At 40.5% G+C, this 115,343-nt stretch carries 87 protein-coding genes, 2 tRNA genes and 2 pseudogenes (1 of these 91 cut by a window edge); 41 read left to right on the top strand and 50 right to left on the bottom strand.

Translation table 11 applies throughout. The features are described 5' to 3' along the window. From NSP_RS20620 to NSP_RS20605, 4 genes and pseudogenes are all read right to left on the bottom strand, one after another. Positions 1–141 carry the beginning of a hypothetical protein gene (locus NSP_RS20620; RefSeq protein WP_006195182.1) on the bottom strand. The gene continues 189 nt to the left of window position 1, outside the view, so only the first 141 of its 330 coding nucleotides appear in the window; the start codon lies at positions 139–141; its stop codon lies beyond the left edge, outside the window. Between the two features lie 227 nt (positions 142–368). Beyond that, positions 369–535, bottom strand: a pseudogene (locus NSP_RS25685) (ATP-binding protein); the annotation flags it as partial. Between the two features lie 307 nt (positions 536–842). Beyond that, on the bottom strand, positions 843–1,553 hold the full coding sequence (locus NSP_RS20615; protein ID WP_006195183.1) for a LabA-like NYN domain-containing protein: 711 nt from the start codon (positions 1,551–1,553) through the stop codon (positions 843–845). A gap of 631 nt (positions 1,554–2,184) precedes the next feature. Beyond that, complete coding sequence (locus NSP_RS20605; protein WP_006195184.1) at positions 2,185–3,339, bottom strand: iron-containing alcohol dehydrogenase; 1,155 nt, start codon at positions 3,337–3,339, stop codon at positions 2,185–2,187. 381 nt (positions 3,340–3,720) lie between these two features. Here NSP_RS20605 and bchH point away from each other — a divergent pair, with 381 nt between their 5' ends. From bchH to NSP_RS20590, 3 genes are all read left to right on the top strand, one after another. After that, the gene (gene bchH / locus NSP_RS20600; RefSeq protein WP_006195186.1) at positions 3,721–7,470 is read left to right on the top strand and encodes a magnesium chelatase subunit H; all 3,750 of its coding nucleotides are present in this window, start codon (positions 3,721–3,723) and stop codon (positions 7,468–7,470) included. 295 nt (positions 7,471–7,765) lie between these two features. Further along, on the top strand, positions 7,766–8,050 hold the full coding sequence (locus NSP_RS20595) for a hypothetical protein (RefSeq protein ID WP_231859499.1): 285 nt from the start codon (positions 7,766–7,768) through the stop codon (positions 8,048–8,050). 218 nt (positions 8,051–8,268) lie between these two features. Further along, positions 8,269–9,006, top strand: a complete 738-nt coding sequence (locus tag NSP_RS20590) for a GUN4 domain-containing protein (RefSeq protein WP_006195189.1) — start codon at positions 8,269–8,271, stop codon at positions 9,004–9,006. A gap of 4 nt (positions 9,007–9,010) precedes the next feature. Here NSP_RS20590 and NSP_RS20585 read toward each other — a convergent pair whose 3' ends face one another. Continuing rightward, positions 9,011–10,141 carry a serine integrase family protein gene (locus NSP_RS20585; RefSeq protein ID WP_006195190.1) on the bottom strand — a complete coding sequence of 377 codons (1,131 nt, stop codon included), beginning with the start codon at positions 10,139–10,141 and terminating at the stop codon, positions 9,011–9,013. A gap of 277 nt (positions 10,142–10,418) precedes the next feature. Here NSP_RS20585 and NSP_RS20580 point away from each other — a divergent pair, with 277 nt between their 5' ends. From NSP_RS20580 to NSP_RS26400, 3 genes are read left to right on the top strand one after another with little or no spacing between them, the layout of a single operon-like run. Next, positions 10,419–12,314, top strand: a complete 1,896-nt coding sequence (locus tag NSP_RS20580; protein ID WP_006195191.1) for a protein kinase domain-containing protein — start codon at positions 10,419–10,421, stop codon at positions 12,312–12,314. 53 nt (positions 12,315–12,367) lie between these two features. Then, entirely contained in the window at positions 12,368–14,266 is a 1,899-nt protein-coding gene (locus NSP_RS20575) for a serine/threonine-protein kinase (RefSeq protein ID WP_006195192.1), read from the top strand. A gap of 8 nt (positions 14,267–14,274) precedes the next feature. Further along, positions 14,275–14,442, top strand: a complete 168-nt coding sequence (locus tag NSP_RS26400; protein ID WP_006195194.1) for a hypothetical protein — start codon at positions 14,275–14,277, stop codon at positions 14,440–14,442. Between the two features lie 148 nt (positions 14,443–14,590). On the opposite strand, the gene NSP_RS20570 is transcribed toward NSP_RS26400, so the two are convergent. Continuing rightward, on the bottom strand, positions 14,591–15,868 hold the full coding sequence (locus tag NSP_RS20570) for a tRNA nucleotidyltransferase/poly(A) polymerase-related protein (protein ID WP_006195196.1): 1,278 nt from the start codon (positions 15,866–15,868) through the stop codon (positions 14,591–14,593). An 84-nt stretch (positions 15,869–15,952) separates the two neighbouring features. Between NSP_RS20570 and NSP_RS20565 the strand changes: the two genes are divergently transcribed. Together NSP_RS20565 and tsaB are read left to right on the top strand one after the other, a co-directional pair. Beyond that, complete coding sequence (locus NSP_RS20565; RefSeq protein ID WP_006195197.1) at positions 15,953–16,201, top strand: Ycf34 family protein; 249 nt, start codon at positions 15,953–15,955, stop codon at positions 16,199–16,201. 189 nt (positions 16,202–16,390) lie between these two features. Next, positions 16,391–17,050: a tRNA (adenosine(37)-N6)-threonylcarbamoyltransferase complex dimerization subunit type 1 TsaB gene (gene tsaB / locus NSP_RS20560; protein WP_006195198.1), complete on the top strand. Its 660-nt coding sequence runs from the start codon at positions 16,391–16,393 to the stop codon at positions 17,048–17,050. On the opposite strand, the gene NSP_RS20555 is transcribed toward tsaB, so the two are convergent. The 3 genes from NSP_RS20555 to NSP_RS20545 form a co-directional block, all read right to left on the bottom strand. After that, entirely contained in the window at positions 16,947–17,627 is a 681-nt protein-coding gene (locus NSP_RS20555; protein WP_006195199.1) for a pentapeptide repeat-containing protein, read from the bottom strand. The two genes, tsaB and NSP_RS20555, sit on opposite strands and share 104 nt — an antisense overlap. A gap of 218 nt (positions 17,628–17,845) precedes the next feature. Next, positions 17,846–18,085 (bottom strand): hypothetical protein, encoded by a 240-nt coding sequence (locus NSP_RS20550; RefSeq protein WP_006195201.1) that lies wholly within the window; start codon positions 18,083–18,085, stop codon positions 17,846–17,848. Between the two features lie 248 nt (positions 18,086–18,333). Further along, complete coding sequence (locus tag NSP_RS20545; RefSeq protein WP_006195202.1) at positions 18,334–18,711, bottom strand: hypothetical protein; 378 nt, start codon at positions 18,709–18,711, stop codon at positions 18,334–18,336. 310 nt (positions 18,712–19,021) lie between these two features. On the opposite strand from NSP_RS20545, the gene NSP_RS20540 reads away from it, so the two are divergent. The 3 genes from NSP_RS20540 to NSP_RS20535 all read left to right on the top strand — a co-directional run bounded on the left by NSP_RS20540 (position 19,022) and on the right by NSP_RS20535 (position 22,339). After that, entirely contained in the window at positions 19,022–20,671 is a 1,650-nt protein-coding gene (locus NSP_RS20540; protein WP_020480850.1) for an NACHT domain-containing protein, read from the top strand. Continuing rightward, a complete protein-coding gene (locus NSP_RS23760) occupies positions 20,652–21,350 on the top strand; it encodes an NACHT C-terminal helical domain 2-containing protein (protein ID WP_020480849.1) in 699 nt (232 codons plus the stop codon). The genes NSP_RS20540 and NSP_RS23760 overlap by 20 nt, the downstream gene beginning before the upstream one ends. Before the next feature lie 266 nt (positions 21,351–21,616). Beyond that, positions 21,617–22,339 (top strand): cupin domain-containing protein, encoded by a 723-nt coding sequence (locus tag NSP_RS20535; RefSeq protein ID WP_006195205.1) that lies wholly within the window; start codon positions 21,617–21,619, stop codon positions 22,337–22,339. A 29-nt stretch (positions 22,340–22,368) separates the two neighbouring features. Here NSP_RS20535 and NSP_RS20530 read toward each other — a convergent pair whose 3' ends face one another. Further along, positions 22,369–23,652, bottom strand: a complete 1,284-nt coding sequence (locus NSP_RS20530) for an aspartate aminotransferase family protein (protein WP_042201841.1) — start codon at positions 23,650–23,652, stop codon at positions 22,369–22,371. 151 nt (positions 23,653–23,803) lie between these two features. Between NSP_RS20530 and NSP_RS20525 the strand changes: the two genes are divergently transcribed. After that, on the top strand, positions 23,804–24,868 hold the full coding sequence (locus NSP_RS20525; protein ID WP_071839345.1) for a potassium channel family protein: 1,065 nt from the start codon (positions 23,804–23,806) through the stop codon (positions 24,866–24,868). Here NSP_RS20525 and NSP_RS20520 read toward each other — a convergent pair. The 9 genes from NSP_RS20520 to NSP_RS20480 all read right to left on the bottom strand — a co-directional run bounded on the left by NSP_RS20520 (position 24,865) and on the right by NSP_RS20480 (position 33,600). Then, complete coding sequence (locus tag NSP_RS20520) at positions 24,865–25,851, bottom strand: heme-dependent oxidative N-demethylase family protein (RefSeq protein WP_006195208.1); 987 nt, start codon at positions 25,849–25,851, stop codon at positions 24,865–24,867. The genes NSP_RS20525 and NSP_RS20520 overlap by 4 nt on opposite strands. Positions 25,852–25,881: 30 nt before the next feature. Next, positions 25,882–26,430 carry a methylmalonic aciduria and homocystinuria type D protein gene (locus NSP_RS20515; protein WP_006195210.1) on the bottom strand — a complete coding sequence of 183 codons (549 nt, stop codon included), beginning with the start codon at positions 26,428–26,430 and terminating at the stop codon, positions 25,882–25,884. 300 nt (positions 26,431–26,730) lie between these two features. After that, entirely contained in the window at positions 26,731–26,937 is a 207-nt protein-coding gene (locus NSP_RS20510) for a hypothetical protein (protein WP_006195211.1), read from the bottom strand. 213 nt (positions 26,938–27,150) lie between these two features. Beyond that, the gene (locus NSP_RS20505; protein WP_006195212.1) at positions 27,151–27,900 is read right to left on the bottom strand and encodes a DevA family ABC transporter ATP-binding protein; all 750 of its coding nucleotides are present in this window, start codon (positions 27,898–27,900) and stop codon (positions 27,151–27,153) included. 34 nt (positions 27,901–27,934) lie between these two features. Next, positions 27,935–29,101 (bottom strand): ABC transporter permease DevC, encoded by a 1,167-nt coding sequence (gene devC, locus NSP_RS20500; RefSeq protein ID WP_042201837.1) that lies wholly within the window; start codon positions 29,099–29,101, stop codon positions 27,935–27,937. Positions 29,102–29,229: 128 nt separating this feature from the next. Next, entirely contained in the window at positions 29,230–30,069 is an 840-nt protein-coding gene (locus NSP_RS20495; RefSeq protein WP_006195215.1) for an alpha/beta fold hydrolase, read from the bottom strand. Positions 30,070–30,082: 13 nt separating this feature from the next. Beyond that, positions 30,083–31,372: an ABC exporter membrane fusion protein gene (locus NSP_RS20490; RefSeq protein WP_006195217.1), complete on the bottom strand. Its 1,290-nt coding sequence runs from the start codon at positions 31,370–31,372 to the stop codon at positions 30,083–30,085. 89 nt (positions 31,373–31,461) lie between these two features. Then, the gene (locus NSP_RS20485; protein WP_006195218.1) at positions 31,462–32,034 is read right to left on the bottom strand and encodes a TetR/AcrR family transcriptional regulator; all 573 of its coding nucleotides are present in this window, start codon (positions 32,032–32,034) and stop codon (positions 31,462–31,464) included. Positions 32,035–32,391: 357 nt separating this feature from the next. Next, positions 32,392–33,600, bottom strand: coding sequence for a bifunctional sterol desaturase/short chain dehydrogenase (locus NSP_RS20480; RefSeq protein ID WP_006195219.1), 1,209 nt, complete (start codon positions 33,598–33,600; stop codon positions 32,392–32,394). Between the two features lie 256 nt (positions 33,601–33,856). Here NSP_RS20480 and NSP_RS20475 point away from each other — a divergent pair, with 256 nt between their 5' ends. Together NSP_RS20475 and NSP_RS20470 are read left to right on the top strand one after the other, a co-directional pair. Further along, positions 33,857–34,063 (top strand): hypothetical protein, encoded by a 207-nt coding sequence (locus NSP_RS20475; protein ID WP_231859498.1) that lies wholly within the window; start codon positions 33,857–33,859, stop codon positions 34,061–34,063. Between the two features lie 103 nt (positions 34,064–34,166). Then, positions 34,167–35,105 carry a DNA adenine methylase gene (locus tag NSP_RS20470; RefSeq protein WP_006195221.1) on the top strand — a complete coding sequence of 313 codons (939 nt, stop codon included), beginning with the start codon at positions 34,167–34,169 and terminating at the stop codon, positions 35,103–35,105. Positions 35,106–35,114: 9 nt separating this feature from the next. Here the strand turns inward: NSP_RS20470 and NSP_RS20465 are convergent, their stop codons facing one another. Both NSP_RS20465 and NSP_RS24555 read right to left on the bottom strand, forming a co-directional pair. Next, a complete protein-coding gene (locus tag NSP_RS20465; protein WP_006195222.1) occupies positions 35,115–35,987 on the bottom strand; it encodes a hypothetical protein in 873 nt (290 codons plus the stop codon). Positions 35,988–35,998: 11 nt separating this feature from the next. Further along, a complete protein-coding gene (locus NSP_RS24555; protein ID WP_044482855.1) occupies positions 35,999–36,211 on the bottom strand; it encodes a helix-turn-helix domain-containing protein in 213 nt (70 codons plus the stop codon). A gap of 610 nt (positions 36,212–36,821) precedes the next feature. Between NSP_RS24555 and NSP_RS20455 the strand changes: the two genes are divergently transcribed. Further along, positions 36,822–37,997, top strand: a complete 1,176-nt coding sequence (locus tag NSP_RS20455) for a site-specific integrase (RefSeq protein ID WP_231859497.1) — start codon at positions 36,822–36,824, stop codon at positions 37,995–37,997. A 1,243-nt stretch (positions 37,998–39,240) separates the two neighbouring features. Here NSP_RS20455 and NSP_RS20450 read toward each other — a convergent pair. Beyond that, a tRNA-Cys gene (locus NSP_RS20450) sits at positions 39,241–39,312 on the bottom strand. Between the two features lie 407 nt (positions 39,313–39,719). On the opposite strand from NSP_RS20450, the gene cpdA reads away from it, so the two are divergent. Further along, positions 39,720–40,517 carry a 3',5'-cyclic-AMP phosphodiesterase gene (gene cpdA / locus NSP_RS20445; protein WP_006198967.1) on the top strand — a complete coding sequence of 266 codons (798 nt, stop codon included), beginning with the start codon at positions 39,720–39,722 and terminating at the stop codon, positions 40,515–40,517. A gap of 5 nt (positions 40,518–40,522) precedes the next feature. Here the strand turns inward: cpdA and NSP_RS20440 are convergent, their stop codons facing one another. After that, positions 40,523–41,113, bottom strand: a complete 591-nt coding sequence (locus NSP_RS20440; RefSeq protein ID WP_006198968.1) for a chromophore lyase CpcT/CpeT — start codon at positions 41,111–41,113, stop codon at positions 40,523–40,525. A 260-nt stretch (positions 41,114–41,373) separates the two neighbouring features. Between NSP_RS20440 and NSP_RS20435 the strand changes: the two genes are divergently transcribed. Further along, positions 41,374–42,609, top strand: coding sequence for a tetratricopeptide repeat protein (locus tag NSP_RS20435; protein WP_173403358.1), 1,236 nt, complete (start codon positions 41,374–41,376; stop codon positions 42,607–42,609). Between the two features lie 310 nt (positions 42,610–42,919). Here the strand turns inward: NSP_RS20435 and NSP_RS20430 are convergent, their stop codons facing one another. The 7 genes from NSP_RS20430 to NSP_RS20400 form a co-directional block, all read right to left on the bottom strand. Next, positions 42,920–44,182 (bottom strand): glycosyltransferase, encoded by a 1,263-nt coding sequence (locus tag NSP_RS20430; RefSeq protein ID WP_006198970.1) that lies wholly within the window; start codon positions 44,180–44,182, stop codon positions 42,920–42,922. Between the two features lie 355 nt (positions 44,183–44,537). Continuing rightward, positions 44,538–45,797, bottom strand: coding sequence for a glycosyltransferase family 2 protein (locus NSP_RS20425; RefSeq protein WP_006198971.1), 1,260 nt, complete (start codon positions 45,795–45,797; stop codon positions 44,538–44,540). 194 nt (positions 45,798–45,991) lie between these two features. Further along, positions 45,992–46,465, bottom strand: a complete 474-nt coding sequence (locus NSP_RS20420; protein WP_006198972.1) for a DUF2141 domain-containing protein — start codon at positions 46,463–46,465, stop codon at positions 45,992–45,994. A 42-nt stretch (positions 46,466–46,507) separates the two neighbouring features. Then, the gene (locus NSP_RS20415; RefSeq protein WP_017804381.1) at positions 46,508–47,509 is read right to left on the bottom strand and encodes a glycosyltransferase family 2 protein; all 1,002 of its coding nucleotides are present in this window, start codon (positions 47,507–47,509) and stop codon (positions 46,508–46,510) included. A gap of 287 nt (positions 47,510–47,796) precedes the next feature. Next, positions 47,797–48,786, bottom strand: coding sequence for an NAD-dependent epimerase/dehydratase family protein (locus tag NSP_RS20410; RefSeq protein ID WP_042202277.1), 990 nt, complete (start codon positions 48,784–48,786; stop codon positions 47,797–47,799). A gap of 200 nt (positions 48,787–48,986) precedes the next feature. Beyond that, positions 48,987–50,165, bottom strand: coding sequence for an ABC transporter permease DevC (devC, locus tag NSP_RS20405; protein ID WP_006196629.1), 1,179 nt, complete (start codon positions 50,163–50,165; stop codon positions 48,987–48,989). Positions 50,166–50,382: 217 nt separating this feature from the next. Continuing rightward, positions 50,383–51,591, bottom strand: coding sequence for an ABC exporter membrane fusion protein (locus NSP_RS20400; protein ID WP_006196630.1), 1,209 nt, complete (start codon positions 51,589–51,591; stop codon positions 50,383–50,385). Between the two features lie 686 nt (positions 51,592–52,277). On the opposite strand from NSP_RS20400, the gene NSP_RS20395 reads away from it, so the two are divergent. The 8 genes from NSP_RS20395 (at position 52,278) to NSP_RS20360 (ending at position 71,983) form a co-directional block, all read left to right on the top strand. Beyond that, positions 52,278–53,606, top strand: coding sequence for a ParB N-terminal domain-containing protein (locus NSP_RS20395; RefSeq protein ID WP_006196631.1), 1,329 nt, complete (start codon positions 52,278–52,280; stop codon positions 53,604–53,606). Positions 53,607–54,562: 956 nt separating this feature from the next. Further along, entirely contained in the window at positions 54,563–54,841 is a 279-nt protein-coding gene (locus NSP_RS20390) for a hypothetical protein (RefSeq protein WP_006196632.1), read from the top strand. A gap of 316 nt (positions 54,842–55,157) precedes the next feature. Beyond that, on the top strand, positions 55,158–60,365 hold the full coding sequence (locus tag NSP_RS20385) for a type I polyketide synthase (protein WP_006196633.1): 5,208 nt from the start codon (positions 55,158–55,160) through the stop codon (positions 60,363–60,365). A gap of 177 nt (positions 60,366–60,542) precedes the next feature. Beyond that, positions 60,543–62,261, top strand: coding sequence for an SDR family NAD(P)-dependent oxidoreductase (locus tag NSP_RS20380; RefSeq protein WP_006196634.1), 1,719 nt, complete (start codon positions 60,543–60,545; stop codon positions 62,259–62,261). Positions 62,262–62,464: 203 nt separating this feature from the next. Then, a complete protein-coding gene (locus NSP_RS20375) occupies positions 62,465–67,135 on the top strand; it encodes a PfaB family protein (protein ID WP_006196636.1) in 4,671 nt (1,556 codons plus the stop codon). 289 nt (positions 67,136–67,424) lie between these two features. Then, complete coding sequence (locus tag NSP_RS20370) at positions 67,425–69,098, top strand: PfaD family polyunsaturated fatty acid/polyketide biosynthesis protein (RefSeq protein ID WP_006196637.1); 1,674 nt, start codon at positions 67,425–67,427, stop codon at positions 69,096–69,098. Positions 69,099–69,100: 2 nt separating this feature from the next. Next, complete coding sequence (locus NSP_RS20365) at positions 69,101–70,594, top strand: thioester reductase domain-containing protein (RefSeq protein ID WP_006196638.1); 1,494 nt, start codon at positions 69,101–69,103, stop codon at positions 70,592–70,594. A 585-nt stretch (positions 70,595–71,179) separates the two neighbouring features. Further along, positions 71,180–71,983 (top strand): SDR family NAD(P)-dependent oxidoreductase, encoded by an 804-nt coding sequence (locus NSP_RS20360; protein WP_006196639.1) that lies wholly within the window; start codon positions 71,180–71,182, stop codon positions 71,981–71,983. Here the strand turns inward: NSP_RS20360 and hetI are convergent, their stop codons facing one another. Further along, entirely contained in the window at positions 71,984–72,703 is a 720-nt protein-coding gene (gene hetI, locus NSP_RS20355; RefSeq protein WP_017804380.1) for a 4'-phosphopantetheinyl transferase HetI, read from the bottom strand. Positions 72,704–72,824: 121 nt separating this feature from the next. Next, entirely contained in the window at positions 72,825–72,950 is a 126-nt protein-coding gene (locus tag NSP_RS27275) for a hypothetical protein (RefSeq protein ID WP_269454104.1), read from the bottom strand. A gap of 30 nt (positions 72,951–72,980) precedes the next feature. On the opposite strand from NSP_RS27275, the gene NSP_RS27085 reads away from it, so the two are divergent. Next, entirely contained in the window at positions 72,981–73,169 is a 189-nt protein-coding gene (locus NSP_RS27085) for a hypothetical protein (RefSeq protein ID WP_042202273.1), read from the top strand. Between the two features lie 283 nt (positions 73,170–73,452). Here the strand turns inward: NSP_RS27085 and NSP_RS20350 are convergent, their stop codons facing one another. The 3 genes from NSP_RS20350 to NSP_RS20340 all read right to left on the bottom strand — a co-directional run bounded on the left by NSP_RS20350 (position 73,453) and on the right by NSP_RS20340 (position 77,466). Beyond that, complete coding sequence (locus NSP_RS20350) at positions 73,453–74,607, bottom strand: hypothetical protein (protein WP_006196642.1); 1,155 nt, start codon at positions 74,605–74,607, stop codon at positions 73,453–73,455. 61 nt (positions 74,608–74,668) lie between these two features. After that, positions 74,669–75,349, bottom strand: a complete 681-nt coding sequence (locus tag NSP_RS20345) for a hypothetical protein (RefSeq protein ID WP_006196643.1) — start codon at positions 75,347–75,349, stop codon at positions 74,669–74,671. 1,100 nt (positions 75,350–76,449) lie between these two features. After that, on the bottom strand, positions 76,450–77,466 hold the full coding sequence (locus NSP_RS20340) for a sulfate/molybdate ABC transporter ATP-binding protein (protein WP_006196644.1): 1,017 nt from the start codon (positions 77,464–77,466) through the stop codon (positions 76,450–76,452). A 499-nt stretch (positions 77,467–77,965) separates the two neighbouring features. On the opposite strand from NSP_RS20340, the gene chlP reads away from it, so the two are divergent. Beyond that, positions 77,966–79,186, top strand: coding sequence for a geranylgeranyl reductase (gene chlP, locus NSP_RS20335; protein WP_006196645.1), 1,221 nt, complete (start codon positions 77,966–77,968; stop codon positions 79,184–79,186). Between the two features lie 17 nt (positions 79,187–79,203). On the opposite strand, the gene NSP_RS24545 is transcribed toward chlP, so the two are convergent. The 3 genes from NSP_RS24545 to NSP_RS20325 form a co-directional block, all read right to left on the bottom strand. After that, the gene (locus tag NSP_RS24545; RefSeq protein WP_197538894.1) at positions 79,204–79,500 is read right to left on the bottom strand and encodes a hypothetical protein; all 297 of its coding nucleotides are present in this window, start codon (positions 79,498–79,500) and stop codon (positions 79,204–79,206) included. Further along, entirely contained in the window at positions 79,469–80,590 is a 1,122-nt protein-coding gene (locus tag NSP_RS20330) for an ABC transporter permease (protein WP_006196646.1), read from the bottom strand. Before NSP_RS20330 ends, NSP_RS24545 begins: the two co-directional genes overlap by 32 nt. Positions 80,591–80,667: 77 nt before the next feature. Further along, on the bottom strand, positions 80,668–81,540 hold the full coding sequence (locus NSP_RS20325) for an Npun_R2479 family HD domain-containing metalloprotein (protein ID WP_006196647.1): 873 nt from the start codon (positions 81,538–81,540) through the stop codon (positions 80,668–80,670). Positions 81,541–82,049: 509 nt separating this feature from the next. On the opposite strand from NSP_RS20325, the gene NSP_RS20320 reads away from it, so the two are divergent. From NSP_RS20320 to NSP_RS20310, 3 genes are all read left to right on the top strand, one after another. Next, a tRNA-Gly gene (locus tag NSP_RS20320) sits at positions 82,050–82,121 on the top strand. Between the two features lie 129 nt (positions 82,122–82,250). After that, entirely contained in the window at positions 82,251–82,478 is a 228-nt protein-coding gene (locus NSP_RS20315) for a hypothetical protein (protein WP_006196648.1), read from the top strand. Beyond that, positions 82,468–82,845 (top strand): type II toxin-antitoxin system RelE family toxin, encoded by a 378-nt coding sequence (locus tag NSP_RS20310; protein ID WP_006196649.1) that lies wholly within the window; start codon positions 82,468–82,470, stop codon positions 82,843–82,845. The genes NSP_RS20315 and NSP_RS20310 overlap by 11 nt, the downstream gene beginning before the upstream one ends. Before the next feature lie 65 nt (positions 82,846–82,910). Here the strand turns inward: NSP_RS20310 and NSP_RS20305 are convergent, their stop codons facing one another. After that, complete coding sequence (locus NSP_RS20305; protein WP_006196651.1) at positions 82,911–85,925, bottom strand: type ISP restriction/modification enzyme; 3,015 nt, start codon at positions 85,923–85,925, stop codon at positions 82,911–82,913. Between the two features lie 355 nt (positions 85,926–86,280). Between NSP_RS20305 and NSP_RS20300 the strand changes: the two genes are divergently transcribed. From NSP_RS20300 to NSP_RS20290, 3 genes are all read left to right on the top strand, one after another. Further along, on the top strand, positions 86,281–86,661 hold the full coding sequence (locus NSP_RS20300; protein ID WP_006196654.1) for an endonuclease domain-containing protein: 381 nt from the start codon (positions 86,281–86,283) through the stop codon (positions 86,659–86,661). A gap of 715 nt (positions 86,662–87,376) precedes the next feature. Next, positions 87,377–88,567, top strand: coding sequence for an NAD(P)/FAD-dependent oxidoreductase (locus tag NSP_RS20295; RefSeq protein ID WP_006196655.1), 1,191 nt, complete (start codon positions 87,377–87,379; stop codon positions 88,565–88,567). Between the two features lie 62 nt (positions 88,568–88,629). Further along, a complete protein-coding gene (locus tag NSP_RS20290) occupies positions 88,630–89,283 on the top strand; it encodes an HAD-IA family hydrolase (protein ID WP_006196657.1) in 654 nt (217 codons plus the stop codon). Positions 89,284–89,415: 132 nt separating this feature from the next. Here the strand turns inward: NSP_RS20290 and NSP_RS20285 are convergent, their stop codons facing one another. Together NSP_RS20285 and folK are read right to left on the bottom strand one after the other, a co-directional pair. Beyond that, the gene (locus tag NSP_RS20285) at positions 89,416–89,964 is read right to left on the bottom strand and encodes an NUDIX hydrolase (RefSeq protein WP_006196658.1); all 549 of its coding nucleotides are present in this window, start codon (positions 89,962–89,964) and stop codon (positions 89,416–89,418) included. Positions 89,965–90,045: 81 nt separating this feature from the next. After that, a complete protein-coding gene (folK, locus tag NSP_RS20280) occupies positions 90,046–90,576 on the bottom strand; it encodes a 2-amino-4-hydroxy-6-hydroxymethyldihydropteridine diphosphokinase (protein WP_006196659.1) in 531 nt (176 codons plus the stop codon). Positions 90,577–90,894: 318 nt separating this feature from the next. Here folK and NSP_RS20275 point away from each other — a divergent pair, with 318 nt between their 5' ends. Continuing rightward, positions 90,895–93,105 (top strand): transglycosylase domain-containing protein, encoded by a 2,211-nt coding sequence (locus NSP_RS20275; RefSeq protein WP_006196660.1) that lies wholly within the window; start codon positions 90,895–90,897, stop codon positions 93,103–93,105. A 146-nt stretch (positions 93,106–93,251) separates the two neighbouring features. Here the strand turns inward: NSP_RS20275 and NSP_RS20270 are convergent, their stop codons facing one another. Further along, on the bottom strand, positions 93,252–95,858 hold the full coding sequence (locus NSP_RS20270; protein ID WP_006196662.1) for an EAL domain-containing protein: 2,607 nt from the start codon (positions 95,856–95,858) through the stop codon (positions 93,252–93,254). 460 nt (positions 95,859–96,318) lie between these two features. Between NSP_RS20270 and NSP_RS20265 the strand changes: the two are divergent. Next, a pseudogene (locus tag NSP_RS20265) lies at positions 96,319–96,930 on the top strand (cyclic nucleotide-binding protein); the annotation flags it as partial. A gap of 137 nt (positions 96,931–97,067) precedes the next feature. Here the strand turns inward: NSP_RS20265 and NSP_RS20260 are convergent. The 3 genes from NSP_RS20260 to rsmH all read right to left on the bottom strand — a co-directional run bounded on the left by NSP_RS20260 (position 97,068) and on the right by rsmH (position 98,967). Beyond that, positions 97,068–97,583: an orange carotenoid protein N-terminal domain-containing protein gene (locus NSP_RS20260; RefSeq protein WP_006198472.1), complete on the bottom strand. Its 516-nt coding sequence runs from the start codon at positions 97,581–97,583 to the stop codon at positions 97,068–97,070. A gap of 83 nt (positions 97,584–97,666) precedes the next feature. Then, positions 97,667–97,840 carry a hypothetical protein gene (locus NSP_RS20255; RefSeq protein WP_006198473.1) on the bottom strand — a complete coding sequence of 58 codons (174 nt, stop codon included), beginning with the start codon at positions 97,838–97,840 and terminating at the stop codon, positions 97,667–97,669. Positions 97,841–98,058: 218 nt separating this feature from the next. Then, positions 98,059–98,967 carry a 16S rRNA (cytosine(1402)-N(4))-methyltransferase RsmH gene (rsmH, locus tag NSP_RS20250; protein ID WP_006198475.1) on the bottom strand — a complete coding sequence of 303 codons (909 nt, stop codon included), beginning with the start codon at positions 98,965–98,967 and terminating at the stop codon, positions 98,059–98,061. A gap of 220 nt (positions 98,968–99,187) precedes the next feature. Here rsmH and NSP_RS20245 point away from each other — a divergent pair, with 220 nt between their 5' ends. The 3 genes from NSP_RS20245 to NSP_RS20235 all read left to right on the top strand — a co-directional run bounded on the left by NSP_RS20245 (position 99,188) and on the right by NSP_RS20235 (position 104,404). Then, entirely contained in the window at positions 99,188–100,372 is a 1,185-nt protein-coding gene (locus tag NSP_RS20245) for an NAD(P)H-quinone oxidoreductase subunit H (RefSeq protein ID WP_006198476.1), read from the top strand. Positions 100,373–100,904: 532 nt separating this feature from the next. After that, complete coding sequence (locus NSP_RS20240) at positions 100,905–102,458, top strand: YcjF family protein (RefSeq protein WP_006198478.1); 1,554 nt, start codon at positions 100,905–100,907, stop codon at positions 102,456–102,458. Between the two features lie 200 nt (positions 102,459–102,658). Then, positions 102,659–104,404, top strand: a complete 1,746-nt coding sequence (locus NSP_RS20235) for a serine/threonine-protein kinase (protein ID WP_006198479.1) — start codon at positions 102,659–102,661, stop codon at positions 104,402–104,404. Between the two features lie 173 nt (positions 104,405–104,577). On the opposite strand, the gene NSP_RS20230 is transcribed toward NSP_RS20235, so the two are convergent. Further along, the gene (locus NSP_RS20230) at positions 104,578–106,719 is read right to left on the bottom strand and encodes a serine/threonine-protein kinase (protein WP_006198480.1); all 2,142 of its coding nucleotides are present in this window, start codon (positions 106,717–106,719) and stop codon (positions 104,578–104,580) included. Positions 106,720–107,111: 392 nt separating this feature from the next. On the opposite strand from NSP_RS20230, the gene NSP_RS20225 reads away from it, so the two are divergent. After that, positions 107,112–107,831: a rhomboid family intramembrane serine protease gene (locus tag NSP_RS20225; RefSeq protein ID WP_006198481.1), complete on the top strand. Its 720-nt coding sequence runs from the start codon at positions 107,112–107,114 to the stop codon at positions 107,829–107,831. 79 nt (positions 107,832–107,910) lie between these two features. Here the strand turns inward: NSP_RS20225 and NSP_RS20220 are convergent, their stop codons facing one another. From NSP_RS20220 to NSP_RS20210, 3 genes are all read right to left on the bottom strand, one after another. After that, entirely contained in the window at positions 107,911–108,516 is a 606-nt protein-coding gene (locus NSP_RS20220; RefSeq protein WP_173403311.1) for a TetR/AcrR family transcriptional regulator, read from the bottom strand. A gap of 105 nt (positions 108,517–108,621) precedes the next feature. Next, positions 108,622–109,113 carry a GNAT family N-acetyltransferase gene (locus NSP_RS20215; protein WP_006198483.1) on the bottom strand — a complete coding sequence of 164 codons (492 nt, stop codon included), beginning with the start codon at positions 109,111–109,113 and terminating at the stop codon, positions 108,622–108,624. Positions 109,114–109,244: 131 nt separating this feature from the next. Continuing rightward, positions 109,245–110,183: a hypothetical protein gene (locus NSP_RS20210; RefSeq protein WP_042202898.1), complete on the bottom strand. Its 939-nt coding sequence runs from the start codon at positions 110,181–110,183 to the stop codon at positions 109,245–109,247. A 299-nt stretch (positions 110,184–110,482) separates the two neighbouring features. Here NSP_RS20210 and hisC point away from each other — a divergent pair, with 299 nt between their 5' ends. Further along, positions 110,483–111,535 (top strand): histidinol-phosphate transaminase, encoded by a 1,053-nt coding sequence (hisC, locus tag NSP_RS20205; protein WP_006198486.1) that lies wholly within the window; start codon positions 110,483–110,485, stop codon positions 111,533–111,535. 10 nt (positions 111,536–111,545) lie between these two features. On the opposite strand, the gene NSP_RS20200 is transcribed toward hisC, so the two are convergent. Further along, the gene (locus tag NSP_RS20200; protein ID WP_173403357.1) at positions 111,546–112,628 is read right to left on the bottom strand and encodes a glycosyl transferase; all 1,083 of its coding nucleotides are present in this window, start codon (positions 112,626–112,628) and stop codon (positions 111,546–111,548) included. Positions 112,629–113,064: 436 nt separating this feature from the next. Between NSP_RS20200 and NSP_RS20195 the strand changes: the two genes are divergently transcribed. After that, positions 113,065–115,343: Calx-beta domain-containing protein (locus NSP_RS20195; RefSeq protein WP_144360579.1), on the top strand; the 2,279-nt coding region annotated here is incomplete at its 3' end.

The following is a 115,343-nucleotide window of genomic DNA, read 5'->3' as shown; positions in this document are numbered from 1 at the left end:
GATCACAAACATCACAAAAGATAAAAATTTCTCTTCTGGCGTAGCAGTAGGATGACGCAAGGAAAATTTTAGCCAATTGGTGAAAAAATAGCAGGTCATCAGTAAATAGCTAATCAGTAAAGTTAATTGCATCTGATTCATCTTTAACTCTCCTTACGATTAATCCCACGAAACTGAATACAGTTATTATATGATTTGATTTCCAAAAATACAGATATATGTAACGTGGATTTTATGCTTTCTCATGTCACCCTAATATTGTTCACTTATATAAATGTGGTACGAAGCAGTGCTTACGTTTAATTTAAGGTTATGACAAATTTTTAGTTAAATTAATTTACATTAATTCATGTTGTGTTATTCACAACTCAAGCCAAAGGTAAGTAAAAACGAAAACTGCTACCAATTCCCAGTTGGCTTTCTACGTAAATTTGACCACCTTGCCATTTACTAATCGACGGGTTATAGTTAAACCAATACTAGTACCACCAGAATAGCGATCGCGTGATTGGTCAGCCCGCCAAAAGCGTTCAAACGCGGCTAACACGACAGTCAAATCCCTCTTTGTTTAAAGAGTGTTTGATTAACTACGAAATTTCTAGTTCATCCTCAACAATTAAAATATCCATCTCAATAAAAAAATACGCAGAGTAATTCCCTAGTTTGCCATTCTACTCTATGAACCTGATACAAGTAGATAGGCTGTTGAGCATTCAATTTGCACAATCTGGACGGGCAAGATGCCCATCCCACAAGGGTTCTATTTAGATATATTGTGCAAAATAAAATTTTTCAGCTTAGGCGGTAATCAATGTCAAATTTGCTGAATTGGCGATGGAGATTTACAGCTTGGAATTGGAAAGCACCCGATAACTATAGCCTATATGGGAATCTTTCTGAATGTATTGTTTAATCCTATCGAGGTCTATAAATTCATCAGCCACATCAATCAAACTGTCGCTAGTTAATGCCCGCAGACTCACAACTTCAACGCGAGAACCGGTCGCACTGACAGCATTAACAGCATAAGCTAAATCTCTATCTCCACTCACTAAAATTGCTGTATCATAGTAAGGAGCTAAGGTAATCATATCCACAGCAATTTCTACATTCAAATTGTGTTTTTTGGTATGGTCTGCCAGTTGAACTTCTTTGGTAACTACACGATAACCATTGCGACGCATCCAAAATAGGAAACCTTGTTGTTTTTCATTCGGGCGTGGACGTGCAGCATTTGGTCGGGAGGTATCGATAGCAGTATAAAAGAAAGCACGCAACAACCGCGAACCCCCAGTTAAATGGCAAAGCAATTTCAGATAGTCGATTTCAATACCGAGTTGTAAAGCTGTATGAAATAGACTTACGCCATCAATGAAAATAGCTACTCGTCCACGATTTTCTAGTTTTAAGGAGGAACTATCAGATAAAGGTTCACGTTTTTGGGTATTTTCATGTTTTGTACCATTTTTTATCAAGTTTTTTCTTGGTAAATCAGGTTGTTCTTCTGGGCGTTTATGGGAATTTTCTGCTTTGGTAAAATTAGTGGTACTCATGGACTCCTCTAGATTTTAAATCTGGAAACGCTTTTGGGTAAATTGTCAATAGGTCGTTTTTCGCGGCGTAAATAGAGATCCCAAAATGAAAGCCTTTTGACTGACGCTTAGGGGTACTAGCCGCAAATAAACTTAAATTGTGGTAATTGTAGAGATTCCCAAATATAACGCCCCAAGGAGCTATTTAACTCTTGTCTAGGCAGGTTTTACGCAATCTTTCCTTTGCCTCAAGGTATGCTGTTCACGACTTACTTCTCATGCATATCGGTTGACCACAGAACGCAATAATTTAGGTGAAAGTAGCTGCGCTGTGATCATAGAAGTCAGGGTGAACCTTTGGCAGTTAGTTTTATTGTACATCGCTATTCAAAAATCCTTCATTAAGGCAATCTTTGTATATTTATTTAGTAATATTTACCACTACTTTTGGGCTGAAAGTTATCAAATGTAAATATTATTTATTGTTTAATTTTTGAGGGGGTAGAATACTATAAGGGTTTGCCTGTCTAGTGACGTACAGAATTATTTGGATTTATCTGTATTTATGCTTTGAAAAAAGTTTTGCGCTCCTGTTAGCCAGAAACGCAAACTTTTCACCCTTGTTTATCTGTAATTTTTACTCAGTCATATTTTAGGCACAGAGAGTTAAAATCTTGTCAACAATCTCAGGGTTAACATCTTGATGTTCGCCCAAAGCAACAAACCCGCGCTTTTGAAAACGCTCAATAATGACAGGAATAGTATCTAAGCTTACACTGTAGTCAGATAGGTGAGTGCAGACACCAACTGACTCGAAGAAGTTACGAGTTTGTGCGATCGCCTCCGTAATCCGGTCTGCTTCAGTACCATCAACAATGCCCCAAACTCGCTCTGCATATTGTACAAGTTTTTGGCATTTGCGATCGCGCCTAATTTCCAAATTACTCGGTAATACAATCGCTAAAGTTTGAGCATGATCTAAACCGTGTAGTGCTGTCAACTCATGACCAATCATGTGAGTTGCCCAATCTTGGGGTACTCCTACACCAATTAACCCATTTAATGCCATCGTTGCACACCACATGACATTAGCCCGTGCATCGTAATCTTCAGGTTTAGCTAAAGTTTTTGGCCCTTCTTCAATCAAAGTTTTCAAAATTGACTCCGCCATCCGATCTTGCAAGGGTGCATTCACTGGATAAGTCAAGTATTGTTCCATCACATGGGCATAAGCATCAACAATACCATTGCTAATTTGCCGAGGAGGTAGGGAAAAAGTTGTTTCGGGGTCAAGAACAGAAAAACGCGGAAACACTAAGGGACTAGCAAAGAATAGTTTTTCTTGGGTTTCCCATTTAGTCACAACCGAATTTGTATTCATTTCGGAACCAGTGGCTGGTAAAGTTAAAACTGTACCGAAGGGTAGAGCCGCAGTTACAGGTGCTTGCTTGGCGAGGATATCCCAAGGATCACCCACAAAGGGAACCGCAGCTGCAATAAATTTTGTGCCGTCAAGAACTGAACCTCCACCCACAGCTAGTAAAAAATCAATTTCTTCTTTGCGTACCAGTTCCACTGCTTTGAGGAGAGTTTCCAGGTGGGGATTAGGTTCAATTCCGCCAAACTCAGTGATATTACGTCCAGCTAACGCAGACTTCACTTGGTCATAAACACCATTACTTTTGATGCTACCTCCGCCATAAATCAGCAAAATTTTGGCATCAGCAGGAATTTCGGCAGCAATATTGGCGATTTGACCTTTACCAAAGAGGATTTTAACTGGGTTGTAAAAAACAAAGTTTTCCATGACTAATTTAGATAGATTTATCTTCAAATTAGCATGAGTAAAAAAAAAAGACCCCCAGTCGCTAGCCAGCTAACTGAGGGATTCTGCAAGTCGGTATTGTCGCACAAAGATATTTGTAAAACTCAGAATACCAAACCAGCAATCAGAAGATGTGCCAAATTGCCAAATTTTTGTTTGTCACCAGTAATCTTCAGTCTTTGGGTAGATTACCGAATTCATTTTGGGGAATGGGTCAAACAATTTTAGATTTTAGATTTTAGATTTTAGATTTTAGATTGACTCCACTGATAAATATAAGGGCTTGTACCATTAAAGAACTATTGGTCATTAAAGCGAAACCACGTTTAAGATCATAGAGGGATCTTTCGTCGTAGCTTAGGCATGAAACGCATTGTCTTGATTGCTGGATTTGAATCGTTTAACGCTGACTTGTACAGGAAAGCGGCTGAGGTGGCGAAATCGCGCTGTGCTGATTTGGATATTCGGGTGTTTAGCGATCGCCATATTACCACTCAGCGCAGCGAAGTAGAAGCAGCACTAGATGGCGCTGATGTATTTTTCGGTAGTCTGCTATTTGATTATGATCAGGTTTTGTGGTTACGCGATCGCATTTCCCAAATTCCCATCCGTTTGGTGTTCGAGTCAGCCTTAGAATTGATGAGTTTAACCAAACTCGGTATTTTTGCCATTGGCGACAAACCCAAAGGAATACCGAAACCCGTTAAATTCATCCTGGATAAATTCAGCAACGGACGCGAAGAAGACAAACTCGCTGGTTATATTAGTTTCTTAAAAATCGGCCCCAAACTTCTCAAATTCGTCCCAGTGCAGAAAGTCCAAGACTTACGCAACTGGTTAATTATCTATGGATACTGGAACGCCGGCGGTTCCGAAAACGTAGCCGCATTATTCTGGATACTAGCAGAAAAATACTTAAATTTAAAAGTCGGAGATATTCCCCCACCCATTGAAACCCCCAACATGGGTTTACTTCATCCCGACTATCAGGGATTTTTCACGTCCCCCCGTGAATATTTGAAGTGGTATAAAAATCAGAGAATCAGCAAAATTTCCCACTCCCCACTCCCCCGGTTACTGAGCGGAGTCGAAGTAACTCCCCACTCCCCAGTCATCGGGATTTTACTCTACCGCAAGCACGTAATTACCAAACAACCATATATTCCCCAATTAATCCGCCGTTTTGAATCAGCCGGGTTAATTCCCCTACCCATTTTTATTAATGGTGTAGAAGGACACGTAGCAGTCAGAGATTGGATGACCACCGACTACGAAACCCAGCAAAGACAAAAAGGTAATACTGAAACTCTCTCACTTTCTGAGCAAGCCGTCCAGGTAAATGCAATTGTTTCTACCATTGGCTTTCCTCTCGTCGGTGGTCCCGCAGGTTCAATGGAAGCAGGGCGACAAGTGGAAGTAGCTAAACGCATCCTCGCTGCTAAGAATGTACCCTATATAGTAGCCGCACCCCTGCTAATTCAAGATATTCACTCATGGACGCGTCAAGGTGTGGGCGGACTGCAAAGTGTCCTATTGTATGCTTTACCTGAACTCGATGGCGCAATTGATACCATTGCCCTCGGCGGTTTAGTAGGGGAACAGATTTATCTAATTCCAGAACGAGTCCAACGCTTAATTGGTAGAGTCAAAAATTGGATTGCTTTACGCCAAAAGTCGGCATCAGAACGCAAAATAGCAATTATATTATATGGATTTCCCCCAGGATATGGGGCTGTGGGGACTGCGGCTTTATTGAACGTTCCCCGGAGTCTAATTAAGTTTCTTCACGCCCTCAAAGACCAAGGTTATCACGTTGGTGATATTCCTGAAGATGGGGAAGAATTAATTCGTCAGGTGAAAGCAGCAGATGAAGAAATGGAAACATGGGAAAAAAATAAGCCTTTCCCCTCATCTGCAAATACTGTGCATTTCCGGAGGTTAGAAAAATGGTTGGGATATCTGCTAACTTCCCGCATTGAAAAACAATGGAAGTCTTTAACGGGAACTGGAATTAAAACTTATGGGGAGGAATTACATATTGGCGGTGTGCAGTTAGGTAATATCTGGATTGGTGTCCAACCACCTTTGGGTATACAAGGCGACCCGATGCGCTTAATGTTTGAACGAGATTTAACTCCTCATCCTCAGTATGCGGCTTTCTATAAATGGTTGCAAAATGATTTTGCGGCTGATGCTGTGGTTCATTTTGGGATGCACGGGACTGTAGAATGGTTGCCTGGTTCACCGTTGGGTAATACTGGTTATTCTTGGTCGGATATTCTGCTGGGGGATTTGCCTAATCTCTATATATATGCGGCAAATAATCCTTCTGAGTCGATGTTGGCGAAGCGTCGCGGTTATGGGGTGTTAATTTCTCACAATGTCCCGCCTTATGGTCGGGCTGGTTTATATAAGCAGTTGCTGTCTTTGCGGGATTTAATTTCGGAGTATCGTGAGGACCCGCAGAAAAATTATCTGTTGAAGGAGGTTATTTGTAAGCAGATTGTTGATTCTGGTTTGGATGCTGATTGTCCTTTTGATGATGCTAAACGTTTGGGGATTGCTTTTAGTCCTGAAAATGTGCGAATGTTTAGCGATCGCGCTTTTGATGATTATTTGGTGAAGTTATACGAATATTTGCAGGTGTTGGAGAATCGTCTGTTTTCTTCGGGTTTGCATATTTTGGGGGAACCGCCGAATGAGGAGGGGTTGGCTGGGTATTTGGATGCTTATTTTGGGGAAGATAACGTTCGCGAAGCGTGCGCGCAGCGCATACCGCCAAGTCGCCAAGAACGCCAAGAGGAGGAGGAGTTAATTAGTGGTTTGTTGATGCAGTGTACTGATGAGTTGGGGAGTTTGTTGAGGGGTTTGAATGGTGAGTATATTTTGCCTGCGCCTGGTGGTGATTTGTTGCGGGATGGGGCTGGGGTGTTACCTACGGGGAGGAATATTCACGCTTTAGATCCTTATAGAATGCCTTCTCCGGCGGCTTTTGCACGGGGTCGGGAGGTTGGTCGGAAAGTTATCGCCCAGCATTTGGCTGAACATGGGAGTTATCCGGAAACGGTGGCGGTGATGTTATGGGGTTTGGATGCTATTAAGACTAAGGGTGAGTCTCTGGGAATTCTTTTGGAGTTGGTGGGGGCTGAACCTGTGAAGGAGGGGACTGGGCGTATTGTGCGTTATGAGTTGCAGCCGTTGGCGCAGGTGGGACATCCCAGAATTGATATTTTGGGGAATTTGTCGGGGATTTTCCGCGATAGTTTTGTGAATATTATTGAATTATTGGATGATTTGTTTCAACGGGCGGCTGATGCTGATGAACCCGAAGACCAGAATTTTATCAGGAAGCACGCTTTGGCTTTGCAGGCGCAAGGTGTAGAAAATAGTTCGGCGAGATTGTTTTCTAATCCGGCTGGTGATTTCGGTTCTCTGGTAAATGATCAGGTAGTTGATGGTAATTGGGAATCTGGGGAAGAATTAGGCAATACTTGGCAAGGTCGTAATGTGTTTAGCTATGGTAGACAAGATAAGGGTCAGGCTAGACCGGAGATTTTAAATGCTTTATTAAAAACAAGCGATCGCATTGTTCAAGAAATCGATTCTGTAGAATATGGTTTAACCGACATTCAAGAATATTACGCTAATACTGGCGGTTTGAAAAAGGCGGCAGAAATGCAACGCGGTAAGAAAGTAACTACCAGCTTTGTGGAAAGTTTCTCGAAGGATACCACACCCCGAAACTTAGACGATTTACTCAGAATGGAGTACCGCAGTAAATTAGTCAATCCCAAATGGGCGCAAGCTATGGCAAATCAAGGTTCTGGTGGTGCGTTTGAAATTTCCCAACGGATGACGGCGTTAATTGGTTGGGGTGGGACTGCTGATTTTCAAGATGATTGGGTTTATGATCAAGCGGCTGATACTTATGCTTTAGATGCAGAGATGGCGGATAAGTTACGCAAGGCGAATCCTGAAGCTTTTCGGAATATTTTGAGCCGAATGATTGAGGCGCATGGGCGCGGTATTTGGCAAGCTGATGCAGATAAGCTGGATAAGTTGCGTCGGTTATATGATTTGACTGATGAACAATTGGAAGGTGTGACGGTTTAAATATGGATTGGTGTCACGCAAAGGCGCAAAGGCGCAGAGAGGAAGAGTTGAGGAGGAATGATGTAGTGTTAGTAATCCTTGTATCTTGTCTACTTACGTGGAAACCCATGTATGGTAAAAAGATGTGCGATAAAGCCACCTCATTTTTAGGGAGTGTTATTGGTAAATCAAGGGTTTCAATTTTTTACTGAGTAATAAAATCACATCAATTTTTCTTGCTGCAAGATGCTATTGAGCTTTTTTTACCGAAATCTGTGCTATTGTGGGAAAAATTCCATTTGTTACCTCGGCAAAGATGATGAATCAAGATACTTCACCCTCCTCATTTAAGCTAGTTGTTTATTACATCAACGGCACATCTCAAACTTTTGAAGTTCCTATTCAAGGTTGGGACAAAGTAGGGAATGCAGCCAGCCAGCTTATGAACATGGGTAAAGCTGATAAATTGTTTATCTGTCTAAAAGATAATCGTTTAATTGGTATTCCCTACAGCAGTGTGCTTTACTTTGAAATTGATCCTGTACCTGAAAAAGTTCCCAATAATATTTTGAAAGATGTGGTTTTGTTACAAGAAGATTAATATAGCGATTTTTTTTTAGGATTTATTTTCCCAGAAATTAGGACGGATTCTACTTCCAGTGCGACTGATAATAATTGCAAAAGTAATCTTCTTGATTTTACATCTTGTTGATTTTTTTGTAATAACTCAATTCCATAAATTTTCGGTATTCCCACATTAGACAATGTGAGGGAAAAAAGATGGTTGCATACTGCATTAAATTACTTCAAATTGGATAAATGCTTAAAACTATACCGTTAAGGATTGTATATGTTTTTGCTCTCCTTTTAAGTGCTTGCACCGTCAAACAACCTAGCGAAAAATCAACATCTAACCCAGATATATCGAAACCTCGAAACCAACAAACGCAAACCAATATTTCATCTACTCCTAAACCTGCTCAAACTTCCCCAAAACCGGAATCTAATCTTGTTGTTTACACAACAGATTTACCAATTATTAAATCAGAACGGGGGGGAAATCGAGAAATAATGTATGCCCACTTAACTGCATTTATCAAAGCAGAAGAATGGGAAAAAGCTGATAGACAAAATTGGGAATTACTACTACAAAACTGGGTTAATGGAGGACGTAGGCTTATACCTCCAGGATACGGTATCAGACTTAATTGTGCGGATCTCAAAAGAATGGATCAAATTTGGCAGGAAAATTCAGGTGGAAAATTTGGTTATAGCGTGCAACTGCAAATGATTAAATCTGTGGGAGAAACTCCAAAATCAATTTATGAATCTATTCGTGTGAATAAAAAATATCAAGCTTGGACAAACTTCACAACTGCTGTTGGTTGGCAAACTAAACCTGGTTTTGATGGAGATTTTAAATACGAGAACTTAAATTTTTCTCTCAATGCTCCCCGTGGTCACTTTCCTGCTACTGCTGGCTATCACTATGAACAATTAGCTAGGTTTGGTAGTATGGGTACATTTTTTATACGTGCAGAAGAATGCGAAATTTAACCGTTTAAATTAATTTAAAATTAATAAACCAGCCTCCCGTTAAGCCTCCCACAATGACCATACTCTGTAATACAGTCGCGAGCGCCAAACTCTGTTGTTTACTTTCTTGTCTTTGTTGTTGAACCTGGGGGTTAAAAACTTCCAAATACTTGCCGTTTTCCTCTATGGTTCGCTTCGCTTCTACAATTCCAAACCGAGATACATGTTCTTCTTTTTCCACTAAAAAAATATTGTAGCTGGGGTTTTTAAATAGGGCTTCTAGTCCCTGACGATATTGGCTCAATTCCTCCGTTTCCTCAATTGAACCATCATCTACAGTGTATTGAATTCGATCAAGTTCATATCCCTGTTTGTCTGCGTAGCTATGCAAAGGCTTACGTTGTTTGTCTAAAGCATGACTGTTTGTTTTACCGTCTTGGTTTTCAGAATTTACCACCCTGACAAAAATACAAACCCTGGGATTTTCAAACTTAGGTTTACCAGAGCTTTCTTGAGATTTTAAAGTTTCCCGAATACTAACCGCCCCAAGGGATGCTAAGACAACCATAGCCACAACTATTAGTAAGTTTTGACCTAGCTCTATTTTCACCGATGTCTCTAACAGAAAAAACTTAATCAGACCTGGAATCAAAGCAATTAGTTGTAATATGGGCAACAGGAAACCAGGAAAATATATTGCATAACTCAGTTTATCAGTACCGAGATTCAGCATCGAAATTAGAAGACTTGCCAGCAATAACCAAGGAATAGTTAATACTAATGGAAAAGAACCTAACCCAAGACCATACAGACAGCAGAGATCTGCTAAAAATGGAGTTACCCAACTCATGGCAAGTATGTATTCTAGATAACCTTCTTTATTTCTAAAAGGGTATTGAGGAAAAACTTCATACAAAATACCCAGAGAAAGGAAAGTCGCAACAGTTCCAAAACCATGATTAGTACCAACAGTGCTACTTCTACGGATAGGAAAAATTAACGGCAGAAGAAGCCATGATAGGAAAATTACTAGGCTGATCAGGATAACACGAGTTAAACCTAATGGTTGTAAAAAAAATCCAGTTGTTAAAGCTACACAAAGATTAACGATGAGATATATCCCAGTAATCAGTAATGGTGAGAGTGACTTATTCATAGTTCCAGCGAGTATTTAAAGTTGATAGTGGGTGATGATACCTGCCGTCGGTTATGGGATTGCGCGGTGCAGAGTACCGAAGACGAACTGCTTGCAGCAGCACCTCATAATTGCAATCTTCACTCAAATTATGACTTATAGGAAAATGGGTTATGCCAGTAAAAAAAATGGATGAGGTAAATATTAAGACAGGGTTACTTGTTCCATATAATAGGAACATACATAATCCTGAACCTAACCAAAGTCTCAATTTATTCTTCTCTTTGTCAGGTTTACCATGAGTCAATCTTCCTCTAAAAAATCCTCAAATATCTTAAACGATCGCTATCAAATCCAGAGTAAATTAGGTCAAGGTGCGATCGCTACTACCTACAGAGCTTTAGATCAGAAAACTCAACAACAGGTAGCCATCAAAGCGGTTTCCTTAAAACAACTACAAAACTGGAAGCAATTAGAATTATTCCAACGGGAAGCAAAAGTATTAAAGCAACTGGATCATCCTCAAATTCCCCATTATCTCGATGATTTTATAGTAGACACTAACAGCAACCGCACCTATTGTTTAGTACAGCAGTTAGCGCCCGGTAAATCTCTCCAGAGTTTAGTAGATTCGGGTTGGCGTACCAATGAAGAACAGGTAAAGCAAATTGCAGTCCAACTTTTAGAGATTTTAAACTACTTGCAGCAACAAGACCCCCCCATCATCCACCGAGATATTAAGCCAGATAACATTATTTTTGATCAAAATCAGAACAAGCTCTACCTAGTAGATTTTGGAGCAGTCCGCAATGCCTACTATTCCACCGTCATGGCGGGTAGTACAGTGGCGGGAACCTATGGCTATATGCCACCAGAGCAATTCCAAAATCGGGTTGTACCCGCCAGCGATTTGTATGGTTTAGGTGCAACACTGCTATTCCTGCTCACTCGTCGAGATCCAGCGCAATTACCCCATGAGATGCTGCGGATTCAGTTTCAAGACCATATCCAGGTCACTACAACATTTTCCAAATGGTTAGAAACAATCTTATCCCCCGATGTTGAAGAACGTTTTAGTACCGCCGAGAAAGCATTAACAGCCCTCAAGCAAAAGCCGCAATGGTGGAAGTTACCACAAAAGTTAATCAACCGTAATTTGTTGCTGGTGGGAGGCCCAATAGTAGCTGTGTTGCTGCTGGGAATTGTGGGACGGGTAAATTATTGGAGAATTTCGGAAAATTTAGGAATTGAAGCTGACAAATCTCGCTTGTGTCAAGACTATTCATATACTCAAGATTATCTAAATTCAGGAGGGTTTAAACAGCAAGAGCATTTAACGGCTTGTATTGCGAAAAGTGCAGAATTGGCTCAATACTTAATCCAACGCAAATATGACTTAAGTTTTATTCCCTTAGTGGATGCTGTCACACAACAAAATATAAAATTAGTTGGATTTTTACTAGATCATAGAAGTAAGTTAAACCCAACCAATAAGGACAGTTTGCCATTAATAAAAGCAGTAGAGACAGGCAATATAGAAATAGTGGAATTATTGTTGGATCGTGGTGCGAATGTGAATGAAGCTCAAGCCAATCACCACGTTAAAGATAAAATAACACCTCTGATGATGGCTATTTCTAAAAAAGATGAAGAATTAGCTGAACTACTTATCACTCAAGGGGCTGATATTAATCAAAATATGAATTCTTTAGATTTGAATAATTCCAGTCCTTTAATGGCAGCTATTTATCAGGGAGATCCAAATATGATTCGATTGCTAATTCAAAATGATGCAGATGTTAACTACATTGATGCAGAGAAAAGAACACCGCTCACCTCTCTGGTTTTTAATAAGCATTATGGTAGAAATAAATATAGTCGAGGAAAACCATTTACAACTGAGGAATTAGTACCATTAATCAACCTGCTTATTGATAAAGGGGCTAATGTTAATCAAGTAGGTGGAGTTGGAAAAGATAGATTCAGCCGTCCTAACCGAGAAAATTATGGTTTCGGATATCCTTTAGAATTTGCGTTGTATAGCAATGATGAGTCTGTAGTTAAATTATTACTTGATCGTGGTGCAGATGTTAATAAATATTATCGTCGTTCAAAAACACCTTTGAGTATTGCTCGATTGAAGAAGAATAAAAACTTAGAGAAATTATTAGTTGGTCGAGGAGCAAAAGAATAGGGAGAAGGAAGATTAATAATCTAATTACAAATTAACAATTAATAATCACCACCATGAGCCAATCATCTCCCAAATCTGCCAAAATCCTGCAAAACCGCTATCAACTCCAGAGTCAGCTAGGTAAAGGAAGTAGCGGTACTACCTATGCTGCTTTTGACCTCAGCACTGAGCAAACTGTAGCGGTTAAAGTTCTGTCCTTACAACAAATGCAGGACTGGACAAAAATCAACCTTTTTGATCGGGAAGTTCAAACTCTCCAAGAACTTAATCATCCTCACATTCCTAAATATATTGATAACTTCCAACTGGAAACCGCCAATAACAAATATTATTGCCTCGTTCAAGAACTTGCTCCTGGTAAACCTCTGTCTGTATTAATCGAAGAAGGTTGGCAAGCTACCGAAGAGACAGCAAAAGCGATCGCGCAACAAGGATTGCAAATTTTAACCTATCTCCAAACCTTTACCCCGCCAATTATTCATCGGGATATCAAACCTGCAAATATTATTTGTGAATTAGATGCAGAGGATGAGCAAATTATTAAAAATATTTATCTGGTAGACTTTGGGGCGGTACAGGATGTTTATAACAAAACTGTGATTGGGGGAACGGTGGTAGGGACTTATGGCTATATGGCTCCAGAGCAGTTCCGAGGTACAGCAACCCGCGCCAGTGATCTCTACAGTTTAGGAATGACTCTCCTTTGTGCATTGAGTCGTCTTCAGCCGGATAAATTTCCCCAAAAGAGGTTTAAAGTTCAGTTTCGTGAGTTGATACAGGTTTCACCTCCTTTTGCTCACTGGTTAGATAGATTACTAGAACCTGATAGTAGCGATCGCTTTTCCAGTGCTGTTAGTGCCTTAGAACTATTAGGTAATCTCTCCCAATTTAGTCCTGACAAGTATCAGCCAAAGCCCGAATCTACAACAGTCAAACTCGTTAAAACAGACCAAAGCCTCTGCATTACCATTCCTCCCACTTTCTCCCGTTCCCAGTTTGAGTTAAAGCCATATCTTCTCGACTTGTTCTGGAATGTGAGTTTCATTCCATTTTGGATCATGCTCACTGTCCTGTTTCCCAGTCTTTGGGTTCCCAGTGCGCTCATATCTTTAGTTTTCCTGACAGATATCTTCGTTAACCAACCCCTGGTAAAAAAACTGTGTCACACCACTATTGCTATTTGGATTGTGGTCTGGCTTTGCCGTTATGTATTCCTGTTGCAATGGGGTACTTATGTAGCAGTAGACCGATTCTCTGGACTATTCTGGGGATCGGGGTTTATCTGTCTGCTACTGGCAATATTTCTGACTGTAGTGGAATGGCGGCGAGGCTCTGCAATTAGTAACCTAATTCCCCAATGGCGGATTCTGACTGTAGGACTCATACTCGTCCTTTTAACGAGTTTTTGGGGAAGATTATTGTTGCTGGCTCTGGTAATTGGGCGCATTGTTAAGCCGAAACTCTGGCAAAAATATTCCCGTATTGTCTCAGAATGGCAGCGATCGCCTCAAATCAGTTACCTAATTTTCCAATGGCGGATTGTTAATCTCGGAATCATTGCCTTGATTGTCTCGTGGAATTCTGCTGTCGGAGCCATGTTTTTGCTGTTTCTGGCAATTGGGGGCATTGATATTTATTACTTTGCCGAGAAACGCTATCACCTATTTCAAGAGTTTATCAGTCCATTAGAAATCCACTGTACTAACCAATCCCTGACTCTGAAAACTTGGTACAGCCGTCTGAGTATAGGTTACGCTGATGCTCTCACTTTCTCAATTCCTGAACAAATGCGTCCCTCCCAACCCTGTACCCTCAACTTTCATTTTCAGAGCGATCGCTTTACTACTGACAAGTCAGTTCGCTCAGTACAGTTTGGTCGTTTACTCACCCTACCAGAAAAACGTTGGTTAACAGCAGAACTATATCGCCATATTGCCCAGTTTCAAAATTAAGTTAAACCATGTCTGCCAATCTTGATAATTTAATCCCCATCTTAAAAAGTAACTTCACCACTCCACGACAAGTAGCAATTATTGGTAGTACCTCATTCTGGAATAAATCCACCCCAGCCATTTGTGAAACCACAGGTAAAAAACTAGCCAAATTAGATGAGCTTACCCTGGGATGAGTTTAGGGACTGACAAATAAAAAACATGACAAATTTTCTTGTGGGATGGGTGTCCCCAGCCGTCCCCTAATCAGGGCGGGAAAGATGCCCACCCCACAATATGGATAATTTATTTCTGGGAAATCCCTTAGTGGGCATCACGGCGGTACTAGTCTACCAGTAAATTTCGCGCCAAGGCGATCGCCTGTTCTGGAGTCGAAATTTTACCCTCAGCTTGGGCTACAGCAATTTCTGTTAATAATTCGCCTAACTTTGGCGAAGGTGAAATATTTAATGCTATGATTAGCTCGTTTCCACTAACGAGTTTAGTGGGATGAGCAACCAGGTCATCAGGGTTCAGGTAGCGGCTGATTAATGGTGCGTAGACGCGTAGCGACTTGTCGCCAGACATCGCCGATACCAAATTATTATCTACTAAGGCTAAAACTATTGTAGCCGCAAATACATTTCCCGCTTCTTGGAAGAAAAAATACTGTTCTCGCACAGACATATTAGCTGATTTTAGCTGCTGAACCAGTTTAAGCGCAGTGGTGACAGCTTTAATTTCCGCACGGCTATAAGTTAGTGCTTGTAGTTCTATTTCTGCAACTTCTGAACTAGGATGAACAAGACAAGCCAGTTTCGCAATACCTAACCAAGTAGTTTTTACTGTGTCGCGGACATACTGTTGCAATTCTGTACTCAGTTGTGGGTAGTTTTGAGTAATTAAAGCGGCTACGGTGTCCACTTTTGCGAGTTTTTCCCAGCTTTGAGGAGTTGCATTGGGGAAGAAGGACGCAAGTAAATTATTTTCTGCGGCTTTTTTGAGCCAGAATGTACCTGGAGGATTTGCTAATAAATAATTAATTTCTACCCGCACTCGTTCAGCAGCGACTTCTATGATTTGTAATGCTAAAGACTGAATAGTTTTATCTGTATCTGGCTCAATGGTAAAATCAAGCTGGGCAGCTTGACGATATGCCCGCATTAATCGCAGAGGGTCGTCTTTGAGGTTAGCTGGTGATACCATTCGCAAAATACCCTGTTCTAAATCAGCCCGGCCTTGTAATGGGTCGATGATTTCTGCGGTATGGGGATTGTAAGCGATCGCATTAATTGTAAAATCTCTTCTATGCAAATCAGTCTCTAAACTATCGCCTTCCTGTTGGGCGAAATCAACTGTAGCTTCGGGAAAAACCACACGGGCGATTTGCCTTTGAGGATCGAGTAGCACAAAACCGGCTTGATAATGACGAGCGATCGCCTGAGCCACTCCCACCGCCCCAGATGGTATAATAAAATCCAGATCCAAGTATTCACGAGTTCTACCCAAAAGAGCATCCCGTACCGCACCACCGACAATATAAGCAGGTTGCGGCAACCATTCCCAGCCAAAAGGCCAATTTTCCGGAACTAGAGTCGGATATATCAAATCGGGCATTGTCATAAAAATCAACCCAACAAATAGTGAATAAAACTTGGGCTTAAGTTACATTAGCAATAAACAAAGGTTTTTGGAGACAGTTCTATTATGTGTATTTGTGTGAACTGCCACTACGTAGACAGTTGTGAAACCTACCACGCCGTAGAAGCACAGCACCAACAGCCCCATTTAACCGAAAATCCCACATTTGACCCGAATGAACCCTCCATTAACGTCAACATCCGCACAAGCGGGGAAATGATTGAAATGGAATGGGACGTTGTTGGTTGTCTGAGCTTCAAGCGAGAAACGGGTAAATGGTCGAAATTGCGTCCCGGTGAACTCGTACCGACGTGATTAAAAACGATTGTTGCATATTCAAAGCGGCTACTGCTATTCCTGTAGTAGTCGTACATACCACTGTGAAAATCTGCCCTTGGCGTACTTGGCGACTTGGCGGTTCGATAATCCATCCGACCTAAATAAAGCACCAATTATATGATTGAATAAATAAATCACCTCAAAACATCAAAATTTAAATTAACCTTGACCCCAGAACCACAAAACCTTGCAGCCCAAAAATACGCCATCTCACTACACACAACAACTCCCGAACTGGGGTTGGCTATCAGTAATTTTGCTGGTGAAACTCGCGCTGATACTTGGAATTTGGGGCGTGATTTATCTAGCTACGTACATCAGTATTTAAAAGAATTTATCCAACCCCAAACCTGGGCAGATGTAGCATTTATAGCCGTAGCTAGAGGTCCAGGAGGTTTTACAGGCACTCGCATTGGTGTAGTCATTGCCCGCACCTTGGGACAACAGTTAAATATCCCCGTATTTACCATTTCCACCTTAGCAGCAGTAGCTTGGGCGAACAAAGGTCAAAATCAATCAAAACCAGCAGTTATAGCCGTAGAAATGGCAGCACAACGAGGAAAAATCTTCGGTGCTATTTACCAAATATTGCCTGATAACTTGAGTATCACAGCCTTATTACCAGATACAGTATTTACACCAGAAGCATGGCAAGAAACCTTAGCCAATTGGCAGAGTGAATATCAACTAATTAAAGCCACATCTGGGTTAGCTGCAACAGTTAGTTGTATTTTGGAACTGGCTTATTTAGATTGGCAACAAGGTAAACATCCTCATTGGTATGAAGCTTTACCATATTATGGCCAGCATCCGGTAGATATTTGAGGATCGACTTTTGACCCCATGAAACCGAACAAGTTTCATTCTGTGGCTTGAGAAATATGCCAGCACCAATCAAAGCAACTAAAATTGGTACAGCTACATACTGAATATACCATCTGATATTTCCAGATTGAGAGATAGAATCCTTGAAGATTGCACCTCGCTTTTTTAATGTCCGCTTGATATCTTCAGTTAAGCCATCACAACTGTCAAATACTGCATTTTCTACCTTGACATCATTAAAGATGGTGTCATTAAGCTTAACTTTTTTGAGAGTAGCATATCGTAAATCTGAACCAGTTAAATTTGCCCCAGCTAGATTAGCTTGACACAAGTTAGCCCCATTCAGCTTGGCATGATGCAATTTAGCCCCACACAAACTAGCACCCGTTAAATCTGCACCACATAGTTGTGTATTCTTTAAATTGGCTCCATTTAAATTAGAATAACTTAAATTACAGCCATTGAGTTTAGTTTCTATAAATAAGTTGTGACTCAAGTTGTAGTTGCTGAGATCGTGGTAGCTTAAGTCTTGCTGGGAAAAGTCATTATTTGAAGAGTTGTTGGTAATTAGATTCATAGGTTTTCCCTCGTCTAAATAGTAGACCTAATTAAATAGCAGATGCTAACCACGTCTTTGTATAGCAACAAATAAATTTTGGTTATTAAGTTGTCAGAAAGTTGCCTTTTTTTGTCCAGCCAACTTTTTGCAATTGTTTTTTAGTAAACTTTGTCTGAGATTGTGCCTACAATAATCTCTTAACAACCAAAATTATTTCACTGCTACACTAAAGCAAATTAACAAGAAGATTCATAGATGATGGCGACTGCAAACAAACAGAATATAGAAACTGCAATGCGGAAAACCCATGCCCATATACTTGGGTATAAGAGCATTTGCACAATTTGAGACACTCCAAAAACTCTAGATATGACAAATGCGATCGCAAAACCAAGCAGAGTCAGGAGAAAATATTTCAACCCTTTACAAGCCAAATTAAATAAATAACCACTGCCATTATTTAGGTTGTTTTTCATGATTTTTACCTTGGGAAAATGAGAAAATATAATCGAACCACTCTCAACCACACTAACTTGAAACTTTTAGTTTATAGAGATGAGATTCTTATCTTAACTAACTCCAACAAAAAAGCTGGTCAGTGACATTCCACTAAAACCAGCTTTTGTGATTAAGTTCTAATCCTCCCAGCTTATTCATAAACTAAATTTTTAATGATTTCATTTAGTTGCTGCAACTGTTTTTTATCTACAGCAGATGAAACCAACTAAATAGTTTTATTTGTTCCCATACAAACTCGGTAAGAAAGGCTAACCGTAGCAATAAATGCTCTGGTGTCGGGATATTCTAGGTTAATTACACCATAGCCACGCCCCAAAGATAGGGCTGTTAAGGCGGCTTGAAAAAATCGTGATGGACAACTAAACTCTTTGCTTTCGATGACACTCATCAATTCCACAAGTGACGTTGGTAAGCAATTATCAAGTGCAAAATCTCTTAGCTGTTGTTTAGAAAAATGAAAGCTTTTGACATTCGGAACCACTAAATTGAGATTATTTCCCTCCACAGTTCTTAAGGTGCAATTGAATGGACAACCTGGACTAGGCATAATTTTAAGTAACTCCACGATTTCCCTTGTGTCCATAAAGCTTTAGCCTCCTCTGGTACGAGTGCGCTTGCGCCTGCGTTTGTCTCCGTGTTTACTCAGATGATAAACGTATGTTGGTTGATATGTCAAGCTAATGTCGGTTTAAAGTTATTTTTAAGTTGGTTTATTGTCGTAGTATAATAGCTAATGTCGTGATCAAACCAATGAAAAGCTTACCCGATATACTTTTGATTGGTTGCAAGTGGTGAACCAGCACTGCTTTAGGGTTTCCCTTAGTCAGCGACTGGTATGTAGCTATGCTTACCGCCCCTGACAGTTTACTAAACCAATTTCGGATGGAGTCACTATGGCAAAACCCACATTACAAGCTTCGTTGGCAGGAATCCAAATCATTAAAGAATCCTTAACCAAGCAGGGATTAACGCAAAAGATGCTCGCCGATAGGTTAGGACTTCATCGTTCAGTCATTAGTGCTTTACTGAACGGCAAACCAATTCTATTAGATAACTTTCTCCAAATCGGTGCAGATTTGGGTTTTGACAAAGACTGGTATAAACTTACTACACCAGGAGTCGAGGTTAATGAAAATTCAATTGATTCGAGCCATCAAAATGAAGACGATATTGCATCTTTGGTAAAACAAGTCCGCCGTAACATTAGAGAGATCATTCAAGAATGGTGCGGCACGATGCGCGTATTAGATATGTCGCAACCAATACGAATAAATCAAATATATACGGATGTAAATATTTTAGAAAAGCTAACTGCTCACAGACGCAAGACAATTAAAGAGCTACTTGCAGAGTCTAATTTAGAAGACTTGGAAAGATTTGGATTAGGTAGAGTCACTGAAGAACGAGTTCCGGGGGAAAGTGCAGTTACGAAATATAAAAAGCTGATTGTTTTAGGTAAGCCTGGAGCCGGAAAAACTACTTTTCTCAAGTATCTAGCTCTTCAGTGTAACGAAGGGTTATTTATGCCCAATTTTGTGCCAATTTTTATTAATCTCAAGTATTTTGCTGAATCTCCTAATTCTCCTGCTTTGCTAGAGTATATGGGACAAATATTTGCTGAATGTGGAGTCAATTTTGAGCAGATTCAAGAACTGTTTGTACACAAATCAGTTTTAGTTCTATTGGATGGACTAGATGAGGTAAAAAATGAACATTACGAAAGAACCTTAAATGAGATTAGGAATTTATCTCGGATATATTATGATAACTATTTTATTATTACGTGTAGAATAGCGGCTAAAGAATACTCTTATGATGTATTAGATAAATTTGCGGAGGTTGAATTAGCAGATTTTAATGAAGAACAGATTAAAACATTTATTTGCCAATGGTTGGAATCTCAAAATAAAAGCCTGATTTCAACAAAAGATTTCATTAAATCTTTAAAAAATAATGACCGCTTATCCCAATTGGTAGTAACACCTTTGTTGTTAACATTAATTTGTTTAGTTTTTGATGAAAAATGTAATTTTCCTAATAACCGTTGCGAATTATATACAGAAGGAATTGAGATTCTTCTCAATAAATGGGATGCTAAACGAGGAATCCAACGCGAGCAAGTTTATCAAGAACTTTCTTTGCAAAGGAAAAAAGATTTGTTAAGTTATATAGCTTTCAAGACTTTCAAAGAAAAAGAATTTTTCTTCTCTAAAAAAGAAGCCAAACTTTATATTAAAGAATATATCCAAAATCTCAGTAGTAATGCTGACAGAGAACCAAAAGAGTTACAACTAGATAGTGAGGCAATTTTACACGCAATTGAAGCACAACACGGAATTTTAGTAGAAAGAGCTAAAGGAATTTATTCTTTTTCTCACCTAACTTTTCATGAGTATTTTGTCGCCCGTGAAATCAATATCAGAAAGCGTCCACAGCGAGAAGCTTTTCAAGAGTTAGCAAACCATTTAAGTGACCGTTACTGGAAAGAAATATTTTTGCTATCAGCCGAAATGGCTCAACCAGATGCCACGCTTTTTTTTTGAAATTCTTAAAGAAAGAATTGATAAAATTATAGAAGAAAATCAGAAAATTCAAGATTTTTTGGTTTATGTACAGCGACAATCTTTAATTCATCAAACTTCAGTTAAATTGTCCGCAATCCGAGCTTTTTATTTTGATATTGATTTTGATATAGATCAAGAGCGACGACTGAGTTTATTACTAGATCCTGCGGCTAATTATTTAGTCTGTGGAAGTTTTTTTGCGCGTGTTTTTCAAGAAACTAGTTTTGAGGAGGGTATCCATATTGCTGAAAATTATGATAAAAATACTAGACCAGATGAGCCAAAAATTAGTGAGGTTTCCTCAGCTAATAAAGCCATGTATATTGCTGTCCAATATGCCCTAGCATCTCACCAATTACAGCCAGAATTAAGAACTGTTTTAGAAAAAATATATCAAAATGATGCTCAGATTAATCATGGTGAAATTGACGAGGAAAAGCTTAAAATCTTAGCTGATAAATCTAGAAGCCTCGCTAAAAAGAACCGTCACATAGGAAGTAATGATTGGCAATTTAATGAGCAGGATAAAAACTTGCTTAAGCAATATTATCAAGCTCTTTTGTTATTGGTCGAGTGTTTGAATGCTGATTGTATTATTCAACACGAATTTCGCAAGCAACTTTTAGATTCAGTACTATTGCATCTTGACAGTAATTAAAACTTGTAATATAAAAGAGGCTATTATTTTATGAATTTTTATTCATACTCAGTTCTTATATAGGAATCCTCTTTGAGTTTTGAACGGGACTTTTTTAAACTAACCACAGAGACACAGAGATCACAGAGGAAGAGAAAAAAGAGAAATGTTCACATCTTATTTAGTATCACTATAGATATAGTTATAGATGATAGCTGGGGTGGTGAAGTCATAAACTGGGCTGATTTTCACAAATATTAATTATCAATACATCTATTAAAACGATCATGACACTCCAAATTTATCAAAATTTAATTCACGGTAAACTTGCCAAATTTAATGAGCAAGTACCAGATTGCTTTATGGGTTGGAATGGAGATTCTATTCAACTTCCCGATACAGGAACCCATTTCGGTTTTGTCTATAGTGGTCATCCTATTTTGCAGCGCTGGACGGGTTTACAAGATTACAAACTTCACCCTGGTATGTACTTTAGTTTATCTGGAGCGGGTGCAGTTGGGGGTGAAAATTCATCAGGTTTTGTGGTGACTTGTCCCACTTTTAAAGGGGTATTTATGATTGGGGGGGAAATTGAATCTATCGGGAGGTTAAGTTATATCGATGGCGGTACAGATAATGTGCTGATTCCGCCAATTATGTCTGGAGATCCTTGTTTGAATGCTTTATATTTTCCCCCAGGAGTGGATCAGACGATTCATACTCATCCTAGTTATCGGCTAATTATTGTAGTTGAAGGTAGTGGAGAGTGTGAAACACCTGATGGTATTACTCCATTGCAACCAGGTATGATTATTTTTATTCCTGCTAATAATCTGCATAAGTTTCGGACACAGGCAGATAATTTAACTGTTGTTTGTTTTCATCCCGACTCTGATACGGGATTTACTCATACCAATCACCCTATGCTCAAACGTACAATGGTGGCGGGTATCAGTGCCGCCAATTTGCCAGAAATTCAGACAAAAAGCCTAATAAACCGCGAGAGATAGGCGTGAATACCTATCCTCGCTGAAATAGCTTAAGTTGTGAGAGAGGCGATCGCAACTTCCACAGCTTCCAAAGCCAAATTAACCTCCGCTTCAGTTACAATCAATGGTGGTACAAAGCGGACAACTTGAGGACCTGCTGGTACTAGCAATAAACCCTTGTCCATAGCAGCCTTCACAACATCAACTGAGGTAAAGGGAACATCTGCTTGTAATTCCATACCATTGATTAAACCCCAGCCTCGAACTTCCGAAATTTGCTGAGGATATTTAGCGGCGATCGCATTTAATCCATTTCTTAGCTGTATACCCCGTGCTTCCACATTCTGCAATATATTCTCTTTTTCTAAAGTCTGACAAACAGCCAGCGCCACACCACAAACAAAGGGATTACCGCCAAAAGTGCTGGCGTGTTCTCCTGGTTGGAAAACATCGCAGAACTTCTTACTCATCATCGCCCCAATGGGGATACCACCGCCCAAACCTTTCGCACTGGTAAAAATATCCGGTTCCACGCCCAGATGTTCATAACCCCATAACTTACCACTGCGTCCCATCCCAACTTGCACTTCGTCGAACATCAACAAAATGCCAGTTTCGTCACAAACTTTCCGCAGCTTTTGGAAGTAAGCCACATCACCAGGACGCACACCCCCTTCTCCTTGCAAAGGTTCAATTAAAATTGCTGCTACACGATAATCTCCTTCATCTAATTCACTAACTGCTACCTCTATGGCATTAATATCGTTATAAGGAACATATGCAAAACCAGGTACTAAGGGGTCAAAGTATTTTTGATACTTCGGTTGTCCGGTAGCGGTAATTGTCGCCAAAGTCCGACCGTGGAAACTAGCATTGGCGGTTAAAATAATCGGTTTGTCAATGTCTAAAACTGTGTGGGCATATTTCCGCGCCAGTTTAATGGCTGCTTCGTTAGCCTCAGCGCCAGAATTGCAGAAAAATACCCGATCTGCACAGGAATGTTCAACTATCCATTTGGCTAATTCACCTTGTTCGGGAATATAGTACAAATTAGAAACATGATGCAGCTTCTGGATTTGGCGTGTTACCGCTTCCACGATAGCGGGGTGGGCGTGTCCAAGGGTACAAGTGGCTATTCCGGCTACAAAGTCAAGATATTCACGTCCTTGTGTATCCCAAACCCGACAACCAGCACCCCGGTCTAAAGCTAGGGGAAACCGGCCATAAGTTGACATGACGGCTTGATCGAAGCTATTAGCGTCAAAAGGGCTATATGACATAAAACCTGATGTTGGGGGGATGGTAGCTTGCTCAATGAGAGTTTCTATGCTCACGATCGCGCCTCCTGATAAGTCTTTAATTTTAATATTCACTTACTAGTTTGCTAGATATTTATAAAAATTACATTTTATTTATTAAATCTGATACTTTTTGAGAAGCTAACGGTTAAATATCTTGCCAAAAAATCGTAACAGTGAGTAAATTTTGTATTCCACACTTGAGCAAAAATACCGACGACTGCAAAAAGAATTGATGGTGGGGGCGATTTCCCTCGGTGGTGTTTTCCTGACCGGTACTTTGTGGTACAAGTTCGTGGAAGGTTGGTCATGGGAAGAAGCGGCTTACATGACAGTCATCACCTTAACCACCGTGGGCTTTGGTGAAACAAACCCATTGAGTAGCCGAGGAAGATTATTTACAATTGCCTTAATTCTGTTGGGTGTAGTCACTATTGGTTACATGGTGAACAGATTTACAGAAGCCGTGATTCAAGGCTACTTTCAAGAAGGAATGAGACTACGGCAACAGAGAAGGCTAATGGAATCACTGACAAAACATTACATTATCTGTGGATTTAGTCGCACTGGTCGTCAAATTGCCAAGGAATTTCAGGCGGAGGGCGTACCTTTTGTGGTAATTGATGCAAATCTCGAATCTGTAGAAGATGCACAAGCACAAAACTACATAACATACCAAGGTGATGTAACTCTGGATGAAACGCTAATCAAAGTTGGTGTAGAACGAGCGATTTGTATTGTGGCTGCATTGCCTTCAGATGCCGAAAATTTATATACAGTCTTAACAGCAAAAACACTGAATCCAGGAATTAGAGCGATCGCACGAGCTAGTACAGAAGAATCTGTAAAAAAGTTACAGCGTGGCGGGGCTGATACCGTAGTTTCACCATACATTACTGGTGGAAAGCGCATGGCTGCGGCGGCTCTTAGACCCCAAGTTTTAGACTTTGTAGATGGTTTCATCTCCGGTACAGACCGCCAGTTTTATATGGAAGAATTTTTACTTGACCCTGCGGTTTATCCTTATGTAGGACACACTTTAAGACAAGCCAGGTTGCGATCGCAATCAGGAGCATTAGTAATTGCCATTCGTCGCGCTGACGGACACCTAATTGGTGGTCCCACTGGTGATACTGTGTTATTACCCGGAGATACCCTGATTTGCATGGGGACATCGGAACAATTGCGTAGTCTGAACCAAATTCTTATCCCCATTAGTTCTCGACGACGGCGACGACCGAGAAATAATTAACCCAAATGTTTTAGCCAGTGTAAAATACTAGCTTTGCTTTCTAATAAGCCTTTATATATAAGTGATGGCGATGTCATAGATTCAATTGCTGCACACAGTTTAGATCGTAACACTGGGTCTTGTTTCAGCACGCCACAATCTTTAAAATAAGTACGAATCGTAAACAGTGCAGTTTCATACTTTGGTAGTCCCCAAATTACTTGTCTCTCAATTCGCAGGTAAAGTTGGGGATGTTGCGGGTCAAAACTTCTACCTTGCCATTGATTGACTGATACACCAAGCGGGGGTTGAGGGTGATGATTCAGACGGGTATCGGTACTCAAACCCCAAGCAAAACGCACCATTGGTTTTTGCTCAATCATTGTATTTACAATCGCATCTCCCCGCAGATTGATTTTTTCCATCCCGGCCACAGGTGCATGAATGGCTGCAAAATTTTTACCAATTTTTACCTCGGCTGACCAATGATTAGGATAGCACAGATGCACCGCACTTAACCAATTACTACCATCACCAGTACGAGAAATTACTGTAATATCTTCTTGGATTTGTGCGGCTAAAGCATCGAGCGTAGAGACGTAAGGGGGAATAACTGAACTACTTTGGACTTGCTGTAATTGCCAATCTGCATTTAAATACAGAGTTTCTTGAGTCAGTCTGCTATGGAATTTGAGAGTATTGGCTGTTTTTTGACAATCAAAATATTGCGGGTGTTCGAGTGTGAGACGTTCTATTATTAAACAAGCGATCGCACCTGCTACAGTCTGAGAATAGTTGCAAGTCTGATAATATTTACTCAAACTTTCCCCACGAGCTAAAATTTTATGCTGGTGGTAATGGCTAAAATGATCATCGATTTGAAACACCTGTTGATCAGCTTCACCATTACCCAAGCAGCAACCAAAAGGCATCATTCCCGGCTTGACTTCATAGCGTCCATTGATCAAGGGGAAATAACAAGCTGGATGATTGTCAGGTTTCACTGTTAACTGTTAACTGTTGACTGTAGACTGTTAATACCATCCGTGTAAAGGTGCAATATCTTTGGTGAAAGTTTCAATAATTCTTGGCGGTGCGGCTGATATTAAAATACTAGGATAAACTGCTGCACCCCAGAGAGGATGAACCAACACACGACATTTGTTTTTAATGACTCGATAGTTGAGTAAGGCTTTCACAACTGCGGTGTCATTGTGGGGAATTTCTCCCGGATGAGAAAGTAAAGGATAGCCAGTGCGAGGATCAATCAGGTCTGTGAGATAGCCGATATCGCGCAATTGAAATGCGAGGTAACAGCCAAACCGCATAAACTTTTCCCGCAGGCGTTCTTTCTCTATTTCGATTTCTGGCGTACTTTTTATCAGTTGATAACGTGACTGCTGTAAAACAATTACAACCCATAAATAAGGTTGATTTTTCCAATCTGGTAATATCCGTTCGCAGTTGGCACAGATATACTGACTGGGTGAATGAATGGAAATCTGAACCGCTTGTCCTGTTTCGCCAACCAAATTAATAGGACAGCCTTGCTCCGAAGTGTAAACTGGGGAATAGTTCACCATATTAATTCGGTATTTGCAAGTTTTACATTGAACTCTTGGTATGATAATAACTCTTAAAACTTCCTAAATATCATCAAGTTTCTATAATATGTGAGGTTTCTTGAAAGTGATTGTGCATAAATCTGGGTTTTTTAACCGAAATTTTATCCTTTTTTAACCTCTACTTAGGCATCAAGCTACCGTTACTACTGGGATTTGCCAAAAATTTTAACCCTAGCTAAAAAAAAATCAAGGTCAAAACCTCCAGGGTATGACCTCTCTAGACGAAATAATCTCTTGCTCAAGTTTACCGATATCTCATTAATTAAGTTTCAGAGCATTAACTGGGACTTCATCCCAAGAATTAACTATTCGCAATTGTGCTACCCAACCGGCTGACTTTTGTCTATCGGTCAAGTTTCCTTGAAAGGACTCATGACAATCTTTGGCTTGCGATTCATTACAACAAGCAATACAGGCATAAATCATCCCAGAAGGATCAATTTGCTCATTTACCCAAATTGTCATATATATCTCCTCTAAAATTCAAGAACCTCACCCCCAACCCCTCTCCTTAGTAAGGAGAGGGGAGAAATGTCTGAAGTTTAATGCATTTGTGTGGCTACATCTAATTTAGTCTTTAACTGACCATCTTCCATATATATAATTCGGTCAGCAATATCATGGAACCTCACCCCCAACCCCTCTCCTTAGCAAGGAGAGGGGAGAAATGTCTGAAGTTTAATGCATTTGTGTGGCTACATCTAATTTAGTCTTTAACTGACCATCTTCCATATATATAATTCGGTCAGCAATATCAAGAATCCGGTTATCATGGGTAACTAGCAAGATTGTACAACCTTGTTCTTTTGCTAATTTTTGCATTAATTCCACGACATCGCGCCCAGATTTTTTGTCTAATGCAGCTGTGGGTTCATCTGCTAAAACAATTTTAGGATGACTGACTAACGCACGGGCGATCGCAACTCGTTGTTTTTGTCCTCCTGAGAGATTTTCTGGATAATAATTCACATGATCTGCTAACCCCACAGTTTCCAACATGGCGATCGCTTTGGCGTTGATATCCTCAGCGAAAAACTCTTCATGCAATTCTATGGACATTCTGACATTATCTTTAGCTGTCAAAAAAGTCATCAGGTTATGTGCTTGGAAAATATAACCAATCTGACGGCGCAGCTTTGTTAATTGTCCTTTGCTGGCTCCACAAATTTCTTGTCCTAAAATTTTTAAACTCCCTTCCTGGGCTGAACGTAGACCACCCATGAGGGTTAACAGAGTGGTTTTACCTGAGCCGGAGGGACCAGTCATAATCACAATTTCACCCGCGTTAATCTGCAAATTAATCTCAGATAAGACTTGTTTTCGCAGGTTCCCACTGCCAAAGTAATGATTGACTTTGTGAACAGAAATCACAGGTTCCACGGCAGATAAATTTAAGGGGTCATTTCCTGATATACTGTTTTGTATCATGGGTTCTTATTGCCAAAATTTAATCTATTGGGAATTAGAAAACATCTGCGGGATCGGCTGTGCGTAACTTTCTCATGGCGATCGCACCAGAAAAACTACACATAATCACGGTTAAAATAAACACAGTTATTGCTCTTTCTAGCTTCATGGTTATGGGTAGCATTGTGGCAGCGTAAGTAAGCTGATATAATCCAAAGGACAGAAAAAATGCCGGGATATAACCCAAGACGGCTAAGAATAAAGCCTCTTGTAATAAGACTCCCAACAAATAGCGATCGCTATAACCCATTGCCTTGAGAGTGGCGTATTCTGGGAGATGTTCGGAGACATCAGAGTAAAGAATCTGATAGACAATGACGATACCGACAATAAACCCCACCACTACACCTAAACCGAAAATAAAACCAATCCCAGTACCTTCAGCCCAATATTTCTTTTCGATTTGAGCAAATTCTTCGGGAGTTAAAACGCTGACATCATTGGGTAACTCTGCGGCGAGTTGCGATCGCAGCTTCTCCGCATTTACACCAGGCTTGAGAGTAATTAATCCTACTTCTACCCGGTCTTTTTGGCGTTCGGGAAACAATTGCAAAAAGGTAGAATCACTGGTAATCACATTTCCATCAGCAGCAAAAGAAGCACCATTACTAAATACACCTCTGACACGAATAGCTTTATTATTCAGTTCCGTGTCAAAATTCCCTGTTTTTTTGAAGATATCACCCACAGCGCCATATTCTGGACGACCGGCTTGATCAAACAGCACTTGATGCAATTGTTTGAGATGAGCTTGATTTTCTTGAACTTCGGGAAACTTAAAAGCAGGTTGTGCCGGATCGATACCCCAAACCAAGATAGCACGATCCAGACGCGTTTGAGGATTTCGCCATTGTCCAGTCCCAATATAAACAGAATTTACTGATTTTACACCCTCATAACCCAATGTTTGATATAGTCGTTCTCTAGAAAAACTTTTGACTGAAAACAGAGTTTGAAATTGGGGATTAATTAACACCAAATCGGCTTGTAAATTGCGGTGAGGTTGAATAGCAGCATCAAAGAGCGCACTTTCAAAACCTAGCTGAATAAACATCAGCATATCAGCAAAAGTAATACCTGCAACTGCGACTAACAGACGAGTTTTTTCCTTCATTAACTGTCGCCATGCGAGGGGAGTCTTCTGAGATTGTTTAAAAAACATAAGCTATAAATTGAATAAAAAACTTAGGAAAAAATCATTTTAAAAACAGATGCAAATAAATTCATCCCCACCATATCTAAATCTGCGTTTATCTGCCTTTAATTATCTCCATAAATCCATATCCCAAATCAATCAGCCAAAAATCCTAAAACTATATAATTGAATTCCTGGGGATATTCAATTTGGGGATAATGACCACAAGAATCGAAAATGTGTAACCGATTATTGGGTAAACCTTCAGCTGCAATATAAGCATGAGAAACAGGTAAGATACGGTCTTGTTTACCCCAAATAATTAGTGCTGGCGTTGTAATAGTAGCCAGTTGGTTGACTATTGCCGAAAAAACTGAACGCCGCACACCCAATAAGTTCAAATTTGTCCGTGCTAATTTGGTAATTGCTTTGTGTCTGTGAGGAAGAGCAAAAATTGGATAACGAATTTCAATCCACTCTTGAGGAATTAGTGTCGCGTTATAAAACAATACTTTTAACATTGACATTAACTTCCGGCGGTTAGGACGTAAAAAACGCAAAACCAAGGGTAAAATAGTTAAACGAAGTGCCAATCTAACTTCTCGACCCAGCCCAAAACTGCCTACAAGTACTAATTTGTCTACTTGCTGTGGGAACATCAAAGCAAATTGTATCGCAGCACCGCCTCCCATTGAGTTTCCCACTAGGGAGGCACGTTCAATGCTTAAGGTGTCCATGAAATCTTTGATAAATTCCGCTAGGTAGGTTAATGAATAAGAAGCTGATGGTTTATCAGAACGACCAGAACCCACCATGTCAACAGCATATACACGGTAATGCTGCGCTAAAACATTAATGTTATACAACCAGAATTCTATAGAATCCCCAGCACCGTGAAACAAAAGAATAGTTTTTCCTTTGTTTCCTAATGTCCAGTAACGAGTATTGATTTCACCGACTTTGATGTATTGATCTGGTGGTATATCTGTTAGCATGATAGCCTCTTTATTAAAAATTAATTGCTGTTTGGACTTGCAAGTTAGTCAAACCTGCTACTTTTTTACTATCGTCAGGATGCAGACGAATTTTTACATCAATTACCCGACTATCTAAGTTTTCTCCTGGTTGGTTGCTAAAAACATTTTGTCTATTTACTTGTAAACCAATGTGGGAAACTGTTCCGCGCAATTCACCAGGAAATGCTTGACTGGTAATTACTGCTGATTGTCCCAGCTTAACTTTACTAATATCAGTTTGATATACTTGTGCAACTGCAATCATTTGTTCAGTTTGCGCCAAGTCGGCAATTCCCGCTTCACTAATTTTTTCTCCAACTCGTGTGTGAATTTTGAGAATTTGTCCGGCTATTGGTGCTATAATGGAAGTAGACTCTAAATTAATTTGCATTTGTTTGAGTGTGGCGATCGCATTCTCAACTTCACTCTTAGCTGCTGCAATATCTACGGGACGAATTTCAGCAATACTGTTGAGTGTGGCTTTGGCTTCACTAATTTGTTTATTCCCAGTGGCGTTAATTCGAGTCAGGGTAACTTGAGCTTGGGCTAATTCTATACTAGCAGTAGAATTAATTTGATTTAGAACTGCTTGGGCTTGTGAAAGTTGCTGTTTTGCAGTGTCGAAACTCAAGCGCTTACTATCAAATAAAGAAAGAGAAATTGCACCTTGAGAAGATAGTTGCTGATAACGTTCATATTCAGCTTGAGCATTATTCAGTTGTGCTGAGAGCTTGTTAATTGTCGCCTCTTGTGCTAATCTTTCACCTAAAGACTGTGCTTCTATACGAGCGATCGCTTCTTGTTGAGCTATTTTATCGCCTTGTAACTGAGCCTGTAAGCGTTGAATAATTGCTTGCTGTGCCTGAATTTCGCCAGTTTTTGCTCCTGCTTCAACTTGAGCCAGTTTAGCTTTAGCCACTTGCACTTGTTTTTCTGCTTGAAGTACAGCCGTTTGTAGGCGAGTGCGTGAGTCTAAAATTGCCACCACCTGACCAGATTTGACTGTATCGCCCTCTTGGACTAAAATCTGAGCAATGCGATCGCCATCCAAATCCAAAGGTGCAGACAGACTAATTACCTCTGTTTCTGGTTCTAATCTTCCTAAAGCCGAGATTTTTGGTGTAACTGGCGGAGTTTCTTCAAGTTGAGATGAAGCAGATTGACTAATTAAACCAGACTGAGAAATTCCATAAAAAGCAATTCCACCTGTAATCACCGTAGCAGCTACTACTAATACAATTAACCTTTGATTGGGAACTTTAAACAACACATTTTGAGTCATTTCTACCTCACTACACACACTATTTTTTGGAGATATTTAGGCACAAATAATTAAAGTTAAATTTTTGTCTGATTTAGGGGTTAGCTATGTTATGATTTTTCTTCTAAATAGCTGGTGAGCATTTTACCTAATAAGGCAAATTGTTCAACAAAATCAATTGTTTGATCACCCCAGAGTTTTGCTAAAATCAACCCATCGATAAAGCTCAAAACAAAGGAAGCTAAGACTGGATCTTGAATTCCTAAAAAATCACAAACTGCTTGCTGATACCTTTCCTTTACACGTTGAAATACAGGACTTTTCTCTATGGTTTCTTTGTCGTGATGCTGATAAAAATCAACCAAGATATAAGTTTGATTAATACAGTAATCTTGATTTTTAACTAAGTACTTCCCCATTGCGGTCATTGTTTCAGAAAGTGTTTGCACTCCTTTCATTTCCGCCAATGCTGAACTGATATCTTGAAAACTTATCTCCTCAACTAATTGCTCAAACAAAGCCTGTTTGCTAGGAAAATAATGATATACTGTACCAGTAGAAACATTTAAACTTTCAGCGATTTGTCTCATGGTGAGCGCACCGTAACCTTTTTCGGCAAATAAATCAAAGCACTTGCTCAGAAGTTCTTTACGGTATTGCTCATGGTCAACTATTTTTGGCATATTTTTTATATCGAACAATCGATATTTTTAATATATCAGAGATATGGTGGGAATACCAGATAATTTCCCAAATCAAATATACTGATTTCTCCCTAACCCTCTGCTACAAGAAACCACTGTGTACATACAAGTGATCGAATTACTACCAGTCCTCGAATTACCCCACCCTAACCCTCCCCTTGTAAAGGGGAGGGAACTAGATTTTCCGGTTTCCCCCCTTTGCAAGGGGGGATTAAGGGGGGTAAATTCAGTATCTGTGCTTGATTACCAAGATGTGTGTACACTGTAGCCGACAAGGAGAGGGAAAAGGAAAAATTTTTGTTAGGTGTCGGTGAATTTTTAAACCCCCTCTAAAGCCTAATTTTTAGCTGTTTTACTAAAAATGCGGTAATACAGCCATGTACTAGCTTCCTTTATCGGAAAGAACACATAAGTCAGAGGATTTATGGTGACAATAATATTGCGGTAATCTCGTCGTGCTAAAAACAAAATACCACGAGCTACTTGCTTTGCTGACATCACCCCATAAGGGTTGAGTTGACTTTTAAAAGGTCCGAGAATTAATTTGCGAATTACACAATTTCCGTCCAACCGCTTCAGGGTGACAAGATTTCCTAATGTGCGTTTACTCAGTTCATAAAGGGGACTTAAAGCCGGGGAAACCTCAGCTTCAGAAGTATTTACCCAAATTTCTTTGGTGGCTTTGGCTTGTGGTCCGGTGACAGTTGTTAAAAATATATCCATCAACCGCAATGCTGAGAAAGTATTCACCTCATAGGAAGATGCGATCGCTTGCGGTGTGCGGCTATTATAGACATTGATACCATGATTAATAATCAAAATATCGATTTTCTCTAAACTGTCTTTCAGTTGAGCCTCATTTCCTAACTCCCAGGAAAGCACTTTAAAATTAGTCTGCGGTGCTAATTTTTCGGGGTTAGTAGTTAAGGCTACCACTTTAGCATTATGCTTGAGCAGTTCTGCCGCCAATGCTTGACCGAGAGAACCTGACGCGCCAGTTAAACCGACGGTTTTACCTTTGAGTGATAAACCGGTACCAAGTATTTTATCCACGAGAGGAAATACACCACTATAGTAAGCATTGACATCATCAAAATGATGTCGCCAATGGTAAGTGCGATTTACCCACCACACAGAGGGAATTATCTGTAAAGGACCGGGTAAGTGATTGTAATCTGTATCGATTTTACCGGAGATATATCGCACAGATGCACCATATAAGAAGGTACAGCCATAAATTACTCCCAGCCATAACCCCATTTGCTGAACAACTAAAGCCATGATGGTTAAAGCCGCAACCAGTAAAATGGACTCAAACACATCGTGATAAAGCTGAGAATCTTGGTAAGCTTGCACAGAGACTATGGATAAATCCCGACGATATACCTGATGATGCTTATTGTGCCATTTAGCGAGCCATTTGACCTGGTGACACAAAACATGATAAACGTCTCTTAAAACTTCAGCCAGCAGCAGCGAAAAGACTCCCCAAGCAGCAAACGGCAAACCAGTATTGACCAACACCCCATTAATCTGACTGAACATTGTCATATTTTCCTGCACACCGCTTATCTTAATCTTTCTTCATATTGTGACAGAATAGATTAATCTGAGGTTACACAGCAAACTAAAAACCTTGTAGTCAGGACTGAAGTCCTCTCCTATGGCGCACAGAGCAAGGGAAAATATGGATTTGTTTCGCGCATTCGCCGTTAGGCGTTCCCGAAGGGTAGGCGCAAAGGCGCAAAGAAGAAAGCAAAGTTTTTTTATTTGCGGTAGTATAAGGTTATGAATATTACTCTTGAGCCAGAAATACAGCAATTTATTCAAGCACAGCTTGCAAGTGGGAAATTCCCTAGTGCATCAAGAACAGCAAATTGATGAATTACGCCAAAAAATTGCTGTAGGAACTGAAGAAATGGCTAAAGGTCAAGTAACTGATGGCGAAGTTGTTTTTGCTAGATTTAAAGAAATAATTCGTAAAATTGCTGAAGAGTCTGAAAAGTGAGTAGTTATTCATTTTCAGATGAAGCAATTGAATATTTAGAATAAAAAATTTATGCAACCTGATATAAAATAAATCATGGCTGATAATAGCTTTATAGCAAACAATGTCAAAGCAAAATAAAAAAATAACCAATTCCCCTTTTCGTTATCCAGGTGGGAAGTTTTATGCTCGTAAACTTATTCTAAAATGTATCCCTGAACATGATAAATATTGCGAACCTTTTGCAGGGGGTTCATCTATATTTTTTGCAAAAAATAATGTGAAATTTAATATTTTAAATGATAAAGATGAAGAATTAGTTAATTGTTATATTCAGATTAGGGACAATGTAAATAAGCTTATATTGCTGTTAGAAGGTATCCCTGCTAAGAAAGAGTTACATTCCTACTATAAAAATGAATTTAAGCCTTCTAATGATTTAGAAAGAGCAATGCGCTGGTTTTATTTAAATAGAACTTCTTATTCGGGGATAATGAAACATCAAAATTGTTATTGGGGATATGGTGATAAGTATTCTATGAGGCCTGAAAATTGGGCATTTCATCTAAGAACAACCTCAGAAAGATTACAAAATATAGAAGTATATAATTTGGATTTTGAAATTTTAATAAATCAACTCCCCAATGGTTATTTTTTATTTATAGATCCTCCCTATTTTAACGCTGACCAAAATAAATTTTATACTTGTTATTTTACTCAAGAAGATCATGAAAGGCTTTGCCAATTGTTAAAAAAACACCAGCATAGGTTTCAATTTTTGATTACTTATGATAATAGTCCTGAAATTAGAGAAATGTACAATTGGTGCGTCTCGAAACAGGATAGAGAATGGAACTATACTATTAGCCGTACAGATGATCAAAAAAATGGCCGCAAACTTGAAAATGGTTATCAAAGTGGAAGATATAAAGGAAAAGAAATATTTATTGCTAATTATGATGTTGAATCAATAATTGGAGTAGAACCACTTCAATTTAATAAACCAAAATACCAAAGTACTAATTGTGTTCAGATGAATCTATTTGATGTTGCTAAGATATAGTTTTTATTTTTAATCAAGTAAAGACTCTATATTATCCATAGAAACCCAAGGATCTAAAGGTTGTCCCGTAAAATTATCAAAATAGATTTTTGGATAGTTGGGGATAAAAGAACAATTTAAATCCTTGCATTTTTGACGCGTACATTTTACCTGATTTATTTGATTAGCTGCTAGATGTTTACTTTTAGCAACGTACATTTTTGAAAAAGCATCATTTTGATTACTTATACCAAGCTTTTCTAAAAACAATTGAGCCTCTGGGGGTGGAAACCAATAAAATAAACCATCCGTGTCAGTTTGAAAAAAAGCATTGGCAATAGATGTTATAACTAAGTCAAAGTCTTTGGCAATATATTGATCATTATGAACCATTAGTGCTTCAAAAGGTATTCCTGTTAATTTAGACCTTTGTAAAGCTGCATTTTCCCCTAAAGTTCTGGATCTCATACATTTAACTTCTATATATGGGTTCTTACCTCTATTTAATCTAAAACTACCTTTTTTAGCTAATTTACATTCAACTGAATATTTTTTACCATTTGATTGGTTAATAATAGATACATCTATATCATTTAAACCTGTTTGAGCATTTAATCGAGGATTAGTTACATAATATTTCTCTGATAAAATAGTTGAAACATAGTCTTTAGCGGTAAACTCAAAAGATTTACCGCGAATCATAGGAATTACTTTGGGATCATTAAGAATAGCTTTTAGATGTTTTATATTTAAATTATATCGAAGACAAAATATTTCAAAATTTTCAATCCAATTTATATCTAAGTCATTTTTTGAAAAAAATTCTTCTATATGATGTATCCAATTAGTATAAGATTTATCATCTTTAAAATTATTTTGAAACTTATCTTTATTCGATTTCATTTTATTCCAATTTAATTAATATCCATTGTTTGAAAAAGTTCAGACAGACTAATATCTAATGCTTTGCATAAAGAAGTTATACATACAAGAGAAGGATTTCTTTTCCCACGCTCTAGAAGGCTTATATAAGTCCTGTCTAAATTAGCTAATTCGGCAAGTTTCTCCTGAGATAAACCTTTCTTTTTTCGAGCATTTCGTAAACATTGGCCAAATTGAGCAAGAATTTTTTTTCCATATTCAGATTTAAATGCAAAATGTGACTATTGGTCTACGGACTGACAGTCACATACAAAAGGTGAAGTCACCAATGCCAATAAATAGACTGTGCATGGAACGTAATGGATACTGCTGGCGAAATATAACTTAATACTTCCAATCCTAGTTATTTCCTAGATTGGTTTTCTTTGCGTCAACCCACGGATGTAACGAATGTTCCAAAGGTATTGATTTTGCTGTATTTGAGTCAGTACAAGGTTTTGCTCCTACCGATTTTTAGACAGATGGTGAAGAATCTATAATTATCAATGATGATGTCAAAAAATACTTACCCTGCGGCTAATGAGTTGACGAGCTTCTGAAAACACGCCCTTTCACTCCCAAAAAAAGGGCTTGAAAGCCCTGTAATTCTTATATTTCCTTAAAGGCGACACCCGGATTTGAACCGGGGGATGGAGGTTTTGCAGAGCTACAGCTACCGTTTTTACTAGCCAAAAGCCTTGCCTAGCCTAGAAATCTTTTCTGAGTCCTTGACTTTGAGTCCTGGATTGATTACTCTAAAGTAGAGCAAAGGTTAAGAGGACTCAGGTAGAGATGGGCGCACAGAAAAAACCCAAGATGGCAGTGAATATTGATGATAAAGAAGGCAAGCTGAGGTTAAGGCTTCCCAGGTCAGTAGCAGGTGGTAAGCAGGTTTATATCTATTCGGGTTTAGATGCCACTGAGATTAATGTTAAGCGTGTCTCAGGTGTGGCTAACTGGATTGAGGAAGATATACTCACAGAACAGCTAGATCCGACCTTAGCCAAATATAAGGAAAAGTTAGCCAGTTTTAAGAATAGGCATCTAGTCGTAGTAGAGCCGAGAAAGCCTGTAGAGCCTAGATTTAACCTGCTAACACTGTGGGATAGGTACACTGAATACATGAAACCACAGTTGGCTGAGACTACCTACATCAAGGATTATTCTAGGAAGTATAGGAACCACATCAAGTCACTGCCAAGCCACAGCCTAGATGATTCTGTGGCGATCAGGGATTATCTGTTAGCTAACTTGACCACTAATGCAGCTAAGAGAGTTTTAACCTACTTAAGCGCCTGTGTTGGCTGGGCTGTCAAGTCTGGGCTGGTTAAGGATAACCCATTTATGCAGATGTCCGCAGATATCAAGTTACCCAAGTCTGATGATGACGCTATTGATCCATTTAGTAAGTCTGAGATGGATGCGATTATCGGGGCATTTGAAGCCAATAAGCCACATTATGCACCATTTATCAAGTTTCTATTTTGGACTGGATGCCGGACTGGGGAGGCAATCGCTCTACAGTGGAAGCATATCGCACCGGATTACTCAGTTATAACTTTCAGTGATAGTTACGATGGGGCGACAAAGGTCAGAAAATGCACTAAGACGGGTAAAAGCCGTCGATTCCCTTGCAATAACAGGCTTAAGGAACTCTTGAGAGAGTTAAGGAAAGCTAATCAGTCGCCCGATGACTCGGTATTTACCAGCCCCAATGGTGGGATGATCAGTAATACCCGATTCTCTCAGCAGGTATGGCAAGGTGGCAAACAGGGAACTAAGACGTATACAGGGATTATGCCTGCCTTGGTTGCATCGGGGGCTGTGGAGCGTTATAGATGCCTGTACAACACCAGACATACATTCATCACTCTGATGCTTGGCGAAGGTTTGACCGTCTCGACTGTGGCTAAGTTGGTGGGGAATAGTCCGGCTATTATTCTCAAGCATTATGCTGGCAATGTTGCGCCTCTAGAACTGCCTGAGTTGTAGGTACAAACATATAGGCAAATGATTTCGATGCCCTTCTAGGCGATTCTGGAGGGGCATATTTTATAGGGGTTTGGTACACGTAATACGGAAAACGTGTAATAGCCGCCTCAAACCCTTGCTGTGCATAGAGGTGGCTGGGGTGGCTAAGTAAGTTGTGGGTTTATCAGGCTACTTCGTTATGTAAAAAAAAAGATTCAGAGGGTACATAGAGAGAAAAGAATGCTGAGGGCTTGGGTAGCCTAGCATACCAATATCTGTACAAAAAGATTCTGAGGGGACACTGTACAGCAAGTAACCTCCTGATGTGCCTTGGCAATCTAGGGTATTTTGATATGCTTAACACAACTAGGCTATCAATGCTTGCAAGTCTTACAGGGTAACAGCTTCAGCATCTAGGGTAAACTCATAACCTAGATTTACCTTAAATGCCATAGCGCTTCTGTACACCTTAAGCATTATAGGCGACTAAGACATCAGTGTAGATAAAATAATGGTCAGCTATCAGAACTTGTCCATTAGTCCAACTGATATAAACATTACCACTAAAGAAATCCAAAAAACATAAGTGGCAAAAGGAATAGGGCTGATAATAGATCCTATTAGGCAGAGAAATGCAAAACAACCAATAGCGTTTAAAAAACCCTTCATATCTCTCCCGTGTAATGTTTATTCCTTTTGGATCTTAAATGTAAAAAAAAGAAAAGACAAGAACTACAAAATGCAAGTATGAGTGACATCGAGGGAAGAACAGTTCTATCTGAAATGCTCAGGAATCTTGTTGTCCTATACCCAGGCAGCAAGTAACAGCATGATGATAACTGAGGAATCTGGAGAGAACTAGGTTAACCTGGGGCAACTGGAAGAGACTGAAACCAAAGTTACGGAAAGCTAGAAAAACACCCAATAAGGTTTAAGCGATTCTGGCTGAGTATGGGTTTATTTAAATAACATCAGCAGAACTCCCTGAGTTTACCAAGCGGTATGATTCTCAGGGAGTGGGTAGGGAGCCGATGGATAGTGATCGAGCTACCTGGATTATTAAGTAATAGTTAAGAAATCAAGAATAACATTTTAGCCCTGGTTAGCGCCGGGGCTTTTTCTTTGTCTATTCTACCATAGTCAGGCAGGATAGACAACCACTAGGCAGCAAGTAACCACCTGGGGATTCTTTTTGAGTCCTGGATTGAGTCCTGGATTGTGGGTTTCAAGAGAATCTAGGGAAATAAAATCGCTGAAACCCTGAAGGCGACAGGCGGATTTGAACCGCCGCATAAAGGTTTTGCAGACCTCTGCCTTACCACTTGGCTATGTCGCCGCACTTACGATTACTTATAATAGCATATTTTATCTAAATTTACACCCTACGTCTGAGGAAATTTTGCCGCACCTCAGCGAATTTAGTGGTTAATGGCATTTTAACATCCGAGGAGATGGCAGCGCTAAATGAAGATTTGTGGGGATAGTGTGAGGAATTGATGAATTTTTGCCCCAGATGGGTGACGTAAAATACAAAAAAAAATACAATTTCACTCTTAAGATAGATGAAAATTCGGAGATTTAAAGAAATTGGATGTTTATTTATGCTTTTTAGCTCTATGATGACTGGGGAGTCAATCCCAAATCTAAAATCTAAAATCTAAAATCTAAAATTGTTTGACTTTGGTCAGCTACTTTTACGGAAAAGAATCAGATGTTAAGTTGCACATATAGCAAACAGTGAAAATGAATCAAGTATCTCCTATATCAATTGCTCAGATCACAGATACACATCTGTTTGCTTCGGAAAATCATAAAATGCTGGGAATGCCTACTATACAGTCTTTCCAGGCTGTTGTAGATAGATTGAAGGAGCTAAAATCTGAGGTTGATTTACTACTGCTAACGGGAGATTTGTCTGGTGATGGTAATCCTCAATCTTATGATAATCTCCAAACTCTCCTGAATCCACTACAAATACCTGCTTACTGGTTACCTGGAAATCATGACTGCGCGATCGCAATGGAAGATATCCTAAATATGGGGATGGTTTCCCGACGCAAGTCTTTTGTGCGTGGTGGCTGGAATTTTATCTTACTTGATTCTTCGGTTCCTGGTTGTTTACATGGTCATCTTTCGGGTAAAACTCTCGATTGGCTGGACTCTGAATTAAAATTTTTGGGTAATTATCCGACTTTAGTCGCTCTACATCATCCGCCTTTTCCCGTAAATTCTGCGTGGTTAGATAGCACGACTCTGAAAAATCCCCAAGAATTTTTTGCTGTTCTCGATCGCCATCCCCAAGTTAAATTAGTTTTATTTGGTCATATTCATCAGGAATTTCAACGCCAGCGTCACCAAGTGGAATACCTCAGCACTCCTTCAACTGGACTTCAGTTTCGCTCAAAAAGTCCCACTTTGATTATTGATTCTAAATATCCGGGATTTCGCTTATTGAAACTATACCCCAATGGGATGTGGGAAACTTCGGTGGAACGAGTTCCTTATTTTCACCCATTGGAGTTAGCGGCTAAAGTATCCTAAATTATCTATACTTCTGTCAGAGTTATCACTTCATCAGCAAAACTGTGGCGACGCACAAAGTGAAATGGTCCAGCGACAGAACCCCAAATATGTTCATTGGTTTCTAAATCACGTCCTCTGTCAAGGCTGATAAATCTTTCTTCGCTAATCTCAAATTCACTATCTAAATAGGTTTTTTGTCCTTTCCGAAACACGATACAACCTTTACCAGGTTCCACTTTACCTTTGAAGCTGTTACCAGCCCACTCTACAGTCATGTTACATCCTGGTAGCTTTTCTAAGCGATCGCCTGTTAAAGTTTTCAGGCGTTCCAGGTTACGAGATGCACCATAAAAGTTTTCTTCTTGCTTCACAGTATAGTTGACAATTTCAATGCGATTCCCTGCATTCACCAATTGCAAAACCCGCACCCGATAAGGATCATTCAGCATATAATCATAAGCTTGTTCCACAAACAAACTGATTCCTGATAACACCTCTACAGGTAGAGGACGCATACACACGCGAATATGAGCAAAAAAAGGTGGGTTTTCAAAAGCTTGTGCTTGATTACTAAAATCAGCCGCCATCCAGCGAGCTAAGGTTGTAATATCCATAGAATGATTACATTGAAATTTATTCTGTATATTGTAAAGCTTGGGAGTGGGGAGTAGGGAGAAGAGGAAAATGGGCAGGAGGCAGAGATAAATGCATTTTGTTTCAAATTCCCCCTTGCTCCCTGCTCCCTGCTCCCCTGCTTCTTCTGGGGAGTGGGGAGAATTATCTATTTTTGGTGCGTCACAGAAGTTGACAGTTAAAATCTTGGGGTATGGTGATCATACCCTATGCTCTATTCCCAATTTTAGGTAAAGTACCCATGCTCAGGCGTTTATGTATTATTCTTAGTGTCGGTATCCTTTGTCAGCTTAACAGTTCGTTAGCGCTAGCAGAGAGTAAAAAGCCCAAACAGGCGGATAAATTTCCTCGTAATCCGCTAGAAATTACCACACCTGATCCACTTTTACCGCCTAGAATTGATCAGCAGCAGTTAACTCTCCCAGAATTGCAAAACTTGCAGAGGGCGTTGGATGAGTTGAATCAGGAAGCTAGAGCCAAATTTAAAGCAGGTGAGCAGGAAGCAGCGTTTGCGATTTGGAACCGGGAAGTACGCTTACGGCGCTATTTGGGTTCATTGGCTCAAGTGGAAGCATTATCGCGTTTTGGTGCGATCGCCTGGAATGAAAATGCTGGGGAGCAGGTAAGATATATTACAGAACGATTGCAAACTATTCAAAAGCAAGCACAAAAGCAAGCACAAAAACAAAAGACTGTTGATTTAGAATTAATGCGATCGCTTGGTGAAGCATATCAAAAAGTGCGATCGCCTAAACTGGCTTTAGAAGTTTATCAGCAAATTTTAGCAGCAGTCCAAGAAAAACAAGATGCCGCAGCCATATTGCAAACGCTGAAAACAATGGGCGAACTGCATTTGAGTTGGTTTGATTACCCTCAAGCAGCCGCCACCTATGAGAAATTATTGAATTTAACTGCTACCCAGAGCGATAGCACTAATGAGTTAGCATACCTGCAAGAGCTACGTTATATATACCAGCAGACAAAACAAGCCCAACCAGCAGTAGACGTGCTGAAAAGACTCGCAGAAATTTACCAACAGGAAAATAATCTGGCTAAAATACCAGAATTGAAACTAGCCATTGGTGCTAATTATGAATCCCTAGCACAGGAAAATTCCAGTTTACTCACACAAGCATTTAATAACTATCAAGAAGCTTATATGATGGCTGTGCGATCGCGCCAGTATGTTCGCGCTGGTGAAGCTTTACAAAAGTTAATTTCCCTATATCGAACCCAAGGACAAATCGATGAAGCTTTGCAAACTAGCCAACTTCTCATGGAGACACAACAGCAAGCCGTCAATTATTATGGCATGATGCAAGCTTACGACCAAATTGGGCAATTGTATCTAGAACGCCAAGAATATCCCCAAGCACTCACAGCCTTTCAAAAAGGATTAGAACTTGCTCAACAACTCCAACATCAAGAAACATACTTCACTCAGCAAATTGAGAAAGCCTCACCACCTAAACTTTAGCGCTTCCCCAATTTGTCATGATTTCAGCCCAGCTAATGGGGTAGATATTTACAGCAGTTTGTAAGTGAGTTTAGCACAGATAAATCTGTACTTCATACTGCTGTTTTTTAAATCCCTCCTCGCTTGCGGGGCTACCGTGTACACACAAATGATTAAATTCTCAAAATCCTTTTTTTGTAGGGTGTGTTGTCGCGCAGCGCAACGCACCATCCCAAATTTGCGGTGCGTTAGGACTAACGTCCATAACACACCCTACCTAAATGAAAGGGTTTTGGACTTGTGTGTACACCGGCAGGGTGGGGTTCCAGGTTCAAGCAGTTGTTGGCTCTAATTTTTCAACATTTTGAACTAATTCATAAAGCTTTTCTTCAAACTTTTCTGTACAAGCCGACCAATCATATTTAAGTATAGAAGGACGAGCCTGTTGAGATATTTCTTCTTTAAGTTGAGAATTTTCGAGAATTGCTACTACCTTATCAGCAAAATCTTGGGGATTATTGGGTTCAGCTAAAAAGCCGTTACGACCAGGAAAAACCTGCTCAAAAGTTGAAGGTGCAACCACAGCCACCACAGGAGTTCCAGAAGCCAGCGCTTCGTTATTTGTAGTGCAGAAGTTTTCAGTTGCAGAGGGGTTGACAAATATATCTGCACGAGCAAACCAACCCAAAAGTTCTGTACCGTGAGACTCACCCCACATAGTAATACCTTCAAACTTTTGGGACTCCCGACGCAGTTCTTCATCTAAAGGACCACTACCAATAATTACCAAATGAACATCAGGAATTTTGGCAGCAATCAGGGGAAACATATCTATCAGTTGGGTGACATTTTTTTCCGCCGTAATGCGTCCCACAAACAAGATAGTTGGTCTATTATCGTCGGGAATTGGGTTATGAATGATATTTCTGGGATGAAATTTTTCACAATCAATTCCTTGATAAGGAACATATTCACCCCGTTGACAATTCAGTTCATTGTACTTCGATAGTTGTGCTTTGGAAGGAAATAAATTACGGTCATAAACCTCAGTGGACTGCTTCACTAAAAAGGGAATAATTGGGCGCATCAAATTGAAAACATGATTGCCCAAATAGTATTGGATATAGGCAACAATATCAGTGTGGAAAATAGAAATAATTGGAGTTCCCGTTTTTTGAGCATATTCAACTCCAATGGGGCGACCATAACCTTGCAAAAACATTGAATAGAAACCTCGCATTTGTGGTGCTTCTTCCACTACCACAATATCGGGTTGAAATTTTTCTAATAACTTGGTATCACTCCAATGGCGATAATGTAATGGTTGCGGTAAAGACTTGTAAAAAATTAATGGTTTTGTGGGGAAAGCATAAGCAGAGAACTTAGGAAAACACTGTAATTCTTCCAATCCTGGCATAGGACGGCTACCGACATTTTTAGGATACTGGTCGTTGATTTCTGGGTGAACAAGAAAGACTTCATGCCCCTGTTCTAATAACCAGCGAACCCGTTGGTGTACTGCAACTGAAACACCCGTTAAAAAAGGAGCATACAAACCTGTAAATAGGGCAATGCGAAGCGGTTGCTTGTTCATAAATTTAATGAATTTGTGTATTTTGTTTCATCAAAAAATTGATGTTTTTATGCTGATACCTATTTGTAACCTGCATGAGCAATTCAAAAAGTATTTTGTGAAACAGGTTTATCTAAATACTGATAAAGAATATATTTAACTCAAGGAATCTTCCAGGAAACTTGGAATTGATAAACTATACAACCCACTTAAATTTTGACATCCAGAGCCGAGAAAACATCCGGGTTCATCTGTGGACAAATAATTCGTGATTATCAACAAACAGTGATAAACTGTAGAGAATAAGCTAAATAATTCCGAATGCACCCAGAAAAAAGTGCTAGTTTGCATAATAATTGGTAATTGTCAATCAACCTCAAAGAGAAATTTTGCCATCAATAGGTTGATCCAATAAATCATAAGGATGATATTCTACCAATCGGACACTCCCAGGATTTTGCACACGATAAACAATACCGCGCCATTTAACAGTTGACATCCAAAGAGAAGATAACAAAGCTAACCCATATATCCACTGTGTGAGGGGAATAGCAATTAATATTTTGCCTACTATCTCCATTGATAATTTTGTCATGGGTTGACCATGAGAGCGAATCACTGGGCTTACCCCTAACTCTAAAATGAGGGTTACTAAGAGTAATCCCACAGTATAAATGCAATATGTGGAAAACAATACAACTGCTAAATCCCATTGTGCATCTAACAACGCGAAGAGCAACAATAATATTGCCACACAAGGAAATAGAATACTAGAAACCGCATCACCAATGATAGCTAACCAACGGGGATGATAAAGCCGAGAATAGAAGATAACGCGCTTGAGAGATTCTATTAAGCCAAGTAAATCGCACTCTTCCCGATTGAGCATAATTAGAGAAGGTACAAGCTTCACCCGCATCCCATGTTGTTTGAGGATGTTGTGGATCATATAATCTTCGCCAAGAGCTTCTCCCCATTTATCAACCAGACCGGTTTGGCGCAGCACGTCTGTTTTGATCGCCAAAGTCCCACCCCAAGGAACTTGGAACAAGTACATTTGCACAACAGTAGACACATTACCTATGTATCGCACTAAGGAACCCCAATAGTGACCTGTGGGTACAAACCAACGGTTTCCCGTTGTCGCTCCTACTTTTGGATCAGCTAGAGGACTAACTAATTCACGTAACCAATTAGGATGGACAATGGTATCAGCATCAACTAAAGCGATCGCCTGATAAGAATCATCTAATTCTGAAACAGCTTGCAATAAGGAACTGCATTTGAGACTACAGTTGTGTCGTATAATCCTCAGAGGGCTGACTTGGACGTTGCTGGCTCCTTGTTCGTTAATAGTGTCATTGACAATTTGCCAAGCTGGATCTTGTGGACTATCAACAATCAGCTTTAAATCATACTCTGGATAATCCTGATTTAACAGCGCCTCTATACAGTTAGGCAAAAACGGATCGGCTCCGCGTAAGCAAAGAATCACCGCCGTTTTCGGTAACTCCTCATCGGTTAACAAATTTTCTTGGTGTAATCGCAGGTATAGTAGAAAAACCAGTGCTAAACACATTTGAATAGCCAGCCAACCCAGCAGAGACTGAGTAATGAATATCGTCAACTCTTTCATATATAGTCTCCGGCAAATTTGCCTTGTGTAATAGCGAGTCGCGATCAATCCCCCATCCCCAATCCCCAGAAGAAGCAGGGGAGCACCGGAGCAGGGAGCAAGGGGGAATTTGAAACAAAATGCATTTATCTCTGCCTCCTGCCCATTTTCCTCTTCTCCCCTGCCCCCGTTCCTCTTCTCCCTATTCCCTACTTTTAAGAATCAAGGGAATATTTCATCAAAATGATCATTGTGGTATTTTGATTTGGCATCAGTATAAAACTGGCATCATAAAAGCTTGGTGTACCAGTTGCTATTGACACAGTGGGATTTCTGGAAATACCAAAACCTTCTTGAGGTATGCCGAAAAAGTCTTTATTAAGTTGGCGATCGCCATTCTGATCATCGACTATCGCAACTGCATAATTTCCCGGCTGCAAACCAGAGAATTCATGAGTTAAAGTACTCCCTGTCGGCTGCACACACGCGCTTTTAATGACATCATTAGTACTCATAGGAAAACCCTGAGAACTAGAGTAAACTCCCATGCAAACCTCACCCTTTTGGTTCTTGATACCATCAACGACAACTGTTAGTGTGGTACTCGCCTTAGCGTTCACTGTTCTCCCCAAGCTAATGCTCAATAAACTAACTAGTAGTACACGAGTAAAATGACTAATTTTCCACATATTTTGCTAATTTCAACAAGTGTTTTACTTTGAAATAAACTGTCACAGCAATTCCTTCAAGGGCAGAAATGTTGTTTTTTTGATAGAAGAAGGTCGCCAACGTTGCCATAATATTATTTGCGCCGCCTTTAGTAAATCTTTAAGCAACAGATATTCAGACCCTTGCAACTGCTGATAAATACTTATATGGCAACGTATGCGCTGATAAAAGCTCAGTTTAAACAGCCATACAGAAAGCATATATTCCCACAGTATTCTCCAATGTGGAAATAATAACTTTCCTTTTTTGGCTGAGTCAAACCAAACCGTATAGGCATAAAAATCAGGTAAAATACTAGAAGTAAATTGAGATTTTTCTTTCGTCAATAAATGATGATTAGGAAAGAACATACTCAATGATTGTTCCGAATGGCTTCTAGCAAAGAATAGATATTCGGGAATTTCATAAAATTCACCAAGTAAACCAATTCTTAATAATAAAATTCCATCCGCAGTACCATAACTACCCATAGGTGGTACTTTTCTGAGAGCGCTAGCACGAATTACACCATAACACTGATAGCAGAGATGCTTAGTAAGCAACTCGTGAAAACGCTTGTGGGGGTGTTGTGAATCGGTGTTGAGTTGAATATTGTAGTTTTGAATAAAATCGCCGTTTTCATCAATCAAAGATACATGAGAATGGCACAATACCACTGTGGGTTTATTGTCAAGTACCGCCACACATTTCATGATAAAATCTGGGGCGTGTAAATCATCATAAGCTGCCCATTTAAAGTATTCGCCTACAGACAATTCCAAGACACGATTGAAGTTACGCGAACAACCGAGATTAGTATCATTGCGGTAGTAACGAATACGTTTGTCTTGAGCAGCATAAGCTCGACAAATTTCTTCAGTATTATCAGTCGAAGCATTATCTGAGATGATTAACTCAAAATCTTCAAAGGTCTGAGCTAAAAGGGCATCGAGGGCTGATTTAATAAATCTCTCGCCGTTATATACAGGCAATCCGATACTTACTTTCGGCTGATTTTTGCTCATATAAAATAATGGTCAGTAAAATCTTCAGCTATTTATAGCGATTCCTATTTCAATCAAGTACCGTCAGATTTATTTGACCAAAGATGCACACAGATAATATATAGGAATCCGATTTGATTATTGAAAAAATCTAAGTATATGTAGGGTGTGTTATGGCTTTAGCCTAACGCACCGTCTTCTGTGGTCTTGGTGCCGTACTCTCCTGGATAACACACCCTACGTGTATTTCATAAATCAAATATGAGTCCTATAGTAACTAGCAGTTTAGTAATTGCTATTACTAGCTTTTAGATATCAGCTTTTTTGATCCATTCTTGTGTGAGTCGTAAACCATCTTCTAAGTCAATTTTTGGTTTATAATCTAACAGGTTTTGTGCTTTGGCAATGGAATAGGCGTGAGGACGACTCATAAAATCTACAGACTCTGGCAAGATATCAGCTTTTTTGCGAAAAAGTTTTTGTCCTTGGGCGCGAAGTTTGAGAAATAATTTCATTTCATCTTTGGGTAAAGACATTGGCGCAGCTAAACCTTCCATTGCGGCTAAACGCAGAAAATACTCTTTCCAGGAAGTTTCTTGACCGTCGGTAATGTTAAAAATTTCCCCGTATGTTTCTTTTTGAATTGCTAGAAAAATTGCATCAATCAAATTATCTACATATACATGATTCATCACGCCTTTACCATCATTCGCATAAGCAAATAATTTTTGGCGCATCATCGATATTGGTCGAACTACCCAAGAATTACTCCCTGGGCCATAAACATCTCCAGCCCGAATAATAATCACACCAAAATCAGGGGGAGAATTCAGTGGTAAAAGTTCGGTTTCGGCTTCTATTTTTGTCTGACAGTAGGGATTATTCTCACCAGAGAGAGTCCCAGATTCTGTAACGCCATCTGCATAATTAAAGCCATAAACCATCACACTAGAAAGATGGATAAAACTTTTAACACCAGCATTTTTAGCAGCTTTAGCCATATTGACCGTACCGCCAACATTTACCTCACGAAATTCTTTAATTGCGCCAGCTTCTTGAACAATTTCAGCATTATGTAAAACAATATCTACACCTTGACAAGCTTTTTGGGCAATCTTAGCATCAGTAATTTTACCAACAATTATCTCAATACCCAAATTTTGTGCTGTTTTATTCACATCAGCAGAACTTTGTAATCCCCGAACTTTCATTCCTTGGGCTATAGCTAATTCGGCTGCACGCAACCCGATAAATTCATCAATTCCAGTGATTAACAGAATTTTATTTTCGAGGTTCATAGAAGTATAGGTGATGGGTAAATTAGGTGAATTGAGTGGAATAACTAATACCAATTTTGAGAGTTTTATTTTTCCTTGGTATTTTTGGCTTTTAACTTCATAGCTTACGGGAACGCCAAGGGCGAACTCGCGTAATCTTCAAGCAGGATATTTGTGCTTTCAGATAAGTGCATTTTCATTTTTGTAGGTATTTGAGATAACTAAAAAATATCAGCCGGGTCTGCGGAACGAAGTTTATTGATAGCAAGTGAGCCGGAAGTTATGCACATGAGAACTGCTGAGACTAAAACAATGATGGCATTATTAGCAGTCATCATAATCGGTAATTTAGTCACCTCCATAGCGAAACTATATAAGCCTATGGAAAAGAGAAAACCTGGGATATAACCTAATAAAGCCAGGATTAATGCTTGTTGAAAAACTACATTTAATAGATATCCATTCGCATATCCAATAGCTTTTAAAGTTGCGTAGGCAATCAATTGATTGGCAATATTGCTGTAAAGAATTTGATAGACAATTACTACCCCCACCACAGAAGCCATCGTCAGCATGAGGTTAAGTATAAATCCGATGGGTGTCCTCACAGCCCAATACTCTTTCTCGAAATCAATAAAGCCTTGACGAGTAAAAATTTGGATATCATTCGGTAAATTTGCTTTTAATTTTTGCAAAACTTTATCGGGATTTGCGCCAGCATTCAGGGTGATGACACCAATATCAATCATTTCTGCTGGGCGAGTATTAGGATTTATCCTGAGAAATGTTGAATCACTGACAATTAAGTTACCATCTACACCAAAGGAAGGCCCTAAGCTGAATAAGCCTCCTACTCTGACTCTGTAACCAATGGGCGCATCAAAGGGAAATATTTCAATTGTCTGTTCAGTATTTCCAGCAGCGAAATTATTGGCGATCGGGCCAAACTCTGGGCGCGAAATTCGATCAAACAGGACAATATCAGGAATTTTGAGTCTGTCTAAGTTTTCTGCAACTTCGGGTATATTAAATACAGATTTTCCGGGGTCAAAGCCAATTACATATATAGAATATTTCTCTCCAGTTTCTGGGTTTTTTAATTTCGCAAATTGCAAATATATGGGGCTAACTGACTCTACACCTTCAAAACCCAAGGTTTGGTATAAACGACTGCGGGAAAAACTTTGAGTTGCGGTTAAGGATTTATATTGCGAACTAACTAAAAATAAATCGCCTCGGAGATTTTGATGCAGTGCAGTAGCACTAGAATAAAGTGCATCTTGAAAGCCAAGTTGAATGAAGGTTAGCAGTACAATAAATGCAATTCCAGCTACAGCTACTACAAATCGAATTTTTTGCTGGGCTAGCTGTAGCCATGCTAAGGGTATTTTAAAATTCATGGTTTAATACCATTTGGGATGTTATTTTTTGGAGACGCGATAAATCGCGTTTTATATGAGCAACGAACCACGTAAAGCCTTCGGCATAGCTTCGCTTATGGCGCTAGCGTCTCCCCTTGGGAGAAGGACACAAAGGAAGAAGGGAAGAAGAAGGAAGAAGGAAATTTAGCGCAACTATGGCTTCGCTACGCAAGTTATTACTAAGAAATTCATTCTATTAGAGTTGAATGGCGACATCAACTTGTAAGTTGGTTAAACGGGCTACCCTTTGACTATCTGCGGGGTCGTTGATGCTGATTTTTACTTCAACTATTCTGCGGTCTGTATCTGCTGCGGGGTTAAGACTGAAGATGCTTTGTCTGTCAATTTGCCAACCAATTTTGCTGACGGTTCCCTGTATTTTTCCGGGAAAGGCGTTGCTAGTAATGGTCGCTTTTTGTCCTACTTTTACTTTTTGAATGTCAGTTTGATAAACTTCGGCGACTACATACATTTGAGATATTTTACCTATTTCAGCAAATCCATTGCTGTTAATTACTTCTCCTGTTTTGGCGTGAATTTTTAAAACTTGACCGTTTATGGGAGATTTTAGGTAGGTTAATTCTTGGTCTGCTTGTGCTTGTTTGATGGCAGTTACAGCACTATTCACTTCGGTTTTTGCCAATTCTACATCAACGGTACGTATTTCGCTAATACTGTTAAGTCTGGCTTTGGCTTCTTTGAGTTGGTCTTGAAGTGTGTTCTGAGTGCGGTTGAGGTTGGCTTTGGCTTCGGTAAGTTGCTGTTGTACAGTTTTGAGTTGCAAAGCTTTACTATCTGCTATGGAGGCGGAAATAGCACCGTCTTTGTATAATTGCTGATATCGATTGTTCTCGCTTTGGGCGTTATCTACTTCGGCCTGGATGCGGTTGATTGTGGCTTGTTGAGCTGCAATGTCTCCTTTTAATTGTGACTCTAAACGGGCGATCGCAGCTTTTTGGGCGGTAATATCTCCGGGTTTAGCCCCAGACTGGACTTGTGCTAGTTTAGCTTTAGCAATTTCTAGTTGATCTAAAGCCTGTTGCAGAGCGGTTGTGGCGCGACCATAATTTTCTAAATATGCCAATATTTGCCCGTCTTTAACTTCTTCTCCTTCCTTCACCAAGGTTTTTTCTACCCGCACACCGTTGACTGAATTGGGCGCAGACAAATTAGTCACTTCACCCTCTGGTTGCAAACGTCCTAAAGCTGTCACCGCAACTTTCACAGGGGTAGGGGTAGCCTTGGGCAAATTCGCTGAAGGCGTTGGAACTTGAGGGCTAAATCGATTTTGTGAAAAGCTGTAAAAAGTTACTAATCCAGTCGCTAAAGTGATAGAAGCTGCCAAAATTATCCGCCACCGACCTAGGGGTTTTGTGAATAACAGGCGTTTTTTGTTTGCGGCCATATTTTTATTCCAATTGTGCTATGCCAGGGGACAACCTAAGATGGCTATATGATGTGAATGCAATAGACTCATCTGCAAATTAACCAAGAGCATTTTTTCTCTATAGTTTTACTTTCAGTAAATTGAGAGGTCTAATTAGTTCTATATAAATTGTTGTACGCGCTGTTATCAGTTATCAGTTACCAGTTATCAGTTATCAGGTAAGAGACATAATTGGGTTTTATTTTTCCACCATAAGTCTTGTTCACGATTCACTGTTCACTGTTCACTGTTCACTGATTTTAATGGTGGTGTGATTGCAAATCTTCCTGAGTTAGTTTTATCCTAAATTCACACTGAATCAAGTAGTGTAAAATACAATCTGGCTAGGATGGAAAGCTAAATTTTAAGATGTCGAAGCGCTGATAAAATTAACTATGGAAAAGTTGAATTAGCTTGTTTCTAAGTATTGCAAAATTTGCTGATCTTGTCAATCGGTTGTTGTTTGGTGTCAATATGCACGCACCAGGCGCAGAAACGCAACAGAGGAGGCTGGGGAATAGAATAGAGAGCCGCATCTGGCTGTGGTGGTCAGGGTCAATCCAAAATCTAAAATCTAAAATCCAAAATCGATTGACTCGCCATTGTGTATACTGATGCAATATATTTAGATATACCTTTGACTCACTGCACTGAAAATAGTAATTATGCCTATAGTGTCCATAGAGCAAATTCGGATTGGTCTGAATCGCCGTCCGGTTAAGGGCGACAAGGTAAATGAGTTGAAGGAGTCGATTCGGGCTAATGGTTTATTGAACCCGATTACGGTGGATCAAAAGCTGAATTTGATTGCGGGGTTACATCGTTTGACGGCTTGCAAACTTTTGGGGCTAGAGGTTGTTGAGTGTCATATTGTTAACTATGAGAATTCTGACCAATCTCGTTTGGCGGAAATTGATGAGAATTTGATTCGCAATGAGTTGGAACCACTGGAACGTTCGGAGTTGTGGTTGGAGCGAGATGAAATTTTATCGCGGATGGGTTTGAGGGCAAAGGTAGGCGATAATCAATATACAGCTAAAGGTGGTGAAACGGTTTCACCACCCTTAAAGCGTACTGTAGAGTTAGCCAGAGAAGTTGGCTACTCTGAACGCACCTTTCAGCACGGTAAGCAGATTGCTAAAAGTATTCACTCAGAGGTGAAAGAAATAATTAAGGGTTCGCCAATTGCTGATAGTCCTACTGCACTGCTGAAGGTGGCTAGGGCTGGTAGTAAGGAACGGATTTTGGCCCAAGAGTCTCAAAAGGCTTGGGAGTTAGCCCAAGTGAGGGGAGATGAAGTAGAATCGGCAAGGCTGGCTCAATTAATTGTGGAAGCTAGGGCGAAGCAAAAAGATTTACAGATTTTGGCATACAAAAGTGCTATGGCGCAACGGGAAGCTAAGTTGGCGCACAAAAAAGGTCAAGGTCAGCCGGAAGTCGCCGCTAGTGATGAACCTAATGTAAAAGTTGGTGAGGAATGGATGTTGGCACGGCATTTAGTGTATTGTGATCATACTGCTAGTTCAGAATTTAGAAACCTGTTACCATCAGATGCTGCTTTAGCGATCGCCACCCTGTCTCAGACTTGGGAGCATAATTACTTGGTAGATGAAGCGCGAGTGGTGGCGGTGTTGCGTTCTGAGGGACACATTTATAATTTTTATCGTCATAGCCAAATGCCTTTTCAATATGAATTAGTTCTAGGTAATATTTACGTGGGCATTTTTTCTCACCAATCAATACCTCAGCCACAGACACCAATTAATATTGACGGAGTAGAGGGTATTGTTAACTACTTAATTCATTTGTATACCAATCAGAATAACTTTGTGATTGCGCCATTTATGGGAAACGGTGAAATTCTCATTGCTTGTGAAAGAATGGGGCGTATCTGTTTTATTGGCGATGAAAATCCCCAATTGGTGCATCGGGGAATCATGCGGTGGCAGAAATGGACTGGTAAGTTACCGCAAAAAATTGGTTTGGTGTCTTAGTTTCTATCTTTCACCACAGAGACACTAATATACACAGAAGAATTGATCTTGAGTTGAGCAATAGTTCCTTACAGCGATTTTCAGCTAAATGAACCACATTTTTATGTCGGGCTACGCCCCGCTACGCTAACACGCAGAGGCGCAAAGGCGCACCAGAGGAATTAAGAGTGTGGTCTAAATACATGAAAACTGCTGTAATGGTACAAGCCTCTTGATTTATCTGTGGAGTCAATCCAAAATCTAAAATCTAAAATCTAAAATTCCTTGATTCACAATGTTATTTCTAAATCTGTAACTGCTTTGTCAGATATTACTAGATGATGTCCAAGTTTAGGCAATTCATCACAAATGTAATTTGTTTATTCTGCACTGTCTTATAAATTAATGTTTGCTTTATAAATTACTTTTTGTTTGGATAGGTAGTTTTATCTGGATAAATTATCGAATTCTTGCCTTTAATTATGATGTTCTGCTGAAAAATACATTTAGATAGTTTTGTACTTTGTTGATGTATTTATTAAATTTTATCTGGATTAATAAAATATGCGTACTGAGCCTAAAATCAAGCCTATCAAAGCAATTAAGCTAAACCAGCAGCGTGAGGATAAAGTTTTTAACTATACTTGTGTATCGTGCCTTTTTTTAAATTGCTACCAGCAATAATCTGGTTTATTTATAAAATTACTTTAAACAAATGATTTAGTTTCTGTGAATCATGCTATTCTTTTTATTAATTCAACCCTTTCAAAGCGGCAAAGGAATTTAGTTATTTTGTTCAAATTTGAAAAAGCAAAACTAAACCTAACCGCATTGGCATCACCCTATAAGTGTGTGAGTATTTCTTCAGAAAAGTGCATGAATTCAGAATGTAGGGGAATGTTTTTTCTGTAACGAAGTTGTCAACTTTTCTGGGTCAAATTGCTTAAAATAAATTATCCTGGACGCTGAAACTGGCTATGGCATTTATCAAGATACAGAACGTTGTCATTAACACCAGCTACGTTGCTGCGGTTAGGCTAGATACTCAAACTAATTTGGGAGAAAAAAGCGTTTCTGTCCTAGTAGCTACTCCTCAGTTTCCCTTAATTCAGTGGGATACAATTGCTCAAAATCTCTACCATTACGAATGGATGGAATTCACTGGTCAAGCAGCTAACGTACTCCGAGACTATTTTTCCAGTTTCAACAACGTTATTGACCTCTTACCTCAATATCAAGAATCGAGTGTTGTATAACATTATTTCACGAATACTGTATTCCGAAATTGCCTGAAAATGCGGAAAGCATCCATGAATTAAGGCGGAAAAGCAGTATGTATCGTGTGCGCTTGGTTTAGCAACAAGCAGTTAACTTCGCCTGTATAAAGGTAGGTAGATAATAACCAATTCTCCCAAATCAGACAAATTCTTAATTACGAATTACGAATTACGAATTATGAATTACGAATTGGTATTACCTAGCTATTTGTTAGCAGAAATAGCTCATTGTCAGTGGAATACAGAAATTACTGTAGCCTCATAATCCACAATACTTAAGAACAGTATATGCCCTATGTCTGCTTATTCAATTGATACGGCTTTGGCAGAGTTAGAGAGCCTTATCAATAGTGTTGAGAAAACTTTGATTAGGTCAATAGAGGACAAGAAGTTTAGTAAGGAAACACCAATGTCAGTTAACAAAATTAATAGAAAATTAGCACAAAATCCCATAGCTATTGTCGGGATGGCTTCTTTATTACCCCAAGCGAGAAATTTACGGGAATATTGGCAAAATATCGTTAACAAAATTGATTGTATTACTGATGTCCCGGCTACACATTGGAGCGTTGAAGATTATTACGACCCCAACCCCAGAACCCCGGAAGATAAAACCTACTGTAAAAGAGGCGGGTTTATTCCAGAGGTTGATTTTAACCCAATGGAATTTGGTATTCCTCCCAGCATCTTGGAAGTTACAGATATTTCCCAGCTATTAGGTTTGGTAATTGCTAAAGAAGCAATGGAAGATGCTGGTTATGGTGAGTCGCGTGAATTTAGTCGCGAAAAGATTGGGGTAATTTTAGGTGTGGCCATGGCCAAGCAATTGGGAATGCCACTTTCGGCTCGGTTAGAGTATCCTGTTTGGGAAAAGGCACTTAAAAGCAGTGGTATTTCTGATGAAGATACTCAAAAAATTATCGAAAAAATTAAAAGCGCCTATATCAAATGGGATGAAAATGCTTTCCCTGGAATGTTGGCGAATGTGGTTGCTGGACGCATTGCGAACCGCTTGAATTTTGGCGGGACAAATTGTGTCGTGGATGCTGCTTGTGCTAGTTCCTTTGGTGCTTTGAAAATGGCTATCAGCGAACTGGTAGAACATCGGGCTGATATGATGCTGACTGGTGGTGTTGATACCGATAACACTATCATGGCTTACATTTCTTTCAGCAAAACACCAGCCGTTTCTCCCAGTGAAAACGCCAAACCTTTCGATGCTAAATCTGATGGGATGTTGCTGGGTGAAGGTGTTTGTATGTATGTCCTCAAACGCTTGGAAGATGCGGAACGGGACAATGATAAAATTTATGCGGTGATTAAAGGTATTGGTACTTCTAGCGATGGTCGCTACAAGAGTATTTATGCTCCCCGCAAGGAAGGCCAAGTTAGAGCCTTGGAACGTGCTTATGATGATGCGGGCTTTTCTCCCGCCACTGTGGGGTTAATGGAAGCCCACGGGACTGGAACAATGGCTGGCGACCCCATCGAATTTGGTTCTTTAAGAGACTACTTTAGTCAGCATGATTCCCAAAAACAGCATATCGCGTTGGGGAGTGTAAAATCTCAAATTGGGCATACCAAAGCGGCTGCTGGGGCTGCAAGTTTGATTAAAACTGCTTTGGCTTTGCATCACAAAGTTTTACCCGCAACCATCAATATTACTGAACCAAATCCTAAATTGGATATCAAAAATTCATCATTTTATTTGAATACCCAAACTAGACCTTGGATAAGGGCGGAAGGTGAAGCGCCAAGACGGGCGGGGGTGAGTTCTTTCGGTTTTGGTGGAACGAATTATCACGTTGTTTTGGAAGAATACGAAACTGAAGAAAATCTTCCTTACCGTTTACATGGTACTGCCCGTGAGGTGCTGTTGTTTGCGAATAATCCAGGACAACTGTTGAGTAAATGCGAAGAAACTCTGAATAAGTTACATTCAGCCGATGGTGAAAGACATTTTGCCGCTTTAATTAAAGAATGTCAATCTGTGGAAATTCCCCAAGTTGCTGCTAGAGTGGGGTTTGTGGCTGAAAATCTGCAAGAAGCTTGTAAGTTGATGCAGGTTAGTATTGACTGGCTGAAACACAAGGCTTCTGTAACATCTTGGGAACATCCCCAAGGTATTTATTACCGTTCCTCTGGAATGGAGTTGGGCGGAAAGGTTGTTTCTCTATTTTCTGGACAGGGTTCGCAATACCTGGAAATGGGGCGAGAATTGGTGATGAACTTTCCGACTATGCGCCGTTTACATGGCTGTATGGATAGTTTGTTACTTAAAGATAATTTGCAGCCAATTTCAGAAATTGTGTTTCCTCATCCGGTGTTTGATGAAGCAGAAAAAAATGCCCAAATTGCTACATTGCAACGCACAGAATACGCTCAACCTGCTATTGGGGTATTTAGCGCTGGTTTGTATTCTATATTGCAACAAGCGGGATTTAAATCTGATTTTGTGGCGGGACACAGCTTCGGGGAACTAACAGCTTTATGGGCTGCGGGGGTTTTGAGTGAAGCAGATTATTTGTTTCTAGTTAAGTCTAGAGGTCAAGCGATGGCTGCGCCAGAAGACCCAGACCATGATGCTGGGAGTATGTTGGCGGTGAAGGAGGATATGAGTAAAGTTGCGCTGGTGCTGCGGAATTATCCTCAAGTTACCATTGCTAACTTTAATTCTCCCACACAAATTGTCTTAGCCGGACCGACGGCAGAAGTCGCTAAGGTGAGACAAGCTTTACAGGAACAAGGTTGTACTGCGGTGGTGTTACCTGTGTCTGCTGCTTTCCACACGCCACTGATTGCTTTTGCTCAAAAATCCTTTGCGATCGCCACTAAATCTGTTAAATTCAATCAGCCTCAAATTCCTGTCTTCACCAACGTTACAGGTAAAAACTACCCCCAAGAACCCCAAGCAATTCAGAAAATTCTGGAAACTCACCTGGCTACTTCGGTGATGTTTAAACAGGAAATCGAAAATATCTATGCTGCGGGTGGTTATTGCTTTGTGGAATTTGGTCCCCGGCGGATTTTGACCAACTTGGTAAAAGATATTTTAGGCGATCGCCCACATCTTACCATCTCTTTGAACCCCAGCACTCAAAAGAACAGCGATCGCTCTCTAAGAGAAGCGGCTGTACAGTTGCGTGTCGTGGGCTTAACTTTGAAAAACCTCGATCCTTATCAAATTGAACCCGTACTACCTCCAGTAGAGAAGAAGAAGGCGTTAAATGTGCGTTTAAACGGCATTAACTATGTCTCCGAAAAAACCAAAAACGCCTTTCCTGAAGCTTTGCGGAACGGACATCAAGTAAGTTTACCTGTCACTTCCGCACCTGAATTTTCGGAAGTTGTAGCAACTCCAGCAGTGAAAGAAAATAGCACTAATGGACGTGTTACCCATCCTACAGATAGTCTGCCCGAATTTTCACATAAATCTACTAATACTACACCCCAGGCTCAAATGAATCCTGTGATTCTTCCTACAGCAACAGCCCAGGAGACAAAGATGCAACCAACACCAGAAAAACCTGTAAATTACCAACGGGCGTTAGAAAGTTTAGAATATCTGTTGACACAGTTCCAGCAAAATCAAACCGAAAATCTGCAAGTTCACGGGACTTATCTGCAACATCAGACGGAATACACCAAAGCGTTTTTCCAATTGATGCAGCAACAAAACGCTGTATTTGCTAACAGCCAATCTAACGACGAGGCAGCACAACTTCAGCTATTTGTCAAGAAAAGTGTAGAACGGGGAATGATGCAGTTTCACAGTCAACAAGGTGAAACCCTACGCATCCATGAGCAATATCTTGTAGAACAGTTAGAATACGCCAAGAAGTTTTTCCAACTTATCCAACAAGAATATTCTCAAATTATTTCCAGTCAGGTAACTACTCAGCCCAAAGAGACACCAGCACCAGCGCCTGTAGTCGAAACAGTACCAGCACCTGTAGCGGTAGCAGTAACACCAGCGCCTGTAGTCGAAACAGTACTAGAACCTGTAGCGGTGACACCAGCGCCTGTAGTTGAAACAGTACCAGCACCTGTCTCTGCTCCTAATATTGACTTAAGTGAATTGGGTAACAACTTATTAGCCATCACCAGCGATAAAACTGGCTACCCAGTAGAGATGCTGGAAACAGATATGGACATGGAGGCTGACTTAGGAATCGACTCGATCAAACGAGTTGAAATCTTGGGCGCGTTACAGGATATGTACCCTGACCTACCCAAGCCAAATTTAGAAGAATTATCAGAAAAACGCACCATTGGCGAAGTTGTAGAATACCTGCAATTTCAAGTTTCTGGCAGTGCTGTTGTTACTACTCCAGAAGTCGTGCTACAATCTAATCAATCCCCCTTGTCCCTTATCCCCATAGGGGACAACGAAATCCCCATTCCCGTAGAGACAACCAGCCCGGTTGTCTCTACCCCCCTCCCCACAGAATTAGAAACAGAACCAGAAATAGCAGCTACCGATAATTACGCAGACTTGGGTGAAACCTTGTTAAGCATCACCAGTGATAAGACTGGCTACCCAGTAGAGATGCTAGAGATGGATATGGACATGGAGGCTGACTTAGGAATTGACTCCATTAAACGGGTAGAAATATTGGGAGCGATGCAAGATAAATACCCCAATTTACCCCAGCCCAATATAGAAGAACTGGGCGACCTCCGCACCATCGGTCAAATAGTTGATTATCTCCAGAAGCTGGCTGGAGGTGAAAAAAAAAAGCCCCAGTGGTCGTTTAGTTACCAGCCAGTCCAGGTAATAGACGGTGTGACACGGCGACCAGCTAAACTGCAATTCCTCCCACCACCGGATAGTTTAGACTTCGCTTTACCAGAGGGACACGTGAGTGTAATTACTGACGATGGTTCCCTCACCACGTCACAATTAGCTCAAACTTTAAGCGATCGCGGCGGGAAAGTGGTAGTTTTAAGTTTCCCCCCATCTATCGTTCCTCAACAGTCGCCCTTACCAACCGGAGTGAATCGTGTAGTCCTCGCAGATATGACCGAAGAATTGCTTCAACATAAATTATCTGCGATCGCGACTCACTTCGGCAACATTGGCGCTTTCATCCATATACATCCAGTATTTCCCGGAAATCAGACCCCAGCTTACTTACCACAAGAAAAAGAAATTGTCAAGCACGTCTTTTTCATAGCCAAACATCTCAAGCAAACCCTCAACGAAGTGGCGCGTTATGAACGCAGTTGCTTCTTAACCGTCAACCGTTTAGATGGAGCCTTTGGCTTAGAGCATAACATTAATTTTGGAGCCATTGGTGCAGGATTATTTGGATTAACCAAAACTCTGAAATGGGAATGGCCGAAAGTCTTTACTCGCGCCATTGATTTAAGTCCAAGTATAAACCCTCAACAGTCAGCAGAATATATTATCGCTGAAATGCACGACCCGAATAATTATATCAGCGAAGTTGCTTACGGTTCCCAAGGACGTGTGACTTTAGTTGGTTCTTTCGAGAACTAAGGGGATGAGGGAGGTATAACCATATCTCCCTCTTCGTTGAAGGATATTTTTTGTTGGGCTACGCCCCGCTACGCTAACACGCACCAGGCGCAGAGACGCAGAGTTTAAGAGCGCAGAAACTCTTTCTTGGCGTACTTGGCGACTTGGCGGTTAGTTCCTCTTTAATCATAAAAAAATATGACTACACAAACACAGATTCGCCCTTCATCAGTTTTTATTGTAAGTGGTGGTGCAAAAGGAATTACAGCCCAATGTACAATTAAAATAGCCCAGCACCAGCCTTGTAAATTCATCCTCCTTGGTCGTTCCGAACTTTTAGAAATTGAACCAGAATTTGCTCAAAATTGTATCGAAGAACCAGCCTTAAAGAAACGCATCATGGAAAATCTTCTGTCTCAAGGAGAAAAACCAACTCCTATGAGTGTATTGAAGATATATAACAAAATCGTTTCCAGCCGAGAAATTAAGAAAACCTTAGCAAGCATCCAAGAAACAGGCGCTCAAGCCGAATATATTAGTGTAGATGTCACCAATATTGCAGATTTACAGCAAAAATTAGCGGCTGTGGGCGCAATAACTGGGATTATTCACGGCGCGGGAAATTTAGCTGATAAGCTAATTGAAAAGAAAACAGATCAGGATTTTGAAAAAGTTTACACTGCTAAAGTCCAAGGATTAGAAAATCTCCTGACTTGCGTGAATCTTGAACAACTCCAGCATTTAGTATTGTTCTCCTCCGTAACTGGATTTTACGGCAATATTGGACAATCTGATTATGCGATCGCTAACGAAATTCTCAACAAATCAGCCCATTTAATCAAGCAAAATTATCCTCAGTGTCACGTAGTCGCCATTAACTGGGGCGCTTGGGATAGTGGTATGGTTTCCCCAGAACTAAAAAAAGCACTTGCAGAAAGGGGATTTGATATTATTCCTGTGGATGCGGGTACACAAATGTTAGTCAACGAATTGCACCCGTCCCATCATGATACTGCACAAGTTGTCATTGGTAGTCCCTTAGTTCCCCCAACTATAGAATTAGATTCCCAACTGCGAAATCATCGCATCCGTCGCCAGATGAAACTGGAAGCGAACCCCTTTTTATATGATCATGCTTTAGCCGGTTCTCCAGTATTACCTGCTACTTGTGCAATGACATGGATAATTAATTCCTGTGAGGAAATGTATCCCGGTTATCGATTATTCAATTACACAGATTTCAAAGTTTTAAAGGGAATTACCTTCAACCATAACTTAGCCAAAGAACACATTTTAGATATAGAAGAAGTTGAGAAAATCAACTCTGAAAAAATTGTAGTTAAAGCTAAAATATGGAGTAAAAATTCCGCAGGTAAAACCCATTACCATTTTAGCGCTCAACTCAACCTGCATAGAGAAATTCCTGATTCTCCTACTTATGAATCAATCAACCTCAATCAAGATAACATAATCACTGCCACAGGCAAAGATTTCTATCAAAATGGAGAAAGCACCTTATTTCATGGACCCTCATTTCAAGAAGTCCAAAGAGTTTTAAATATTACCCCTGAAAAAATCACCACAGAATGTTTGTGGACAGAAATCAGTCCTCAAAAACAAGGACAATTCCCCGTTAAATGGGTGAATCCTTATACAACAGACTTGAGTATGCACGCCTTATGGATTTGGACACAACACTTTCATCAAGAAGGTTGCTTACCCGGAAAAGTCGAGAAATTTGAACAATTTGCGCCTACTCCACACAACGAACCATTTTATGTTTCTTGTGAAGTAAAAGCCAAAACTCCGAGTAGTGCGATCGCAGACTTTATTATACACGATAATCAGGGAAAAATATACTCTCAAATGCTAGGCGCTCATGCCATTATTTGGTCAATGAAACAACTCAGAAGTTAATTATTTGGACTTGATTCTCAGCCAGAGACGCAGAGGCGCGGAGAAATTGAGAAGTAGAGAGAATTCCTTCTTCCTTCTTCCCTCTTCCTTTGTGTACTTTGTGTCCTTTGTGGTTCGTTTCCATCCAGAAAAAATTCTCAAATTTGGGGAACAGCGTAAATCCTGCCTTCTTTTAATACCCCAAAACTGTCGAGGATATAACAATGCAAAAAATAGCCATCATCGGATTATCCAGCCTATTTCCCGATGCTAAAAACCCTGAAGAATTTTGGCATAATTTGATTAACAAAAAAGATGCCACATCATCAGCAACCATCGCCGAAATTGGGGTAGATCCCACTATTTTTTACAACCCAGTTAAAGGCACAGCAGATAAAACCTATTCCCTCAAAGGTGGCTACATTCGGGACTTTGAATTTGATGCGTCTGAATATAACCTCCCATCAGAATTACTTGCAGGTTTAGACGACACCTTCAAATGGTCATTGTATGCAGCCAAACAAGCCATTAAAAATAGTGGCTACTGGGGAAATCAAAACCTCCTCGCTAAATGTGGTGTAATTCTAGGAAATCTTTCCTTCCCAACTAGACTTTCCCATCAATTATTCTCCCCTATTTATCGGCAAGCGATCGCACCTGCTGTTAAAGAACTTTTACAGCATGAAAATTTTGATTTAGCTACCTTACCCATAGCAACCAAAGCATCAGTTTACAATGCGATGATTTCCGGCTTACCAGCATCAATAGTTGCTCAAGCCTTATCACTATCTAGAATTAATTTATGTCTAGATGCTGCTTGTTCATCCTCATTTTATGCTATTAAACTAGCCTCTCATTATCTATCATCCCATAAAGCTGACATGATGTTAGCCGGAGCCATCAGTTGTGCAGACTCGCTATTTGTGCGAATGCTCTTTTCTGGTGTCCAAGGCTTTGCTGAAGACGGTACAAGTCGCCCCCTAGATAAGACATCCAGAGGACTAATTCCCGGTGACGGTGTAGGAATGGTAGTCCTGAAAAGATACACCGATGCTGTCAGAGATGGAGATCATATTCTCGCCACAATTTGCGGTAATGGACTCTCTAACGATGGTAAAGGTAAGCACCTACTCAGTCCCAATACCAAAGGACAAGTCCTCGCTTTTGAACGAGCCTATAAAGAAGCTCAAATTAGTCCTCAAAGCATTGATTATCTAGAATGTCATGCTACCGGCACATTACTAGGAGATACAACAGAACTCAACTCTATAGCTACCTTTTTCGGACAACATCAAGCCTCACCTTTAGTAGGTTCTGCTAAAGCCAACGTCGGGCATTTATTAACGGCTGCTGGGATGGTAGGCTTGACAAAAGTAATTCTGAGTATGTCTCAGAATCTAATTCCACCTACCATTAATGTTGATGTCCCTTTAGCCTCAGACAATAACGTTATTTCCAGCGATAATATTGTCAGAAAAGCCACAGCATGGCCTAACAACAATACACCCATTAAACGCGCAGCCATCAGCGCCTTTGGTTTTGGCGGGACTAATTCCCACTTAATTCTTGAACAGGGAAACACAGCCCTAGATATTAACTCAGATGTACCTGTAGAACAGGCTAAAGTCGCTATTGTTGGCATGGATGCCTTTTTCGGTGGCTGTAACGGATTAGATGCCTTTGAGCGCAGTATTTACGAAGGAAAACAGCATTTTATTCCTCTCCCCCCCTCTAGATGGCAAGGTCTAGATGAGCAAACAGACTTACTGCAAGAGTATGGTTTAGCAGATGGTAAACCACCAATTGGGGCATACATCCAAGACTTTGACATTGATACTTTAGCCTGTAAAGTTCCTCCAAACGAAGTTGAAAAACTCAATCCCCAACAACTGTTACTATTAAAAGTTGCTAACCGTGCTGTTGAAGATGCGGGACTAAAAGAAGGTGGAAATGTCGCAGTAATTGTGGCGGCGGAAACTGAACTTTCTGTACATCAGTTACAACAACGATGGGATTTATCTTGGCAGGTCAAAGAGGGCTTATTAGAGGATAATATCTCTCTACCAGATGCAGAACTTTCACAGTTAGAAAGCATAGTTAAAGATAGCATTCATCATCCTGTTGAAACCAGCGAGTATGTCAGTCACATCGCCAATATTATGGCAGGTCGAATTTCCGCTTTATGGAACTTCACAGGACCCGCTTTCACAATGACGGCTGGTGAAAATTCTGCCCTCAAAGCCTTAGAAGTCGCACAAATGTTACTAGCATCTGGAGAAGTCGAGGCTGTAGTTTTAGGTGCAATTGATTTAGCCGGCGGTGTAGAAAATGTCTTATTACGTAGTCAATTAGCCAAAATAAATCAAGGTATCAATACCTTAAGTTTTGACGAAAATGCCGATGGTTGGATGGTTGGAGAAGGTGCTGGTGCAGTTGTCCTCAAGCGTCATGATACCGCCCAAAAAGAGAACCACAAAATATATGCTGTACTGGATGCTGTCAGTTTTGCAGCAGCCACAAATGATGCTTGTCAGAAAGCTTTTGAAATCGCCAAAATTCAACCTCAAGAGATTAACTATGTAGAAGTCTTTGGGAGTGGTATTCCTCAACAAGATGAAGCCGAAATCACCGGGTTATTACAGGCTTATCCTCAAACTGGAAACGGTTTGCAATGTGCCATTGGTAGCGTCAAAGCTAATATCGGTCATACATACACAGCATCGGGAATTGCTAGTTTAATCAAAACTGCCCTTTGTCTCTATTACAGATACATTCCTGCTACTCCTAAATGGTCTGGTGCGAAGACTCCACAAAAATGGTCAGGTAGCCCCTTCTATGTCGCTACAGAGTCCAGACCTTGGTTTGTCGATAAAGGTGGTACGCGTCGTATAGCCGCTATCAATAGCATAGGTATAGACGAGACTTATACTCATGTCATCTTATCCGAAGACCCAGACCAAGAAGAGCGTGATAGTAAGTATTTACAGCAAATGCCTTTTCATCTTTTCCCTGTAGCAGCTGAAAATCAAAACAACTTACAAGAGGTTTTAAATAGTCTCGAAAAAACTATTGAAGATAGTTCTTGTTTATCAACTACAGCCAGTCAAACCTTCACAACTTTTAAAGAGCATTCTGAAAGTAAATATGCTCTAACAATTACTGGACGTAACAAAAAAGAAATCCTCAAACAAATTGATGCTGCACGTAAAGGCGTAAATACTGCTTTTGAAAAAGGTACAGACTGGCTAACCCCATTAGGTAGTTATTTTACAGCCAAACCGTTGGGTAAAACGGCAAGTGTCGCTTATGTTTATCCAGCCGCCGTTAACTCCTATATTGGTATTGGTCGGACAGTTTTCCGCCTATTTCCCAAAGTTTTTGAGGACTTAAAGAGTAATAACCTCTATAACCGTGCTGCTGATGTAGAGAAATTGGTTTATCCTCGCAGCTTCCCCAAACTCGCCACTAGACAACTAGAAACCCTCGAAAAAGAATTATTAGATGATTCCCTGGGAATGTTTGAAAGTGAAATCGCCTTCGCCAGATACATGACAGCGATTTTCCGAGATGACTTTCAAGTTCAACCAAAATGTGTCTTTGGCTATAGCTTAGGTGAAACCAGCATGATGGTAGCCCAAGGAGTTTGGAGTGATTTTGAAGGCGGTAGTAATACTCTCAACTCATCACCATTATTTGGGGATAAATTATCAGGTGCTAAAAATGCTGTACGTCAGTATTGGGGCTTAACAGATAGCACAGAATTACAAGATGATGAGTTCTGGGCTACCTATGTCCTCATGGCCACACCTTACCAGGTAGAAGAATGTTTAAAACATGAGCCACGAGTTTATTTAACTCAAATCAACACACCAGAAGAAGTCTTAATTGCTGGAGAAAAAACAGCTTGTCAGAGAGTAATTAAAACTCTTGGTTGTAATTCTTTCCCCGCACCCTTCGACCATGTAATTCATTGCGAAGCCATGCGGTCAGAATATGAAGAAATCGCCAAAGTTAATAGCTTACCCACCCAAAACCTACCAGACATCACATTTTACTCAGCCGCCGAGTACCAACCCATCAAACTTGATAGAGATGTCATAGCTAAAAGTATAGCCACCGGACTTTGCCAACAACTGGACTTTCCCCAATTAGTCAACCGTGTCTATGAAGATGGCGTAAAAATATTTGTAGAAGCTGGCGCGGGTGGAGTTTGTTCTCGATGGATGAGTAAAATCTTAGAAAACAAAGAACACATTACCGTATCCCTCAATCGTAGAGGTATGGATGACCACACATCAATGGTCAAAGCCTTAGCAAAACTTGTCAGTCATCGGGTGAATTTAGATTTATCACCCCTGTACAACCTCAGCACAGCCACAACCAAACAAAACAAATTAACCCTAAGAACAATTACCTTGGGCGGTAAATCAATTGCAGGTGCAATTTTAAGTGAAGAAAACCGTAAATACTTCCAAAATATCGCCAAAAACCTCAACAGTTATCGGGTAGAAAAACTGCATCAAAACATACCATTTGCCAGCAAATTAGACAACATAAATTCCCCAACCCAGCCAGCCGAAGACCCAACAAAAAATATCATGGAACACGGTTTTGAGATTCCAGAAGAATTACAATCTTCTGAGTCAACAGTTCTGGCACAGAAAACTCTGCAACCAATTGTGTCATCTCCAGCTACAAACCATCAACTTGATAACACAATTAGAATGCTTGAATTGAACAGAACTCAGTACAAACAACTGAGCGATAACAATTACAGAATAACTCAAAATCACACTGCCTTCCTGCAAGCCAGAAAAGATTTTAGTAAACAGATGAGCGAAATCATTCAATTACAGTTAGTTTGTGCCGAAAACTTATTGAATGAACAAACTTGATTGAAAGCATGAATTAGTAGGGCTACGCCCCGCTACGCTAACACGCACCAGGCGCAGAGGCGCAGAGAGTAAGAGATGAGAAATCCGGGTTAGGACTTACGCACAAAACCTCTCAAACTCTCATTCCTCTGTGTACTCTATGTCCTCTGCAGTTCGTTATTCCATAACTCCCGACTCTAATTCAGCCATGCTAACTATCAAATAAAAATCTCTCCTTCTCTTCTTGGCGTACTTGGCAACTTGGCGGTTCGTTAAAAACCCCCCATTAACAAACTGAGGTATAACCACCGTGACACCCGTAGACACACTACCAGATCAACATAATAATAGCCTAAAATTTCCCACCAATCCCCACAGTCAAAACCTCACCTGGAAAGGTTCATTAGATAGCATATCCTTCCAAGAATCAGCCATCAAAAACAAACTCCTAACATTAGACAAACCCTGCTACATCCTTAAAATTGGCGGAAAAATTGGTGTTACAAACGAAGGCTACTTATGCCCTCCAGAAAATAACACCACAGCACAACCAGAACTTCTTACCTTTATTCCCCCAATCAATCTACAACAACTAGGAGACTCAAACTTCCTAGCTGCTCATGGCGTAAAATACGCTTATGTAACTGGTGCAATGGCTGGCGGAATAGCCTCCGAAGAAATGGTAATTGCATTAGGAAAAGCCAAAATATTGAGTTCATTTGGTGCCGGTGGCTTACCTCCAGAACGTTTAGAAACAGCCATTAAAAGCATTCAAGCAGCATTACCTCATGGCCCCTACGCCTTCAATTTAATTCACAGCCCTAACGACATGGCTATTGAACGCCGTGCTGTGAACTTATACCTCAAATATCAAGTAAGAACCGTAGAAGCTTCAGCATTTTTAGATTTAACCCCCAACATAGTTTATTACCGGGTTGCGGGATTAAGCTTAAATGATGCCAATCAAATTGAAATCAAAAACAAAGTCATTGCCAAAGTTTCGCGGCGAGAAGTAGCTAGTAAATTTCTCCAACCAGCACCAGCCAGAATACTTAAAGAATTACTTGAACAAGGATTAATTACTGATTTACAAGCCAAACTTGCTACTAAAGTGCCGATGGCTGATGATATCACCGTCGAAGCTGATTCTGGCGGACATACAGATAATCGTCCTTTAGTCTGTTTATTACCTTCTATTATTAGTTTGCGGAATGAAATCCAAGAACAATTTCAATATCAACAACCCATTAGAATTGGAGTAGCTGGCGGAATTGCCACACCACAATCAGCTTTAGCAGCTTTTATGATGGGTGCTGCTTACATTATGACTGGTTCAATTAATCAGTCCTGCGTTGAATCTGGAGCTTGTAATCATACTAAAAAATTATTAGCTCAAGCTGAAATGGCGGATATGATTATGGCTCCAGCCGCCGATATGTTTGAAATGGGCGTGAAACTGCAAGTCCTCAAACGTGGCACAATGTTCCCGATGCGGGCGCAAAAGTTGTATGAATTGTACCGTAACTATAACTCCATTGAAGAGATTCCCCAGGCAGAAAGAGAGAAAATAGAAAAGCAAATTTTTCGCAAAACTCTGGCTGAAGTCTGGGAAGGAACAGCAAGTTATTTATCCCAAAAAAATCCTGAAAAACTAGGCAAGGCAGTTAATAATCCTAAGCTAAAAATGGCGTTAATTTTTCGCTGGTATTTAGGATTATCTTCCCGGTGGTCTAGTTCGGGGGAAAAAGGTAGAGAAGTTGATTATCAAATTTGGTGTGGCCCTGCAATGGGTAGTTTTAATGATTGGGTGCGCGGTACTTATTTAGCTGAACCAGATAATCGTCGGGTAGTTGATGTTGCTCATCACATCATGACTGGAGCAGCATTTCTATATCGCATTCAAAGCTTAAAAATTCAAGGAATGCAAATTCCCGATGATTACAGTCAGTATTGCCCAGATTATTCTCAATTATTGGAGATGTAAAAATGACTCTAAAACAAACTTATAGTGCGGCAGATATTCAAGCATGGCTGGTGAATAATATGGCTGAATTAATCGCGGTAGAAATTGATGAAATAGACATCAACGAAAATTTAGAAACCTATGGTTTGGATTCCGCGCAGGCGATGACTTTGGTTAGTAAATTAGAAAAATTGTTGGGATTTCAACCATCTCCTGTTCTGCTATGGCACTACCCCAATATTGCATCTCTTTCACAGCGTTTAGCTGAAGAATTACAAGAAGGTTTAGAGGTTCAAGACGGTCAAGTTAACACTTCAGTTCTAAATTTGGCTGCTGAAGTTGTGCTTGACCCTGCTATTCATCCTAGCAATGCAGTGAGTGTGTTTACGGGTGAACCTAAGAATATCTTTTTAACTGGGGGAACTGGTTTTTTAGGTGCTTTTATTATCCGGGAATTACTACAAGAAACCGGTGCGGATATCTATTGCTTAGTCCGGGCGGCTAATGCAGCAGAAGGTAAAAGCAAACTACAAAAGAATTTAGAACAGTATGCAATTTGGGATGAGAAGTTTAATTCTCGCATTATTGCTATTGTTGGTGATTTAGCTCAACCACTTTTGGGTATTGACTCTGAACAGTTCCACATTTTAGCGAGCCATATTGATACTATTTATCACAGTGCGGCATTGCTGAATTATGTTTATCCTTACTCAGCACTAAAAACAGCCAATGTTTTAGGAACTCAAGAAATTTTGAGATTAGCTTGTCAGACTAAAGTCAAGCCTGTGCATTATGTTTCCAGTATCGCTGTTTTTGAATCAACTGCTTATGCTGGACATTTGGTTGAAGAACAGGATGAATTTGATCATTGGGAAGGTATTTATCTGGGATATTCTCAGACTAAATGGGTGGCAGAAAAGTTAGTTAAAGTTGCTCGTGATAGAGGTTTACCTGTAACTATTCACAGACCACCATTAATTTCGGGGGATAGCAAAACAGGTATTTGTAACACCCATGATTTTATCAATTTGATGACCAAAGGCTGTTTACAAATGGGCAGCTTCCCTGATGTAGATTATATGTTGGATATGTCCCCTGTAGACTATGTAAGTAAAGCTGTTGTGTACTTATCCAGACAAAAACAATCCATTGGGAAAGCATTCCATTTACAACATCCTCAACCCATTTCTTTAAAAGATTTAGTTGAATGGGTGCGCTCTTTTGGTTATCCTGTAGAGATGATTCCCTACGAACAATGGCAATCAGAGTTAATTAATAATGTCTCTTCTGTAGAGAATCCTTTATACACTCTGCGTCCTTTTTTACTAGAACGCTGGTCTGATGAACAATTGACTATTCCCGATTTGTATCTGCAAGCGAGAAGACCAACTATTAGCTGTCAGCAAACTCTGAAAGCTCTCTCAGGTAGTTCTATTGTTTGTCCACCAATTGATTCTCAATTATTGATGACTTACACTTCCTACTTAATTCAAACTGGTTTCTTGACTCTTGCTTAATTTGTTGTCTGGAAAAGAAACATCAAATCGACCTGATACTATTTATTTCCTTCTTTCTTTGTGTTCTGTGCTTATAGTTACGTGAATTTGCATAGATGATGAACTAGAAATAGGAAGTATATTTTGTAGAGACCTTTCAGGAAATGTCTCTACTTTATTGTATCTATAAGTTAATTGAATTGTTTGAATTTACTATAAAACTATATTACAGTATATTTCATCTAAGTGAGGTACACAAGGGCGGGCAAGACTTGTACTGAGCTTGCCGAAGTATGCCCATCCCACAAGATTTATAATATTAATGTGTGTACTTCATTTACTTGCAAAGTGCTGTAATTACGTAAAATATTGTTATTAATAAATACATCAATATAAATTAATTATTTAAACTTTAATATAAACTTTTTTCGATGTATAATAATTATTATTATAGCGGTTCTGGGTTGAGTAAGATACAAGAATTTGAAAGGGTAATAAACAACAATAAGTTTAGTAGTTTCAACCGAAATTATTAAACGGTAAATCACGGAAAGCCACAGTCAATGTCAGGCAGACCGAGCAAATTGAATTCACCAATCTTCTGAAATGAACACAACAAACCAAGTTCAGCACAAACAAACAGCTCTCATTACTGGGGCGGCGGGTGGTATTGGCTACGAACTAGCATCTATTTTCGCTTCTCATGACTATAATTTGGTGTTAGTAGACCGAACTGAAGCAAAGCTCAAAGAAATTGCCATTAAATTTCAAGAAGAATTTGGCAATTTTGTGAGAACTATTGTCAAGGATTTATCTATATCCACATCTCCGCAAGAAATTTTTACAGAGTTGCAAGCAGCAAATATTAAGGTTGATGTGCTGGTGAATAATGCCGGATTTGGTATTTATGGATTATTTAACGAAACAGACCTAACTGCTGAATTGGAAATGCTACAGGTAAATATGGTGTGTCTCACTCATTTAACTAAGCTATTCCTAAAGGATATGGTCAAGCAATGCGATGGCAAAATATTAAATGTTGCTTCGGCTGCGGCTTTTCAACCAGGACCGTTGATGGCGGTCTATTTTGCTACTAAGGCTTATATTTTATCATTTTCCGAGGCGATCGCTAATGAATTAGAAGGTACAGGCGTGACGGTAACAGTGCTTTGTCCAGGCTCCACAGAGTCTGCCTTTCATCAACGAACGGGGATGGCAGAGTCTAAACTAATGAAGGGTAAAAGGATGATGGATGCCGCAACAGTGGCTAAAATCGGTTATGCGGCCTTAATGAAAGGCCAAACCATTGTTATTCCTGGTCTAATAAATCAAATTCTGGCAAAAAGCGTCAGCTTTACACCCAGAAGGCTAGTGACAAAGATTGTCAGAAATATGCAAGAAGATAACTAATCAGTATTGCCAACACTGCAAATTACAGCCAGAACCCTCCACAACCACAGCAGCAAAATAATCCTCAGCAGCCCTTAGCTCGAAGAGGCTCCAACTTTCAGATGTCTGTAACTGCGCTGGTTCTGTGGGATTGAGTAATACTTCAACTTGTTCTAACTGCGCTAGTCCTTCTCCAGTTGCTTTTAAATACGCTTCCTTACAAGTCCAATAACGGAAAAATATTTCTTGCTGTTGGTGATCAGATAGCGATCGCACTACGTCATATTCTCGCGGTAAAAAGAACCTTTTGGCAAGGGCTTCTACATCAGACATCCGGCGAATATATTCTAAATCTATCCCAATTCGATTGTGATAATTCACTGCACACAGAGCTAACCCCTGGGAATGAGACAAGTTAAACCATAAGCCACTTTTAGCTAAACTATCCGCTAATACTGGTTTACCACGTTCTTGATAATCAAACAGGACTCGTTGCGGCTCAATACCCAAGTAGCTACCCAATATACTCCGCAGGATACCACGACCCGCAATAAAACGCTGCCGATGCTCCTGAAAATGGAATCGGTTAGCACGAGTAAGTTCGTCACCCGAAAGGGTTGCTAGCAAATTTTGTTGCTGTGCTTCTGGGACATCAAGGTGAATGCGCCAGATATGAACATCATTTGGTAATAAAGTCAAATTTGTCGGTACAGGTAGCCACAAATGATTAAGCGCCGTCATTGATTGCATGAATCACATTAATTTGGCATTTTGGCACACCTAATTTTAAAAAGATAGATACACTAATTATGTGGGATACATTTCATGTGCAAAGTACTAAAAATAGAAATCCCTCGATTAGTTACCGAGGGATTCTTTTATTCAAGCGATCGCCATATGATATCCAGTCACGATTCATCCGGAGTACGGCATCTTCAGTTAAAGGTAAATTTTTATATTTGCCTAACAGATTTAGAGTATAGGTCATACCACAAAATAAATTATCCCATATTGTGAGATGGACAAAGTATGGCTGATGCCTCCGGCACGCTACCCAGGTCAGCGCAGCTATGCCCCCAGGGCTTTAACGGCTCCAGTGAGGGCTGAAGCCGAACCTCTGCCAGTCCTTGGTGATGACCGGGCAAAGATGCCCGATTCACAAGAAACTTTGGGATCTTTTTTTGACGAATCTATCCCTTCAAATTAGCTGCTATATAAAACCTAGACAAAACTAGACTTTACTTTCTACTTCAACGGGAGCATGGGAGCAGTTATCCCTCAGTAGACTTTCACGCCTTAGCCAGACGCGATTGTGTTCCAATTAAGTTTCTGAAAAAGACTACCACCATCATTGCTTGGTTTTCGCGTCGGCAATAGTCTCAATTCAATACTTGATATCACCGTATTATATATCAAGTAGTTGATTTTTTCCTAAAATATATATTGACTTTTGTCAATATAAGTATAGTTTTGTCTATGAAATTGTCAACTTAGGACTTGCTCTTCGTCTGCATAAACCTCTGTTTGTAATTTAATATACCCATTCCCAAACTGAACAGCAGTAAAGCTGTGAGCGCTGACGGCTCTGGTACTGTCTGAGTTGTCGGTGGCTCTGGGGGAATAATCGGCGGTTCAACCGCTTGTGAGCTACCATTGTCTCCAAAGGTCAGCAATAAAAGAGCCAGAGGTATCAGGGCATAAGGCCACAAGGGAGAGGTTACTGATGGGATGAAAGTTTCCGTCAATCCCGGCGGAATAAAACCAGTCATCATCTGCTCTCCCCCTACTGGTGGAAGTCCGGTCAAAAAAGTACTTCCGGCGGGAGGTTCTAAAGACGCAATCGTCTCTGGAACATCAACTAATTGACGACCGTACCAACCATCATTGGGGTTCCCTGGAGTGTAGGGACGAGACAGTAGTGTTAAAACGCTTTGTTTCAGTCCGCTTTCATTGCCACTCTTTAAGTTACGTAAACCTTGAGAAATATTATCCAAATAAAACTTGCGTATATCTGGGGGCAAATCCAAGGAATTAATCTGCTGTTTCAGGTCGGGAATTTTGGCGACTTCTTCAAACAGAACGCGTCCGTAAGCGTATTTCAAGTCTAGTAATCCATCACGAGGACTAATCTCCCTACCTCTTGACGGAGACCAGACAAAGTTATTGGTGATACTTCCTAGCCCTGGTAAAGGACTGCGACTGATAGTTTCCCCAAGAACATTTTCAGCTCTGTCCATAATCGTGGGATCATCATTCCGCCAAAATGAGGCATAGGGAACCTTCGGTAGCTGAGGATTATTATCGTAAAAGGCAGCAAACTTACGGTAGTTATCTTCTCCACCAGCAGCTCGCATCAATATATCTTGGTAGTTAGTACCTCTAGACTGATTGATGATCTGTTCGACGACTGTTCCAGTTTTGTTACAGCCCAGACCTTCACCGAAGCTACAATCAGGCATAATCCGAATCTGGCGGAGATTTTGATTATTCTGACGCTGAAACTCTAGAAACTCTGACTCTTGTCCTCGTGGGATAGAGTCACGTTCGTTAATGCGTAACTGTGCAGTAGCTGACTCGCACATCGTCAGCACTACCGCCAAAGTCGAAAATAAGAATGCAATGCTTTTAAAATTTGACTTCAACATGATACACCTCCAATAAACCACATAGAACATTTACCAATCGCAATTTAAAAGTTTGTCTCATTTAACGATTAAGTTTTAACCTCTCTCTCAAAGATGGTTGTATTTCACTCCTCACAGTTCCAGCACTCAAGTTATTCGGTGATTGAATATTAATTGTGATTGCTGTTCCTTCCAGTTCTCCACTTGAGAGAGTGTGGTACAAAACTAATGCCCGGTTGGGTTGGTCAAAAAGAAACCCACGACGGGAGGCTTCTATCTTCTGTTCCTTCACCAGGGAAACGAAAGTTTCCAAGTATCTGCGTACACTTTCACGGTTCTCTTGATTGGTACTCATATGATGCCCTACAAGGGTCATAAATAAGTCAATGCTTCGACTTTCTTGCCCCTCAATTAAATTGCCGTTCTCTAGAAAAGAACTTGCTAACAGCTTTCCATCCTGCACTTCTACCTTAAACAGGGTATAATATCTGTCCTGTATTTTGGGGTCGTTCACATAACATAGCCAAGCACCTTCTTCGTTCTGTATAAAACCTTCCTCAGCAAGATACGCAAGTAAAGCATTACTTTGTTTACCTGGTAGTGGCGGTAATAAATCTGCTACTGGATCTAAAGAGCAAATTCTCTGGGTTGTTTTTTGCTCCGGAGGAAAAATAGTCTCCTGTGCAATGGCAATAGAAGATATTGCTGCCAACCCTAAGACTTGTAGAATGAATGCACTAGCCAAGTGAAAAATTATCTTCATTTTTTTTACCTCTTTTATTTGAACTTTCAGTTGTAAATATTACAAGGTTTTTAAATTAAATACTGGCACGATGATCACAGTGTAAACATTAACATTCATTTTCTTGAGTTTTAAAGGTTTTCATGCGAAATTATTTTCTACAAACAATTAAGTTTTCATGAATTGCAAGGGTAATCAATCAAAAGCTCAGAGAATCCCTGGAAACATCGACAAAATCGCGTATTGGTAACAGTAGTCAAACATACTCACACTTATTACTTTTAACACATAAAAAACAAACCCTGAGATATTGCCGACATTGGCTTTTGCGTTTTCCCATATGACTTTTTGTCATGTACTACCACTTTCAGTAAATCGCCAAGTTTTCTCTAAACCTTTTGTGTAATTGATTTCAGGCTTCAACGCCAATCCACTAAAATGCCAGTATAACCAGCGTTTAGATTCCTGCTCTGTAGTTAGACTCTACCAAAGGGAACAGATGTTCCCTTTACGAAAGACTCAAAATATAGCCTTAAAGCCTGATTATTTCGTTAACTTACAAAAGTTTTCGATTTTCTGACGTTATCTGGCTACTAATATCATCGTGATAATTATTACTTTAGTCCTGCCAAAAGTGCAACTATTTTCTTGCTGCATACCTTAATTTAGAACGTCAACACTCTGCGAAAGGCTTTCCTCTCTGATTTTTGACGCTTTTTTCAATTTTTCGGCACATATTGCATAAATAACCGCTTTTTTGGTCATTGTATTGTACTTATGTATTTTTTCAATTCAGCCTATTATGAGACTTATGCAAATAGATCACTTTACATAGGAGTAATAGTACCATCAAGGAAATGAATAAAAATACTATATGTACAACTTTCAAAATTGACACTATTAATTTCATCCAAAATTTATTTCAGAATGAGCAGTTTATGTCTAAATAGCGAGTATTCCAGGTATTTTTTCATAAAAATGCCGAAAAACCCACCATAAACAGCAACGCAGTTGCGTTTTTCGTACTTTAGTCCCTTGGATTGAAGCAAGAAGGGTAATAAACCTGGTGTTTAAGTGGATTCGTTGAAGCAAAAATCGGACTGATTCAATTCAACAGAGTCTCAAATGGAATAATACAGGGGAAAAGACCTCGCATCCTTGGGCTTCACATACACCCGTTCCTGTGGTTCTAATTGTAATTCGTTAAAGCGATCGCGTGTTAAATGCGCTGCTACTACTTGCCCATCATCCAAAGTTAATTCTATCTGAATTTCCCAACCCAAATGTATCAACCGCGTGACTGTAGCTGGTGCAGTAGTACCATTAGGCTGTCTTTCAATTAGCACATCTTGGGGACGTAAAAATACTTGGCTATGGGACGAATCAAAGCCACTGCTCTGGAAAATCTTTGAGGTGTTGGTTAAAACATTTACCGGACCAATGAAGCTCATGACAAATGCCGTCGCGGGATTATCGTAAATTTCGGCTGGTGTTCCCACCTGTTCGACACGCCCTTTATTCATCACCACAACTTCATCGGAAACTTCCATCGCTTCTTCTTGATCGTGGGTGACGAAAACAGTGGTAACATGAACTTCATCATGGAGGCGGCGTAACCATGCCCGCAAATCTTTACGGACTTTGGCATCAAGTGCGCCAAATGGTTCATCTAGCAATAATACGTTCGGTTCTACAGCCAGCGCCCTAGCTAATGCTACCCGTTGTCTTTGACCACCAGAAAGTTGTGATGGATAGCGATCGCCTAATCCACTCAATTGCACCAATTCTAGCAGCTGATCTACCCTTCCCTTAATCTTTTTCGCCGGTGCTTTGCGAATTTCTAAACCAAAACCAATATTCTGTCGGACATTCAGATGCTTAAACAAGGCATAGTGCTGAAATACAAATCCAATATTTCGCTCTTGGACACTTTGATATGTAGCATCCTTACCAGTCAGCAAGATTTTACCGCTATCTGGCATTTCCAAGCCCGCAATTAACCGCAGCAAAGTGGATTTACCAGATCCAGATGGCCCCAATAAAGCCACCAGCGAACCACTTTTGATTTCCAGATTCACCTGATCAACGGCTTGAAAATTCCCGAAATTTTTAGATACATTCTCAACTACTATGCCCACTACTTTTTTGCACCTCTACAACTGAATCTACGGCTTATTGCTAGGATTACCGTGCTTTACATATATCACACATAAGTTCCTTTAGGTTAATTTGAATCAGACATCATAAATATTTTTATGTTTGGCATACATATAGCAACCGCTAAGGTTGTTAGGACATGGCAAAAGCCTAAAACCCAGTCACAGCGAGTCTTTCACTTTTGACCTTTGACTTTTGCTATAAATGCAGGGGCTTGTATCCCTGTTGGCTGGGGAATTAAAAATCCTTCTCCCTTGCTCCCTTGCTCCCTGCTCCCCTGCCTCTTCTAGAAGCTAGGTAATAGCTGATGATTCCCATTGATAAGTCCCGATTTCCGATTCCCCAATCCCCGTTTTTGTATCGAAACATTAAGGAATATTGCATTTCAGTCAAAATCTGAAGCAAGTCCGCGAAATCCAGCAAAAGTCCGTGATAGGATGCTTGGGTTAAACGTTTTTATCAACTATTGGGAGAAGACCTTTGACACTACGGGTTGCTGTTGTTGGGTCAGGCCCTGCTGGTTCATCTGCTGCGGAAACGCTAGCGAAAGCAGGAATTGAAACTTACTTGTTTGAGCGGAAGCTAGATAATGCCAAGCCCTGCGGGGGTGCTATTCCCCTGTGTATGGTGGATGAATTTGACCTACCACCAGAAATTATTGACCGCCGTGTGCGGAAGATGAAAATGATTTCACCTTCCAATCGTGAGGTTAATATCAATATAGTAAAAGAAGACGAATATATAGGAATGTGCCGCCGGGAAGTGCTAGATGGTTTCCTGCGTGACCGAGCGGCAAAATTAGGGGCAAATTTAATTAACGCCACTGTTCATAAACTTGATATACCCACAAATAACACTAGCCCTTATACAATTCACTACGTTGACCATACAGAAGGTGGTTCACAGGGGATTACTAAAACCCTAAAAGTAGATTTAATTATTGGGGCGGATGGGGCTAATTCCCGCATTGCTAAAGAAATGGATGCTGGGGATTATAACTATGCGATCGCCTTCCAAGAGCGAATTCGCTTACCCCAGGATAAAATGGACTACTATAACGACTTAGCCGAAATGTATGTCGGTAATGACGTTTCCACAGACTTCTACGCCTGGGTTTTCCCCAAATACGACCACGTAGCCGTCGGTACTGGCACAATGCAAGTCAATAAAGCCAGCATCAAACAGTTACAAGCAGGTATCCGCGCCCGTGCTTCCGAAAAGTTAGCCGGCGGTAAAATTATCAAAGTCGAAGCTCACCCCATCCCTGAACATCCCCGTCCCCGTCGTGTAGTCGGTCGGATAGCTTTAGTAGGAGATGCGGCTGGTTATGTTACCAAGTCCTCTGGTGAAGGTATTTACTTTGCAGCTAAGTCTGGGCGGATGTGTGCTGAAACCATTGTGGAAATGTCTAACAGTGGTGCAACTATTCCCACAGAAAAAGACCTCAAGGTTTACTTGAAGCGCTGGGATAAGAAATACGGACTCACCTACAAAGTGCTTGACATTTTGCAAACAGTGTTCTACCGTTCCGACGCTACCCGCGAAGCCTTTGTAGAAATGTGCGATGACCTGGATGTGCAGAAGCTGACATTTGATAGCTATCTGTATAAAACAGTTGTCCCCGCCAACCCCTTCACCCAACTCAAAATTACTGCCAAAACTCTTGGTAGTCTGATTCGCGGTAACGCTTTAGCTCCTTAGAACAGCATAAGCAAAAATCACCCATGTAGAGACGTTTCATGAAACGTCTCTACATTTTTTGTGAGAAATATTTTATCAGCAATGACAAATGACAAATGACCAATGACCAATGACCAATGACAAATGACCAATGACCAATGACCAATAACCAATGACCAATGACCAATGACCAATGACCAATGACCAATGACCAATGACCAATGACCAATGACCAATGACCAATGACCAATGACCAATAACCAATGACCAATGACCAATAACCAATAACCAATGACTAATAACCTATCTTCCCAAACTACGGGGGTCGAGAGCATCTCTCAGCCCGTCACCGAGTAAATTAAAAGACAGCACAGTCAGGATAATTAACACAGCAGGCGGCCAAATTAACCAAGGTTGCAGCACTACAATAGAAGCATTGCTAGCTAAAGAAAGCATATTTCCCCAAGAAGGATCAGGTTGTTGAATTCCCAAACCAATGAGACTTAAAACAGCTTCCGCACCAATAAAACCGGGAACAGCCAATGTTGCGGAAATAATCACATAGGTGGCAGTTTGCGGCAAAATATGACGAATTATAATGTAAATTGGTTTACCACCCATTGCTCTGGCTGCTTGGACAAATTCTCGCTCTTTTATCGATAGCACCTGTCCCCGAATTACCCGCGCTAACCCCGCCCAACTAATTATGGAAGTAATGACGACAATTAGTAAAAAGCGTTGGGTACTGGTTAAGCCTGGTGGTAAGACTGAACCCAAAGTAACTAATAGATAAATTCCGGGGAATGTCATTAGCACTTCGGCAAAACGCATAATTACGCTATCAGTCCAACCGCCGAAATAGCCAGAAATTCCCCCAATGATTAAACCCAGGGGAAAGGTAATTAACACCCCGATAATGCCAATAAACATACTAATGCGACCACCATGCACCAGACGGCTGAATTGGTCGCGCCCTTGGTCGTCAGTACCTAAAATATTAATATAGGCTTCACCTGTTGTGCCAAATAAATGCCAATCTAAAGGAATACCAGGGAAAATAGTCACTTCCTTCCAGTTGGGCGGTAATGGCAACTTTAACTGTAATAGTCGATACTCAGTGCCGGAGACAAATAAACGTAGAGGTGTGGGCTTTTCCAAGTCTACAATCAGTTTGCGATCGCCTGTTTGTAAATCAGTATCTCCCTGGGTGGTAGGATATACATGAGGTCCAATAAACTTCCCTGGTTCTGATTGAGAAAACCAATAAATTTGAGTTGGTGGTAACAGAGAACCATTTGGCTGTGATGCAATAGGATCATAAGGAGCCACGAAATCGGCAGCAATTACCGCTATATAGAAGATTAACAGCACAATTGCCCCAAATCGCGCCAAGGGATTTTTCTGAAGTCTTTGCCACCAATTCATATTATTTGTCCTTTCTCAAAAGTCCTTTGTTATAGTTATTACTTACAGCACTTTGCAAGTAAAGATTCATATCTAATTTAACTATGTGGTTGTTCCACTAAATATAATTCTTCTTGGATCTTTTCGTGTTCTACAACAAAAACATTCGAGTAGAGATTAGCCATTATTTGCTTACCTTGTTGAGTCAAAGACAAATAACGCAATCCATCTTTAATATAAGGATAAACGCCATTCCAGTAAAACTTAGCGTAGTTTTTGCGTAAATCGGCAGGTGTTTTGTACGCCAAAACTTGATTCATTCCAGTTTCTTCAAATTCGTAGAATAAAGAAGTAATTTTTCTTAAATAACGGGGATCACTTAATTGTCCAATTAAATCAGCCGCACGGACTAAACCCGCATAGCTAGTGGTATCTTGATGATCCTCGGCTACAGGTACAGGAAACCGAGTTAACTCAATATTTAGTTTAATGGCTTCAGCATCAATTAAGGTGTCACCACCAAAACGCTCATCAATAAAAAGTTTAGCTCTATCAACATGATAGGGTGTCAGAGCCGCATCAGAAGCCCCAGGATGTAGAGAAATCATGTTTCCATCTTGACCTGTGGCATATAAACCTATGGTTTCTTTGTCTTCTCGGCAAACTCCTTTAACATAGCCTATATCATGACACAGCAAAGATATGATAAAATGCAGCCAGTCTTCACTAGAGACACCACCTTCTCTGATGTGTTTACCCCGTAAAATTTCCTGTCCCACAAGAGTAACTAAAACAGAGTGTTCCACATTGTGATATAGGGCATCGCTATTGGCAATATTTTCTAAGGCCATATTACCAGCCCAAGCAATTATATCTTGATAATCATGTTTTAAGCAGCCGTATGTGCGCCGGTAGCCCTCACGAATTTCCTTCACAAAGGCATCAATTAAAATTTCAGTGGCATTGAACATAATGGTTTCGCTTAGAGTTAAAATTTTTTATGTTAATGACTTCAAAATTGCATCGTCAGGTTTCCTGATGGGGGAATTTAGAGGATGTTTGAAAAGTCTGATTTGTTGCTAGCAAAACATTCTATATCCCCCTAAATACCCCTTAAAAAGGGGACTTTGATTCTAATTCCCCCCTTGAAAAAGGTGGGCTAGGGGGGATATGCGAGTGCCTAAAATCACAGCCAACCACTTTTCAAACAGCCTCTTAGAGACAATGCAGATTTATCTGTTGTAACTTAGGTATGAATATGGTTACTAGCAGTTTTTCTGACTTGTTCACAATCATAAGGCATATTTTCTCAATTTATCTAGAGGTAGTAAGTTGCAGGTGTACATAAATCCGTAAAATCGCCACCCAGGGCTGACTCGTCGCTGAGTTTCTGGTAATTAGCGAAAAACTGCTTTGTAAGTTATTATCTGTGAATATAGTGCTATTATAGTAGATGGCTTGGTTAAGCTAAATATGGGATGCGGGTGTAATTCAGTGGTAGAATGTCATCTTCCCATGGTGAACGTCGTGGGTTCGAGTCCCATCACCCGCTTTTGTTGTACATTCGCAAATTGATGTCGTTTTTCTAATTTTGTGTGGAGAATTGGGTAGCAAGGCAGTTTTCGCAAATTAATGTCGTTATGCTTAATGATTAACCACCAACAAACCGAAAAATTCATTTATGCTAATTGATAAAATTATCCAAGAACTACAAGGCATTCCCGAAGATAAATTAGCAGAAATTTATGATATAATTCACCACTTTCGTTTGGGCTTAAAAGAAGAATTATCTGCTGAAGAAACACCTACTGAGATTGTCATTGAAGGCATTCATCAAGGCATCAGAGAAGCTTTAAGTGGGCAAACTATACCTCTTTCAGAAATGTGGGATGGTATTGATGCAGAGTGAAGCATCACCGATTCAGATTGCTCTTACACCACGTTTTAAAAGGGATTTACGAGAACTTGCTAAACGCTATCGTTCAATTCGTAGTGATATCCAACCCTTAATAGAGCAACTTCAAGCAGGTAAAATTCCTGGAGATAGAATTGCTGGAGTTAAATATCAGGTTTTTAAAGTTCGTCTGAAAAATAGCAACATTCAAAAAGGAAAAAGTGGAGGCTATCGAGTCATTTATTATGTTAAAACTGAACAAGAAATCATCCTGACGACAATTTATTCTAAATCCGATATTTCAGATGTTAATAATCAAATTATTGAAGAAGCGATCGCAAAACATGAACAAGAAATTAAAATAGAAGATAATCCGAACTAACACTACAATAGGACTTACGCAAAATTCACGTAGTTACGTCATTACGTTGGCGAAGTTACAGCTTTTTATGGCTGACTGCTAGACATAAGATTAATAATCTTCATGGTTTCCACACTGACGGTACACACCCGCATTAATAAATCTATCACCTGTTCTTTATAATCTGCAAATCGGTAAGTGTTAAATTTTTCTGCAATGGTGGGATCTTTGGGTTTTTTCTCTTTATATTGATCTAAAATCCATTCTAAGGCGCAGCGATTACCGAGCATATATTCCCAAGCTTGACTGGGAATACTTTGTAATGTGGTGACATCATCTAAAATTATATTTCCTTTGGTTTTATCGGCTTTTAATTTGGGTTTGGGTGTTTTTTGGTAATCTTTTAAGGGAATATCAACACGGGTGAGGTTATAAGGTGCGACTGTTTCATAATTAATATGTAATTCCATGAGTTGTTTTCCCCAGTTAACCCATTGCGCGAAGTTTTCATAAAACGGTAAACGGGGAAAGTCGCGTTTCAGGTTGAGTTCGTATTTTTTCCGGTACTCTGGGTTATGTAAGACTGCGTAGGTATAATGGAAGATATCTATTTTTGTAATTGTTTTATCTTGGTAATGGCTTTGAATTTGTTTTAGTCCCCAGTCGGTTATATTATCAATGCGTTTTCCTTCTTTGTCGTAGCGGTATAGGGGTAAACATTGAGTTTTTTCAATTGTATCTAACCCAATTAATAAATTAGAGGTAAGACAGTGAAAATACTTGCTTGAACCAATACCTGACAAAGCAATATATTTATTTTCTAAGTCACTATTATTATAGATATTAAACCATTGATAAGTCATCCCGTTAAAATGCTTATCAAAATAAAGATACTGTTGATTATATGGACGGTATAAACTTTTAATAATTTGTTGAGGCTGAAAATTCTTATTAATTCTTTTATCTAAATATTTAGTTAATTCCCTATCCCATTTAATTTGATTTTTGTTGGTATAGTTTGAATCCTTCAGTGTTTTTTGATAAATTCCAACTAAAAATTTGACTTTTTCTTCTAGCGCATTTTGCGAAAAATCATAAACCCATTCATCTCTTTGAGTTGCTACACCTCTAGAAAACAACTTAAATACAGCTTCTTCTCCCTTACCTACTTTCACATCCTTATCAGCCAAAGGTAAAAGACTGTCAAAATCATTATCAGCTTGATTTATCCAGTTACCGTTATTATCTGGTTTAAAATGGGTAAAACCTAAATCTCTAAATTTCTGAGAACTAAAATATTTTTTCTTGTCCTCTGCATCGGTATAATCTTTAATTGAATTATAATAAACCTTAAAACCTTCCGCGTGTTCATTCCTGACTAAAAAATAAACAGCTATACCTACCCTAATTTCATCACTAAAGACATTACCACCCTCTTTGCGTCTTCTTTCTCCGCTTGTTCTCGCATTACCTTTAGTGTCAATAACATAAATTTCATTAAATTCTTTAGCGACAACTTTTCTAAACCCGTCATAAGTAATAGAATCTATAAAAGAACTGTTAGAAACAAATGCAATAATGCCATTTTTACCCAGTCTATCAGAAGCCCAGCGAATAAACCGAGTGTACATATCATAAAGTACAATATTATTCTGAGCCTTGCTATATTTAACGTAACTTTCCTTAATTAACTTATCTATTGCTGCATAAGTACGATTAGCGTTATTATCATTAAAGTTTTCCTGCTTGGCATTATAAGGAGGATTACCAATAATCACCGAAATACTTCGATCATTCTGGCGTTTTATCCTGGCGGTATTCTCCACACTCATAGCAAACAAATCCATTTGCTTACCCGCAAAAGATGTATGATCTAAAGTATCGACAAAACAAATATTCTCAAACTCCTCATACACCCCCATTTTCTGCTTATAGGTGTACTCAATATTCAAATTCGCAATATAATAAGGTAAAATCGCCACCTCATTACAATGAATTTCATGTTTATACTTGTACTCCAAACTGTGCTGGGGTAAATAATCAATCAATTCGGTAATAAAAGTCCCCGTACCCGTCGCAGGATCTAAAATTTCTACATCTTTATCAGCTAACAACTTACCAAAATTCTGATGTACTAAAAAATCTACACTTTCAATCATAAACCGGACAATTTCATTAGGAGTATAGACAATTCCCAACCTGTCCGCAGCTTTGGGATTATAAGCTTTATAAAAGTTCTCATATAACGCCTTGAGAAACTTCTGCTTTTCTTGGTGATTATAAATATTTGCCGCAGTCCGTCGAATCACTGCATAATATCTATCAATGGTTCCTAAAGTGTTGCGCTTGAGATTTCCGGTAAAAAAGGTAGAAATTACTCCTTGTAACTCCCGCGCCACATTATTTTCTCTGTGAAACTGCGACTCATTAAAAATATTCAGAAAAATATCTTCAGTGAGAATATGCTGAATCATCATTTCCCGAATATCAAACAAACTGATTTCCGGGTTAATTGATTCTTTGCAAATATCCCAAAACTTATTTCTAGCTGCTTCAAAAGAAATGTTATTTTTCCCTTGACTATCTATCAAATCTCTGAGAGAATCTAAAACAGTGGGTAAATCTTGCTTAAAAGTTTCTATAGCTGACCGAAAATCTTTAACTTCCGGTCTGACATAATTAATAAAATTGGTAATAATGCCATCTAACGCCTCAGCATCCTGCATAGAGACGCGCTGATTTTCTGTACCAGCTTGAATTAAAACCGCAGTTTGGGAATCTTCAAATAAAATATTACTATCAGGATAACCCTTATTTAACTTCTTTTCAATTTCTTGATCTAAATTATCGTATTGGTCTTTACTTTCCCAGTAACCCCAATCTAAACGCAAAGCATCCTTAACAGTACCATCAGGATAAACAAATTTGCCGTTGGGTAACTTATAATCCAACTCAGGAATCAGTAAAAAATCTCTCGGTTTGCAATATTCATTCAAGAGATTTTGAAAAGCCACACGAATAGAAGTTTCCTTCCGTGAACCACCAAACTGGATAATTTTCTGTACTTCCGCTTGATATTGACTAACTAAAAGTCTGGACATAATTAAATCAACTGATATGAGAGGTTGTTTGATAAGTTTTTAGCGGTAATTTTTATCACATTTTTACCCCCCTTAATCCCCCCTTACCAAGGGGGGAAACAAGAAAATCCAGTTCCCTCTCCTTTGCAAGGGGAGGGTTAGGGAGGGGTAAAACAATATTTGATACATTAATCATCACTTTTCAAACAACCTCTAAAAGGGATAAAAATTAATTTTGGTTTGACGGTAATAATTTAATTATAGGCTATTTGATACAGCATTTACGAGAATTGACTCTAATTTCCCCCCTTTGCAAGGGGGGATTAAGGGGGGTAATTTGGAATAAGCAAAACTAAACTTGATTGATATTCATGCTATGACAGAACTTTATAACAAAACCTCAGAAAGAGAAAAAAGGCGATTGCTTCGTAATAATATGCCGCCTGCGGAGCAGATTGTTTGGGAAAGATTAAGAAATCGCCAAGTAGAGGGTTGCAAATTTCGTAGACAGTACAGTATTGATGTCTTTGTTGTTGATTTTTATGCTACTGAATTAAAACTTGCTATAGAAATTGATGGGGATAGTCATTTTCAAGATAGAGTCCAGGTTTATGATTATGAACGACAATCTTTTCTCGAATCTAAAGGTACTCATTTTTTGAGATTTACAAATCTACAGGTTTATCAAGAGTTGGATGGTGTGATCACAATGATTGCAGAAACAGTTTGTCAATTACGGAAGATTACCCCTCCCTAACCCTCCCCTTGCAAAGGGGAGGGAACCGGATTTGTGATCTCTTCATGGGAGTATGGAATTATCGGTTGTCATCTGATAAGCCGGCAAAGGGGAGGGAACCGGATTTGTGATCTCTTCATGGGAGTATGGAATTATCGGTTGTCATCTGATAAGCCGGCAAAGGGGAGGGAACCGGATTTGTGATCTCTTCATGGGAGTATGGAATTATCGGTTGTCATCTGATAAGCCGGCAAAGGGGAGGGAACCGGATTTGTGATCTCTTCATGGGAGTATGGAATTATCGGTTGTCATCTGATAAGCCGGCAAAGGGGAGGGAACCGGATTTGTGATCTCTTCATGGGAGTATGGAATTATCGGTTGTCATCTGATAAGCCGGCAAAGGGGAGGGAACCGGATTTGTGATCTCTTCATGGGAGTATGGAATTATCGGTTGTCATCTGATAAGCCGGCAAAGGGGAGGGAACCGGATTTGTGATCTCCTTGCTTTCCAAGGAGTTTAGCTAAAGCCAGTTGACTTTTCACGATATTCCAGAAACTGGATTTCGGATCTCCCCCATTTCCAAGGGGGGATTAAGGGGGGTAATTTGCAATATGAACAAGTGCGCGGCTATTCACGAGTAATACATCCAGAGATTATCGACTCATGGCAATACAAGCACAGAAATTCATTACACTGAAAGTAGTTGCCATGCTGGGATAGATTCCTATAAAATCGATGACTGAACAAACTCCTAGAATATGTATCCTTGGTGGAGGCTTTGGTGGTCTCTACACCGCCCTCCGTTTAAGCCAATTACCTTGGGAAAACGGCGAAAAGCCGGAAATTGTCTTAGTTGATCAAAGCGATCGCTTTATTTTTGCACCTTTACTCTACGAATTACTCACAGGAGAACTACAAACCTGGGAAATTGCGCCTCCTTTTGAAGAACTTCTGCAAAACACAGGTGTGCGTTTTTGTCAAGCTATTGTTTCGGGAATTGACACCGAGCAAAAACGAGTACATTTACAAGAAGGCACAGAAATCGCTTATGATCGCTTAGTGTTAGCCTTGGGTGGAGAAACACCATTAGATATGGTTCCCGGTGCCATATCTCACGCTTACCCATTCCGCAATATTACAGATGCTTATCGTTTAGAAGAACGTCTGCGAGTGCTAGAAGAATCAAAAGCAGAGAAAATTCGCGTCGCCATTGTGGGCGCTGGTTACAGTGGTGTAGAATTAGCCTGTAAGTTAGCAGACAGACTCGGAGAAAGGGGACGTTTCCGCCTAATTCAAATCGGTGATCAAATTTTACGCACTTCTCCAGATTTTAACCGCGAAGCTGCTAAAAAAGCTTTAGACGCAAAAAAAGTATTTCTGGATTTAGAAACTAAGGTAGAATCCGTAGGGCAGGATACTATTTCCCTAGAGTACAAAAATCAGGTAGATACAATTCCTGTAGATTTAGTCATTTGGACTGTAGGAACCAGAGTTGCACCTGTAGTCAAAACACTAGCTTTAAAACAAAATCAGCGTGGTCAAATTACCACTACACCCACTTTACAAGTTTTAGAGCATCCCGAAATCTTTGCTTTGGGAGATTTAGCCGACTGTTGTGATGCAGAAGGACAAAAAGTACCCGCTACAGCCCAAGTTGCTTTTCAACAAGCTGATTATACTGCATGGAATATCTGGGCTTCACTGAGCGATCGCCCTTTATTACCATTCCGTTACCAGCAATTAGGGGAAATGATGGCATTAGGCAAAGATAACGCCACCCTGACAGGTTTAGGTATAAAATTAGATGGTTCCTTTGCATACCTTGCTCGTCGTCTAGCTTATCTCTATCGAATGCCGACTTTAGATCATCAACTCAAAGTTGGTTTTAATTGGCTAGTTCGTCCTATTATAGATACACTTTCTTAGTAGGTGTTGGTGTCTTCACCAAATCTCAAACCCCACATTTACAATTAATTATACAAAGTTTGATGGAACGACCGAAAGTTATTCTTTTAGATGCTGTCGGCACACTTTTCGGCGTAAAAGGTAGTGTGGGCGAAGTTTATAGTCAAATAGCCAAGGAATTTGAAGTTGAAGTTTCAGCCCAAATATTGAATACAACCTTTGTGCAAAGCTTTAAAGCCGCACCACCAGCGACATTTCCCAATGCAGATTTACATGATATTCCTCAACAGGAGTTTGAATGGTGGCGGAAAATAGCCTTTAATACTTTTAAAAGCGCCGGTGTTTTGCCACAATTTTCGGATTTTCCCGGTTTTTTTAGTGAACTCTATATTCACTTTGGGACTGCTGAACCTTGGTTTATTTATCCTGATGTTGTATCATCTTTGATAGACTGGCAACAACAGGGTATTGAACTAGGAATAGTGTCCAATTTCGATTCCCGCATTTTCTCAGTGTTGCAAAGTTTAGAATTGAGCAGTTATTTCAGTTCTATCACTATTTCTACCCAAGCCCGTGTCACTAAACCTGATCCTACAATTTTTGCGATCGCTTTAGAAAAACATAATTGTCCATCCACAGCCGCTTGGCACATTGGCGATAGCATTGTAGATGACTATCAAGGAGCCAAAGCGGCTGGTTTGAGGGGTATTTGGATAAATCGCCAGACAAATTCTTGAGATATAGCAACTTACAGCGCGCTTAGATCATATCTTTCTTCCGCCAAAACCCAGAACCTCACCCCCAACCCCTCTGGTTACTTTCGCGTAGCGTCTCCCTTTGGGAGAAGGAGAGGGGAGACTTTAACGTCATTAAACCAAAAACGGACGCGCTAACATAAAACTAGAAATCGATTTAGCATCTACCACCTCACCTTTGAGAATAGCTTTCTCGAATTCATCAGGAGTCATCAATACAGTTTCCATATCCTCATCATCATCTTGTTTTGGCGGGGTTTCCAGCTTTTGCAAATCTTTTGCCAAAAAAGCATAAATAATTTCGTCAGAATAGCCGGGAGCTAGAAAAAACTCACCTAGTTTGTCCCATTTTTGGGAAGTATAACCCGTTTCCTCCTCAATTTCGCGCTGAATTGTTTGCAGAGGATCTTCGGTGATTTCCACAGTTCCGGCGGGAAACTCTAATATCCTTCCTTGAATGGCAAAACGATACTGGCGCACCAGTACAAGTTTACCTTCTGCTGTCACAGGTACAGCCAAGGCTCCACCAGGGTGACGAATACATTCCCAATCTCCTTCGGCTTTATTCGGTAAGCGTAGGCGATTGACTTCAAAGTTAAACTTGCGACCTTTGTAAAACAAGCATTGTTTCAGTAACTGTGGTAATTCTCTACCTAATGGCATAGTAAATTTCTGTTATATCTACATAAATATACAAACACTGTTATTTAGAATCAGTGTTGTTTACGTTTATAGTTGGTAACTTTAATTGCTCTTTAACAAGAATACATCAGAACGGTCTACTGCTTTCACCAAATCTTTAATCACACCTCCAGAAATTGGTTCTACCCAGTCTGGTGCAATTTCTGCCAGTGGTATTAAGACAAAAGCCCGCTCTTTCATGCGGGGGTGAGGAATCTGGAGATGGGGCGTATCGATGATTAAATCATTATATAACAGTAAATCTAAATCAAGCGATCGCGCCCCCCAGCGCTCTTGACGCACCCGCCCAAATTGTTGTTCTATGGCTAATAAAGTCTCTAGTAATACATCTGGTGGCATTTCTACTTGCAAGATAGCGCAACCATTTAAATAATCTGGCTGCGGTGGACCGACAGCTTTAGTTCTGTACCAACTGGATTTAGCTAACAGCTTAATTCCTCGTGTTTTGCCTAATGTCTCGATAGCCGCTTCTAAAATTCCATAGGAATCGCCAATATTACCACCAAGGGCGATCGCACTAACTGGATCTGCTGCCTCTTGACCAGATACACTGAATAAACTTGGTTTGAGCAATTAGTTAAAACTGGTATATGAATAATGACCAAAAAATTACCGAATGCGAAAAAATATTTTTCTGTATTACTGAATTCAGTTGATTATTTATAAGCTACTATACTAACACAAACGTGGTGCGCTCATCCCAAAGGTTTTACATAGTGGGTAGGTTTCAGGTACTTTCAAAGAGGAACTCATGTGGAAAAGCTCACCTCCTAGTTCAAGCAAAGACCAATCAATTTCAGCGACTGTCACAAGGAGGTTACGCAATTGATCCCTAGTCATCATGATGAGAACGAGGAAGTCACAAATGAGAGCTAACCACCCACAAAGTTTATGAGTACAAGACAGTTATGGAATCAAATTAATAGTGTCTCCTCTGGCATAACTAGGATATTTAGCAGCCCAGACAGACCATTTTATCGTCGGATTTGGTTTTGGGCAAGTTTGGGTATAGGTAGTACCGTAGGTGGTACAATCATTGGCTCCTACTACTTAATTGGCACAATAGATCAAGCCTTACCAGATAAATCAGCACTCAAAGTAGCCACCAGGGCGGAAACCCTCACCATTAAAGCCGTTGATGGCACCATATTACAACAACAAGGTGAAGCCACCAGAGAACGGCTCAGACTAGACCAAATACCTGTTCAACTCCAACAAGCTTTTATCGCCTCAGAAGATAGCAGATTTGCCAGTCATCATGGTATTGATCCGCAAGGAATTATCAGAGCTGCTTGGAATAATTTGCGATCGCAAACCGTCCTCGAAGGTGGTAGCACCATCACCCAACAGCTAGGGCGAATACTCTTCCTCAAACAAGAGCAGACCATTTGGCGCAAACTCAAAGAACTGCGTCTAGCTCAGAAAATGGAGCAAGAGTTGACCAAAAACCAGATAATAGAACCTTACCTAAATTTGGTATATTTAGGATCTGGAGCTTATGGTGTAGCAGATGCCGCCTGGGTATACTTCAGTAAAACAGTAGATCAACTTACCCTCGGCGAAGCGGCGATGATTGCCGGATTAGCACCCGCCCCAAGTTTATACTCCCCAATCCAAAATCCTACAGTTGCCATCCAGCGCCGCAATATGGTATTGCAAAGGATGTATGAAGATGAATTAATTACAGCAGCCGAAAGACAAGCAGCCGCTCAAGAATCCCTCAACCTCAACAGCAGTTTTCCCAAACGGCTACAAGTAGAATCTCCCTACTTTACCAGTTATATTTTACAAGAATTGCCAAAGTATGTTTCCCCCGATGTCCTCACACAAGGGGGTCTAGTCGTGGAAACCACCCTCAATCCCACTTGGCAAAAAGCCGCAGAAGCCGCCGTTACCAAAACCTTAAAAAATCAAGGACGCTGGCAGAACTTTACTCAAGGATCTTTAGTAGCCATCGACCCCCGCAACGGTGAAATTCAGGCCATGGTGGGAGGAAAAGACTACAGTAAAACTCAGTTTAATCGAGTTACCCAGGCACAACGTCAGCCAGGCTCGACATTTAAAGGATTTGTCTATGCAGCAGCCATAGCCACTGGTAAAAGCCCCAATGACAGCTACCTAGATGCACCTTTTGTAGTCGATAAATACGAACCACAAAACTATGGTAGAACTTTTCGCGGCTCCATGACCATACGAGATGCCCTGACTCGTTCTATTAATGTCATTGCAGTCAAAGTATTGCTGGATGTGGGATTTCAGCCAATTATTAATACTGCCCACAATTTGGGAATTAAATCGGAACTCCAGCCCACCTATTCCTTAGCACTTGGCGCTCATGAAGTGAATCTACTGGAATTAACTAATGCTTACGGTAGCTTTGCTAATCAGGGATTATACATAGAAGCTCATGGCATTCGCCGCATCCTCAACCGTCAAGGAGAGGTAGTTTGGTCAAATAATTTCCAGCATCAGCGAGTTCTTGACCCTACCAGTGCCGGCATTATGACTTGGATGCTACGCCACGTAGTAGAAGCCGGCACAGGCAGCCCAGCCCAATTAAAAAATAGACCTGTGGCTGGGAAAACCGGAACCTCTGATGAATCCCGCGATTTGTGGTTTATTGGCTACATACCCCAAATTGTCACAGGTGTTTGGCTAGGTAATGATAATAACAATCCCACTTCGGGAGCAAGTGGCACGGCTGCGGCCACCTGGCGGGAATTTATGCAAAAAGCAGTAGAGGGAATGCCTGTAGAAAAGTTTCCCGCAAGACCCAAACTACAAGGTCGCGTAGGTAGCATTAAGGCGCAGCCCATCAAACCGAAATCAGTACAGCATCGTTCTATTTCCTCTACCTCAAATCAGCCAAGTCGCCCCAGTGCTAATGTTACCAGATCATCTAGACGTTCTAGAAGACGCTCACAGCCACAAACCACCAATGCACCTGCTAGAGTATATTCTCCTCCCAGACGGCGTAAAAAAGTAGAGTCAAATGCTACGCCACCCACCAGAACTAAGCGTCCTAGTAGTAGTTCTAGTTCTTCATCGCCCCAGCCTTCTTGGAGGGAAAGACTCAGACCCGGCTCAACTTCTCCAGATTAAATCGGACAAGCAGAAGAAGCAGGGGAGCGGGGAGCACCGGAGTAAGGGGGAGTGAGAAATTACTTTAAACTTCCGGTTACTTAACAACCGTTCCTCTTCTCCCCTGCCCCCGTTCCTCTTCTCCCCAGTCCCTAATTTCTTTAAATTTATTCAAGTTGGAGAATTTCTGTAGCCTTTTCACTCGGAAGCGCTTTATAAAAGAAAAAACCCTGAACATCCTCACAGTTGATGGATGCCAAAAAATCCAGTTCCTCTTGCTTTTCTACCCCTTCGGCGGTTAATCTTAATCCTAGACTTCTCCCCAAAGTCACGATCGCCTGGACAATATGAGCAACTTTCTCGTCCTTTGTCAACTCTTGGATGAAATATTTATCAATTTTTAAATTGTGAAAAGGTAACAGTTGCAGGCGCGAGAGCGAAGAATGACCAGTACCAAAGTCATCAATGGAAAGATTAACGCCCATTTGAGTTAAATCCTGCAATACAGTTCTAGTAAAATCTAAATCTTCAATGGCTGTAGTTTCTGTAATTTCTAATTCTAAAAACTTCGGTTCTAAATCTGTCTGTGCTAAAATTTTCGCTACAGTATCTACTAGTTGCGGTTTGCGGAACTGTTTAGGAGATAAATTGACAGCAATGGTCAGAGGAGGTAATCCCGCTTGCTGCCAGGCTTTATTCTGCATACAGGCTGTCCGTAATACCCATTCGCCAATGGGGATAATTAATCCACTTTCCTCAGCTATGGGAATGAAAACATTGGGCGCTACTAGTCCCATCTCAGGATGCTGCCAACGCAACAGCGCCTCCATACCAGTAATTTTTCTAGTCTTGATGTTTACCCTAGGTTGATAATAGACCACTAATTCTTTCCTTTCTAAGGCATAGCGCAAGCTCTTGTCTAAAGTCAAGAGTTCAGGATTTTTGGTATTGAGGGTCTTGGAGTAGAAGTGGTAGTTATTTCTGCCCTGATCCTTGGCATAATATAAAGCAGTATCTGCGTGCTGAATTAAAGTTTCGGCATCAGCACTGTGTTCATCAAGTATGGCAATACCCAGGCTGCCACTCACATAAAGTTCGTGTCCATCCAGATAAAATACATTGTCTAAAGCTCCTAAAATTCTCTGTGCCACCAAGGATACTTCTTCAAGATAATTCATCCGGGGTAGTAGGATGGTAAATTCATCACCCCCCCAACGGGCAACAGTATCCCCGCCTCTGAGGCAGCCTTTCAATCTTTGAGCCACTTCTTTTAATAATCGATCTCCCAAAGTATGACCCAATGTGTCATTAATCAGCTTAAAAAGATCTAAATCCAGAAACATCACAGCTAAACTTTCTCCGTTACGAATCGCGTTGGGTAAGGCTTTCTCCAGCAGCTCATTAAATAACAGCCGATTGGGTAATCCAGTCAAGTGGTCATGAAGAGCCTGAAAGCGAATCTTCTCGGACACCTGCTGACGCTGCCAAGCGCCACTGATACTGGCTGCTATTGTTAAAAGTGTAGATTCTTCATGCTTTGACCACAGGCGCTCTGTTGAACAATCTGCCAAGGCAAGATAACCCCAGAATTTTTCTTCTAGCCGCAAAGGTACTAGCAGCAGAGATTTTATGCCGTCTTGGGAAAGTAATTCTCGCTCTTCAGGAGGAAATTCTTTTGTTAATCCCCTAATAGATTTTCCACGAGAGAGAACAGCATACCAGCGTGATAATTTTGCAGATTGATAAGATTTATTTTGCCAGTGGTGCAGGGAAGAGCCAGTATTCATTTTTGTCCATTCAAACTGGAGGTTAACTACCATTTCGCCTGTGACTGTATGAATATGGTTATGAAACAGATAGATGCGATCTACCTGGGCAGCTTCCCCCAGCACAGCCAAAGCTTTGTCAATAGCGATTTCATAATTCATTTCTATGAGCAAATAATTGGCTACTTCTGCCACTGCCTGGAGCAAGCGATCGCGTTGTGTTAGCTCGGCTTGGGCTTGTTTTTGCTCTGTAATATCTCTAGCAATAAAAGTTCTAATTAAATTACTCTCTGGCAGAAAATGTACCGATTGTTCAAAAATCTTCTGATCCACTTGTACCTCACGCACAAATGGATTTTCCTGGCGATGAGTAACTGCATCTAGTAATTCTGTCAGGAGGGGATGTTGTTTACCCAATTTTTTAAGTTGGGGAAATTCCAAAGATGCAGCAGGATTGAGATAAGTCACCCTCCCCTTGAAATCCATCTCGATAATTGGATTGGGAATCAGTTCTGGGAAAGACGCTAGGCGCGCTAAGGCTGTATCATTGGCTCCTTGCGAGTCAGGATCAATAACTAAAGTTTGCACGGGATTAACGGCGTTGGCAGACAGGTCTACAGCTTGAGAAGATGCTGAAAATATTGTTGGTGATAAATTAGAATCAGTATAATATTTAGCCTGGGCTTGATAATCGCCAAATATAATCACGTCTCCATGCTTGAGATGATGAGAGAAGCATTTAGTCCCATTTACTAATAACCCATTACTACTACCCTTGCCTGAGAAGTTACCATCTATAATCCGAAAGCCATATTCGTCAGTTTCTGGAATAGTTACCCGCAATAAAATTGCGTGTTGCCTGGATACTGAAGGTGAATTGAGGACAATAGAGTTTTTACGATGTCGTCCCAGAGAATAAGTAGCCTCTTGAAGGGGGATAGTCTGCTGTCCTTGCAAGTCTTGAATAACCAAAAGGTGGCGTATTTGTTCCCGTTCATTTACTGGCATTTCTCATCCTTAAATTTTCATATCTGAGAATTTTGGCGGGAAAAACACTGGTAAACTCACCTAATTTTTCCGGCTCTGTTTTCAAAGAAAAGCTCTGTATGAGGAGGTAATATAAAATCTCCATGAAGGAATGGCACTAAGATAAGCTAAAACCTCGTCAGGGCAGGGTGTGGGAGGTGTGGGAGGTGTGGGGAGAACGTTCTCCCCACACCTCCCACACTCCCCCCACCCAAAAGCCAGTTATATCATGGCTTTGCGCTTAACTTCGTGCTATTCCCCCATGAAGATACACTTAATCTAAAATAACTTATACATGATGTCATTTCCTCCAGAAAGGGTTATATGGTTGCAAGAACGCACACCTTTAGGGATTCTCTCATCTGCGGTATTAGATGCGATCGCTCAAGTCATGGAGTCCACATTTTTCCCCGCCGAAAGTACTTTAGTGAGTGAAGGTACTGAGTTCAATTTGCGTCCCCCGGCGATTGAACTATGGACGACTCATACACCCCACAGCTATGAAGTGGCGTTATTGTTTTTGCTGTTGGGTGGAGTGTATCTGCATCGTTTACCAGAGTTACAGTCTTGGTTAGGTTTAGAAATCGATTTAACTTCGTTTTGGCAGCATTTAGGATTTTCGCTGCTAATTTTGCTCATCCCCACGGCTATTGTGTTTGGGGCTTACGGCTTAATGCAGTTAACTCAATTTGGGCGGAAACCTCGACCATTTTTACAACTTACCTATGGTTATTTACCATTGGTGCTGGGGGGTAACTTAGCTCATTATCTGCGTTTGGGTTTGGGTGAGGCTGGGCGAATTTTGCCTGTGACTTTGGCTACTTTCGGTTTAAATGGCGAACAATTACCAATTTTGGTAGCACATCCGGCTGTGATTGACTTTTTGCAAGGTGCTACTCTGATTTTATCAGTGTTATTGACGATTATTTTAACCCAAAAAATCGCTCGTCAACCCATGCGATCTGCTTGCAGCAGCGCTTCGCTATCGCTCTTTTGGCAACATCTCGCCGTTATTGGTTTGGGGCTGAGTATGTGGGCAATTATTGTCTCCTAAAGCAAAAAACAAAACTCCCACTCCTGCTCCCTCTCCTTACTAAGGAGAGGGTTGGGGTGAGGTTTCAACAGCTATATTTCTATATTTTTAGGATCGGGACGGGAAAATTGAGATGTGGTTAGTAAATATTTAATGTCTTAATCAGCAAATGGATCAACACCCATGTTGACAACTGTATTCCGCAAGACTGTAATTTGTTGACCAAAATCAAGTTGCTTAATAGCTTCTAATACTTTGACTACATCACGAGAAGGTTGGTAATTTAAAGGCATTGGAGCGACTAAGCCTTGAACCATCAACTCTGATAATTCAAACCAAAAAGCTAATTTAGTGTTAACGCTCCAAATTCCGTAGGAACGGCTGATTTGTGTATTTCTTTTAGCAGCTAAGTCTCTCATCACATCTAACTGTTGAGCATGAGACATCTGCTTGATTTGATTCAGAACACCTTCAGCAAACTGCATCCGTGCAGCGCCTGGAGCGGCTGGGGTAATAGAACGACCCATTTCGGTGTATACATACCACAGCAGTGCTAGTTGGTCATCTACACTGAGAGATTTAAATAAATCAGTAGTAGTTGTAACACCATTTTCTAAATGTGTGTTGGAATCAAAAATGTTAGTAAATTGGTTTGATTCTGTTGTCACGTTCATAGTTTTACCCAAAATCTTTGGTGAGTGTTAAATCAACTATTGTCCAATTAAGAACAATGTCTTTTTTGGACAAAAGTTAAATCTTAGAGGATACCCCAGAAGTGAAGGAAACCTTGACCAGAGAACACTTCAATTAAAGCTGCGGCTACAAAACCGATCATTGCCAAACGACCGTTCCAATGTTCTGTTTGAGTGGTGAATCCCCACTTCCAAGCGTTGCGGCTCTCTGTAGCTGGTGTTGCGGTTGTGCTTTTCATGGTTAATACTCTCGGTAGGAATTAGTAGAGGGTTTTGTTTCCCTTATTCAGCAATGTAACAGATATTTTAAAAAATGTAACAAACAATTGCAAAAAAATTTTAAATAGTATCTATAACAATTTTCTCTGATTTGCTTTCCACCGATAGGCTCAGATCCCGGAATACTGCGAGTATTCGGGGATATTTGGGTTTGTAACTTATTGAGGATTACTAGAGCTTAATGCCTTGCCTCTCCCTCGCTGTCCACTCTCTGGGCTATCCTCAACTTTGCAGAACGCGATCGCGGATTATTCGCCAATTCTTCCTCTTTAGCAGTGATTGGTTTTTTAGTCAAGACTTTTAACAAAGAAGAATTACGTAAACCATGTTTCACCGGGCGGTCTTCCAAACTGTGAAAACTGATAATGGCAATGCGTCCACCAGGAACCAAGGCGTTAGGGGCTTGATCCAAAAAAGTTTCTAAAGCCTTTAACTCATCATTGACCACAATTCGCAAAGCTTGAAAAACCCGTGTAGCTGGGTGAATGCGACCATAACGATATTGACGGGGGACAGAATAGGCGATCGCCTCAGCCAATTCTGTAGTAGTTTCAAATGGTCGTTTTTCGACAATCCGTCTGGCAATCCGCCGCGATAGTCGTTCCTCACCGTATTTAAAGAAAATATCTGCTAATTCCGCCTCATCCCACTCATTAATTACATCAGCCGCCGTTAAAGACTGTTGCTGATTCATTCGCATATCCAGATTTGCCGCATGGCGAAAGCTAAAACCCCGTTCTGGTTGGTCTAAATGGTAAGAGCTTACACCCAAATCAGCCAGGATACCATCGAAAGTGTTAGGACTATATTTATAAGCCGAAAAATTGCTGTGAATAAACTCTACCCTGTCACCAAACTCAGCTAAATGCTTTTGCGCCGCCCCTAAAGCATCCTCATCTTGGTCAATAGCCGTTAGCCGCACATCGGTTGCAGCCTCTAAAATCAGGCGACTGTGACCACCACCGCCCACCGTTGCATCAAGATAATGTCCGCCAGGACGTACAGCCAACCCCTCAACGACCTCCTGGCTTAAAACTGGCACATGAAGAAATTCAGCGCCTACAATTCCTTGGATCTCAAGCTCCATATAATAGTTGAAGAAGTGAAACAAAATGAAACAGCAAGTAAAATCCCTCTGCTGCCACTCCTCTCCAACATACTCCTGTATGGGCGATAGATGTAGACGCTGATCAGGCGACTGCTCAAAAATATTTCCCTTACCTGATTTTGGCAGACAAGATTAATCGAGTCTGGTTGGCATCACGCAGTTCAAGTTGAAATTTTCATAACTGGAGAACAAGGAACTTATGGCAAGACTAGAAACCCGCACCGAACCAATGGTGCTGAATATGGGGCCGCACCACCCCTCCATGCACGGGGTTTTGCGGTTAATTGTCACATTGGATGGCGAGGATGTCGTTGATTGTGAACCGGTAATTGGCTATTTGCACCGGGGAATGGAAAAAATTGCCGAAAACCGGACTACTGTCATGTACGTCCCCTATGTGAGTCGGTGGGACTACGCCGCCGGGATGTTTAACGAAGCAGTCACCGTTAACGCTCCGGAACAATTAGCAGGTATAACTGTTCCCAAACGCGCCAGCTATATTCGCGTGATTATGCTGGAACTAAACAGAATTGCTAACCATTTACTCTGGTTTGGCCCTTTTCTCGCTGACGTAGGCGCACAAACTCCCTTTTTCTATCAATTTAGAGAACGGGAAATGATTTATGATTTATGGGAAGCTGCCACAGGCTACCGGATGGTAAACCACAACTATTTCCGCGTGGGTGGCGTAGCAGTTGATTTACCCTATGGGTGGGTAGATAAATGTTTAGATTTCTGTGACTACTTGTTACCCAAAGTTGACGAGTACGAACGTCTGGTAACAGATAACCCCATCTTCCGCCGTCGGGTGGAAGGGATTGGGACGATTTCCCGTGAACAAGCAATTAACTGGGGACTATCCGGCCCCATGTTACGCGCCTCTGGTGTGAAGTGGGATTTGCGGAAAGTTGACCACTACGAATCTTACGACGATTTTGATTGGGATGTACAGTGGGAAACTGCTGGTGATTGCTTCGCCCGTTACGTGGTGCGGATGCGAGAAATGCGCGAATCTGTGAAGATTATTCGCCAAGCAATTAAAGGACTACCAGGAGGCCCCTACGAAAACCTCGAAGCCAAGCGCATGGCTGCGGGGAAAAAATCAGAATGGGATGCCTTCGATTACCAATACATCGCTAAAAAAGTTTCACCTACGTTTAAAATGCCCAAAGGTGAAATCTATTCCCGTGTGGAAAGCGGTAAAGGTGAACTAGGTATTTATCTAGTAGGCGATGATAATGGTTTCCCTTGGCGTTGGAAAATTCGCCCAGCTGATTTCAACAATCTGCAAATTGTCCCCGAATTACTAAAAGGGATGAAGGTTGCAGATATTGTCGTGATTCTCGGCAGTGTTGACGTGATCATGGGATCTGTAGACAGATAAGAGGCAGGGGGGCCAGGGGGCAGGGGGCAGGGGAGAAGAGGCAGGGGGGCAGGGGGCAGGGTGCAGGGGAGAAGAGTAATTTCCAATTCACCCCTATTTCTTGCTTCTTCTCCCTCCCTAGAGACTTCCCAATCAAAAAAACATCCAATAACCTAACAAAATAAACCTCTGATTTCTTGATTTCTCTGTGTCCTCTGCGCCTCTGTGGTATGCGCTGCGCGCAAGCTACGGAACGTTTCATCTTAAAACAATCCTTAGTTTTGTTGGGTTTCCCAAAGCCTCAACCCAACCTACGAATATGTTATTTTTTCAGAGTAATAAAAGAGCGCTAATTTCTGCGCCTCTGTAGTTCATTTAATTAGGACTTACGCAAGAACTCTCTGAAACCCTCTTGACTTTGTGTCCTTTGTGTCCTTTGTGGTTCGTTTAATCTTAATTCCTAAAAAATCCCCAATACTCCAGAAAACAACACCCAAAGCATTAATATGAAAAACATCAGCCCATTCAAACCCACTAACTAACCGTGCCATCCATGCCTCTGTCGCGCATAGTGACGCTAATTGTTGGTTTAATTGTCATTTTGGCATTAAGCCTCTGGCTGATTGACTCTCTCTCTCGGCTTTACTGGCAGTTGTCTTATTCTCCACTGCTGGGCAATTTGCTGTTGCTATTGCTGGTTTTATTAATTGGGGGCTTGGTTGCAGCTTTTGTTTATTATGTATTAATTCTGCAAACTGGGGAAAAAAAATCGCACCGTCAACGCCGCAGAGTTACAGCCGCCGAAATTCCCGCCGCTAAATCTGATGCAGCTTCTACAACTCTCCAAGCTGTGAAGCAACAGGTAGCCCAAATTCAAGATGAAGTCGCCCGACAAGCTTTATTAAGTAAATCACGGGAAATTGAAGTAAATCTGGCACGGGGTGAAATTCAAGTCGTTGTATTTGGCACAGGAAGCGCTGGTAAAACTTCTCTGGTGAATGCGATTATGGGGCGGATGGTGGGTCAGGTAAATGCCCCAATGGGAACTACTCAGGTGGGGGAAACCTATTGTTTGCGGTTGAAGGGTTTAGAACGGAAGATTTTAATTACTGATACGCCGGGGATTTTAGAAGCTGGGGTAGAAGGAACGGAACGGGAACAGTTAGCGCGAGAGTTGGCAACTTCGGCCGATTTACTGCTGTTTGTGGTGGATAATGATTTGCGCCGTTCGGAATATGAACCACTACGCAGTTTAGCTGAAATTGGTAAGCGATCGCTCCTCGTTCTCAATAAAACTGATTTATATACAGATGAGGATAAAGAATCGATTCTCGCCCGGTTACGCCAACGAGTGCGGGGATTTATTGCGCCGAATGATGTGGTGGCGATCGCCGGAAATCCCCAACCTGCACAGCTAGAAACTGGCGAAATTTTCCATCCAGAACCAGATATAATTCCCCTTTTGCGGCGCATGGCTGCCATTTTACGGGCTGAAGGTGAAGATTTGGTCGCAGATAACATTCTCCTGCAATCGCTACGGTTAGGAGAAGAAGCACGAAATCTAATTGATGTTCAGCGTCGTCGTCAAGCGGACAAAATAGTTGATCGCTTTCAGTGGATTGGGGCTGGTGTAGTATCAGTTACACCTCTCCCAGTTGTCGATTTATTAGCAACAGCCGCCGTTAATGCTCAAATGGTAGTAGAAATTGGGAGAATATACGGTTGTGAATTGAACATGGAAAGAGGGAAAGAATTAGCTCTTTCTTTAGGCAAAACCATTGCTAGCTTAGGTATAGTTAAAGGCGCAATTCAATTAATATCTACTGCTTTGCAATTTCATGTCGCTACCTTTGTCATTGGTAGAGCAATTCAAGGGGTGACAGTAGCTTATTTAACGCGAATTGCTGGTAAAAGTTTTATTGAATATTTTCGCCATGATCAAGATTGGGGTGATGGTGGAATGACTGAGGTGGTAAAAGAACAATTTAAGCTGAATCGCCGGGATGAATTTATTAAGACTTTTATCCAAGAAGCGATCGCCCGCGTGGTAAAACCTTTAACAAATAACTCGGAAGTGATTGAACAAGATCAAGAAACCGAGAGTTAGAGGTTGTTGGAAAAGGATTTTGATATACTCCCCAAGTCTCCATTCCCTCGGAGGGGGTTTCACCATACTTAACGCTGTTTCTTTTCTGTAGGGAAGGATCAGGGAGCGTTGCTATGTTGACGTAATTTATTTTCAAGGCTTCCGGAACAGACTGGTGAAATCAAGAAACCTATCATAAGAATTTATTAAGTAACCAGCTCATGAACCACCACATGATCGGTAAAGTATTACAAGGACGTTACCAAATCTTTCAAAGCCTGGGTGCTGGGGTTTTTGGACAAAAATATATCGCCATAGATGGGGAACACCCAGATAAAGTTAAATGTGTGATTAAACACCTTCAAACTAGCAGTTGTTCCCCCAGCGACTTAAACGCTTTACGATTATGCTTTCTCAAAGAAACAGTCACCCTCGACTTTTTGGGAAGCCATCCCCAAATTCCCCAATTAATTTCTTGCTTTGAAGAACATGAGCAGTTCTATCTAGTACAAGAGTTTGTAGACGGACATTCATTGAGTGCAGAATTACCCATCAACCAATATTGGGGATGTATTTGGACTGAAAATGAAGTTGTGGAATTATTAGTAAATGTCTTAGAAATTTTAGAATTTGTTCACTCTCAAGGTGTTATTCATTGCAATATTAAACCAGAAAACTTGATCAGACGTACTTTTGATGCCAAGTTAGTTTTAAGTGACTTCAGCTTTATCCAGTCAGTTGATGTGGGCGAATATGCGGAATTCCCTATTTATCAGACTCCTGTCACCTCAATGGGGTACATAGCACCAGAGCAATTTATTGGACAAATACAGCCCAGCAGTGATATTTATGCTTTGGGTATGATTGCTATTCAGGCTTTAACAGGGCTAAAACCACTGGAATTAAAAGTCGATACTAAGACTAATGAGATTATCTGGCGTACTCAAGATATATCAGTTGATGATTATCTAGCTGCTGTTCTCAGCCAAATGATTCGCTATGATTACCAAGAACGCTTTCAGTCTGCGGGTGAGGTACTGTATATACTCAACCAAATGATCAGGGAAAGTAAAATTCAGCCCATGACTGAAACACCCCATGAGGTAGATGAAAATAACACCCCTCAAGGTGATGATACACAGCAGGAATTGACTTTTGGGCAATTACCTTCTTTACTTACAGGAATGAGGGTAGGTTTGGCGGCTAATTCTTTATTGATGGGATTGGGAGTATATTCTGTAGTTAATAATTATCCCGCATATTCCGAAACAGAAACTTTATATCAAGCCACAGAAGAATATCAAGCGGGGGATTTACAAAAAGCCCTGGCTTTAGCGAAATCAATTCCTACTCACAGCAATATTTATCCAGAGGCTCAAGCTACAATTGAAGAATGGCAGCACCAATGGCACTTGGCTGCGGAACAATACCAACTAGCTGCACAAGCTTTTGATGAGGGTAGATGGTCGGATGTGTTGGGTATTTCTCCGAAAGTACCAGATATTTTATATTGGCAATCTAAAGTAGATAAACTGGTACAGCAATCACAAGTTAACATCGAAACACAAACAGAAAATTTGTTAGCAAAAGCTTACGAAAAAGCCTTGGCTAGAGATTTTTCTACCGCTATAGAATATCTGCGTCAAATTCCTCAAGAAAGTGCTGCTGGTGCTTTAGTTCAAAAAAAATTAGCTGAGTACAATCAAAAGCAGCAGATTCGAGCGGCTTATTTTTTACATAATGCTCAGATGAAAGCATCTAGGGGGGACTTTAATGGGGCTGTAAAATTTCTCCGCAGAATTCATAGAAATACTCCGGTTTATGCTCAAGCTCAGGCTAAACTCAATGAATATACTCAACAATCGCAATTAAAAACTCAAACTAAAAATGTGGCGTTGAATTTATCACCTGCTAAAAATGAAAGTTTTCACCCAGGAAATCAACTGCAAGAGGTGAATATTCGTTAGATGAATTGCTTATTTGTAGAGACTTTGCATACAATGTCTCTACAGGCTTTTAATTGCCTTTGTGTGTTTGATTTTCTGGAAAATAGCTGTATTATTTAAGATGAAGGCGGGCAGGATGCCCACCCCACAATATTACTAAAACTGCTTGTATCACCCAGTCTCTAGCTATAGTCTTAGTCTTCAGAATTGGGAATAGTTGGTACGATTATCGGCTGTGGTTTATCAACTGATAATTCTTTTTGGGCTTCGTTACGGGCGTTAATTGCTTGTCGATAATTCGGCTTATATTTTATAGCTTGATCATAGGAGTCTATTGCTTCTTTATATCGTTGCAAATTCAATAAAGCATTGCCTCTGCTATACCAACTTTCAGCATGATTGGTTTGATAACGAACGGCTTTATCGTAGGATGCGATCGCTTGTTGATATTTCTGTAAAATATATTGAGAATTTCCCAAATTATACCAAATTTGATAATCATTTCTTTTAATCGCTGCGGCTTTATTATAAGATGCTATGGCTTCTTCATAACGTTGGCTTTGATGCAATGCCCAACCCCGACTATACCATGCTTGGTAGTCATTGGGATTATGTTTAATTGCTTGATCAAATGATTCAATTGCTTGTGGATAGCGTCTTAAAATAATTAAAATATTACTTCTAGAAAACCAAGCTGGATAAAATTTTGGTCTGTATTGTACTGCTTTATCATAAGCTTTTAAAGCGTTGTCAAAGCGATTTAAATTAAATAAAGCATTGCCTAAACTATACCAAGCTTGACCATAATCTGGCTTGAATTCAATAGCTGTTTCATAGGCGTTAATGGCATCATTGTATTGCTTTAAGTTATGAAATGCTAACCCCTTACTATACCAAGCTTGATAATAATTCGGTTGCAGTTCTATAGCTTGGTTATAAGATTGAATGGCGTTATTATATTGCTGTAAATTCCTAAAAATTTCGCCTTTGGCATTCCATATTTCTGGCGCAGTATTATCTAATTGTAAGGCTTTGTCAAAAGATGCGATCGCTTCAGGATAGCGTTGTAAATCTCGCAACACAAAACCGCGACCACTCCATGCTTCTACATAATCTGGCTGAATTTGAATGGCTTGGTCGTATGCTGCTAGAGCTTCCTCATACTTTTTTAATTGCGACAGTGTTTTACCTTGACCATTCCATCCGGGGACATAATCGGGACTAATACTCACAGCCTCTTGATAAGCTGCAAGGGCATCTTGATAGCGCTGTAATTCAAACAGTGTGCTTCCTTGTTCCGATAGTGCGATCGCATTATGAGCATTAATACTATTAACAATAAATACAGATGCTATTCCACTAGCGCCAATCACAAATATTGCTAATGATAGCTTAATAAATATAGCTTTTTTGTACTTATTTAATTTAAAATTTTTCAGTGGCGGGTCGGGTTTGAGTGACAAACCAGAATTTAATCCCAAGGGGGGACTCACAACTATAGTCCCAGATGACAGTTGCATTAAATCTTGCAGCGCTTGCAATGCCACAGTTGCCGAAGCATAGCGCTGTCGGAAATCATAACAAACCATTTTATCAATAAATTGGGCAAATTCTGGCGACACACTGGCCTGATTTTGCCAGATAATTTCATTGGTATCAATATCGACTTCTAGCTGGGTTGCTGATAATCCTGTAAGGGCTTGAATAGCAATTATCCCCACCGCATAGATATCACTGCTAAACTTTGGTGTCCCTTGGGCTTGTTCTCCGGGTAAATATCCGGGAGTACCGATAGCAACAGTGGATTTAGTTTCACCTTTAGGGTTAATTATTTGGGTAGCGATTTGCTTAACTGCCCCAAAATCAATTAAAACTAACTTACCATCTTCTTCGCGTCTGAGTAAATTGTGGGGATTAACATCGCGGTGAATCACCTTCTCTTGGTGAACAAATTCTAAAATTGACAAAATTTCCTGGATGAGAGAAATCACCTCTTCTTGACTGAAGATTTTACCTGGTGCTAACTCTTGACTCAGGTTATGACCTGGGATAAATTCCTGTACTAAATAAAATTCGGTATTTTCTTCAAAGTACGCCAAAAGTTGGGGAATGCGATCATGGATACCTAACTTATACAGAACTTGTGCTTCCGTATCAAATAAACGCCTAGCCGTATCCAAGTTTACTGGATCAGTGGCTTGGGGTTTGAGTTTCTTGACCACACACTGAGGTAATCCAGGTAAGTGAGTATCACAAGCCACAAAAGTTTCACCAAATCCCCCACCTCCCAAGTGGCTAATAATTTGGTATCTTCCAACAAGTGTGTTTCCCAGCATCTCGTTTGCCTAGTTGAGTCCATTGTGACCTGATTCTAATCTTGCCACAAATTAATTGAAACAGGGGGATGGGGTGGTATAGCAAAAGTCAAAAGTCAAAAGTCAAAAGTCAAAATTGAAATACTTGCTGTGACTGAGTTTTAAACTTCTTCCATGTCCTCATACCAATTCTTTATGAGGATGCGCTGAATTATAGGAGGAACGAACCACGTTCGCGAAGCGTCTCCCCTTGGGAGAAGTACACGAAGTACACAAAGAAAGAAAGAAAGAAAGAAAGAAAGAAAGAAAGAAATTCAGCGCAGCTTTACACAGAAATGGTATCAGCACCTTGGCGGTTGCTATATCAGGGAGAAAATTTATTTAAAATTTAAATTTGAAAATCAAAAATTTATATGATTCCTATTAGTGATAATATTCGCCTGCGTCGTAAACCAATTATTATTTATTGGCTGATTGGGATTAACATTGCTATTTTCTTATGGCAATTTAAACTAGAAGTTAGTGGAGAATTAGGAGCTTTCATCAATAGTTGGGGTTTGATTCCCGCCCAGATTAGTAGTGCAGTTACAACCGCCATTCAGGTTAATCCAGCCGCTTGGGTAGTGGTTTTTTGGCGTTCAGCATCCCTATTTTTGGCAATGTTTCTCCACGGTAGTTTTAGTCATATTTTAGGAAATCTGCTCTTTTTATGGGTTTTTGGGAAAACTGTCGAAAACTTGATTGGACATGGACGTTTTCTGGCATTATATTTGGGTGCGGGGATTCTGACAGCGATCGCACAAATTATCTTAGAACCGAGTTTGAGAATACCATTGATTGGAGCCAATGGAGCGATCGCCGCAATTTTAGGAGCATACCTATTCAAGTTCCCCAAAGTCAAAATAGACACAATTGTTCCACTGTTAATTGTATACATCCCTGTTGAGATGCCGGCGTATTTTTATCTATTTTGGTGGTTTATACAACAGCTATTTTACGGAATTGGCAGCTTGAACATTCCTCCCTCTGGTGTAAATTCAGCCAGTCTAGCCTACTGGGGGCAACTTCTGGGATTATTGATGGGTGCGGCATTTATGCGATTTAGTTTATCATCCCACAGTAAACAGGCATAAATAGGATGATTAAAACCAGCCTCCAGGAATTAGTGCAGTGTTTCTAGTGATGAAACTGATAACTGATAACTGATAACTGTTAAACAGGAACCGCAATACCACGCACAAAAATATCTACACAAGTATCAATATAATCTTCACAACTGTAGCTATTTTTATGATATTTGACAGTGCGGCAGAGCATTCCAGCTAATAGCATACCTGTAAACATATCAACTGCCGGCAAAGGATCAAGGTCAACTCTGACAGTCCCTAGTTTTTGACTAGATTTTAGGTAAGCAACCAATTTTTCGCCTAAAGGCTGGGCAGCTTCTTGAATTACTTGTCTAGCTGCTTCTGGATGACGTTTAGCTTCCCCAATGAAAGTCCGGATCAAATCTTCGTGTGCTTCGAGCATCGCGTTGTAAAGCTGGGCATACTTTTTTAAATCCACGCCCAGATTTTGTGTCCAAGCTTCCGGGTGAGCGAGGGCTTCTGTCTGGAGGGCTGAGGCATTTTCAATGACTGCCCTGAGAAGTTGTTCTTTGCTAGCAAAGTGGCGAAATAAAGTCACCTCATTTACTCCAGCAACACGAGCTATTTCACGAGTAGTTGCTCCTTGAACACCTAAAGTAGCAAATACCTGTGAGGCAGCCTCTATTAAACGTGTACGGGTAAGAGCAGATGAGCGGATAGTTCTAGTCATTTTGCTTGCAAGTACTTGCTTAAATGTTATTACATTTTGTAAAAAATGTTGCAAAATGGGTAAAACAACTTTACACAATTTTACTAAACTTCAAGCATATCTTGATCAAGCAGTGGTTAAATTCTTACTCATTTTCGTCACGGGAACAACTATGCCAGTTCTTAACTGATGTGGCGCTCTTTTAATAGCAGTAAATCCCTGCCGCAAATAAAATCCTTCAGCATAAAGACTAGCCGTTGTTATGACTTTATCGATACCTTGATTAGCTGCTTCGTGGCAAAAATGTGTAACTAAAGCTCGCCCGATACCTTTACCTTGATAATAAGGATGCACATATAGTGCAATCAATTCATCAACCATAAAACTAGCAAAACCTGTGAGCATATTATTCTCAACAGCAACCCAAAAAATTTCGGCTGGCATATTCTGCAAAATATATTTACCATCAGGCTTGTCGAGATAATTACGCCAAGCTAACAGCTGTTTTCGGGTATAGAAAGTTGTGGGAAGAGCTTTGATAGCAGCAATATGAATAGCACTCATTACCCAAGCATCAGTTTCCTCAGCGAGGCGAAGACATATGTTGCGATCGCGCATAATTGTACTGAGATTAATCTGTGTTTATCTGTGTTTATCTGTGGTTGATTATTCCTTAATATATTAAACTCACGTGCAAACTGCTGTATGTTAAAAATTCCCAGCCCCAGGCTAAAGCCTGTGGGCTGATGTTATTTCTCTGTCTCTGTCTGTGTCTCTTGCTCCTTGGGCTTCTCAGGCTCCGGAGATTGCTTTTTAAGAACTGGCTTGGGCAGATTATTAATAGGCTTAGGATTATCCTTTTTAGATGGTTGCGGGACTGTGGCTTTATTCTTTTTAGACTCTTGTAGCGCCGTAGCTTTATCTTTTTTGGACGCTTTGAGAAATCTCGGTGCAGTTTCTTGGGGTGGAGCTAATAGTGCCACAAAACCAAATACATTACGCCCCGGTAAAAATTTGGCTTTCAGGGAGACAAATACCGGATGTCCTTGGTCTTCTTTTTCCGCCTTCGGATTAAACCTGAAGGGTCTAACTGGCGAATCCTTCCAGAATAAAGGCAGATGACTAGCCTTCATAAATTTCACCTTTCTGGTTGGCTCGGCCTGCTTAATATATTCGAGTCTTTCACGAGTAAAATTGCGGAAAACAGAAATACACGGAGTTTGACAGACGGGGATAAATTGCCATAGTCCTGAGAATTTAAACTCGTTATCTTGTAACTCTGCTGAAACTGTCTGTTGTTCTCGCCCCCTGTCAAAGCCAACTAGCTGAAAAGTCATACTATGCGGTTGATCTTTGCGGGGAAAATGAATGGCTTTAGGATAAACAACTAACCTAAAAGTCCGGTTTCCAGTAGTCTCTATTTCTTTGGTCAGAGCGTCAAATACTTTGCGTTTTTGGGGAATATAGAAAAGTGGGTATTCAAAATTACTAATGGTAACTGTATTTTTACCATCTGGATTTAAGTTTACATCCCCAACAATTACCCCAATAGCTTGAAATATTGCTCCCGAATCTTCAATCTCTTCCTGAGTATCAGCATCAATAATTACTTCTTCAGGTTCAGGGGGGTTTTGAAGTTGAGTTTCAGCCTGATTTGGCTCATTGGGGGTAGGTTCAGTAGATGACATAGTTGTTAGTTTTTTTGTTCGAGCAATAATTTTTTGAGATACGGGCGGCATTTGACAGGCTGAAAGCATCCCATAAGTACATACGAAACAATCTTACATACAAGTTGCTAAACTACCCTTGGTAGGGAAGTAGTGAGCGATGGGAGCAATTCTGCCAAGGCAAAAGCTAGCTTATGCTAACACCAACCAACTACCTTTACGCTAACGCTCTCTCGCTGTCAGGTTTATAGCTAGGTAACTTACTCAGTCAATTATTTTAAAGCCTCTTGTTCCGAATTACGAATTATTTAGTATGCACCATGAAAAACTACTTTCGCTCTAATATCGATGCAATGGCTAGCTATGTCCCCGGTGAACAGCCTCAACGGGGGATACAGGTCATTAAACTCAATAGTAATGAAAATCCCTATCCTCCGTCGCCTGCGGTGCTAGCTGTGCTGCAAAATATTGAAGGGGAGTGGTTAAGACGATATCCAGAACCGTTAGGGGGAGAATTCCGGCGTGCTGCAAGTAAAGTCTTAGGCGTTCCTAGTGATTGGATTATTGTCGGTAATGGTAGTGATGAAGTTTTGAATTTAGTGATTCGAGCTTGCACTGAACCTGGGAGAAAGGTGGTTTACCCAATACCAACTTATGTATTATATGTGACTTTGACTCAAATGCAGGGGGCGAAAATTGAGGAAATTCCTTATGGAGAAGATCATAAGTTACCTCTGGAAGAACTAATTGCCGCTAATGGCGCTGTCACATTCATCGCGTCGCCTAATAGTCCGTCAGGGCATATAGTACCAATTAACGATTTACGACAGTTAGCAAGGCGTTTATCTGGGGTTTTAGTGATTGATGAAGCTTATGTAGATTTTGCCGAGGATAACGCCCTGGCTTTGGTGAAGGAATACGAGAATGTCATTGTGATTCGGACACTTTCTAAGGGTTACTCTTTGGCTGGATTACGCTTGGGTTTTGGTGTGGCTAATCCTCAGTTGCTGCATGGGTTGTTTAAGGTTAAGGATAGTTATAACATTGATGCGATCGCCTGTGCTTTAGCAACAGCTGCAATTATTGACCAAGATTATAAAAATGCTTGTGCAGCCAAGGTGAAAGCATCACGGACTCAACTGGCTAAGGATTTAAAAAAATTAAATTTCCAGGTTTGGGATTCCCAGACTAACTTTTTGTTGGTACAGCCTCCCCAAGAAAATGCCGAATATCTCTATCAACAGCTCAAAGAACGACACATTTTAGTCCGGTATTTCCCACAGCCAGGATTGGATAATAAATTACGCATCACTGTTGGCACAGATGCACAAAATCAAGTTTTGGTGGAAACATTGACTCAAATTTGTGCTTAGTCAGCGCATATCACAAACTGTGTAAATAGTCAATCACCGCCTGAGCGATCGCTTCATTTCCATCTTTAGCCAAAGGTTGAGATTGCTTTGCTGCTTGGGGTGTTTCATGCAGAAAATCCCAATTACCTGCAAAAAATTCCCTTGGGGTGAGAATTTGATGTTGATTGTGATTAATCATACCTTCTAACAGAAATTTAGCTTCAGCAAAGTCATCTCTCGGAATTGTCACCAGAGGTATATCCAGTTTGGCTGTTTCCGAAAAAGTACCGTAACCAGGTTTAGAAACCACACGCCCACAAATCGGCATAAAATCCACAGGGCGGTATTTTTTATCACTAATTTTCCAAACATTCGGTAAATCAGGGGCAGATTTATCAAAGATAATAAATTGCCAATCGGGAAAATACTGTAAATTTTCGTAGGGAATTTGTTGTACACCCAAACCCCCAAAGGTGAGCAAAATCGTTTTTTCTCTAGGCGCAGTTATCCCCCAAGTAGCGCGGAGTTGGTCAGCAGAGTAACGCGGATAACCACCAGTTAAGCCGACATCTGTGATATTACTGAAGGCTGACATAGGTTCGTGAAAAGGCAAACGAAACAAGCGATCGCATTTGGCATAACATTCACTAATCCAATCTGCAATGGTCATAAATTCGCCTCCCCAATCTCGGTAGATCAAATCCCAACCAAAATTACTCATCATCCAACAGGGGATATTTGCCGCTTTGCCAAACAAAGGCGCTAAAAATGGAATATCTGCCAAGATTAAATTTACCCGATTTTGGCGGATAAAGTTGACTTCGGAGGCAATTAGAGAATTTTGTTTTTTTTGAATATCCCGCAACTTGGCTAAAGTCGCCCCTTTATCCATTGTCAAGCTATCTGCTTGCACCACACCCAAATCAAAAGCACGGGGACGGTGAATAAAATCGCCTTCTATATAGCACTCTAGCAACCACCGGGGGGCAGTTGTCACCATAATCAGCAAAATTTTTGGACATAATTTTTGAATGGTTGAAGCCACTGATGCTGTGCGAGTCGCATGACCAAATCCGTGGTTGGTGATTGCTACGTATAAAATTGGACGCATAATTCATAATTCATAATTCGTAATCAAAACCCACCAAATTCAGACTCATTTCTAAGATGCGGCTGATATCATCTGTGCGACTGTTTGTAATGGGTACACCCCCAATACGGTTCGGATAAGGTTAATAATTGACATTATTTTCAAGAGTGGAATGTAATAATCAACCTTTTGGCATTCTAAAAATTGGGATTTTTGGTTAACCGAACCGTAATGGGTACACCCCTATTCTGCTAGAGTAATTCAAATAAGAGTATCTTATCTAATCTTGGGTAAATTATTTTTTTTAAAATCATTAAAATTGCGAAATTTGTCTTTCTGCATCCTAATAAGTCATGAAAAGCCCATTGCCAAACAACATCTCAAAATCAGGATAAAATCTATCATGGCTAACAACTTTAACTAAATTGACGCAACCACCTTAAATTTTGACTTTTGACTTTTGACGAACGCCTTGCGTTACAGGGTGTTAGATGGGCAGATGATCGAGGTCGAGCAGCAGAATTTCCAGGGAACCCAGGGGAATGATTATATTACCGGCACAGATCAAGATGACACCATAGATGGTGGTAGTGGTAACGACACCCTAGATGGTGGTAGTGGTACTGATTACCTTTATGGTGGGAGTGGTGATGACACCATCAATGGTGGTGATGGAAATGATTACCTCTTTGGTCAAGATGGTAACGACATCCTCAATGGTGGGGGTGATGACGATTCCCTTCATGGTGGGAGTGGTGATGACATCCTCAATGGTGGTGATGGAAATGATCGCCTCTATGGTGATGCTGGAAATGACATCATTGATGGAATTGATTTCCTTTATGGTGATGCGGGAAATGACACCATCAATGGCGGGAGTGGTACTGACACGTATGCTGCAAACTATAGTGACCGCTTAGTGGGATTAACCATGACCTATGACAGTGCCACAGGTAATGGCAGTATTGTTGTGGGAACAGAAACCGATACATTCACCTCCATTGAAAACTTTGACTCCTTTAGAGGTACTAACTTTGATGACATCATCGTCGGAGGTTCCACCGGAGATTATTCTATATATGGTGGTGCGGGAAATGACACCATCTCAGGTAATGCAGGAAATGATCGCCTCTATGGTGAAGATGGTAACGACACCATCAATGGTGGGGGTGATAACGACATCCTCTATGGTGGGAGTGGTGATGACACCATCAATGGTGGTGATGGAAGTGATTACTTCTTTGGTGGTGATGGTAACGACACCATCAATGGTGGTGATGGAGATGATTACCTTTATGGTGATGCTGGAAATGACATGCTCAATGGCGATGCAGGATATGATCGCCTCTATGGTGGGAGTGGAAATGACATCCTCAATGGCGATGCTGGAGGTGATTACCTCGTTGGTGGGAGTGGTAACGACACCCTAATTGGTGGTTCGGGTAATAGTGGAGAAAGAGACAGGCTATCAGGAGGCAGTGGGAGCGATCGCTTCATCATTGGTGATGCCACTTGGATAGGTTATGATGACGGCAACGCTGCCACAAACGGTAATAACGACTATGCCGAAATCGCCGACTTTAATGAGGCTGAAGGCGATATTATTCAACTCAAAGCAGGTGTAGATTATCTTCTTAGTGTTTCCGGTACAGATACTCAAATTTTAATCGACAAACCCGGAACCGAAATCGATGAAATCATCGCCATTATTAGAAATCGCACAGACTTAAGTCTAACAGCCAGCTACTTCGACTACAAGAGTGTACCTTCAACTCTAGCGATCGCCCCCAGCAACGCGGTGCAAACAGAAGGTAACTCTGGAAGCAAAGCCTTCACCTTCAGCGTCACCCGTTCTGGTAACACCACGGGTATAAATACTGTCAAGTGGGCAGTTACAGGCACAGGAGCCAATCCCGCCAACGCCGCCGACTTTGGAGGAACATTACCAACAGGTACTGTCACCTTTGCAGCTAACGAAACCTCCAAGATCATCACAGTTAACGTCAGTGGTGATACCAGTATTGAAGCAGATGAAACCTTCACTGTCACCCTATCCAACCCTAGTAATGCAGCAACTATCACCACTGCTACCGCCACAGGAACCATTGAAAATGATGATGTAAATAAAGTCATTTTAAACATCAACGGTAGTAGCAACGAATACGCTCTTTCCGCAGCCTCTCAAAATGTCACAGATGAATACGTTATCTCTGCTGATAAAACTCAACTAGGACTATCCGGTAACACCTGGAAAAAACTGGACATTGGTGGCTACAATATTACCAACAACACCATCCTGGAATTTGAATTCCAAAGCAGCAAACGAGGAGAAATTCACGGAATTGGTTTTGATACTGACAATGATGTCATCAATAACCCCCAAAACTTATTCCAACTTAGTGGAACTCAAAATTGGGGACTGAATAACTTTAAAAACTATAGCACTGGTTCTGGTTGGCAATCTTACAGTATTACCGTAGGAGATTACTTCACCGGAGATTTCAACTACCTCACCTTTGCCAATGACCATGATGTAGCCTCACCTGATAGTAATGGTCAGTTCCGCAATATCCAACTCTACGAGAATCAGAATAACAACCTCAGCCTCAATATCAACGGTAGTAGCAACGAATACGCTCTTTCCGCCGCCTCCCAAGATGTCACAGATGAATTCACCATCTCGGCTGATAAAACTGAACTAGGACTATCCGGTAACACCTGGAAAAAACTGGACATTGG

This window comes from Nodularia spumigena CCY9414, from assembly GCF_000340565.2.
Classification (GTDB): Bacteria; Cyanobacteriota; Cyanobacteriia; order Cyanobacteriales; family Nostocaceae; genus Nodularia; species Nodularia spumigena.
This window is presented reverse-complemented; position numbering and strand designations above follow the sequence as displayed.

Excerpts from the sequence above, each read along its gene's own strand:
- NSP_RS20615 (WP_006195183.1), bottom strand. The coding sequence starts at position 1,553 with ATGAGTACCACTAATTTTACCAAAGCAGAAAATTCCCATAAACGCCCA.
- NSP_RS20605 (WP_006195184.1), bottom strand. The coding sequence starts at position 3,339 with ATGGAAAACTTTGTTTTTTACAACCCAGTTAAAATCCTCTTTGGTAAA.
- bchH (WP_006195186.1), top strand. The coding sequence starts at position 3,721 with ATGAAACGCATTGTCTTGATTGCTGGATTTGAATCGTTTAACGCTGAC.
- NSP_RS20595 (WP_231859499.1), top strand. The coding sequence starts at position 7,766 with ATGATGAATCAAGATACTTCACCCTCCTCATTTAAGCTAGTTGTTTAT.
- NSP_RS20590 (WP_006195189.1), top strand. The coding sequence starts at position 8,269 with ATGCTTAAAACTATACCGTTAAGGATTGTATATGTTTTTGCTCTCCTT.
- NSP_RS20585 (WP_006195190.1), bottom strand. The coding sequence starts at position 10,141 with ATGAATAAGTCACTCTCACCATTACTGATTACTGGGATATATCTCATC.
- NSP_RS20580 (WP_006195191.1), top strand. The coding sequence starts at position 10,419 with ATGAGTCAATCTTCCTCTAAAAAATCCTCAAATATCTTAAACGATCGC.
- NSP_RS20575 (WP_006195192.1), top strand. The coding sequence starts at position 12,368 with ATGAGCCAATCATCTCCCAAATCTGCCAAAATCCTGCAAAACCGCTAT.
- NSP_RS26400 (WP_006195194.1), top strand. The coding sequence starts at position 14,275 with ATGTCTGCCAATCTTGATAATTTAATCCCCATCTTAAAAAGTAACTTC.
- NSP_RS20570 (WP_006195196.1), bottom strand. The coding sequence starts at position 15,868 with ATGACAATGCCCGATTTGATATATCCGACTCTAGTTCCGGAAAATTGG.
- NSP_RS20565 (WP_006195197.1), top strand. The coding sequence starts at position 15,953 with ATGTGTATTTGTGTGAACTGCCACTACGTAGACAGTTGTGAAACCTAC.
- NSP_RS20555 (WP_006195199.1), bottom strand. The coding sequence starts at position 17,627 with ATGAATCTAATTACCAACAACTCTTCAAATAATGACTTTTCCCAGCAA.
- NSP_RS20550 (WP_006195201.1), bottom strand. The coding sequence starts at position 18,085 with ATGAAAAACAACCTAAATAATGGCAGTGGTTATTTATTTAATTTGGCT.
- NSP_RS20545 (WP_006195202.1), bottom strand. The coding sequence starts at position 18,711 with ATGGACACAAGGGAAATCGTGGAGTTACTTAAAATTATGCCTAGTCCA.
- NSP_RS20540 (WP_020480850.1), top strand. The coding sequence starts at position 19,022 with ATGGCAAAACCCACATTACAAGCTTCGTTGGCAGGAATCCAAATCATT.
- NSP_RS23760 (WP_020480849.1), top strand. The coding sequence starts at position 20,652 with ATGCCACGCTTTTTTTTTGAAATTCTTAAAGAAAGAATTGATAAAATT.
- NSP_RS20535 (WP_006195205.1), top strand. The coding sequence starts at position 21,617 with ATGACACTCCAAATTTATCAAAATTTAATTCACGGTAAACTTGCCAAA.
- NSP_RS20515 (WP_006195210.1), bottom strand. The coding sequence starts at position 26,430 with ATGGTGAACTATTCCCCAGTTTACACTTCGGAGCAAGGCTGTCCTATT.
- NSP_RS20510 (WP_006195211.1), bottom strand. The coding sequence starts at position 26,937 with ATGACAATTTGGGTAAATGAGCAAATTGATCCTTCTGGGATGATTTAT.
- NSP_RS20505 (WP_006195212.1), bottom strand. The coding sequence starts at position 27,900 with ATGATACAAAACAGTATATCAGGAAATGACCCCTTAAATTTATCTGCC.
- devC (WP_042201837.1), bottom strand. The coding sequence starts at position 29,101 with ATGTTTTTTAAACAATCTCAGAAGACTCCCCTCGCATGGCGACAGTTA.
- NSP_RS20495 (WP_006195215.1), bottom strand. The coding sequence starts at position 30,069 with ATGCTAACAGATATACCACCAGATCAATACATCAAAGTCGGTGAAATC.
- NSP_RS20490 (WP_006195217.1), bottom strand. The coding sequence starts at position 31,372 with ATGACTCAAAATGTGTTGTTTAAAGTTCCCAATCAAAGGTTAATTGTA.
- NSP_RS20485 (WP_006195218.1), bottom strand. The coding sequence starts at position 32,034 with ATGCCAAAAATAGTTGACCATGAGCAATACCGTAAAGAACTTCTGAGC.
- NSP_RS20480 (WP_006195219.1), bottom strand. The coding sequence starts at position 33,600 with ATGTTCAGTCAGATTAATGGGGTGTTGGTCAATACTGGTTTGCCGTTT.
- NSP_RS20470 (WP_006195221.1), top strand. The coding sequence starts at position 34,167 with ATGTCAAAGCAAAATAAAAAAATAACCAATTCCCCTTTTCGTTATCCA.
- NSP_RS20465 (WP_006195222.1), bottom strand. The coding sequence starts at position 35,987 with ATGAAATCGAATAAAGATAAGTTTCAAAATAATTTTAAAGATGATAAA.
- NSP_RS20455 (WP_231859497.1), top strand. The coding sequence starts at position 36,822 with ATGGCAGTGAATATTGATGATAAAGAAGGCAAGCTGAGGTTAAGGCTT.
- cpdA (WP_006198967.1), top strand. The coding sequence starts at position 39,720 with ATGAATCAAGTATCTCCTATATCAATTGCTCAGATCACAGATACACAT.
- NSP_RS20440 (WP_006198968.1), bottom strand. The coding sequence starts at position 41,113 with ATGGATATTACAACCTTAGCTCGCTGGATGGCGGCTGATTTTAGTAAT.
- NSP_RS20435 (WP_173403358.1), top strand. The coding sequence starts at position 41,374 with ATGCTCAGGCGTTTATGTATTATTCTTAGTGTCGGTATCCTTTGTCAG.
- NSP_RS20430 (WP_006198970.1), bottom strand. The coding sequence starts at position 44,182 with ATGAACAAGCAACCGCTTCGCATTGCCCTATTTACAGGTTTGTATGCT.
- NSP_RS20425 (WP_006198971.1), bottom strand. The coding sequence starts at position 45,797 with ATGAAAGAGTTGACGATATTCATTACTCAGTCTCTGCTGGGTTGGCTG.
- NSP_RS20420 (WP_006198972.1), bottom strand. The coding sequence starts at position 46,465 with ATGTGGAAAATTAGTCATTTTACTCGTGTACTACTAGTTAGTTTATTG.
- NSP_RS20415 (WP_017804381.1), bottom strand. The coding sequence starts at position 47,509 with ATGAGCAAAAATCAGCCGAAAGTAAGTATCGGATTGCCTGTATATAAC.
- NSP_RS20410 (WP_042202277.1), bottom strand. The coding sequence starts at position 48,786 with ATGAACCTCGAAAATAAAATTCTGTTAATCACTGGAATTGATGAATTT.
- devC (WP_006196629.1), bottom strand. The coding sequence starts at position 50,165 with ATGAATTTTAAAATACCCTTAGCATGGCTACAGCTAGCCCAGCAAAAA.
- NSP_RS20400 (WP_006196630.1), bottom strand. The coding sequence starts at position 51,591 with ATGGCCGCAAACAAAAAACGCCTGTTATTCACAAAACCCCTAGGTCGG.
- NSP_RS20395 (WP_006196631.1), top strand. The coding sequence starts at position 52,278 with ATGCCTATAGTGTCCATAGAGCAAATTCGGATTGGTCTGAATCGCCGT.
- NSP_RS20390 (WP_006196632.1), top strand. The coding sequence starts at position 54,563 with ATGGCATTTATCAAGATACAGAACGTTGTCATTAACACCAGCTACGTT.
- NSP_RS20385 (WP_006196633.1), top strand. The coding sequence starts at position 55,158 with ATGTCTGCTTATTCAATTGATACGGCTTTGGCAGAGTTAGAGAGCCTT.
- NSP_RS20380 (WP_006196634.1), top strand. The coding sequence starts at position 60,543 with ATGACTACACAAACACAGATTCGCCCTTCATCAGTTTTTATTGTAAGT.
- NSP_RS20375 (WP_006196636.1), top strand. The coding sequence starts at position 62,465 with ATGCAAAAAATAGCCATCATCGGATTATCCAGCCTATTTCCCGATGCT.
- NSP_RS20365 (WP_006196638.1), top strand. The coding sequence starts at position 69,101 with ATGACTCTAAAACAAACTTATAGTGCGGCAGATATTCAAGCATGGCTG.
- NSP_RS20360 (WP_006196639.1), top strand. The coding sequence starts at position 71,180 with ATGAACACAACAAACCAAGTTCAGCACAAACAAACAGCTCTCATTACT.
- hetI (WP_017804380.1), bottom strand. The coding sequence starts at position 72,703 with ATGACGGCGCTTAATCATTTGTGGCTACCTGTACCGACAAATTTGACT.
- NSP_RS27275 (WP_269454104.1), bottom strand. The coding sequence starts at position 72,950 with ATGACCTATACTCTAAATCTGTTAGGCAAATATAAAAATTTACCTTTA.
- NSP_RS27085 (WP_042202273.1), top strand. The coding sequence starts at position 72,981 with ATGGACAAAGTATGGCTGATGCCTCCGGCACGCTACCCAGGTCAGCGC.
- NSP_RS20350 (WP_006196642.1), bottom strand. The coding sequence starts at position 74,607 with ATGTTGAAGTCAAATTTTAAAAGCATTGCATTCTTATTTTCGACTTTG.
- NSP_RS20345 (WP_006196643.1), bottom strand. The coding sequence starts at position 75,349 with ATGAAGATAATTTTTCACTTGGCTAGTGCATTCATTCTACAAGTCTTA.
- NSP_RS24545 (WP_197538894.1), bottom strand. The coding sequence starts at position 79,500 with ATGCTCTCGACCCCCGTAGTTTGGGAAGATAGGTTATTAGTCATTGGT.
- NSP_RS20330 (WP_006196646.1), bottom strand. The coding sequence starts at position 80,590 with ATGAATTGGTGGCAAAGACTTCAGAAAAATCCCTTGGCGCGATTTGGG.
- NSP_RS20325 (WP_006196647.1), bottom strand. The coding sequence starts at position 81,540 with ATGTTCAATGCCACTGAAATTTTAATTGATGCCTTTGTGAAGGAAATT.
- NSP_RS20315 (WP_006196648.1), top strand. The coding sequence starts at position 82,251 with ATGCTAATTGATAAAATTATCCAAGAACTACAAGGCATTCCCGAAGAT.
- NSP_RS20310 (WP_006196649.1), top strand. The coding sequence starts at position 82,468 with ATGCAGAGTGAAGCATCACCGATTCAGATTGCTCTTACACCACGTTTT.
- NSP_RS20305 (WP_006196651.1), bottom strand. The coding sequence starts at position 85,925 with ATGTCCAGACTTTTAGTTAGTCAATATCAAGCGGAAGTACAGAAAATT.
- NSP_RS20300 (WP_006196654.1), top strand. The coding sequence starts at position 86,281 with ATGACAGAACTTTATAACAAAACCTCAGAAAGAGAAAAAAGGCGATTG.
- NSP_RS20295 (WP_006196655.1), top strand. The coding sequence starts at position 87,377 with ATGACTGAACAAACTCCTAGAATATGTATCCTTGGTGGAGGCTTTGGT.
- NSP_RS20290 (WP_006196657.1), top strand. The coding sequence starts at position 88,630 with ATGGAACGACCGAAAGTTATTCTTTTAGATGCTGTCGGCACACTTTTC.
- NSP_RS20285 (WP_006196658.1), bottom strand. The coding sequence starts at position 89,964 with ATGCCATTAGGTAGAGAATTACCACAGTTACTGAAACAATGCTTGTTT.
- NSP_RS20275 (WP_006196660.1), top strand. The coding sequence starts at position 90,895 with ATGAGTACAAGACAGTTATGGAATCAAATTAATAGTGTCTCCTCTGGC.
- NSP_RS20270 (WP_006196662.1), bottom strand. The coding sequence starts at position 95,858 with ATGCCAGTAAATGAACGGGAACAAATACGCCACCTTTTGGTTATTCAA.
- NSP_RS20260 (WP_006198472.1), bottom strand. The coding sequence starts at position 97,583 with ATGAACGTGACAACAGAATCAAACCAATTTACTAACATTTTTGATTCC.
- NSP_RS20255 (WP_006198473.1), bottom strand. The coding sequence starts at position 97,840 with ATGAAAAGCACAACCGCAACACCAGCTACAGAGAGCCGCAACGCTTGG.
- rsmH (WP_006198475.1), bottom strand. The coding sequence starts at position 98,967 with ATGGAGCTTGAGATCCAAGGAATTGTAGGCGCTGAATTTCTTCATGTG.
- NSP_RS20245 (WP_006198476.1), top strand. The coding sequence starts at position 99,188 with ATGGCAAGACTAGAAACCCGCACCGAACCAATGGTGCTGAATATGGGG.
- NSP_RS20240 (WP_006198478.1), top strand. The coding sequence starts at position 100,905 with ATGCCTCTGTCGCGCATAGTGACGCTAATTGTTGGTTTAATTGTCATT.
- NSP_RS20235 (WP_006198479.1), top strand. The coding sequence starts at position 102,659 with ATGAACCACCACATGATCGGTAAAGTATTACAAGGACGTTACCAAATC.
- NSP_RS20230 (WP_006198480.1), bottom strand. The coding sequence starts at position 106,719 with ATGCTGGGAAACACACTTGTTGGAAGATACCAAATTATTAGCCACTTG.
- NSP_RS20225 (WP_006198481.1), top strand. The coding sequence starts at position 107,112 with ATGATTCCTATTAGTGATAATATTCGCCTGCGTCGTAAACCAATTATT.
- NSP_RS20220 (WP_173403311.1), bottom strand. The coding sequence starts at position 108,516 with ATGACTAGAACTATCCGCTCATCTGCTCTTACCCGTACACGTTTAATA.
- NSP_RS20215 (WP_006198483.1), bottom strand. The coding sequence starts at position 109,113 with ATGCGCGATCGCAACATATGTCTTCGCCTCGCTGAGGAAACTGATGCT.
- NSP_RS20210 (WP_042202898.1), bottom strand. The coding sequence starts at position 110,183 with ATGTCATCTACTGAACCTACCCCCAATGAGCCAAATCAGGCTGAAACT.
- hisC (WP_006198486.1), top strand. The coding sequence starts at position 110,483 with ATGAAAAACTACTTTCGCTCTAATATCGATGCAATGGCTAGCTATGTC.